The organism is Vibrio sp. 1641, from assembly GCF_033339995.1.
GTDB classification, from domain to species: domain Bacteria; phylum Pseudomonadota; class Gammaproteobacteria; order Enterobacterales; family Vibrionaceae; genus Vibrio; species Vibrio alginolyticus.
This window is the reverse complement of record NZ_JAWOVP010000001.1, coordinates 650,488-765,830: the sequence shown is the minus strand read 5'-3', so window position 1 is coordinate 765,830 and position 115,343 is coordinate 650,488. Positions and strand designations below refer to the sequence as shown.

Annotated in this window: 82 protein-coding genes, 1 tRNA gene and 4 pseudogenes (1 of these 87 running past the window's edge); 44 read left to right on the top strand and 43 right to left on the bottom strand. The window is 45.1% G+C overall.

Going from position 1 to position 115,343, the window contains the following annotated elements:
• The 3 genes in view from R7Z47_RS03380 to R7Z47_RS03370 are tightly spaced (at most 23 nt apart) and all read right to left on the bottom strand, a layout consistent with a single transcriptional unit that may run on beyond the window.
• On the bottom strand, positions 1-90 hold the start of the coding sequence (locus tag R7Z47_RS03380; RefSeq protein WP_064354634.1) for an acyl-CoA dehydrogenase family protein. The gene continues 1,065 nt to the left of window position 1, outside the view; the window shows 90 of its 1,155 coding nt (coding positions 1-90); its start codon is at positions 88-90; its stop codon lies off the left edge, out of view.
• A 19-nt stretch (positions 91-109) separates the two neighbouring features.
• Positions 110-1,603 (bottom strand): CoA-acylating methylmalonate-semialdehyde dehydrogenase, encoded by a 1,494-nt coding sequence (locus R7Z47_RS03375; protein ID WP_213867787.1) that lies wholly within the window; start codon positions 1,601-1,603, stop codon positions 110-112.
• A 23-nt stretch (positions 1,604-1,626) separates the two neighbouring features.
• Positions 1,627-2,838 carry an acetyl-CoA C-acyltransferase gene (locus R7Z47_RS03370; protein WP_017821196.1) on the bottom strand — a complete coding sequence of 404 codons (1,212 nt, stop codon included), beginning with the start codon at positions 2,836-2,838 and terminating at the stop codon, positions 1,627-1,629.
• A gap of 275 nt (positions 2,839-3,113) precedes the next feature.
• Here R7Z47_RS03370 and R7Z47_RS03365 point away from each other — a divergent pair, with 275 nt between their 5' ends.
• The 5 genes from R7Z47_RS03365 to R7Z47_RS03345 all read left to right on the top strand — a co-directional run bounded on the left by R7Z47_RS03365 (position 3,114) and on the right by R7Z47_RS03345 (position 8,131).
• Entirely contained in the window at positions 3,114-3,488 is a 375-nt protein-coding gene (locus tag R7Z47_RS03365) for a MerR family transcriptional regulator (protein WP_017821195.1), read from the top strand.
• Between the two features lie 66 nt (positions 3,489-3,554).
• On the top strand, positions 3,555-4,724 hold the full coding sequence (locus tag R7Z47_RS03360) for an isovaleryl-CoA dehydrogenase (protein WP_005387610.1): 1,170 nt from the start codon (positions 3,555-3,557) through the stop codon (positions 4,722-4,724).
• A gap of 25 nt (positions 4,725-4,749) precedes the next feature.
• Entirely contained in the window at positions 4,750-6,354 is a 1,605-nt protein-coding gene (locus R7Z47_RS03355; RefSeq protein WP_213912002.1) for a carboxyl transferase domain-containing protein, read from the top strand.
• Positions 6,355-6,383: 29 nt separating this feature from the next.
• Positions 6,384-7,223, top strand: a complete 840-nt coding sequence (locus R7Z47_RS03350) for an enoyl-CoA hydratase-related protein (protein ID WP_064354630.1) — start codon at positions 6,384-6,386, stop codon at positions 7,221-7,223.
• Positions 7,223-8,131: a hydroxymethylglutaryl-CoA lyase gene (locus tag R7Z47_RS03345; RefSeq protein ID WP_213912013.1), complete on the top strand. Its 909-nt coding sequence runs from the start codon at positions 7,223-7,225 to the stop codon at positions 8,129-8,131. Before R7Z47_RS03350 ends, R7Z47_RS03345 begins: the two co-directional genes overlap by 1 nt.
• Before the next feature lie 46 nt (positions 8,132-8,177).
• Here the strand turns inward: R7Z47_RS03345 and R7Z47_RS03340 are convergent, their stop codons facing one another.
• The 6 genes and pseudogenes from R7Z47_RS03340 to dctP all read right to left on the bottom strand — a co-directional run bounded on the left by R7Z47_RS03340 (position 8,178) and on the right by dctP (position 14,197).
• Entirely contained in the window at positions 8,178-9,056 is an 879-nt protein-coding gene (locus R7Z47_RS03340) for a DMT family transporter (RefSeq protein ID WP_213885994.1), read from the bottom strand.
• 391 nt (positions 9,057-9,447) lie between these two features.
• Positions 9,448-9,801: pseudogene (locus R7Z47_RS27150) on the bottom strand (methyl-accepting chemotaxis protein); the annotation flags it as partial.
• A 180-nt stretch (positions 9,802-9,981) separates the two neighbouring features.
• Positions 9,982-10,668: pseudogene (locus tag R7Z47_RS27145) on the bottom strand (PAS domain-containing protein); the annotation flags it as partial.
• Between the two features lie 798 nt (positions 10,669-11,466).
• Positions 11,467-12,741, bottom strand: coding sequence for a TRAP transporter large permease (locus R7Z47_RS03330; RefSeq protein ID WP_130545546.1), 1,275 nt, complete (start codon positions 12,739-12,741; stop codon positions 11,467-11,469).
• Positions 12,735-13,133: a TRAP transporter small permease gene (locus R7Z47_RS27140; protein ID WP_369426530.1), complete on the bottom strand. Its 399-nt coding sequence runs from the start codon at positions 13,131-13,133 to the stop codon at positions 12,735-12,737. The genes R7Z47_RS03330 and R7Z47_RS27140 overlap by 7 nt, the downstream gene beginning before the upstream one ends.
• A gap of 86 nt (positions 13,134-13,219) precedes the next feature.
• Positions 13,220-14,197: a TRAP transporter substrate-binding protein DctP gene (gene dctP / locus R7Z47_RS03325; RefSeq protein WP_130545544.1), complete on the bottom strand. Its 978-nt coding sequence runs from the start codon at positions 14,195-14,197 to the stop codon at positions 13,220-13,222.
• 329 nt (positions 14,198-14,526) lie between these two features.
• Here dctP and hisD point away from each other — a divergent pair, with 329 nt between their 5' ends.
• Both hisD and R7Z47_RS03315 read left to right on the top strand, forming a co-directional pair.
• Complete coding sequence (hisD, locus tag R7Z47_RS03320) at positions 14,527-15,819, top strand: histidinol dehydrogenase (protein ID WP_130545543.1); 1,293 nt, start codon at positions 14,527-14,529, stop codon at positions 15,817-15,819.
• Between the two features lie 132 nt (positions 15,820-15,951).
• Positions 15,952-16,974 (top strand): LacI family DNA-binding transcriptional regulator, encoded by a 1,023-nt coding sequence (locus tag R7Z47_RS03315; protein WP_130545542.1) that lies wholly within the window; start codon positions 15,952-15,954, stop codon positions 16,972-16,974.
• 122 nt (positions 16,975-17,096) lie between these two features.
• Here the strand turns inward: R7Z47_RS03315 and R7Z47_RS03310 are convergent.
• The 4 genes and pseudogenes from R7Z47_RS03310 to R7Z47_RS03295 form a co-directional block, all read right to left on the bottom strand.
• Positions 17,097-17,319, bottom strand: a pseudogene (locus R7Z47_RS03310) (transposase); the annotation flags it as partial.
• Between the two features lie 188 nt (positions 17,320-17,507).
• Positions 17,508-17,810 carry a Fis family transcriptional regulator gene (locus R7Z47_RS03305; RefSeq protein ID WP_213885993.1) on the bottom strand — a complete coding sequence of 101 codons (303 nt, stop codon included), beginning with the start codon at positions 17,808-17,810 and terminating at the stop codon, positions 17,508-17,510.
• Positions 17,811-18,015: 205 nt separating this feature from the next.
• Positions 18,016-18,954, bottom strand: a complete 939-nt coding sequence (locus R7Z47_RS03300; RefSeq protein ID WP_213885992.1) for an alpha/beta hydrolase — start codon at positions 18,952-18,954, stop codon at positions 18,016-18,018.
• Between the two features lie 88 nt (positions 18,955-19,042).
• Positions 19,043-19,957 (bottom strand): alpha/beta hydrolase, encoded by a 915-nt coding sequence (locus R7Z47_RS03295; RefSeq protein WP_213885991.1) that lies wholly within the window; start codon positions 19,955-19,957, stop codon positions 19,043-19,045.
• A 128-nt stretch (positions 19,958-20,085) separates the two neighbouring features.
• Between R7Z47_RS03295 and R7Z47_RS03290 the strand changes: the two genes are divergently transcribed.
• Positions 20,086-21,015, top strand: coding sequence for a LysR family transcriptional regulator (locus R7Z47_RS03290; protein WP_213885990.1), 930 nt, complete (start codon positions 20,086-20,088; stop codon positions 21,013-21,015).
• Positions 21,016-21,083: 68 nt separating this feature from the next.
• Here the strand turns inward: R7Z47_RS03290 and R7Z47_RS03285 are convergent, their stop codons facing one another.
• The gene (locus tag R7Z47_RS03285) at positions 21,084-22,277 is read right to left on the bottom strand and encodes an acetate/propionate family kinase (protein WP_005386205.1); all 1,194 of its coding nucleotides are present in this window, start codon (positions 22,275-22,277) and stop codon (positions 21,084-21,086) included.
• Positions 22,278-22,640: 363 nt separating this feature from the next.
• On the opposite strand from R7Z47_RS03285, the gene R7Z47_RS03280 reads away from it, so the two are divergent.
• Complete coding sequence (locus R7Z47_RS03280; protein WP_213912003.1) at positions 22,641-24,179, top strand: putative bifunctional diguanylate cyclase/phosphodiesterase; 1,539 nt, start codon at positions 22,641-22,643, stop codon at positions 24,177-24,179.
• 72 nt (positions 24,180-24,251) lie between these two features.
• Here R7Z47_RS03280 and R7Z47_RS03275 read toward each other — a convergent pair whose 3' ends face one another.
• Complete coding sequence (locus tag R7Z47_RS03275; RefSeq protein ID WP_005375680.1) at positions 24,252-26,183, bottom strand: DEAD/DEAH box helicase; 1,932 nt, start codon at positions 26,181-26,183, stop codon at positions 24,252-24,254.
• Positions 26,184-26,596: 413 nt separating this feature from the next.
• Between R7Z47_RS03275 and rnb the strand changes: the two genes are divergently transcribed.
• Positions 26,597-28,600 carry an exoribonuclease II gene (rnb, locus tag R7Z47_RS03270; RefSeq protein ID WP_064354617.1) on the top strand — a complete coding sequence of 668 codons (2,004 nt, stop codon included), beginning with the start codon at positions 26,597-26,599 and terminating at the stop codon, positions 28,598-28,600.
• 71 nt (positions 28,601-28,671) lie between these two features.
• Positions 28,672-29,481 (top strand): helix-turn-helix transcriptional regulator, encoded by an 810-nt coding sequence (locus R7Z47_RS03265; protein ID WP_064354616.1) that lies wholly within the window; start codon positions 28,672-28,674, stop codon positions 29,479-29,481.
• A 33-nt stretch (positions 29,482-29,514) separates the two neighbouring features.
• On the opposite strand, the gene R7Z47_RS03260 is transcribed toward R7Z47_RS03265, so the two are convergent.
• Positions 29,515-29,868, bottom strand: a complete 354-nt coding sequence (locus R7Z47_RS03260) for a DUF3024 domain-containing protein (protein WP_064354615.1) — start codon at positions 29,866-29,868, stop codon at positions 29,515-29,517.
• Positions 29,869-30,134: 266 nt separating this feature from the next.
• Here R7Z47_RS03260 and R7Z47_RS03255 point away from each other — a divergent pair, with 266 nt between their 5' ends.
• Positions 30,135-30,959 (top strand): phosphate ABC transporter substrate-binding protein, encoded by an 825-nt coding sequence (locus tag R7Z47_RS03255; protein ID WP_017635752.1) that lies wholly within the window; start codon positions 30,135-30,137, stop codon positions 30,957-30,959.
• A gap of 63 nt (positions 30,960-31,022) precedes the next feature.
• Here the strand turns inward: R7Z47_RS03255 and R7Z47_RS03250 are convergent, their stop codons facing one another.
• Entirely contained in the window at positions 31,023-31,703 is a 681-nt protein-coding gene (locus R7Z47_RS03250) for a MaoC family dehydratase (RefSeq protein ID WP_005386198.1), read from the bottom strand.
• Positions 31,704-32,021: 318 nt separating this feature from the next.
• Between R7Z47_RS03250 and R7Z47_RS03245 the strand changes: the two genes are divergently transcribed.
• A tRNA-Ser gene (locus R7Z47_RS03245) sits at positions 32,022-32,112 on the top strand.
• A gap of 161 nt (positions 32,113-32,273) precedes the next feature.
• On the opposite strand, the gene R7Z47_RS03240 is transcribed toward R7Z47_RS03245, so the two are convergent.
• Positions 32,274-33,824: a PAS domain-containing methyl-accepting chemotaxis protein gene (locus R7Z47_RS03240; RefSeq protein ID WP_213885988.1), complete on the bottom strand. Its 1,551-nt coding sequence runs from the start codon at positions 33,822-33,824 to the stop codon at positions 32,274-32,276.
• Positions 33,825-34,109: 285 nt separating this feature from the next.
• Between R7Z47_RS03240 and modF the strand changes: the two genes are divergently transcribed.
• Positions 34,110-35,564, top strand: a complete 1,455-nt coding sequence (gene modF, locus R7Z47_RS03235) for a molybdate ABC transporter ATP-binding protein ModF (RefSeq protein WP_318129818.1) — start codon at positions 34,110-34,112, stop codon at positions 35,562-35,564.
• Here the strand turns inward: modF and R7Z47_RS03230 are convergent.
• On the bottom strand, positions 35,552-37,024 hold the full coding sequence (locus R7Z47_RS03230; protein WP_025768976.1) for an EAL domain-containing protein: 1,473 nt from the start codon (positions 37,022-37,024) through the stop codon (positions 35,552-35,554). The genes modF and R7Z47_RS03230 overlap by 13 nt on opposite strands.
• 348 nt (positions 37,025-37,372) lie before the next feature.
• On the opposite strand from R7Z47_RS03230, the gene R7Z47_RS03225 reads away from it, so the two are divergent.
• From R7Z47_RS03225 to R7Z47_RS03215, 3 genes are all read left to right on the top strand, one after another.
• Positions 37,373-38,107: an IclR family transcriptional regulator gene (locus tag R7Z47_RS03225; RefSeq protein ID WP_005386192.1), complete on the top strand. Its 735-nt coding sequence runs from the start codon at positions 37,373-37,375 to the stop codon at positions 38,105-38,107.
• Between the two features lie 6 nt (positions 38,108-38,113).
• Positions 38,114-38,953, top strand: a complete 840-nt coding sequence (locus R7Z47_RS03220) for an arginase (RefSeq protein ID WP_005375657.1) — start codon at positions 38,114-38,116, stop codon at positions 38,951-38,953.
• Between the two features lie 307 nt (positions 38,954-39,260).
• Positions 39,261-42,287, top strand: a complete 3,027-nt coding sequence (locus R7Z47_RS03215; protein WP_262606505.1) for a DUF6701 domain-containing protein — start codon at positions 39,261-39,263, stop codon at positions 42,285-42,287.
• A gap of 64 nt (positions 42,288-42,351) precedes the next feature.
• On the opposite strand, the gene R7Z47_RS03210 is transcribed toward R7Z47_RS03215, so the two are convergent.
• From R7Z47_RS03210 to pcp, 4 genes are all read right to left on the bottom strand, one after another.
• Entirely contained in the window at positions 42,352-43,644 is a 1,293-nt protein-coding gene (locus R7Z47_RS03210) for a DEAD/DEAH box helicase (protein ID WP_025768979.1), read from the bottom strand.
• A 170-nt stretch (positions 43,645-43,814) separates the two neighbouring features.
• On the bottom strand, positions 43,815-44,801 hold the full coding sequence (locus tag R7Z47_RS03205; protein ID WP_213885984.1) for a CobW family GTP-binding protein: 987 nt from the start codon (positions 44,799-44,801) through the stop codon (positions 43,815-43,817).
• A 63-nt stretch (positions 44,802-44,864) separates the two neighbouring features.
• Positions 44,865-45,128, bottom strand: a complete 264-nt coding sequence (locus R7Z47_RS03200; protein ID WP_017635759.1) for a hypothetical protein — start codon at positions 45,126-45,128, stop codon at positions 44,865-44,867.
• Between the two features lie 197 nt (positions 45,129-45,325).
• Positions 45,326-45,964 (bottom strand): pyroglutamyl-peptidase I, encoded by a 639-nt coding sequence (gene pcp / locus R7Z47_RS03195; RefSeq protein ID WP_025998708.1) that lies wholly within the window; start codon positions 45,962-45,964, stop codon positions 45,326-45,328.
• Positions 45,965-46,252: 288 nt separating this feature from the next.
• Between pcp and R7Z47_RS03190 the strand changes: the two genes are divergently transcribed.
• The 4 genes and pseudogenes from R7Z47_RS03190 to trpB all read left to right on the top strand — a co-directional run bounded on the left by R7Z47_RS03190 (position 46,253) and on the right by trpB (position 49,312).
• Positions 46,253-46,501, top strand: a complete 249-nt coding sequence (locus R7Z47_RS03190; RefSeq protein ID WP_005375646.1) for a hypothetical protein — start codon at positions 46,253-46,255, stop codon at positions 46,499-46,501.
• Between the two features lie 306 nt (positions 46,502-46,807).
• A complete protein-coding gene (locus R7Z47_RS03185; protein WP_005375644.1) occupies positions 46,808-47,020 on the top strand; it encodes a cold-shock protein in 213 nt (70 codons plus the stop codon).
• 362 nt (positions 47,021-47,382) lie between these two features.
• Positions 47,383-47,688, top strand: a pseudogene (locus R7Z47_RS03180) (S1 RNA-binding domain-containing protein); the annotation flags it as partial.
• A gap of 400 nt (positions 47,689-48,088) precedes the next feature.
• The gene (gene trpB, locus R7Z47_RS03175) at positions 48,089-49,312 is read left to right on the top strand and encodes a tryptophan synthase subunit beta (protein ID WP_213972827.1); all 1,224 of its coding nucleotides are present in this window, start codon (positions 48,089-48,091) and stop codon (positions 49,310-49,312) included.
• Positions 49,313-49,443: 131 nt separating this feature from the next.
• On the opposite strand, the gene R7Z47_RS03170 is transcribed toward trpB, so the two are convergent.
• Positions 49,444-50,901: a DUF3360 domain-containing protein gene (locus R7Z47_RS03170; RefSeq protein WP_005375642.1), complete on the bottom strand. Its 1,458-nt coding sequence runs from the start codon at positions 50,899-50,901 to the stop codon at positions 49,444-49,446.
• A 418-nt stretch (positions 50,902-51,319) separates the two neighbouring features.
• Between R7Z47_RS03170 and R7Z47_RS03165 the strand changes: the two genes are divergently transcribed.
• On the top strand, positions 51,320-51,736 hold the full coding sequence (locus R7Z47_RS03165; RefSeq protein ID WP_005375544.1) for a VF530 family DNA-binding protein: 417 nt from the start codon (positions 51,320-51,322) through the stop codon (positions 51,734-51,736).
• A gap of 151 nt (positions 51,737-51,887) precedes the next feature.
• Here the strand turns inward: R7Z47_RS03165 and R7Z47_RS03160 are convergent, their stop codons facing one another.
• Positions 51,888-53,138 (bottom strand): DEAD/DEAH box helicase, encoded by a 1,251-nt coding sequence (locus R7Z47_RS03160; protein ID WP_213903698.1) that lies wholly within the window; start codon positions 53,136-53,138, stop codon positions 51,888-51,890.
• Between the two features lie 576 nt (positions 53,139-53,714).
• On the opposite strand from R7Z47_RS03160, the gene R7Z47_RS03155 reads away from it, so the two are divergent.
• Positions 53,715-54,920 (top strand): MFS transporter, encoded by a 1,206-nt coding sequence (locus R7Z47_RS03155; RefSeq protein WP_213962371.1) that lies wholly within the window; start codon positions 53,715-53,717, stop codon positions 54,918-54,920.
• Complete coding sequence (yidZ, locus tag R7Z47_RS03150) at positions 54,895-55,851, top strand: HTH-type transcriptional regulator YidZ (RefSeq protein WP_213962370.1); 957 nt, start codon at positions 54,895-54,897, stop codon at positions 55,849-55,851. The genes R7Z47_RS03155 and yidZ overlap by 26 nt, the downstream gene beginning before the upstream one ends.
• A gap of 246 nt (positions 55,852-56,097) precedes the next feature.
• Here yidZ and R7Z47_RS03145 read toward each other — a convergent pair whose 3' ends face one another.
• Positions 56,098-56,892: an AraC family transcriptional regulator gene (locus R7Z47_RS03145; protein WP_213873944.1), complete on the bottom strand. Its 795-nt coding sequence runs from the start codon at positions 56,890-56,892 to the stop codon at positions 56,098-56,100.
• A 122-nt stretch (positions 56,893-57,014) separates the two neighbouring features.
• Here R7Z47_RS03145 and R7Z47_RS03140 point away from each other — a divergent pair, with 122 nt between their 5' ends.
• Positions 57,015-57,821 (top strand): sulfite exporter TauE/SafE family protein, encoded by an 807-nt coding sequence (locus R7Z47_RS03140; protein ID WP_318129817.1) that lies wholly within the window; start codon positions 57,015-57,017, stop codon positions 57,819-57,821.
• Between the two features lie 123 nt (positions 57,822-57,944).
• On the opposite strand, the gene R7Z47_RS03135 is transcribed toward R7Z47_RS03140, so the two are convergent.
• The 3 genes from R7Z47_RS03135 to R7Z47_RS03125 all read right to left on the bottom strand — a co-directional run bounded on the left by R7Z47_RS03135 (position 57,945) and on the right by R7Z47_RS03125 (position 60,578).
• Entirely contained in the window at positions 57,945-58,964 is a 1,020-nt protein-coding gene (locus tag R7Z47_RS03135; protein WP_225496241.1) for an alpha/beta hydrolase family protein, read from the bottom strand.
• 281 nt (positions 58,965-59,245) lie between these two features.
• Complete coding sequence (locus R7Z47_RS03130) at positions 59,246-59,872, bottom strand: LysE/ArgO family amino acid transporter (RefSeq protein WP_053350632.1); 627 nt, start codon at positions 59,870-59,872, stop codon at positions 59,246-59,248.
• A gap of 1 nt (position 59,873) precedes the next feature.
• Complete coding sequence (locus tag R7Z47_RS03125; protein WP_025768445.1) at positions 59,874-60,578, bottom strand: B3/4 domain-containing protein; 705 nt, start codon at positions 60,576-60,578, stop codon at positions 59,874-59,876.
• A gap of 45 nt (positions 60,579-60,623) precedes the next feature.
• Here R7Z47_RS03125 and R7Z47_RS03120 point away from each other — a divergent pair, with 45 nt between their 5' ends.
• Positions 60,624-61,226 (top strand): helix-turn-helix domain-containing protein, encoded by a 603-nt coding sequence (locus R7Z47_RS03120; RefSeq protein ID WP_025768446.1) that lies wholly within the window; start codon positions 60,624-60,626, stop codon positions 61,224-61,226.
• A gap of 306 nt (positions 61,227-61,532) precedes the next feature.
• Here R7Z47_RS03120 and R7Z47_RS03115 read toward each other — a convergent pair whose 3' ends face one another.
• Positions 61,533-62,891 (bottom strand): PLP-dependent aminotransferase family protein, encoded by a 1,359-nt coding sequence (locus R7Z47_RS03115; RefSeq protein ID WP_137283130.1) that lies wholly within the window; start codon positions 62,889-62,891, stop codon positions 61,533-61,535.
• A gap of 161 nt (positions 62,892-63,052) precedes the next feature.
• Between R7Z47_RS03115 and R7Z47_RS03110 the strand changes: the two genes are divergently transcribed.
• Positions 63,053-63,661, top strand: coding sequence for a LysE family translocator (locus R7Z47_RS03110; protein WP_167415943.1), 609 nt, complete (start codon positions 63,053-63,055; stop codon positions 63,659-63,661).
• Between the two features lie 169 nt (positions 63,662-63,830).
• Here R7Z47_RS03110 and R7Z47_RS03105 read toward each other — a convergent pair whose 3' ends face one another.
• Positions 63,831-64,076 carry a hypothetical protein gene (locus R7Z47_RS03105; protein WP_167415942.1) on the bottom strand — a complete coding sequence of 82 codons (246 nt, stop codon included), beginning with the start codon at positions 64,074-64,076 and terminating at the stop codon, positions 63,831-63,833.
• Positions 64,077-64,116: 40 nt separating this feature from the next.
• Complete coding sequence (locus R7Z47_RS03100) at positions 64,117-64,332, bottom strand: DUF3820 family protein (protein ID WP_005375557.1); 216 nt, start codon at positions 64,330-64,332, stop codon at positions 64,117-64,119.
• Between the two features lie 144 nt (positions 64,333-64,476).
• Between R7Z47_RS03100 and R7Z47_RS03095 the strand changes: the two genes are divergently transcribed.
• The gene (locus R7Z47_RS03095) at positions 64,477-64,785 is read left to right on the top strand and encodes a cysteine-rich CWC family protein (RefSeq protein ID WP_080276966.1); all 309 of its coding nucleotides are present in this window, start codon (positions 64,477-64,479) and stop codon (positions 64,783-64,785) included.
• Positions 64,786-64,823: 38 nt separating this feature from the next.
• Here R7Z47_RS03095 and R7Z47_RS03090 read toward each other — a convergent pair whose 3' ends face one another.
• Entirely contained in the window at positions 64,824-65,168 is a 345-nt protein-coding gene (locus R7Z47_RS03090) for a HopJ type III effector protein (RefSeq protein WP_005375560.1), read from the bottom strand.
• A 199-nt stretch (positions 65,169-65,367) separates the two neighbouring features.
• Between R7Z47_RS03090 and R7Z47_RS03085 the strand changes: the two genes are divergently transcribed.
• Positions 65,368-67,137, top strand: coding sequence for a choice-of-anchor I family protein (locus R7Z47_RS03085; RefSeq protein WP_167415941.1), 1,770 nt, complete (start codon positions 65,368-65,370; stop codon positions 67,135-67,137).
• A 71-nt stretch (positions 67,138-67,208) separates the two neighbouring features.
• Here R7Z47_RS03085 and R7Z47_RS03080 read toward each other — a convergent pair whose 3' ends face one another.
• Together R7Z47_RS03080 and phhA are read right to left on the bottom strand one after the other, a co-directional pair.
• Positions 67,209-67,547: a 4a-hydroxytetrahydrobiopterin dehydratase gene (locus R7Z47_RS03080; protein WP_167415940.1), complete on the bottom strand. Its 339-nt coding sequence runs from the start codon at positions 67,545-67,547 to the stop codon at positions 67,209-67,211.
• A complete protein-coding gene (phhA, locus tag R7Z47_RS03075) occupies positions 67,537-68,331 on the bottom strand; it encodes a phenylalanine 4-monooxygenase (RefSeq protein WP_167415939.1) in 795 nt (264 codons plus the stop codon). Before phhA ends, R7Z47_RS03080 begins: the two co-directional genes overlap by 11 nt.
• 222 nt (positions 68,332-68,553) lie before the next feature.
• Between phhA and R7Z47_RS03070 the strand changes: the two genes are divergently transcribed.
• Positions 68,554-70,527 carry an acetoacetate--CoA ligase gene (locus R7Z47_RS03070; protein WP_167415938.1) on the top strand — a complete coding sequence of 658 codons (1,974 nt, stop codon included), beginning with the start codon at positions 68,554-68,556 and terminating at the stop codon, positions 70,525-70,527.
• Positions 70,528-70,675: 148 nt separating this feature from the next.
• On the opposite strand, the gene R7Z47_RS03065 is transcribed toward R7Z47_RS03070, so the two are convergent.
• Positions 70,676-71,251 carry a class I SAM-dependent DNA methyltransferase gene (locus R7Z47_RS03065; protein ID WP_017821100.1) on the bottom strand — a complete coding sequence of 192 codons (576 nt, stop codon included), beginning with the start codon at positions 71,249-71,251 and terminating at the stop codon, positions 70,676-70,678.
• A 171-nt stretch (positions 71,252-71,422) separates the two neighbouring features.
• On the opposite strand from R7Z47_RS03065, the gene R7Z47_RS03060 reads away from it, so the two are divergent.
• Both R7Z47_RS03060 and R7Z47_RS03055 read left to right on the top strand, forming a co-directional pair.
• The gene (locus R7Z47_RS03060; RefSeq protein ID WP_005375568.1) at positions 71,423-72,301 is read left to right on the top strand and encodes a LysR family transcriptional regulator; all 879 of its coding nucleotides are present in this window, start codon (positions 71,423-71,425) and stop codon (positions 72,299-72,301) included.
• A 176-nt stretch (positions 72,302-72,477) separates the two neighbouring features.
• Positions 72,478-73,371, top strand: a complete 894-nt coding sequence (locus tag R7Z47_RS03055; RefSeq protein ID WP_167415937.1) for a cation diffusion facilitator family transporter — start codon at positions 72,478-72,480, stop codon at positions 73,369-73,371.
• A 151-nt stretch (positions 73,372-73,522) separates the two neighbouring features.
• Here the strand turns inward: R7Z47_RS03055 and yddG are convergent, their stop codons facing one another.
• A complete protein-coding gene (yddG, locus tag R7Z47_RS03050) occupies positions 73,523-74,425 on the bottom strand; it encodes an aromatic amino acid DMT transporter YddG (protein WP_005389394.1) in 903 nt (300 codons plus the stop codon).
• Between the two features lie 120 nt (positions 74,426-74,545).
• On the opposite strand from yddG, the gene R7Z47_RS03045 reads away from it, so the two are divergent.
• The 5 genes from R7Z47_RS03045 (at position 74,546) to R7Z47_RS03025 (ending at position 78,823) form a co-directional block, all read left to right on the top strand.
• On the top strand, positions 74,546-74,695 hold the full coding sequence (locus R7Z47_RS03045) for a hypothetical protein (RefSeq protein WP_017634379.1): 150 nt from the start codon (positions 74,546-74,548) through the stop codon (positions 74,693-74,695).
• Between the two features lie 12 nt (positions 74,696-74,707).
• Positions 74,708-75,358 carry an isoprenoid biosynthesis glyoxalase ElbB gene (gene elbB / locus R7Z47_RS03040; protein WP_017634378.1) on the top strand — a complete coding sequence of 217 codons (651 nt, stop codon included), beginning with the start codon at positions 74,708-74,710 and terminating at the stop codon, positions 75,356-75,358.
• Positions 75,359-75,691: 333 nt separating this feature from the next.
• Positions 75,692-76,840, top strand: coding sequence for an L-threonine dehydrogenase (gene yiaY, locus R7Z47_RS03035; RefSeq protein WP_005442614.1), 1,149 nt, complete (start codon positions 75,692-75,694; stop codon positions 76,838-76,840).
• A 149-nt stretch (positions 76,841-76,989) separates the two neighbouring features.
• Entirely contained in the window at positions 76,990-78,066 is a 1,077-nt protein-coding gene (locus R7Z47_RS03030) for a PQQ-dependent sugar dehydrogenase (RefSeq protein ID WP_167415936.1), read from the top strand.
• Between the two features lie 142 nt (positions 78,067-78,208).
• On the top strand, positions 78,209-78,823 hold the full coding sequence (locus R7Z47_RS03025; protein ID WP_005388252.1) for an HAD family hydrolase: 615 nt from the start codon (positions 78,209-78,211) through the stop codon (positions 78,821-78,823).
• Positions 78,824-78,931: 108 nt separating this feature from the next.
• Here R7Z47_RS03025 and R7Z47_RS03020 read toward each other — a convergent pair whose 3' ends face one another.
• From R7Z47_RS03020 to R7Z47_RS03005, 4 genes are all read right to left on the bottom strand, one after another.
• Positions 78,932-79,411 (bottom strand): Dps family protein, encoded by a 480-nt coding sequence (locus tag R7Z47_RS03020; protein WP_005388254.1) that lies wholly within the window; start codon positions 79,409-79,411, stop codon positions 78,932-78,934.
• Positions 79,412-79,711: 300 nt separating this feature from the next.
• The gene (locus R7Z47_RS03015; RefSeq protein ID WP_262606506.1) at positions 79,712-81,712 is read right to left on the bottom strand and encodes a methyl-accepting chemotaxis protein; all 2,001 of its coding nucleotides are present in this window, start codon (positions 81,710-81,712) and stop codon (positions 79,712-79,714) included.
• 121 nt (positions 81,713-81,833) lie between these two features.
• Positions 81,834-82,187, bottom strand: coding sequence for a hypothetical protein (locus R7Z47_RS03010; protein ID WP_033906832.1), 354 nt, complete (start codon positions 82,185-82,187; stop codon positions 81,834-81,836).
• A 167-nt stretch (positions 82,188-82,354) separates the two neighbouring features.
• Positions 82,355-102,754 (bottom strand): tandem-95 repeat protein, encoded by a 20,400-nt coding sequence (locus R7Z47_RS03005; protein WP_318129815.1) that lies wholly within the window; start codon positions 102,752-102,754, stop codon positions 82,355-82,357.
• Between the two features lie 183 nt (positions 102,755-102,937).
• Between R7Z47_RS03005 and R7Z47_RS03000 the strand changes: the two genes are divergently transcribed.
• The 7 genes from R7Z47_RS03000 (at position 102,938) to R7Z47_RS02970 (ending at position 112,490) form a co-directional block, all read left to right on the top strand.
• Positions 102,938-103,306 (top strand): hypothetical protein, encoded by a 369-nt coding sequence (locus R7Z47_RS03000; RefSeq protein WP_031777210.1) that lies wholly within the window; start codon positions 102,938-102,940, stop codon positions 103,304-103,306.
• A gap of 9 nt (positions 103,307-103,315) precedes the next feature.
• Complete coding sequence (locus R7Z47_RS02995; RefSeq protein ID WP_017821587.1) at positions 103,316-104,665, top strand: HlyD family type I secretion periplasmic adaptor subunit; 1,350 nt, start codon at positions 103,316-103,318, stop codon at positions 104,663-104,665.
• A gap of 3 nt (positions 104,666-104,668) precedes the next feature.
• Positions 104,669-106,900: a response regulator gene (locus tag R7Z47_RS02990; RefSeq protein ID WP_137283122.1), complete on the top strand. Its 2,232-nt coding sequence runs from the start codon at positions 104,669-104,671 to the stop codon at positions 106,898-106,900.
• On the top strand, positions 106,875-108,299 hold the full coding sequence (locus R7Z47_RS02985; RefSeq protein ID WP_262606508.1) for a TolC family protein: 1,425 nt from the start codon (positions 106,875-106,877) through the stop codon (positions 108,297-108,299). Before R7Z47_RS02990 ends, R7Z47_RS02985 begins: the two co-directional genes overlap by 26 nt.
• On the top strand, positions 108,289-109,875 hold the full coding sequence (locus tag R7Z47_RS02980; protein ID WP_033906826.1) for an ATP-binding cassette domain-containing protein: 1,587 nt from the start codon (positions 108,289-108,291) through the stop codon (positions 109,873-109,875). The genes R7Z47_RS02985 and R7Z47_RS02980 overlap by 11 nt, the downstream gene beginning before the upstream one ends.
• Positions 109,872-112,010, top strand: a complete 2,139-nt coding sequence (locus R7Z47_RS02975) for an ATP-binding cassette domain-containing protein (protein WP_318129813.1) — start codon at positions 109,872-109,874, stop codon at positions 112,008-112,010. The genes R7Z47_RS02980 and R7Z47_RS02975 overlap by 4 nt, the downstream gene beginning before the upstream one ends.
• Before the next feature lie 105 nt (positions 112,011-112,115).
• On the top strand, positions 112,116-112,490 hold the full coding sequence (locus tag R7Z47_RS02970; protein WP_262606509.1) for a hypothetical protein: 375 nt from the start codon (positions 112,116-112,118) through the stop codon (positions 112,488-112,490).
• 26 nt (positions 112,491-112,516) lie between these two features.
• On the opposite strand, the gene R7Z47_RS02965 is transcribed toward R7Z47_RS02970, so the two are convergent.
• Both R7Z47_RS02965 and R7Z47_RS02960 read right to left on the bottom strand, forming a co-directional pair.
• Complete coding sequence (locus R7Z47_RS02965) at positions 112,517-113,407, bottom strand: RNA polymerase sigma factor RpoD/SigA (RefSeq protein ID WP_318129810.1); 891 nt, start codon at positions 113,405-113,407, stop codon at positions 112,517-112,519.
• A gap of 333 nt (positions 113,408-113,740) precedes the next feature.
• A complete protein-coding gene (locus R7Z47_RS02960) occupies positions 113,741-115,183 on the bottom strand; it encodes a diguanylate cyclase domain-containing protein (RefSeq protein WP_017635871.1) in 1,443 nt (480 codons plus the stop codon).
• Positions 115,184-115,343 lie beyond the last annotated feature (160 nt).

Below are 115,343 nucleotides of genomic sequence, written 5' to 3'. Positions count from 1 at the left end.
TTCCGCCGCCATCGGTGCTAAACGCTCATCGGCAAATTGCTGAGCGGTATCGGCAAATGCACGTTGATCTTCATTAAGTTCAAAGTCCATAAAAGCTCCTTTTATTCACTCAGCGCAGTTGGATGGTCAGATTGGGCCCCGTTGGAATATCGTCATCAAACCAACGTGCCGTCACCGTTTTGGTCTCGGTATAAAAACGTACCGCTTGTTTACCATACGCATGTAAATCACCATAGAAACTGCCTCTCCAACCAGTAAAGGAGAAAAATGGTAAAGGGACTGGAATTGGCACATTAATCCCCACTTGACCGACTTGAATGTCATGCTGATATTTTCTCGCAGCAGCGCCATTAGCGGTAAATATAGAAGTTCCGTTGCCGTAAGGGTTGCGATTCACCAACTCAATGGCCTCTTGCAACGTTTCGAGTTCCATACAAACTAAAACAGGGCCAAATATCTCTTGCGTGTAAATCGACATGTTCGCTGTTACACCGCTAAACAAGGTTGGGCCAATCCAGTTTCCATCGGGAAAGCCGTCCACTTCACACTGACTGCCATCGAGTTCACACACTGCGCCTTGTTGTTTGCCATCTTCGATTAGGTCCAATACGCGTTGTTTGGCTTGCTCACTGATCAGTGGGCCATAAGCAGCCTGTTCATCATCCCAAGGCCCTGGGTGTACTTTCGCCATCGCCAGTTTCAGGTCTGCAATCCATTGTTTTGAATCGCCGACAAATACCGCAACAGAAATCGCCATACAGCGTTGCCCCGCAGCCCCTACGGAGGCTCCGATTAGGTTATTCACCACTTGATCTTTGTTTGCATCAGGCATGATCACCATGTGATTCTTTGCACCAGCAAAAGCTTGAACCCGTTTAAAATGTTTAGTCCCTGTGGTGTAGATATAACGGGCAACGGGAACCGAGCCAACAAATGACACCGCTCGAATATCAGGATGAGCCAGAAGAAAGTCGACTTGCTCTTTGCGGCCATGAACGATCTGCAACACTCCTTTCGGCGCGCCAGCTTGCTCAAATAGTTCAGCTAAACGAATAGAGGTCAACGGCACTTGTTCGGAGGGTTTAAGCACAAATGTATTGCCCGCAGCGATAGCGATTGGGAACATCCACAACGGAATCATGGCAGGAAAGTTAAATGGCGTAATGCCGCAACACACACCTAGGGGCTGAATCATTGAGTAACTATCAATATCCGTGGCAACGTTTTCGACGGTTTCGCCCATCATGTTGCTGGCAATGTTTGCAGCCTGCTCAACCACCTCGATACCACGCCACACATCGCCTTTAGCATCCGCTAAAATCTTACCCGTTTCATGAGAAAGCAGTGTGGCAAGCTCATCATGATGCTCTTTGAGCAAGTGCTGATAACGAAGCATAACTCTGGCACGCTCGGATACTGCCACTTCCTTCCAAGATTGGAATGTCTCTTTCGCATTATCAATGGCGGCTTCCATCTCGTGCTCTGTGGAACATGGAACGTACGCAATGACATCATTAGTGGCGGGATTGGTTACCTCAACCCAATCCGATGTTTGAGATTCACGAAACTCGCCACCAATAAACAAGGGAACCAAACGAGTCATCATTTACTCCTTTCTAATTTCAATTAAAGCGGTATTTCAATGCCTATCGCCGTGGCTTCTCCACCACCGATACAAAGTGACGCAACACCCCGCATCACTTTTTTGGCTTCGAGATCACCATTGGTGCCTAGCGCTTGTAGCTGACGCAAACTGTGAATCAATGTCACCAGAATTCGTGCGCCACTAGCCCCTATCGGATGCCCAAGCGCACAAGCTCCACCTTTAATATTTACTTTGCTCGTATCTAGTCCAAGTTCCGCCACCGCTATTTGTGTCACGACGGCAAAGGCTTCATTGATTTCCCACAGGTCCACTTCATAAATTGACCAATCTAGCTGGAACAGCAGTTGCTCAATTGCGTAGACGGGTGCCAAAGTAAATTCTGCAGGTTTTCTGGCATGTGTAGAGTGCGCCTTGATGATCGCAAGTGGTTTAAGCCCCTGATGACGCGCAGTGTCTTCATCCATAAGCACAAGAGCCGCAGCGCCATCTGAAATGGCACTCGAATTAGCAGCGGTCACCGTACCTTTTTCATCGAATGCAGGTTTGAGTTGAGGAATTTTACCAAGGTCAATCGAGCGAGGGTGCTCATCGTAGTCCAGCACCGCTTGTTCTGACTTGGTATTGAGTGAAACCGGCGAAAGTTCATCGGCAAACAAGCCTCGCTCTTGAGCTTCCAACGCACGTTTTGCCGACATCACGGCCCATTCATCCATTTGCTCTCTGGTGAACTTAAGCCTGTCAGCGACTTGCTGAGCATAAACACCCATTAAGTGCCCTTCGTAAGCATCTTGTAGCCCATCGAGAAACATGTGGTCATACGTAGACTGGTGCCCCATACGCATTCCCTTTCTCGCCTCCCTCAGCAAATACGGCGCATTGGTCATACTTTCCATACCACCAGCAATGGCAGAGCGAATCGTTCCAGCTTTAATGAGATCGTGCGCTAACATGACGCTCTTCATGCCAGAGCCACACACTTTGTTAATGGTGGTACACCCTACACCCAAAGGAAGATCTGCCCCCATAGATGCTTGCCTCGCAGGAGCTTGTCCACACCCTGCTGGAAGCACACATCCCATGAACACTTCATCCACCGAAGTCACATTCACTTCGTGCATTGCCGCCTTGATCGCCAGTGCGCCTAATTGAGGAGCAGAGTAAGTTTGCAACTTGCCTTGAAAGCGCCCAATTGGCGTTCTTTTCGCGCTGACAATCCAGATGTCTTTTCCCATGATTCGCATTCCCTTAAGGTATATGTGAACACTTGGCAGACTGATGACACCCTACATAGAATTACTCACCAAGCGCCGCACCAGCCTTTATCGCCTTTTTCACTAACAAACTTTCATTCCGCGATTTCTTGACGTTTACGTAAGCATAGCACTAGCCTTTACAATGAGATGAAAAAACACACCAAGTAGGCGTTTATATTTCAAAGTTGATGTTCGACCTTCCCATTAAAGGTTCGATTTCCAGAAACTGGATTTTTATTCGAGGTAAGTATGTTATGGAAAAATACAAGATCAGTGACCTCGCCAAGGAGTTTGATATTACTACTCGCAGTATCCGGTTTTATGAAGACGTGGGTCTGATTGAACCAGAGCGAAAAGGCAATATGCGCGTTTATCAACGCAGGGATAGAATTCGCCTCAAACTGATTTTAAGAGGGAAACGACTCGGTTTTTCGTTGGCAGAAATTCGTGAACTTTTCGAGCTCTACGACATGCAACAAACCGAAGGACAGTTATTGAAAATGCTCAATATCATTGAAGAGAAACAAGCTGTCCTACAGCAACAACTCAACGACATCAGCGTCGTTATGGCAGAGTTGAATGCCGCTAAGGAGCGTTGTATTCAAACACTCAAAAGCAAGCAGACATAAACGCTATACTCAATTAGCAACACCGCTACCGGCTTTTCCACCTTACCTCTGATACCGGGAGACGTTATGAAAAGCACCTATACCCCACTCAATTTCGGACTTGGTGATACCATCGATATGCTCCGAGAACACGTTAATGCCTTTGCTACGGAACATATCGCGCCCATCGCCGCTGAGATAGACCGCGATAACCAGTTCCCGAATCATTTATGGCCTTTGTTGGGAGAAATGGGGTTGCTTGGTGTGACCGTCGATGAAGAGCTTGGTGGTGCAGGCATGGGATACCTCGCTCATGTTGTTGCCATGGAAGAAATCAGCCGTGCCTCTGCGTCTGTCGCTTTAAGCTACGGCGCTCATTCTAACCTGTGCGTCAACCAAATCTTTCGTAACGGCACGCCTTCTCAACGCGAAAAATACCTTCCAAAACTCATTGATGGTACGCACGTTGGCGCCCTAGCGATGAGCGAGCCCAATGCCGGTTCAGACGTGATAAGCATGCAACTGAAAGCGGAGAACAAGGGCGACCATTTTGTACTGAATGGCAACAAAATGTGGATAACAAACGGGCCCGATGCTGACGTAGTGGTGCTTTACGCTAAAACAGATGTCAGCGCAGGTTCACGTGGCATTACCGCATTCATTATTGAACGTAACTTCGCAGGTTTCACTCATGCTCAAAAGCTGGACAAGCTAGGCATGAGAGGCTCGAATACTTGCGAACTTGTATTTAACCATTGCGTAGTGCCAAAAGAGAATATTCTTGGCGAGTTGAATCAAGGCGTCGAGGTATTAATGAGTGGGCTGGATTACGAGCGCGTCGTCCTCGCTGCCGGACCACTCGGGATAATGCAAGCTTGCATGGACATTGTGGTCCCATACGTACATGAACGAGAGCAGTTTGGAAAATCCATTGGCGAGTTTCAGTTAGTTCAGGGCAAGATCGCCGATATGTATTCTCGAATGAGTGCAGCAAAAGCGTATGTATATACCGTCGCAGCGGCTTGTGATCGAGGTAACGCAACACGCAAAGACGCCGCTGGCGCGATTTTGTACAGTGCAGAACTCGCCACACAAATGGCACTCGATGCAATACAACTGCTCGGTGGGAATGGCTACATCAATGAATACCCTGCTGGTCGTTTGCTACGTGATGCAAAGCTTTATGAAATCGGCGCGGGTACCTCAGAGATTCGCCGCATGTTAATAGGCCGAGAGCTGTTCGAAGAATCTCGCTAACGGAACATACGACAAGGAAGTCATTATGGCCATTATCAAAAGTAAAACTAAGCCAACTGACGAGTTATTTCTTTCCAATAAAGCCGTGATGGAAACGTTGGTCACTCAACTTAATCAACACATCGAGACCATCAAACAGGGCGGCGGTGAAAAAGCCATTGAGCACCAGAGGCAAAAAGGAAAACTCCCCGCACGAGAACGCATCGCGCGCTTGCTTGATGACAACACTGACTTTCTTGAAATCAGCCAGTTTGCCGCCTGGCAAGTGTATGACGAAGCGATCCCCTGCGCTGGTGTTATCGCCGGCATTGGTATCATAGAGGGGATTCAATGCATGGTCATCGCCAACGATGCTTCGGTAAAAGGCGGAACCTACTACCCACTCTCGGTAAAAAAACACCTAAGAGCGCAAGAGATTGCCCAACGTTGCCAACTCCCCTGCGTGTACTTGGTGGACTCCGGTGGCGCAAATCTCCCTCATCAGTCCGACGTCTTCCCCGACAAAGAACACTTTGGTCGCATTTTCTTTAACCAAGCGAGAATGTCAGCGAAAGGCATTCCCCAAGTTGCTGTTGTGATGGGGCTTTGCACTGCTGGGGGCGCGTACGTTCCTGCCATGGCGGATGTCTCCATTATGGTTAAAGAGCAAGGCACCATTTTTTTGGCGGGGCCACCTTTGGTGAAAGCGGCCACTGGCGAAGTCGTGACGGGTGAAGAGCTCGGCGGTGCAGACGTGCATTGTCGAAAATCTGGTGTCGCAGATTATTACGCTGAAAATGATGAACATGCCCTAATGCTTGCGAGAGAAGCCATTGCCAATGCCAATAGAACAAGACCTGTTAAGCCAGAAAACACCGTGCTTCCTCCCCGCTACGACGCAGAAGAAATCTACGGAATCGTGAATGCCAACTTACGACTGTCATTCGACGTTCGAGAAATTATTGCCCGCATCGTCGATGATTCTGATTTCGACGAATTCAAATCCTTGTACGGCAGAACGCTAGTGTGTGGCTTCGCTCGTATTCAAGGACACTTGATTGGTATTGTGGCAAACAACGGTATCTTGTTTTCTGAATCGGCACAAAAAGGCGCGCACTTTATTGAGCTGTGCGCCAAACGGAAAATACCGCTTCTCTTTCTCCAAAACATTACCGGCTTTATGGTCGGAAAAAAGGTTGAAGAAGAAGGCATCGCAAAACATGGCGCCAAGTTAGTGATGGCCGTCGCTTGTGCTGACGTGCCGAAGTTTACCGTGATCATCGGTGGATCGTACGGCGCTGGTAATTACGGCATGTGCGGCCGAGCGTATGATCCAACCATGATGTGGATGTGGCCGAACGCGCGTATTTCTGTGATGGGCGGAGAACAAGCAGCAGGCGTTTTAACACAAGTTCGAAAAGACGCGAAGGAACGTCAGGGGGAAGCGTGGTCAGAGCAAGAAGAGCACATTTTTAGAGAATCGATCATAGACTTGTATGAAACACAAGGACATCCCTATTTTGCGAGTGCTCGGCTATGGGATGACGGAATTATTGACCCTAAAAAAACGCGTCAGGTGTTGAGTCAAGCGTTAACGGCAGCATTAAATGCCCCCATTCCTGATAGCGAGTTTGGCGTCTTCAGAATGTAAACATCCAAAGATGAATTAAGGAAGTTAGTATGCAGGAAATGCAACCAAGCATTATTCCCAACGCCCAAAGGCAAGATGATGTTCTTTGGCATGTCGATGATAATGGCGTAGCGACCATTACCCTAAACAGAACAGCCAAACACAATGCTTTTGACGCTTGTACGATCGACTTGCTGATCCACCGCCTAGATTATCTCGCTTTACGAACGGATGTGCGGTGCTTGGTATTAAGAAGTAACGGTAAGCATTTTTCATCCGGGGCCGATTTGAATTGGATGCAGTCGATGGCCGAAAGCACGAGGCAAGATAACTTCGTTGATGCCCAAAACTTGGCAAGACTCATGGAAACATTAGATTCGTTCCCTCAACCCACCATCGCAGTTGTTCAAGGTTCCGCTTATGGTGGCGCTTTGGGGTTGATTTGTTGTAGTGATATCGCCATCGCAAGCCAAAGTGCCAACTTTTGCTTAAGTGAAGTTAGGCTTGGTTTAGTTCCAGCAACCATTGCGCCTTACGTCATGCGCGCGATGGGGAATAGACAAGCTAGACGCTATATCTTAAGTGGTGAAGTCATTTCAGCCGAAGATGCCGAACGGTTTGGTATTGTGCACGAAGTGAAAGAAGCCAAACAGCTTGAAAATGCGGTCGATAGCGTAATCAAGACGTTGCTACTTAATAGCCCAGATGCGATGCGTAAAGCGAAAACGCTCTGCCATCAATGTCATCAAAACCCCATCGATCAACAACTGATTCACTATACTAGCAAGCTCATTGCGGACATTAGAGTATCGCCACAAGGCCAAGATGGCTTGCAAGCGTTTCTTGAAAAACGAAGCCCAAGTTGGGTAACCAAATCACAGGACAAGTAATGCTGCCTTCCAAAGTAAATATTGTCGAAGTAGGTCCACGAGATGGGTTGCAAAATGAATCTCCTGTTGCGACCCAGACTAAAATCCGGTTGATCAACTTACTCTCTGATACTGGGCTAACGCATATTGAGGCGGGCTCTTTTGTTTCGCCCAAATGGGTGCCACAAATGGCGGACTCAACAGAGGTCATGAAAGCAATAACAAGGCGAAATCATGTTACTTATTCTGCCCTGACACCAAACCTAAAAGGCTTCGAACAAGCCTTGGAGGCTGGTGCCAATCAGGTCGCAATTTTCACTTCATCATCAGAAGGATTCTGCCAACACAATATCAATTGCTCGATTGCAGAAAGTTTAACTCGCTTCGAGCCTGTAATGCGATTAGCCACCAAACACAGCATCCCTGTTCGAGGTTATCTATCCTGCGTTGCAGATTGCCCTTACGACGGTCCAACAGCCCCTAAACAGGTGGCGAGCGTGACCAAATCGCTCATCGATTTAGGGTGTTATGAGGTGTCTCTAGGTGACACAATCGGTACAGGCACGCCAAACCGTATCGCTGCTATGCTAGAAGCCGTCATGTTGGTTGCACCTCTTCCCCAGCTTGCTGTCCATTTCCACGATACATGGGGACAAGCGCTCGCCAATATTCATCAAGCATTGAGTATGGGCATCAATACCATCGACAGCAGTGTAGCTGGGCTGGGTGGATGCCCATACGCTCATGGCGCATCAGGAAATGTCGCAACGGAGGATGTACTATATTTATGCCAAGGGTTAGGAATAGAAACGGGGATCGACTTAGAGCTACTGGCTAGAGCTGGCTGGATGATCAGCGAAGAGCTGGGTCGGCAGCCTACATCAAAAGTGTCATTAGCATTGCGTAACCGCGTATTATCACTTTCGTAGAAGGCCATCCGGCACCTCAAATTCTCCCAACCCAAGTTAATTTGCTCTACTTTCGAGTAGGGAAGCGAAACCGCCCGCCAGTACGATAAATAATTAGAGAAAATAAGATAAGCACACAACCTACTAGTTTATTTGCCGTTAGCACTTCGCCATACCACAGCACGCTCAGAATAACCGTCCAAACTGGTTCTAATATCATAATTAGAGCAGCGTTACCTGCCTGAACAAATTTTTGCCCCATGGTTTGCATTACGTAACGCAAGCTCGTCGCTAATAAGGTACTCAACGCAAACCACCACCAAATAGAGGAGTCCACCTCAGCCGGGAAAGATTCCATAAAAAATGAAACCAACAAACCTAAGCAACCTGCTGAAAAAAGTTGCACGCAAGTAAGCAGCAGCACAGGTAGTTTTTGAGAGTATTTGCTGTTCACATTAAAATGAAGCGCCAAAACCAGTGCTGCACCAAGAAACCACAATTGACTGGCCGATTGTTTCCAGCCACCAACTAAAGAAAGACAAGCAAGACCTAATACAGCGATAGGCAAAGAAAGCCAGAAAATTCGTTGTGGTCGTTGACGAAACATAACCCATGCAACAATCGGCACAAACAGCATGGAAAGGCTCATGATAAATGCGCCTTCCCCAAGAGTATCACTGATAGAAATGGCGTAAATCCATGTCATAACGGCACTGCCTAACAGGAGCCCGACACCACCAGCAGAAAGCGCATCTTTTAAGTTTGCTTTCAGCAAAGGTCGGTAACATAGAGGCAGTAAGCAGAGCGAAGCGATAGTAAATCGCGCCCCAATAAAGCCAAAAGGTGGTAAACCCTGTATTGTTTCCTTAGAGAATATCCAGCCAAGTGCCGCGATCATCGTCGTCGCAACCAGAACAACCGTCGCTTTGCGTTCTGAGTTAAACATAAGTACTCACAAAATATGGAACACACAATAGCGCAGCAAGAGAGTTTTACTGCGCTATTGTCTAAATTTGAAAGGGGTTTGTGTCGAGCGAAAAAGTGAAAGCCCGATCCTCTCCTGTATTGTTGTCACGCAGATTGAAGTTCTGCTGCTAGATACATTAAATGCAGGCAAAGTCTTAAGGCAAGCCTTTTCGCATACTAAATTACTTTAGCATTCTATACAGCAAACAAACTGGCTAAAACCTGTACCGGGTGTCGAACTACCTCCCCTTCAAAACGCTTAACTTGACTGCGGCAGGAGTAGTATTGCGACTTCAGCTCTCCTCAATACAGGTTGAATAAGGCGAATTGCTTTTTACCCATCGCCCCTACAATGAAAACTTATTGATTAACTACAATGAGCGGTTAAATTGCTCCACAGCCTCTACGACACGGCTAGCGCCATCTTGTATTTCGTTCATCACATTCCCCGCTTTTTCTGAAAGTTCTAGCGTATCTAGTGCTTCTTTTTGACATTTGGCGATCAGCTTAACTGCGTTATCTGTTCGCTGTAGGTTTTCACTTACCATTGTGACAATTTCATCGGTGGTTGCATTGGTTCTTGTAGCAAGCTGTCTGACTTCATCAGCAACAACGGCAAAACCTCTACCATGCTCACCCGCACGAGCCGCTTCTATCGCCGCATTTAACGCCAATAAGTTAGTTTGGTCAGCGATACCACTGATGCTATTTACCAACTCGCTAATACGCGATGAGTGCGCTTTAAGCTCGTCAATCGCGGTGTTCGCTTGCTGCATTTGCTCGGAAAGTATCTGCATCTTTTCTAACGTTGAGCCTATAACCTCTTGCCCTTGCAGGGTTTGTGTTCCAGTTTCTTGGGAGATTTCGTTCGCCAATTGCGCAGCCTGGGCCATTTTCTGTTCCTGCATCACCTGCTGGGTAATATCTGTCGCGAACTTAACGACCTTGTAGAGCTCTCCTCTGTCGTTATGGATAGGGTTATATGAAGCCTCTAACCACACCTCTTCACCATAACGGTTAACTCGTTTGAATCGCTCTGATGAAAATTGCCCTTTTGCTAAACGTTGCCAAAACTCACGGTAAGCTTGAGAGCTCGACTCTTCCTGATCACAAAACATGCGATGATGCTTCCCTAGAATCTGATCAAGCGTATAACCCATTGTGTTTAGGAAATTATCGTTGGCTTTTAAAACATGGCCATCTAATGTGAACTCAATTACCGCCATAGAACGACTTAATGCATTTAGCATGTCCTCTTGCTCACGAGATGATTTGATCGTTCGCGTAAGTTCAGAAGCAAAAACAAAAAAGCTTTCTACTTCTCTGCGCTCATTTAAAACAGGCTGGATAATCGTTCTTAACCAGGCTTCCTCACCATTACCTTTCCGTACTTGCAATGCCCCATTCCAGAACACTTTATCTTGGACGGCTTTCTTCATTCGATGAAAGTGGTCTGTATTGCGCGAATTTGACGGTACCAATTCAGTAATTGATTTCGTTAAGATCTCATCATCATGTAAGAAAAGTTCTTGCTGTAGTTTGGTATTTGCAGAAGTAATGAGGCCTTTACTATCCAATGTTAAGCGGATCATCTCTTCATCTAAACTGGTTTGGATTTGCTGCAGGATTTGCAACTCCTGCTTTAATCGTTGATTTTCTTGTTGAAGCGACTTATTAAAAAACATGACTTTCTCTCATTTGACCGACCTTCGGATTAGTCAAAGGTTTATTATTTGTATACCGAATAAACTGCAAGCGGCAAAATCGTTTGGTTGCATATTCAAACGCGATTTCTATTTCTTATCAAAGGACCCCGCTGGGAATACGGCGATTTTTTCTCCAGTGTAACCTAAGCGCAGTATACTGAAATTTCTTCAGCACCCAAGTTGTTTATATATTTATCAATATTAAAGCTCTTTATCGCCAATTTGAGGTTTGTATTTGTGGATATACTTATATGGAGAAGTGGTGTGTTCAGATCAATAAGCCTTTTCATTTAAAAAAAGGGCCTTGACTTAGTTCCAATAATTTTCGCCGTTTTACCGCTTTTCCACCCGACTTTTGAGCGATTACCCACTCCTTATTCGCTTGTATTTCTATTAATAGCGCACGGAGGAACCAATAACAGCACACCGACCAACAAGCTTTTGGACATAAACGCGTTAGCATAGTCCCTCTAAAACGCTTATGTCAGATTAGAAAAAGTATCTTGAATCACCCAAGGAGAACCATCGAGGTAAGGTCATCACCAGAAAAGATCGCACAATCTACTTATATGGAGGCACCGGGTTTGTTCAACAATAGGATTAAGCGCTGGCTTCGCAGCGCTTAATCCTTGTTTGCTTACTTTTACTTCTGAACCTCCAACCCGTTGCTAGGTGTCAGTCAAACTACCCAAATAGGTATTTTGGCAGAGCTAACGTCAAAGATGGAAAAACATTCACCAGCACCAACACAATCAGCAATGGTGGAATGAAGAATGCCGTGTACTTGGCCACATCCGTGACGCTGGTGTTAGATACACCACTGAGTACGTACAACACCGTTCCAAATGGTGGCGTAAGTGTGCCTATAATCAGGTTAAGAACGATGATAATTCCTAACTGCACTGGATCCATACCAAAGCCTAACACCATGATTGGATAGATAATTGGTACTAACAGGTTGATTGCTGCTACGGTTTCCAAGAACAAGCCAACCGTCAATAACAATAAGTTTAAAAAGAGAAGTACCATCCAAAAAGAGTCTACACCGCCCAATACAAATTCTGACATGGTTTGAGGTATCTGCTTAGTGGTCAGTATCCAAGCAAACAGGGTAGCTGACGCAATGATCATTAGTACCTGGCCTGATGTTTTCGTAGAAACTACAATGCACTCAACAAAGGACTTAAACGAAAACTCGCCGTAGAAAATTGTTAAACACAAGGCATACAGACAAGCGATCGCAGCGGACTCTGTTGGACTGAAGGCTCCGGTAAATATCCCACCGAGAATAATGAATGGTGTCATCAATGATGGGAACGCCCTTCTTAAGGCTTGCCAAATTTCACTCCTACTTGCCTTCCTTTCATTCGGACACTTCAAGCTATCAGAAAATACATAGATCATAACCATCAACGACAAAGCCATCATAAGCCCAGGCACAACACCTGCGGCAAATAACTTCTCAATTGATTGTGACGCAACGATCGCATAGATGATTATGGACATGCTAGGAGGAATTATAGGACCAATGATTGATGAAGCAGCAGTGACCCCAATACTCACCTTTTCACCGTAGCCGCTTGACCGCATTGCCTTAATCGTAGTTGCGCCAAGACCTCCCGCATCTGCAACGGCGGCTCCAGACATACCAGAGAATATAACGCTAGAGAATACATTCACATGAGCCAGACCACCTTTAATATGGCGCACACAAACAGAGGCAAACTCAAAGATCCGTGCGGTAATACCGCCAGTATTCATTAGATTTCCAGCTAAGATAAAAAAAGGTATGGCGATAAATGTAAATGAATTTACCCCTGAAACCATGCGTTGCAGCGCGGTGGTTTCCGATAACATTGGATCAGTAAGTACAATGGCCAAACTTGCGAAAGTAACACTGAACGCAACCGGCACCCCCAAAACAACTAAGACCAATAAGGTAATGAACCCAATCAACATGCGTCTTTTTCCTTATATAAGTTAATCAATGAAGTAACAACAATGAGCGCACCGGTGATCGGAATTACGGCATAGAGATATGATTGGCTTACTTCCAGTGATGGACTTGAAAAAAATCTCATTTTGTAAGCAAATTCATAACCATAGTAGGAGAGAAAGACTCCGACACAGATAGTCGACAGGTATCGGATTGCATTTAGCGCTAGATAGACTCTGCGATTCCCTCCCCTTAGAACCCTCCTCCACACGTTATCGATGGCGATGTGCTGCCCACGAAGGAAGAGTGATACTCCTGTTATGAAGGTCACCCAAACAAGGAGGTATCGACAGAGTTCAATTGCCCACTCGAATGAAACTTGAAAGACCTCTCTTGCCACAATATTCACTGACATAACCAAAAACAAGATCAGGAACAAGAACGCACAAAAGTATTCATCAAATCTATTTAGCAAATGCATCATTTACCCTCGCAGGCCAATTAAAGTTGCTGGATTATCGTGTACAAATCACCGTACTTCTTCCAATATCCTGCGTAGTCATCAGACATTGATTTTGTCTTTGCCTGAAACGCTTCACGGTCTGTTTGCGTAACTTTGACACCCTGACTCTTCATGAATGTTAAAGCCTCGTTATCTGCTTTAACGACTTTGTTTGCTGTGTCTTGTGCTGAGCGCTCGAATTCATCTAGTACAACTTGACGGTCATCCGCGCTTAACGCTGCTAGCGACGCGTCGTTAACTGCAAAGTGCACGGCAGTAATAACATGTCCAGTAAGACTCAACTCGTTACCCACTTCATAGAACTTCATTGTCTGAATTGATCCTAGAGGGTTTTCTAGGCCATCGACCATGTTTTGACGCATAGCAAGATACGCCTCTGTGTATGGTACCGGTGTTGGTTTGCTCCCCATCGCTTTCGCATAAGCAACAGTGATAGATTGCTCTGGCACTCGAAGTTTAAAAGAGTTCATGTCTTCAGGAGACGTCACTGGTTTGCTGCCAATTACGTGTCGTACGCCCCATGAACTCGAACCTAGCAAGTGAACATTGAACTGATCCTTAAAGTCATCGAACATCTGTTGGGCAATATCACTTGCGAAGAAGCGCATTAGGTGATCGGTATCTTTGAAGATATATGGCATTTCAGTTATCACCATGGGCTTAAATACATTTCCCAACTGACCTGAGCTGATTTCAGCGATGTCAACACCACCAGTAATTACTTGCTCGAGCAATTCCTGCTCTGAACCCAACGTACCATTCGAGAAGATCTCAATTTTCACACGGTCATCAGTTTTACTGGCAATTCTATCGGCTATCTCTACCGCGCTGTCATGCCATGGATGCGATGAATCATAGATATGACCTAACTTAAGAACTGTCTGAGCAGTACTTGTGAATGGAACAGCTAACAAGAGCGTTAACCCTATTGATTTCAGTCGTTTGAAATGACGCATACCCTTCTCCTTGTAATATTTCTTTTACTCCCCAACTTCGCATCACAACTTTTTCACTCATGACAACGAAACTAAAGACCACTCCACTGAATACCTATTCAGAAGAGTCGATAAGTTAGTAAATAAAAAGAAAAACAACTGTGATCGCCTTCAAACAACAATTAATTAACATTATAGCAACCAATTTTGTACGAATAGATCACATTTATGAGGGTGAACGGTATCCTTTCTACTCCTTAATCGGTTATCTATTGAATACGTATACAGTGCATTAATCTTAAATATTGCGCTCAGGTTAGGTACATAACAAGGTGAATAGGTAGAACAGTATGATCAATTACTTAAAGAACGGTATTGACGTTGAAGTAGCGAAAAACAATGACGAAAGTGTACGCACAACGGTGGAAAATATTCTTTCACGAATAGAAAGTGAGGGTGACACTGTCATAAAAGAGCTCTCAGAGAAGTTTGATAACTGGAGCCCAGAGCAATTTCGATTGACTGATGAGCAAATCAAAGCGTGTGTCGATGCCCTGACAGAACAAGAAAAAGAAGATATCGAGTTTGCTCAGGCACAAGTTCGTCGTTTTGCCGAAATACAAAGAAACTCTCTTAAAGACGTAGAAGAAGAAACCTTGCCTGGCGTGTTTCTTGGGCACAAACACATTCCTGTAAACAGCGCCGGTTGCTATATTCCAGGTGGAAAATATCCACTTGTCGCTTCAGCACACATGAGTGTACTGACGGCTAAAGTAGCTGGCGTACAACGTGTAATCGCATGTGCTCCTCCTTTTAACGGGAAGCCGAACACGTACGTCGTAGCGGCAATGGCAATGGCGGGAGCAGATGAAATATATTGCATGGGCGGAGTACAAGCTGTGGGTGCAATGGCCATTGGTACGGAAACCATTGCTCCAGTTGATATTATTGTAGGTCCGGGCAACGCTTTTGTCGCAGAAGCCAAGAGACAACTCTTTGGTCGTGTTGGAATTGATCTGTTTGCCGGTCCAACAGAGACAGTAGTCATTGCTGATGAGATTGGATGCGATCCTGAACTCGCTGCTGCAGATTTACTTGGCCAAGCAGAACACGGCTACAATTCCCCGTCAATTTTATTAACAAACTCGCAGGAGTTTGCAGAAGAAACCATCCAAGAAATCGAAAGGCAACTCAAAGTCCTTCCTACAGCTGAAATTGCGTCAAAGGCATGGGCTGATTATGGGCAGGTTATAGTCTGCGATACATATGAAGAGATGGTACAAGTTGCGGATGAACTGGCTTTCGAGCATGTTCAGGTAATGACGAAAGATCCAAAGTATTTCCTCGATAACATGACGAACTTTGGTGCCCTATTCCTAGGCAAAGAAACCAACGTGTCATACGGTGATAAGGTCATTGGTACTAACCACACACTGCCTACAAACAAGGCAGCTCGATATACAGGCGGGTTGTGGGTCGGTAAGTTCATCAAAACGTGCACATACCAACGTGTAAGTGAAGCAGCCTCACTCAAAGTTGGCGAGTATTGCTCGCGCCTTTGTGCTCTAGAAGGTTTTGCGGGGCATAAAGAGCAAGCGGACATTCGAGTTCGCCGATACAAAGCGACTGAAGAGCAGGTGTAAGCTCCACATAGGTTCACCTTCATTAAGTGACATGTATAAACAGTGAAGACTTAGTTCAATACTGAGTTACCAAATAAGAACGTTGCGCATTGTTGTCGTCTATGCGCAACGCTTATACTATCGTGGAGCTAATTGAAAAATAGAAAATCGATGATGGAAAGAAACAGAAAAGCTAACTCCAAGGATGTCGCAAAACTAGCAGGAGTCTCTCAGGCATCGGTATCCCGAGCTTTTACACCAGGGAGCCAAATATCAAAGGCTAATAAAGAAAAAATACTCGAGGCTGCCAAACAACTTAACTATGTACCAAATGCGATGGCCAGAGCGTTAATTTCAAGTCATTCAAACTGCATTGCTATAGTTCAGCCAGTATCCAAGAACCCTTACTTTTACGCCAAAGTACTACAGAAGTTGCTTGAACTCTTGCAAGCAGAAAACCAACGTGTTGTTCTTTTTAGCCAAGACGATAAAAATGTTGACGACATTCTACCTCTCATAGATCAATACCAAGTAGACGGTGTCATTATGGCCAGTGCTACGGTAGATGCAAAACTCATTAATCAATATGCTAATCGCGGCATCGAGTTTAGTTTCATTAATCGTTCAGTACCTAATGTCTATGCCAGCTCTGTTTGCACTGATAATTATCAATCCACAAAAGACCTGATCACTTACCTAGATTCAAAAGGACACAAACGATTTGCATGTATTGCAGGTAATAAAAATGCATCAACAACGATCAGCCGAGTCGAAGGTTATCTCTCACGTATCGAAGAACTAGAGCTTGAGAACATAGGCGTATTGTATGATGACTTTTCTGTAGATTCAGGTTACCACAGCCTGTTATCTCTACTCGAAAATTCCGACAAAAGACCAGACGTTGTGATGTGCGGGAATGACGAAGTGGCGATTGGTGTAATTAATGCAATCAAGGAGCACACTGAACTCAACATCCCTGACGATATTGCAGTGACTGGGTTTGATGATATCGAGGCCGCCAAATGGTTTCCATACAGTCTCACTACCATCGAGCAGCCCATAAATCAGCTTTGTGAAGTCACCGTGTCAGATCTTCTAGAAAGAATTCGTTCCCCAGACAAACAACCCATCAATATGTCGATAAAAGGGGCGCTTATCAAAAGAAAATCTGCGTGATTGGATTTTCCGACGCTCAAAAAAAACCACCGGCATAGCAGGTGGTTTTTCATATGCGCCTGCAAGGCTTTCTTGCTAGCCGCTCCCTAACAGGCGCTCAGTGATCTGACATTTATATATGACTATCGCTTGCGGCCCTTAAGCGGGCCACCTAGATATGGGGTCGACAACTGGTCTCCCATTTTATCCAGCTCTAGTTGGTGCATAATGTAGCCTTGGATCTTGCTGGTGTTTTTGCCCACCGCATCAACATAGTACCCTCGACACCAAAACTACCGATTTCTATATTTGAACTTCAAGTCCCCCAAACTGATCACAAAGCATCAAGCTACTTTTTCCTTTTAGCGATTAGTTTTAGTAGGTCAAATAGCTATCCAGTAAAATGAGTCGCACTGCACTCTAAACAAGGATTGGGGCAAAGATAAGTTTGGCAGAGAAAGCCCAAGCTTAGTCTTCAGGCTTTATATCAAAACTCATAAAATGAAGCTTTGGATGCCTAAAACAACCCTAACTCACTTCAATTGCTGCCCGCACTAACACTTTTGTTTTGTATCGTAACTGATTTGCTTACTGACGTTCTTTAGTTGCACCCCTGCCTTATTAAATGCCTTTTGAATAGTTGTGGAAACATGCTGGCGGCCCTCTCCTTCAAAAAAGTTAGCTCGATCTTGCTTCGTTTCGAATACGCAAACTATTTCTAAACTTTGTGGAAAAGAAGAGAATTTGACGGTATGAGTCACCCAAAGAAAGCCATCGTAGCCTTTTAGCTTATCTTCACAAACTTCGGTCAACACTTCTCTAATTAGATTCTCGACCTTCTTATCTGATTTGCGCATAAATTAAACTTCATTCCTATCTAACGCCTTTAATTAGGTTTCAGTGTACATTGTCTTAAACAGTATTTGGCAGTGGTATTTAGTCAATAGCCTGTAGATGAGGTTATTCGCACGAAGATTTACCGACCTACTCGCTTCGAACTACATCTTACGCTGTTAAAAATAAGCGCTTTGCAACTCTACAAAACGCTTCTAACTTATTAGATTATTTTAAGTGTGTTTCAAGGAATGCAGAAACCTTGTCCATTGCAATGCCGACTGCTTCTGGATGGTCATACAGTTCATAGTGAGACCAGTTTCCCAAATTAACCAGCTGTCGGTCTTTTGATTGAACAGAGCGGCCATAAATTTCCTGCCCATCACGATAAGCACCAAACGCCCCGACTTTTTGCCCTACCACGGCCATAACAGGCTGAGTCAATAACGTTTCGGCAAATGCAAAGGCATCCCAACTCAGTGTTTTCTGTGCATGTGAAAACAGCATACGAGTTGCACCACCTTCGGTTTGTCCACGTGGCGTTTTATAGTATTCGGTCGCTTCGAACACGTCTCGTTCTGTTAACCCATTTTCTTTTGCAAATTCAACACTTGGAGGAAGAAGCTCATTAATTTGCAGCTCTGAGCCGCGAGCTTCGGCTGTTCGCTGTGCAGCCATAGCTTCAAGATTGGCGATAGGGTCGTACATACTAAAGCCTTCACGGAACAAGCGGCCTAAGTTGACAGGCGTAATACCTACGACAGCTTTCAAGCGCTTTTCGGTTAGGGCTGAATTGATGATGTAACCACCACCGCCGCAGATACCGAGTCCACCAATTCTATTCTCATCGACATAAGGTAAAGTCACTGCATAGTCGATAACGCGACTGATATCTTCAACACGTTGACTTGGATCTTCTACGTAGCGAGGTAATCCCCCCGATTCTCCCTGGAAGCTCGCATCAAATGCGATCACAACATACCCTAATTCAGCAAGAGCTTTACCATAGACAGTGCTGGATGTTTGTTCTTTACAACTACCAAAAGGATGAACGCTTATCATCGTTGGGTAGCGTTTCGATTCATTGAAACCTTCTGGGAATAAAATTAATGCAGTCATTTCCCAAGCCATATCAGCATTTCTGAAAGTGATTTTTTGCATGTTCATAATCAATACCTTAAGAGTAAAAATCCTTGTGAGTAGAAAGCCTTGAGCGCAGAAAGGCTCAATGCAACGAGCCTTTCATCGCGGAATATTAAAGAGTGCGTTGGAAGAAAGAAGCGAGTTGGAATACTGCGTCATCGACGTATTCGGCAACATCATAAAGCGACATATGGTTTGCGCCATCAATGACATACATAGCTTTATCTGTACTCGCTGCGCGATCTATCAAGTCATCACTCATCCATTTGCTGCCTGCGTCACTACCAACGACGGCAAGAATTGGCTGTGTTAGGAATGCTTCCGCTTTGTGGTACGCATCGTAAGTAATGATCTGATTTAAGTTGCGGGTTAGAGCAAAACCCGGTGCATTCGGATGTTCACAACGTGGTGTGTGGTAATACTCCCATGCTTCTCGCAGTTCTGCGTTTGGTGCGTCTTCTTCACGCATCGGAGCTAGAGGAATGATTGCGTAGTCAGAGCCATTAGCGTCAGTTGTGCGCGCATTTGAGCCAAACTCTAAGTAACCAACGGCATCAGCATCGTTAACCGAATTATCCCAACCATTACGGAACATTTGACCGATATTTACTGCGCTAACCATACCTAAAGCTTTAATACGGCGGTCATTAATAGCAGCGTTTGCGCTGTAACCCGCACCAGCACAAATACCCATCGCGCCAATTTTGTCGTTATCGACATACTCTAATGTTGTTAGATAGTCGACGACTGCACTCACGTCTTCTGTGCTTGTATAAGGGTTTTCCATTTGACGAGGTAAACCCGTACTTTCACCTTGGTATGAACGGTCAAAAGCGATGGCAATTAAGCCGTTTTCCGCAAGTTTACTCGCGTATAGACCTGCGGTTTGCTCTTTCACGCCGCCACCTGGGTGCGAAACAACAACGGCTGCATACTGTTTATTTGCATCAAAATCTTTAGGGAAGTTGATAACCGCTGAAATCTCAATACCTTGGCCATTTAGATTTTTGAAAGTGACTTTAGACATAGCGACATTCTCCATTAGAGGTTAACTGTTCATCTCAGGCTGACCTAAGCTTCGAGGTAATATTAGTCAACAGACTGTTTCGGATAAATATCGTTTTACCTACATGACTGTTTAGTTATACTTAACAAATGCGAATAGAACCTTCTTTACTTTCATCACTGACATGGTTTGCACATATTGCTCGCCATCGCAGTTTCACTAAAGCGGCCTCAGAAATGGGGATAACCCGTGCGGCCTTATCACAGCACCTAAAAGGGTTGGAACAACAGCTACAAGTTCGATTAATTAATCGAACAACCAGAAGCATGTCGTTAACGGAAGAAGGCCAACGTCTGCTTGATATTTTGCAGCCGTCGTTGACTAGCATTGAACAGGTCGTTAACGAATTGAACGAATCCCACCTTGAGCCTTCTGGATTAATTCGTATAAGTGTTTCGAGAACCGCAGCTAGACTGCTTATTGAACCTCACCTTGGCGAGTTCCTCACTCGTTACCCCAAAATACGCTTAGAGTTAATCATGGATGATGGATTCTCTAACATCGTTGCAGAAGGTGTTGATGCGGGCATTCGCTTAGGAATAAGCTTGGATGAACATATGGTCGCGGTTCCTATTACCCCGCCGTTAACAACGGCAATAGTGGGCTCTCCTGAATACTTTGAGCGAAATGGACTACCTCAGACTCCTGATGATTTAGAAGATCACAATTGCCTTGCTTATCGTTTTACCTCTAGCGGTACAATCGACCATTGGTCGCTAACCTCTCCTGATATCGAAAAGCACACCGTCGTTTTCGAGCCTAAAGGCAATGCGATTTTTAATGATGACTACAGTATGTTACAGGCCGCAATACAGGGTGTGGGTTTAGTGAAGCACATTGATTTGTGGGTGGAAAAGCACATAAGTGAAGGAAGGCTAACCCGAGTTCTTGCACCTTGGTGTAAAGAGTTTCCGGGGTTTTATTTATACATACCTTCACGAGAGCACATGCCTAAAAAAATACGCGTTTTGATGGATTTTTTGATCGAAAAGCGCGAACTTCTGAAACCCAAAGAGTAATTATCAAATTGCTTTAAATAAAAAAGCGAGCACGAGGCTCGCTTTTAACTTTCTGTTTTCGTTATATATTACAATAGCTCAACCGATTGTTTAGCTATCACAAATTCCTCGTTAGTAGGAATAACAAGAGCTTTGGCACCGAGCAACTCAGATGTTGCAATAACACCTGCGTTACCAAATCTTGCGTCTTCGTTACCTTTCTCATCTTCAACAAAACCTAACAGTTTTAGGTTTTTCAAGATTTCACGACGAATTGGTAGTGAGTTTTCACCAATACCACCAGTGAAGATGATGCCGTCTAATGAATCCAGAGCCGCGAGGTAGGAAGTAATGTATTTCGCAACGCGGTAAGTGAAGATCTCAAATGCCAACTTCGCACGTGAATTCCCCGCTTCCATTGCTTCTAGTACGCCACGAGCATCACTTGTCACACCAGATACACCTAAGAAACCTGACTTCTTGTTCATCATCTCGAACACTTCGTCTTTTTCCCAGCCTTTACGGAAAAGGAACTCGATAACACTTGGATCAAGGTCACCACAGCGAGTGCCCATCATTAGGCCAGCTAACGGCGTCAAACCCATACTTGTATCAACACATTCGCCATTTTTAACCGCACTCACTGATGCACCGTTACCTAAGTGCACAGTGATAAAGCTGCTTTCTTCAACCGGCTTATCTAGCATTTTCGCTGCTTCACGGCTTACGTAGTAGTGGCTTGTGCCATGAGCACCGTAACGACGCACTTTATGCTCTTCGTAAAGCTCGTAAGGAAGTGCGTACATAAAGGCTTTGGCTGGCATTGTTTGGTGGAAAGCAGTGTCGAATACAGCAAATTGAGGCAGTGAAGGGAACGCCGCCATTGCCGCTCTCATGCCTTCAGCGTTCGCTTTGTTATGAAGTGGTGCAAGTTCAGCAAGGCGCTCTACTTCTTGAATAACTGTTTCATCAACTTTCACAGTTCCTTTAAAGGTTTCACCGCCTGCGACAATGCGATGGCCTACAGCGACAAATTTTGAGCTCAAACCTAGAGTTTCGAGTAGTTTTACCACTCGCTCAACAGCGTACTGATGATGGTTACCGCCAGCTGGAATTGCTTCAACGGTTTTTTCTCCCTGATATTTCCAACTGATTTCAGCTTCAGGTAGGCCAAAACACTCACCAATACCTGATACCAAAGCTTCACCGGTTTCAGAATCAATAACAGCAAATTTTAATGAAGAGCTACCAGAGTTGATCACCAGTACAAACGAATTAGACATGAAATAGTTATCCTGTTGTAGAGCAGAGGTTGTAATAGCGCTTGTGCGCTGCGTACTTCTTGTTTGCCCCTCTATTATTCAATAATTTTTTAATCTTTCAACAATCTTTTAGTAAAAGCGATTTGATTGAACAAATTTTGTTGATCTGTAGCAAGTTTTGATTTTATTTGAAGGCTAAAAAATATCACTTGTTAAACATAATTTATGAATAGGTCAATTTGTACAAAGTCAGATATATAAGCTACGTTGTTTATTGGGTGAACAAAAATAACAAACCAATCAATAAATCGGGGTAATAATGTGCCCACTATTGCATTTCTATTAGTGATCTTAGGTTTGATTTTGCTCTGCTGGGGATGGCAGATGACAAAAAACATCTGCTCGAAAACTGACGTAACCGGGTGGACTTTCCTATTATTGTTAATCAGCTGTTTCATTTTTGCTTATGCCGTTTTTTTGCACGCCATCATGCAAAAACCTATTGCTTCTCTCTTAGAAACGGGGGTTTCTCTTATACTTTTTGGCGGCAGTATCTTTGTCGTGCTGGTGATTAAGTGGAGCAACGATTCGATATTAGAGCTTCATACTGTTGCTGAAAGAGAGAAGCGCAATGCCGTCCATGACGCTCTTACTGGGCTCCCTAATCGTAAATACTGTTTTGAGTCTATCGAAGGCAGAATACAATCTAGAGACCCATTCTCGGTGATCCTTTTTGACGTGGTTAATTTTAAACAAGTCAACGATGCAATGGGTCACTTTTGTGGAGACCAGTTACTTATCCAAATTGGTCAACGCCTTCAGGGGAAACTGAAAGGCAATGACCAGATATTCCGCGTTGGTGGTGATGAATTTGTCATCCTGACATCTTCTGCATGCGAGGAAACGGGTAGAAAACTCATAGAAGAACTAGATTCTGCAATGTCTGAACGCTTTCATTTAGATGAGTTTCAAGTTTCCTGCCGCGTTGTTTTCGGTATAAGCACCTACCCATATGACGCCCTAACCAATGATCTTTTGATCAAGCACGCAGATATCGCTATGTATCACGCCAAGCGTAATGGCAATCTTTTTGCGTTTTATAATGAGGATATGAACGTCGGGGCTAAGTACCAACTTGAGATATCTTCTCGTATTCAATGTGCGCTTGAAAAAGAAGAGTTTCAGTTGTATTACCAACCGTTGATTGATGCACACACTAACTTAGCTGTCGGTTTTGAAGCAGTGATTCGTTGGCATGACGAAAATGGTAAAACGATCTCACCCAACGACTTCATTCCTATCGCAGAGCGTAGCAATCAGGTGCACAACATTACCATGTGGGTTCTTAACCAAGTAGAAAGGGATCTGCAAACATTTATAGAGAAAGGCATTAAGCTTCCTGTCCACGTAAACTTATCAGCGAAAGATCTCTCATCTAACTTGCTGTTTAATCGCTTAGAAACTTTGCTCAAAGTAAACCCGCAATTCGCTGACCTAATAAGTTTAGAGATCACTGAAACGATGGCGATCGATAGGGTCGTTGAGCTCAACCCCTTAATTCATCAAATTAAAGGATTAGGTATAAAGATCAGCTTGGATGATTTTGGCACTGGGTATTCATCTTTGTCACTGTTAAGAGATCTTCCGGTTGATCAAATTAAAATCGACCGCTCATTTCTCTCCACAGCAAGCCGCACAGAAGGCTCCCGCTCTATCGTTGAGAACACGATTGCGCTAGCACATGGATTAGGGTATTCGGTCGTAGCAGAAGGCGTTCAAGACATGGACACACTGCATTTTTTGAGAAGTCGAGGCTGTGACATCATTCAGGGTTACTTGTTCTGTCCTGCCCTGCCCTTAGACGAAGTAATAAGTTGGGTAAACAAACACGATGAAAAGCAAAACCGTATTAGACGCGCATAAAAAAGCCGAGCGCTTTGCTCGGCTTTCAATTCTTTTTGTAGCGACTTAAACCGTCGCTTTAATCACTAGTGATTATGCGTCTGTACGACGGCCACGACCGTGACCACGTTCACCACGATGTGCACCACGGTGATCACCACCACGGTTGCGATCGAAACGACGTTCGCCACCTTCACGATTGCCATCGCGGTTGCCGTCACGGTTACCACGGAAGCCACCTTCGCGACGGCCGCCTTCACGACGATCACCACCACGGTTGCCGCCTTCGCGGTTGCCACGGTAACCACCTCCATCACGACGACCACCATCGCGACGACCACCGTCACGGCGACCACCACGAGACTCGCGGAAATCATCGAAATCACATACTACAGCACCAACATCTTGTTGACGGATACGTAGCTTGCTTAGCTTGTTCGCAGCGTCTGAAGTCATTGCTTTAGGTAGCTGTACGAATGTGTGACCTTGAGCTAGCTTGATCGCACCGATAGAACCTTTACCAAGACCTAGTTCGTTTGCTAGAGCGCCAACGATGTCTTTAACTTGAACGCCTTGCTCACGACCAACTTGAAGCTGGTAAGTATCCCAGTCTTGGTTGTTGAAGTTACGACCGCCGTCGCGACCACCTTCACGGCGCTCTTTACGACGTTGTTTGTCACGCTCAATTGCTTCAACCATTGGGTCTTCGCCAATGTAAAACAGAGGACGTTTGCCTTGCTGACGCTTAAGAAGCATAGCAGCAAGTGTTGCTGGGTCGATGTCTAGAGAAGTTTGTAGTTTCTCTACCAGCTCAGCAAATTTGTCTAGTGCTTTGTGCTCTTTCTCTGCTTCAAGCTCAGCGCCTAGCTTAGCTAGACGAGCTTCAGCAACTTGGTCACGTAGAGGAAGTTGGATTTCTTCCATAGATGACTTAGTTACACGCTCGATAGTGCGAAGCATACGAATTTGGTTAGTGCGAACTAGAAGGATCGCTTTACCCTTACGTCCAGCACGGCCAGTACGACCGATACGGTGGATGTATGACTCAACATCAAATGGGATGTCGTAGTTAAATACGTGCGTAATACGTGGAACGTCAAGACCACGAGCTACAACATCAGTTGCAACTAGGATGTCAATAACACCTTGTTTGATGTGATCAACAGTACGTTCACGTAGAGACTGAGGAATGTCACCGTGCAGTGCAGCTGCTTTGAAGCCACGTGCAGATAGCCAGTCAGCCAGACGCTCAGTATCTTGACGAGTACGTACGAATACGATTGACGCGTCAGTTTCTTCAGTTTCAAGAAGACGAGACATCGCTTCATCTTTCTCTACACCTTTCACTACCCAGAACTGTTGTTGAACTTTGTCTACAGTGTGGTTTTTACCAGCAACGTCAACCGTTACAGGGTCACGAAGGAAGCGTTCAACGATCTTCTTCAGCATTGGAGGCATAGTTGCAGAAAACAGAACGCGTTGTGCTGACTCTGGAGCGTGCTCCATGATCGCAGTTACGTCATCTACGAAACCCATGTTTAGCATTTCGTCTGCTTCATCAAGAACGAAAGTACTAACTTCGTCTAGGTGTAGACGTTCGCGATTGATAAGATCTTGAACACGGCCTGGAGTACCGACAACTACATGAGCGCCACTTTTAAGAGCACGCATTTGGTCGACAATAGATGCGCCACCGTAAATCTCTAGAACTTTCAAACCTTTGATATTTTTACCAAGGTTTTTCATTTCCGCTGCAACCTGAATTGCCAGCTCACGAGTCGGAGCAAGTACAATCGCTTGCGGTTTGCGTTGGTTTAGATCGAGTTTGTTGAGAAGAGGCAGAGAGAACGCTGCTGTTTTACCTGTACCTGTTTGAGCTTTACCCAGCGCGTCAGCACCTTCCAATAGGTGTGGGATTGCCGCAGCCTGAATTGGAGTTGGTGACACGAAACCCATTCCGTCTAGAGCAGAAAGGATAGAATCATTCAGAGATAAATCACTGAATTGAATAACAGAATCTTGCATTGGGATCCTACTTAATTAAACAAAAAAACAGTCCCATATGCTCTTCCAATTCGATACTGATCCATCCAGATACTGATTCCATTCAGACGGGAACACAGCACAGTACACAACCGCGATAAGCCATTAGGGACGACTAAGGGAGGCGGATTATTCCTTAAAAGCATAAAAAAATCCAGAAAAAATTGAATTACATCACAATTTATTCTCAACAATGGTATTTTTAGCATATTTTTCCACCAGCCCTACCATTCCCCGTAGATTCGCGTAGCTCACAGATGAGAATTTCATCAATATTTAAGCCAATTTCTCGTGGTTAAATAGGCAAAATTCACGGCGAAATTACGCTCCACAGGTAGTAATAATAGCTCGCAATGATTATAGTGTGCCCAACTCCATAGGTAATTTAAGAAAAGATGTTTCAAGATAACCCACTACTCGCTCAGCTTAAGCAGCAAATCCAAGAAAACCTGCCTAAAAAAGAAGGCTCAATAAAAGCCACAGATAAAGGCTTTGGCTTTTTGGAAGTGGACAGTAAGACTAGCTTCTTCATCCCGCCTGCGTACATGAAAAAGTGCATGCACGGTGACAAAGTCGTCGCCATTATCCGCACCGAAAATGAACGCGAAGTTGCAGAGCCACAAGAGCTGCTGGAACAAGCCGTGACTCGCTTTATTGGTCGAGTAAAAATGTTCAAAGGCAAGCTCAACGTAGCACCTGATCACCCACAGCTTAAAAAGCTATCTCTTAAAGCGAAACTAAAGAAAGGTCTAAAACCTGACGAGTTCGCCGAAGGTGATTGGGTTGTCGCACATCTTATTCGCCACCCTCTAAAAGGCGATAATTCCTTCTTCGTAGAAATTTCTGAAAAAATCACTGACGCGAATGATAAAATTGCGCCTTGGTGGGTAACGCTTGCTCAAAACGATCTACCAAACTCTGAGCCAGCAGGCATCGATAACTGGGAACTGAAAGACGACACGGAGCTAGAACGCGTAGACATGACTCATGTTCCATTCGTCACTATCGACGGTGAATCGACTAAAGATATGGACGATGCGCTGTACGCGAAGAAAACCGTATCTGGCGATTTCGAACTCACCATCGCTATTGCGGACCCAACCGCCTACATCACACCTGAAGATGAAATGGATAAAGTAGCGCGTGAGCGTGGCTATACTATCTATCTTCCAGGACGCAACATCCCGATGCTACCTCGCGATTTAGCGGACAACCTATGTTCTCTGATTGAAGGTGAAACCCGCCCTGCTATTTGCTGTACCGTAACGGTAAGTAAAGATGGTGTGATTGGCGACGATATTAAATTCTTCGCGGCAAACATCAAATCACATGCACGCCTAGCATACGATCACGTGTCTGATTGGTTAGAAAACGGCAGCTCTGAAGCATGGACGCCATCTGAAGAGATCGCGACCATCGTTCGTGATCTTTATGAGTTCTCTCTTGCTCGCGCTGAATGGCGTGAGAAAAACGCAGTGGTCTTCCCTGATCGTCCTGACTACCGTTTTGAGCTCAGTGAAGATAACGATGTAATTGCTATCCACGCAGACATGCGCCGCAGTGCAAACCGTCTTGTTGAAGAATCCATGATTACCGCAAACATCTGTGCAGGTCGTACATTACGCGATAAATTTGAAACAGGTGTCTTCAATACGCATGCAGGTATCAAGAACGAGAAGATTGAAGAAGTGGTTCAACTTGTCAATCCAGAAGGCCAGTTGGAGTTCACAGCGGAGTCTATTGCTACACTAGAAGGCTTTGCTGCGTTGCGCCGCTGGTTGGCAGCTCAAGAAACGTCTTATCTAGATAACCGTATTCGTAAGTTCCAAGCATACAGTGAAGTGGGTAATCAGCCTCTGCCTCATTACGCAATGGGTTTAGACATCTATGCAACTTGGACATCACCAATTCGTAAATACGGTGATATGATCAACCACCGTATGTTGAAGGCCGTCATCCTTGGTAAAGAACCCGTACAAAAACCAGATGACCAAGTAGGCGAAGAGCTAGCTCTACATCGTAAACATCATAAAATCGCTGAGCGAAATGTCTCAGATTGGCTATATGCACGCACGCTTGCTGATGAGCCGAGCAAGAAAACTTGTTTCACAGGTGAGATTTTCGATATTAATCGTGCAGGCGCACGTGTCCGACTTCTCGAAAATGGCGCAGCAGCCTTTATTCCTGGTGCACTAATTCTTGATAATAAAGAAAGAATTGAGTGCAATGGCGACAACGGTACCATCTCTATCGATAAAGAGGTCGTATACAAACTTGGGGATACATTGGAAATTGTCCTTACGGACGTAAACCAAGAAAACCGCAGTTTAGTTGCAAAGCCAACCCAGGTATTCGCTGAACAACCAGCAGCACAAACAGAACAGACTGTAAGTGAATAATACCGAATGAAGTTAAAAGGCGCTCTATTGAGCGCCTTTTTTATTTGTTATGTAAAACGATAAGAACGAGTATGCCGAACATTGAGATCATTCGCTTTAATCACTTCACTGCGCGCAAAAGTGAGCGTTACACTGCAACACATAATGGGTTATATATTGTTGAAGAAGGTGCCCTATTAGTTCATCAACCTAATGGTGAGCAATTTGAACTTAAAGCCGGAGATTTCACACTCTATAACTCCGCAGATCTGAGCAGTGCAGAAGCCGTCTCTAGTGACGGAGGCTTTAAAGCACTGGCTTTAGTCTTCAATCCAAATATATTCTGTGACTTTAAGAAAGCGCACCCGATGCTACGTTCCAAAACGGAAGAAAGGCGCTTCTATCCTTTTTCAACGCAATCCAGTGGCGAAGTAGCACAATTGAAGGACATGTTGGTTAAGTTAGCGAGTCGCAACGCTCCAGACTACACACAAAGCCATATCGCAATGGCATTGCTGTCGTTGATGGTTGAGGTAGAGCCAAACATCCTATCGATCATAGATGACGCAAGTAGCCTGAGCGACTCTCAAAAAGCCATTAAGTACATTGAGGGTAATATTGAAAAAGACATCACGCTAGAAGGCTTAGCGGCTCATATGAGCATGTCCATCGCAACCTTAAAACGTCGCCTCGCCGCAGATGATCTTTCGTTTTCTCAGATATTAAAGGTGAAACGGATAAACTTCGCAGCAACCCAACTGCGCAAGTCAGAAAAATCAATAACAGAAATAGCGTTTGAGTCTGGTTTTAAAAGTGCAGCGCATTTCAGTACAGCATTTAAATCCGTTTACAACATGACCCCCAAAGACTTTAGAAACCAAGTCGTTAAGCCTAAAGTATAAATCATGTCGGCATTCGCATCCGTTGGGCTCACCCTATTCCCAAAAACACGCTTGAGGATCACGCTCCAATTCGTTGAGTAAGTCCTCAAGCATTTGGCTAAATGGAAGTGGCTTATAAGGCACCCACCTTAACAGCTCGTTGTGATATGTGGGAACATAGAAATACCAAAGTTGGTTGTCCTCATCAAACATGATCTTCGCGACGGGAGAAGTATACTCGCTATGCTGGGAGTCGAGGAGAAAATGCGCCCGATGAAGCTCAACGCCATTTTCTACTAGCTCATAGAGGCACTTGCCCTGTTCGACAGGCAAGTTAGCATTACGCGCAGAGCAGAGCGATTGAACTGATTTGTATAAACGACTTGTCGCCATTTGGGACACTGACATCAACGTTCTCCCGATGGATGATAGTTAGAGCTGTCGATCCTAGTATATAACCTTTACATCATCACCGATGGTAGTTATCTACCTAACTCAAGTATAAGATAGCTATATTATCATTTGCCCAGATTATCATCTCAGTCCACTTGGAAACGCTAGCTCCATCACCTCTTGACTAGAAACAATTCCCCTGTTTAGCGCTAACAGTTCACAAAAGTGTAACCTGAACGCAATATCATAAACTCTGCTTTATCCCGTATATGGAGTTTAATATGTTACGTTTTACTGTGGCGACGTTATTGGCCATAGCAGTCTCCCTCCCTACCATTGCAAAAGAAATCAACATCTCGGGTTCAACTTCGGTTGCTCGTGTGATGGATGTACTTGCTGAGGAATACAACAAAACACACCCAGACGATTACGTTGCTGTTCAGGGCATTGGTTCGAGTGCTGGTATCACCATGGTCAATAAAGGAGTAGCCGAAATAGGCATGAGCTCTCGCTATCTGACTGAAAGCGAAAAAGGTGAAGATCTCAATGTATACCCTATCGCTTATGATGGCCTCGCTGTTGTTGTAAACCGTACCAACTCTGTAGAAAACCTTTCTCAGCAACAGCTGTTTGATATTTACAAAGGTAAGATTAAGAATTGGAAAGAGGTCGGGGGCGCAGATCAGCCTATCGCGGTGGTTACTAGAGAAGCGTCTTCAGGTTCACGTTACAGCTTCGAAAGCTTGCTGGGACTGACCAAAATCGTTAATGATCGCCTTGTCTCGGATATCAGCCCAAACAACTTGGTTGTAAACAGCAACAGCATGGTAAAAACCATTGTTAACCATAACACTCGCGCCATTGGTTTTATCTCTGTAGGGTCAGTAGATCGCTCGATCAAGGCGATTCAGTTAGATGGTATTGACCCAACCTCGACAAACATTAGCAATCATAAGTACAAGTTGGCGCGACCATTCCTAGTGCTATACAAAGTAGATAAGATTAGCGATGCAGGTAAAGGTTTTATCGCTTTCCTTCGTTCAGAGCAGGGACAAAAAGCGATTGCAGATTACGGTTATACGCCAGTAAAAAACTTTAATCAGTAAAAATAAAAAAGAGAGCACCTTGATGCTCTCTTTTCCTATGTAGTGTTCTCTCCGGTTTCGGAATTAGAAATGCAGTTGAATTACAGAGACCACAACCGCACCAGGTCGACGAATACCTTCAATTTCCACTTTAATTTCGCGCTCAATCTCCAAACCTTTTTTGATTGGCGTTACTTTTGTTAACGTGCTGACTGCACGAACATTATTGCCTGCTTTGACAGGGTAAGGGAAACGAACTTGGTTTAAACCCAAGTTAACTACCATTTTAGCTGTTGGGAACATTGGCTTTTCTGGATCAACTGAATCCGTCAGTTTAGGCAGCAATGCTAATGTTAAAAAGCCATGAGCGATAGTTGTCTTAAATGGAGATTCAGTTGAAGCACGCTCTGGATCAGTATGAATCCATTGCATGTCTTCCGTTACCGCACCAAATTGGTTAATACGTTCTTGAGACACATGAACCCAATCACCAGTGTGAATAACTTCGCCAATTTTTTCACTTAACTCGTCATAAAGCTTTTGAGCCTCAGGTGCCATTACGATCGGTGCAGGTTGAGGTGCAACTTCTTCGTTGACGGCTGGCTGCTGGTGATCACGAACTTTTGAGAAAAGAAAGCTATTTTGAGCTTTCCCCAAAAAGTCACTCCAATAATCGCGTAACGTTGGAGACATCCAATTCATAAACTCGGATTGATGAGCAGAAATCGCATCAACTTTGTCTTTAAATAGATTTGTGACCTTCATAAACACCCTTAAGAATTCTAAGCACAACTGGCTATACCAGTTAATTTTGAATTAGTTCACAAAGTCTTGCAAATACTTTCGGGCGAACACATGTACCCTAAAAGCATGTTATGTCTTATATATCAGTAAGATAACAATAAAACACCATTTTATTGACGTGCGCTAATATAAAGTAAAAACTCTATAAATTGGTACTTTTTGTCCCTTTTTCAAACCGTCCAACATCACATCAGTGATCATAAAACAAGCAAACAGTACTTCTATTATAATTCAGCACTTTACAAGTCGGACTATGCTCCTTATTATACCGCCCACAACGGAGAGATGGCTGAGTGGTTGAAAGCACCGGTCTTGAAAACCGGCATACGTTAATAGCGTATCTAGGGTTCAAATCCCTATCTCTCCGCCACTTATTTAGAGAGCTCGCATTTATTGCGAGCTCTCGTCGTTTTAGCTCTTACAAAAACGAGATTTAGAAATCCTCGCTCGTAAGCGAATCCAGCACTTCACTATATTCCAGTTAAAAGCCCGCTAATGTTTAGCGGGCTTTTAACTTCGATTTTCTAAAGTTTAAGCAAACTTCTTAATCATTTCAGACAGGTCATTGGTGTAATTTTGCACTTTGGTGTTCATATGATTCGTTTCAGTCATCAGTTCATACGATTCACTGTACTTTAAATTAAGCGACTGGATGTTTTCATTTATTTCATCCGTTACATAAACCTGCTCTTCTATCGCGACCGCAATTTGTTGGTTTCGTTCGACGACGTCCTGAACAAGGGACTCCAGTTGTTGAATGCTATCCAAAGCAGTACCTAGCAATGTTACCGTTCCGGTCGACATTTCATTACCTTTCTCTAACGCAGAAACCGCTGATTTGCTCCCATTTTGAATCCCTTCAATGGCCGATTTAATCTCTGTTGTCGATTCCTGAGTTCTTTTAGCTAAGGTTCTCACTTCATCTGCTACAACGGCAAACCCTCTGCCTTGTTCGCCTGCCCTCGCGGCTTCAATTGCAGCGTTTAACGCTAATAAATTAGTTTGTTCGGCAATACCATTGATGACTTCAACAACGGTTCCAATTTGCTCGGTTTGTTGGTTCAAACGTATGACCACTTTAGATATTTCGCCGAGCTCATCAACCAACTCTAAAACCGATTGGTTAACATTATCGATAACGCTACGGCTGTCTATCATCGTATTTTGCGCTTCTAACGTAGCCTCGGCGGTCGCTTGAGCATTATTTGATATCTCAGATGAAGAGGCTTGCATCTCGTTGACCGCTGTTGCGACCGAGTCAATCTCCACTTTCTGTGCGCTTAAGTTCTCCGTCACTTTCTGGCTATTTGTCGCAGCACTGTTAGCACTTGCGCGCGTTTCTTCGCAAGAGTCTTTTACAGACACGCCAACGCGCCCCAATAGCGCATTGGCAAATTGCTTACGCATCTTCATACCCAGCTCAATCTCAGCCAGATCGTTGATTCTTCCGCAATAAATATATTCCATGAGTGGATTGTTGAAGTCTTGCCTAGCCTGTTTAGCGAGCTTCTCAACTGGTCTGGTTAATACATAAATAGAGAAAACGGAAAGTAACGCAACAACGCCAAACGCTATCACTGGTGATTGATTCATTTGTAGAATGAGTAAGCCAAGAAGGTTTGAAATTAAAAGGAAGAAGGCCGATCTCATCCACAAACGTGTACGAGGAAGATACATTTTCCACGGCTTACGATTATTTCGAAGCTTCGAATACGCTTTTTCCGCTCGCTGGATGTGTATACGCTCAGGTTTAAATCTCACTGATTGGTATTCCACAACTTCACCATTAGATTTTATGGGAGAAGCAAACGCGTCAACCCAATAATAGCCGCCGTTTTTACGTCGATTTTTGACCATTCCCATCCAGTGTTTGCCAGTTTTCAGGTGAGTCCATAAATCTTTAAAAGCCTGTTTTGGCATATCAGGATGACGCACAACATTGTGGGGTTTACCGATAAGCTCCCCTTCATCAAACCCCGCGACTTCATTAAAGTTTTCACTGGCATATTTGATGTAACTGGAGGTATCGGTAATGGAAACTAGGCTGTAACTCGAAGGGTAATCGTATTCCGTTTCACTCATAAACATGTGTCCTTACATTGATTAATTAACAAACGGCAAATATGAATTTATCAGCATAACATTTACATGCATAATGATAGGTTGATTCAAAAATAAAACAAAATTATTGACAAGCTTACTTGTTACTTAATGACTCTAGTCGCATTTTTATCCTCTAATACAAGGCTTCGTTGATATGCACAAGACTGAGCACTGTTCAAAATTAATACACAAAAGCGCTTCCGTACTGAGTTCGTAAATTGTTATAAGTAATCCACTAAAACGAAAACAAGGAAGACAAACACAATGACTATTCACTTTCGTCAGCTTGTAGCTAAGAGAAACACGACACACTTGTTTATTGACGATTGGAAAATTAACACTCAGCAGTCTTGGGGGATATTCAGCGCGGATGGAGATATTGGCTCTCTGCTTGGAGACCTTATTTGTGATGAAATGTCACCAGATAGTGGGGAAATTGAGCTAAATGGGCTGTCCGTTGCGCAAGTGTCGTTATCAGAGCAACAGCGATTACTGGAAAGAGAATTAGAAAAGGATGATACGGATTTTCTTGATCGTATCGACCAAGGAAGCACTGTTTATTCATTAATCCTAGAGCAGAGCCAAGACACTGACTTAACTGAACAGCTAATTAATGATCTCGACCTAAGTCATCTTAAAGATAGTGGCTTCCGCGTTCTCTCTACCGGAGAAACCAGAAGAGTAATGTTCGCCCGAGCTTTAGCCACACAACCTGACTTAGTATTACTCGATAATCCATTTACTGGCTTAGATATTGAGCACCGAGCTGCTCTCTCTCGCTATTTACACTCGCTTTCTCAAAATGTACAACTACTCATAACCTTCTCTCGCGAATCTGACATGCCTGAGTGGATCAATAGCATCGCGCTTTTCAGTGCAGGAAAGCTTGATAGTACAATGGATAAGTCCAGTTGGGATAATCATCCAATCATTGGACAAATTAAATCTCAGTCAAAGCAACAGAGTGAAGAAATGATGAGCTTGATACGTCAGCATCAGCACTCGACGCCATTCAACAACCCAATATTTGAACTAAAGAATGGGGCTGTCGAATACACCGATAAGAAGATTTTTACTGACTTGAACTGGCGCATAGACAAGGGCCAACATTGGCAGGTCAAAGGCCCAAATGGTTGTGGAAAGAGTACCTTACTTGGATTGATCTTTGGCGATCATCCGCAATGCTACAGCAATGACATTGATATTTTTGGTAAAAAGCGTGGTACTGGCGAGACAATCTGGGAAATTAAGCAGCATATCGGCATGGTGTCTTCAGCGCTACACCTCCAATATCGAGTCAATTGCAGCGCATTAGAAGTCATTTTGTCAGGATTTTACGATTCGATTGGGTTGTATAACCAGCCAACTCGCAAAGAGATGAATATTGCAAACGAGTGGCTCGATATCTTACATATGAGCCAGTACAAAAAAACCTCATTCAAGCAATTAGAGTACGGTCAGCAGCGACTATTACTGATTGCAAGAGCCATCGTGAAACAACCCACATTATTGATTTTGGACGAGCCGTATCAAGGGTTAGATTTTTTGGGTAGACGGTTAGTTAAGAACACACTTGAACTCATCGCTAGAGAGAATTTAAGCCAACTATTGTATGTGTCTCACTACCAAGAAGACCGCTTAGATAGCATCAAAAATGAGTTAGAGTTTGTGTTTGATGAAAATGCTCAGTGTTATAGAGCTAACGTCTACCAATCATAATGACTTCGCTGCGCAAGCTGCTCATAAGGTAATGGTTTGGAGTACAGGTATCCCTGATGATATCTCACTCCCATCTGCTTTAAGTGTTCAGCTTGCGCTATGGTTTCCACGCCTTCAGCGATCAATTGTACTTGTAATTCTTCCGCGAAGTGAACCATCGCTTTTAAGACAGAAGCACTAAGGCTAGGAATACCAATGGTTTCGACAAAGCACTTATCGATTTTTAAGTAATCTATGCGCATGTGCTGTAGAAATGCTAACGAGGTTTGGCCAGTTCCAAAATCATCGATCAGCACATCAATACCATGCACTCGCAGCGCTGCAATGCATTTTCTCGCCTCTGAATCAATGAGCTGACGCTCCGTTATCTCTACCCCTAATGAGACTTTGTTTCGGCTCAACTGTCTGTCGAGCAATTGAATTTTTCTGATCGCGTTTGGTCCGACTAAATAACCAGGCGGCACGTTAATACCAAGGTGGACAGGCTGATCAAAGCCTAATTTACTGAAGTCCTCTGCCGCTTTATCCAGAACGAAATCAGTAAGTAAAAAAACCAATCCACTTTGCTCTGCCGCAGGGACAAATTCATCCGGAGAAATGAACCCCTTACTTTGATGCTCCCATCGCACAAGCGCTTCAAACCCGAATAACTGGCCGGTATCAACGTTAACTTGCGGTTGGTAATACAGGGTCAACTCTCCTCTTTTTATCGCTCTTTTAAGATCCAGTATCAAATTGCGATGAGGATCAATAAACTTATTCAACGCATACAAGCAAAGGTAGATCACGAAAATAATTGGAATTGAGTACAAAAAATAGGAAAGTGTTCTCTGTTTGACGAAAAGATCGCTGGCTTCACTCAAAGCTTCATACTCAAACATTTGCGACGATTTGATACCGATAGGATTACTTCCCGCTCTTAATGCTCCTTCAGGTGAAACTTGCTCATGGATAAACAGCGCAGAACGTTTTAGGCGTAAATCGTTGTTAAACCCTATTGTCGCATTAAAGTAGTCATGATCGATAATCGTTACGGCTTGATAACCCCGCTCTCCCTCCGTTACCACAAGCAAGAACTGATCGTACAAGCTATCAACACTACCAAGCGCTAGCGTTTGTCCCTTGGGAAAGGTGATGTGCTCAGCTAACGGTTTAGAGATACTTCCCAATTTCGAAGAACAAGTAATGACTCCCTCTTTCACAATGAGCATTTCTTCAATATCTCGTTCAAACATTAAGCTTTGCTGGAGCTCTTCACATCGCTCAGGGTGTAGCAGCGCCGTGCGGTTTTCTGTCTCTATTTGGAATAAAATTTCATCTGCAATTTGCACATTTTTTTCTAATAAATGATTGAGATTGTTTTGCACGCTTTCACGAGCTAAATACAAAACCTCTCCAATAACCAAGGGAATAGGCAGAAGAAAAATGATGGCTTTTTTAAAAATCGCCTTATTCAGCATATAAAAGTAACCTTTTATAAAACCGATTTACTGAGATGGTACCTCGATTCCGATACCCGCTAGCAACTCACGTTTTTTAACATTATTTGTTTGGATTAACTCAGTATGCGAAACGCTGAGTAATACCGCAAACTAAACAATGTCTTAATCACTCCTGTTCCAATTTAGTATCAAGCGCCTCAAACCTGAGACTTTAATTCGACACCATGTTATGTCTATCGGTAGTTGCGAAAGTCTTTACCTGTCTGTTTCTCATCATGTAAGAATTACCCATTAAAATTATTTTTCTTTTCTCAGTGATTAAGAATTATATTTGTCGTAACTCCTACAACACGTTACAACACTCTCATGACGACAAACAAAGCTAATGCTAACCAGGTAAACGAAAAATCACTGCAGTTGTTAATGCAAGTTGCAGTTAGTCCGTTCCCAGTTTCTGCGAAAACGCTAAGCGAGCAATTGAACGTTCCTTTAAGCAGCCTTTACCGACACTTAAAACTGCTTAAAGAGTGGAACTTGATCGAAGAAAGCGTTCACGACAAGACATTTGTCGTTGGTCCGGCGGCATTATTACTCATGCACAGCTATGAGACCGCGCAACATGGGCTCGACATGGTCGAAACCATACTGGCTAGGTTGGTACAACAAACCGGGGAAATGGCCGCTTATATGGTACCAGCGGGTTATCGTGCGCTTTGTGTCAGACAGAAAGAAAGTATGCAGGCGCTGCGTTGCAGCTTCGTCCAGGGTCAAAGTCAACCTCTGCTGCGCGGTGCCTCATCTAAAGTGATGCTTGCTTTTATGCCTCAAAGTCGATGCGAGAAAATCTTGAGATATTTTAATCAAGATCACCGACGTGACGAGTGGGAAAAAGAGCTCACAACCATCCGTAAACACGGATATGCCGTCAGTACTTCTGAGATTGACCCTGGTGTTTCAGGTATTAGCGCACCGGTAATGAAAGGAAGCAAACTGATTGGCGCAGTCTCGGTAATGGCTCCGGCCCACCGAGTCGAAAAGGATAAGCAGCGCATTATTTTACATGTACTGCAAGCGGCAAGGGCACTACCACCAGAAAGGTAATTCATCATGTTAAGCTTTTTCAAACGCTATAAACTCCATCACACAGTGAAACAGCCGCAACATTACCCTTTTTCTTTTATGACAGTGTGTGAGTATTTGCCACCCATGTCTAAGGGCGCGTTTGAATTAGCTGATCAAAGTTTGGAAAATGCTAGTGATTGGCTTTACCAACAACATGATCATGAAACCGCTGAAAACTATGGGCACTTCAACCACGACAAACTGGAGAATGGCGAGTTTCAGGAAGCGTTAAGTCTTTCGCTTTCTCGTCACTCAATTCCGGTTTTAGTCACTAACTGTACCGAGGCAATCTTGTCCATGTTACCTGTGGTCGTATCCTATCGAGACGAAGTGGGTGTCGTAAATATCGGGCATAACATGAACTTGAAACCGACACTTGAGCCACGCTTAGGCTCTGCATTCCATTTTGCTCTTTCTCGCTATCAAAACGTACGATTGTTTTTTGCTGGCGTCAGTGAGCAAGAGACGAAGCAGGAAACGTGGGAATACGCGGAAGATCAAGGTTGTGATTGGGTGACCGAGAAAGAGTTTTCTTTTCGTCATCGCAATAACGTTAAGCAACAGATCGGCAATTACCTAGACCACTGCGACCAAATAATCATTAGCATCGACCTTGGATCTCTAAAAACCAAAAACAGCCTTGATGGCGCGTCAGAAATTGATATCCAAATGGTTCTACGCACGATTAGGCAATGTCTGGTTGCAGGTAAAGTGAGGGCAATTCAGCTCGTTGGCGATCGAGATTGCCTGGTCTATTCGAGACAAACGAAAGCCATACTAGAAGAGTTATATCAGATGGCTCCACTCATCGTTCACGCTGCATAGCGTTATAAACATTCAGAATCAGGATCGCTTCCTTCCTGATTCTGAACCAACATGCTTACTTATTATCCTTAACTAACAAATAGTTACACATATAAATCGACACACATCACACTGGCCTCTTGAACTAACCTGACACTTACGTTGTAATAAGGCCGCTAAACTTTGGTATGACATACGAAATAAAAAATAACCAAAGTTCAATAACTAAGCGGCTTCAAAACAAAAAATTACCGCAGCTATTCCAATTTCAGTGAGCATTTGCTCACGCTCGCTTGATGCCATCTTGTTCCACTCATTAGGACATTTGATGATGCGTCTTTGCAGTATTTTCACTGCGGTTCTTTTTTTACCGCTAACCTCACACGCCACCACTTATGACGTAAAAGATCTATCTGAGTTAGGTCAACTTTGCTCACACAAGAGTTTTAGTATCGAAAGCGATGGCACGACTTATCGCTGTACAGGGAAACTAGTCCTACCCGCTGGTGATAAAATTGTCTCCTCATTACCGGAAAAAGAGATAACGTTAAAAGCAGATTATGGAATTGTGTTAGAGGGGAATAATACGATTGGTGAACCCAATAAACGTATCTCTCTACACGCCCTCGCTACCGGATTAACGGTTAACAATGAGAAAGCATCAAACCTCGACGATTACCAAAACAAGCACACTGTTATCTATGGTGATCTTCTATCTGCTTATCCAACAAAGCTGCATAACGTTCTCATCGATGGGGATATAGAGCTAACAGGTGAGGCCCTTCATATTAATGGTGAGTACAACACCATTATTGGTGACATTTTGACTCACAGCACGACCAATATATTTAATACAAACATCTGTGGTAAGGTCGAATCACAAGGCGAAACACTACACCTAAAAACAAACCATCCTTTACAAGACCATTTTGTCGTCGGTGATGTTTCTGCGCACAAATCTCTGATTATAAAAGATATGTCGATCTATGGTACGGCTGAATCTGTAGGATCGTCAGCTACATTAAGTGGCTCATTCTATAGTTCCACCGCAGCAATTAAATACTTCCAAACATTGAACTTCAACAACGCTCCAAATCAGCCTAGTCAAGTTTGTGGTGAAATCCAACAAACGCCAGGAAGTGCACAAACGAAAGCACAAGACAACAAATACACGCAATACTGTGGATTGGGCGAGGCTGATTGTCACTACTCTTCCCAAGTCTGTCCAATCACCCCTCAAGATGTTCCGAATTGCAGCATGCAGCCTCCATCGGAGAACGACTTAAACCTCAGCGTCACACCATCGGACGACATGGCACTGATGTGCGGCGACGATCTTCCGCAATTTACAGTAACAACAACCAATAATGGAGTAGTTGTAAGCGCAAAAGTCAGTGCCGTCCTATCACACCCTGACTTATTCACTTTAGAGGTGATCAAAGGTCAGCAGACATTAAAAGCAAACCAATTTATGTCTGACGACAATGGTGAGCTCGTTGTTCGAGTGGTCCCGAACGATATTGATACCATCGCGTTAGGTACTAACTACACGCTGACTTTCACTATGGCAGAAGACACCAGCAAGCATCAAACGGTTAGCTTTATGTTTACGCCATTTATGTTTGAGGCCTACTCAAAGACGAAAAGCGCCACTTTAAATGAAATACGCGTTATTGCAGGTAAACCAGAAAACGTGCATACGCGATTGCTGGCTTGTGCCTCCACAGGCGAACCTGTAGTGGCAAGCAACTACAATGGTACTCCTAAGGTTTTTCATCCATTGGTTCAACCATTAGGAGGAAGTGAAGGAAGCTTTAGCTATTCAGCGGAATTTAAAGACGGCTTGTCTGAACATGGTCTTATCACGAACGAGTCCGGCATATTTGAAGTGACATTGTCCGATCATTTTGAATGTGAGGGATTTGAAGAGTGCCCTGAAGAAGGCAAAGTGGAAGTGAAAGGGACATTTAATGTGCACTCGCGACCATGGACACTCGCTATTTGTGACAACCAACGTGCTTTGCCTTCTGGCACCTCTAAACAGGGAGATGGGTTTATCGCTGCTGGAGAACTTTTCTCTCTAACAGTGAAACCTATCATTTGGCAACCTGACGGCTCTGTAAGTGGGTCTGTTGAATCAGCACGCTATTGTGATGCTTCTATCACCCGTAATTTTATGCTTGATGACGCTCCAGCAACATCGGTTGTCTTGTCGAGTGAGCAACATACGCCATCAGAGACAGCGAACCAAACCTCAAAATTGCTAAAAAGTAGTGACTCACTGGCTCAGGCGCATAATTCAGGCAAGAATGCTCAATTCGTCTTTAATGGATTATATTGGGAAGAAGTCGGGAGCTTGAGAGTAAAAGCAAACCTAGAAAGTAAATATCTAGGTATGACTGTTAACGAAAGCTATCGTTACATCGGTCGTTTTTACCCAAAATATTTTCAAGTGCAAGACCAAGAATGGCACTACCCACATGGCCAAACTTTTGCTTACATGAATCAACCTTTTGAGAAAGTCACTTACGATGTTGTCGCACTCAATGCGCATAAGGAAAACGTGAAGAATTACGTCCACTTTTCGTCTAACCTTCAACAACATTTCGATTTAGGCGAGCTAAGCTCATACTCCGATCGGTTTTTGCCGCCTAAGCCTAAGAAGGTAGACTGGAAACTACTGGGTAGCGCGAGTGTTGGAACGTTTGTTATAGAGAAGCCCTCGACCAATGCGACTTGTAACAATAGCCCATGCTGGAAAAAGAACACGACAGATAAGCAATATCCTGATGGTCCATTCAATACCGAGACTAATAGTGACAGCAGCCAAATAGGTTTAGTCTCAGTAAAAGCCGTTGATGAGGTAAACTTCTTCGACGATAGCGAAGTACTCACAAAACAACCAGACATTCGATTCGGTCGTTTGAACTTTCAAGATGTAGGTGGCAACCAAGGCATGGTGATCAAAGTGCCACTTGCTGTAGAAACTTGGCAAAACGGTCGATTTATGACTAACTTCGATGACAGCTCAACAACGGCGAATGGTGAATATTACTTCAGCACGCCAATTTGGTCGAATGCGCCTGCAAACAACGCCATGCTTTCTGGAGTTGGGACAATGCATGTTGGCAGGATGACCGATATCGTTGCAAGCCAAATTGACTCAGCACGCGAGCAAATACAATTCCACCTGGATTTAGACGGCTCAGGTAATCGCATCCCTTGGCTGAAATACGATTGGGATAACACGACAAGTGAAGAGGAAAATCCACCTGTTACAGTTACGTTTGGTATTCACCGAGGAAACGATCGCATTATTTATCGTGGTGAGCCAAATATGCTTGGCCTAAATTAACGCGAAACGACAAAACAAAAAAAGCCCCTCAATTGAGGGGCTCTTTTCACACAGACTGTGTAATTTACTTTGCGCCACGACGCGCTTTCAGGCGCTTCACCATAGCAAGACGACGCTCTGCCGACCCTTGGTCTGTTGCCGACTGGTTCGGATTATTACGACGACCTTGACGATTCTTGAATGCTGGTTTTGAGTGCAGCTTTTCAATGTAAGATTCACGCTGTTTTGGTTCATAGCCAGCAAGCTCAATACGGCGAATTCGCTGCTGGATTAGATTTTCAACCTGAACAACCGTGAGTTCTTCATCTCGATTTACAAATGAAACGGCATGACCTTGTTTACCTGCACGGCCTGTACGACCAATTCGGTGAACGTAATCTTCCGCTAGGAAAGGCATGTCATAGTTCACAACGTGAGGTAAATCTTCAATATCTAGACCTCGAGCAGCGACATCGGTAGCCACCATGACACGTGCTTTACCGGACTTAAACTCTTCTAGCGCACGACGACGAGCGCTTTGAGCACGGTCACCATGACAAACCACCGCTTTGATACCATCAAGTTTCAGCTCTTTTACAACGTCGTTTGCGGTCTCTTTGTAGTTCACAAATACCAACACTTGTTTCCAGTTCTTACGACCAATCAGCTCCGAAAGCAGTTCCGTTTTTCGCTCTTGATCAACTGGATATAACACGTGAGCAACTGTCTGTGCTGTCGTATTCGCTCGCTCAACTTCAATACGCTTAGGCTTACGCAGGATATCTTTTGCTAACAGATTTAGTTGGCTCGAAGTCGTTGCCGAAAACATCATGATTTGTGGGTCTGTATCCACATCCAGCATGATCTTACGAACTGCATGAATAAAGCCCATATCCAAGATACGGTCTGCTTCATCAAACACTAAAAACTCTAAGTGTGCGACCGAGACATTACCTTGTTCAATGTGCTCTTCCAATCGACCAGGTGTAGCCACTAGGATATCTACACCGTTTTCTAATGCCGTTACTTGAGAAGACATTTTACGGCCACCGAAAATCGCAGCCACCGACAGGTTCGTGTACTTCGTGTAAGCTTTGATGTTGTCAGCAATTTGTTCAGCAAGCTCACGAGTTGGAGCCAAGATAAGTGCACGAGCAGTCTTACGAGAAGCGCTACGGTTACTGTCTAACAACTGCTGAATCATAGGCAGAGAAAACGCAGCCGTTTTACCAGTACCTGTTTGTGCTGTAGCGAAAATATCATGGCCTTTGCGAGCCATTGGAATCGCCTTCTGTTGAATTGGCGTTAACTTTTCATAACCGCATTCTGCCAGTGCTTTAACCACTTCTGGCGCAAAACCTTGAGATGAAAATGACATTGAGCGTATTCCTTAAACAAACCACTAAAAATAGCTTTAAAAATTTAGCCGTGCACTATACCCGAATTTGAGTGATTTATCTCACTTTTCTCATTGAAATCCTACAAAAGAAAAAACGGTGAGCACAGATATATCAGTGGTTCACCGTTTTCGTTTAACCTTTGCGCAATTTAATGTTTGATGCCAGATAACTGAAGGAGAATTCGCTCAAGCTCATCCCATGGCAACAGCTGAGAATCTATCACTTCTAATCGTGATTCAAAGCCTTCTAAGCTGATTTCATTCACCGACACGACTCGGTTGGCAACATTAAACGCGTAACAACCTTGATCCGTATTGACCACTGCTTTAACACGCTCTGCGGTCAAGTCCGAAAGCATAGAGAAAAGCTTTTCAAAATCAAACTTATACTCTGCCCCAAACAACCACCCACAACTAAAATAACCCTGCCCTTTGTTCTCTTTGCGCACAAAGGCTTCACCAGGCGCCAACTGGAATTGAGGCTCTTGGTGAGCATGGTCATGATGATGTGACTCGATATGGGAAGAAGCGCTGCCGTAAACCCGTTCGATATCCAAGACTTCTATCGGTAACTCACCATCATGAATAAGCTTACTGAATACTTTTGAGGGAGATTGGTCCGTCACCCAGTCATTAAACACATCAATGTCGTGACTGGTACAAAGGTCAACCTTACTGCCTATAACCACATCTGCGCTGTCTAACTGGTCCACGAAATTTTGGTTAGAAAGATATTTTTCATCACTTAAGTTACGCGGATCAACCAGAGCGATCGTCGCTTTTAGATCAACGTAAGGTTCATACTGTTCTGAGGTAAGCGTCGCGATAACCTGTTTTGGATGACCAAGGCCTGTCGGCTCAATCAATAAACGGTCCGGTTTTTGGCGCAGTAACGCGGTAATACCGACCGACATTGGCACGCCCGCCGTACAACACATACAGCCACCCGGCACTTCTTTAATCAGCGCACCTTGGTCGGTCATCAATGCACCGTCGATGCCAATCTCACCAAATTCATTGACCAAAACCGCCCAGTTTTCGTTTTCCGGTTTGTTCTTCAGTAGATTTAAAATCGTGGTCGTTTTACCGACACCCAAAAATCCGGTCAGTATGTTGGTTGGTACTCGATTTGACATGCTTATCTCCGACACGTTAGTGCATTAATGCTCCAGCAAAGTATACGGAGAATGTGACTCGCTTCAACGCTTTTTATCGCGCTCATCAAGCTCATTGCGTGATGCGTGGGTATACATTTTTTGAGAATGATCAGAGTGACTTATCAACTCTGAACGCTTCATATCAGAAAGATACATACTGGTGTAAATGACGCAGGCAAAAAACGCGATAATAGCGACTACAATGGGAAGAACTCCGAGTGTGTTTTCGAATTTAAGCGCAGCGATAGCCAATGCGAAAACAACGACAGAGATAAGTGCGATAGACTTACTTTTGTTGCTTTTCATGATAACTCGCCTTTCGTAAGGGTAGCCCCTAATACCTCCTGTATTAGGGGAGTGCCAGTTTGAACAACATCCAACCTGACTATTCAATGCTACTCCTTTCGCTACTTGTGAAATTTGACAAAGCTAACATTTATTACAACATCAAACGATGAACTTATTACTAGCTTTCAGACACTTAGTGGACTGTAAAGCACTTACTAGCAAATCGACCCGCCGCTGACCAATATGTCGTTTTCATTGGCAATACAAACTTGCGCCACCAGCCTTAGCCCTTCGACTATCATCTCCAGAGACATGGAAGGCTGACTGCCATCTACTGCTTGTTCTGGCAATAATGGGATATGAACAAACCCATGACGAATAGGTTTGTCTTTTAGATAATGTTGGATCCCATAAAAAAGGTGATTACATACAAATGTTCCGGCACTGTTGGAAATCTGGCTAGGTATCCCCTGCTTTTGCAGCGTTTGAACAATACGCTTTATCGGCAGTGTCGAGAAGTAAGCATCAGGACCATCAGCCACCACGGGTTCATCAATCGGTTGATAACCAACGTTATCTGGAATACGAAAATCATCGACATTAATTGCGACACGTTCTGGGGTTATCGCGCTACGCCCGGCCGCTTGCCCTACAGTAATTACACAGTCTGGCTGGTGCGCTTCTATTGCTTCAATAACGACTTTCACCGAGTCATATCGAACTACGGGGACTGGGCAAGTAACTATCACACCGCCTTTTATGGCCGCAGCCTCTAATTGCTTGACCGCTTCTAAGGCGGGGTTAATGGCGTCACCACCAAAAGGTTCAAAACCGGTAATCAGGACTTTCTTCATAACAGCCTTTAGGAAAAGAGTTTTACAAATTATTGCACTCCCCTTCACCCCATCCAATAGCAAAAGTATTGATGAGATAAACCAGACAACATTATGTGACTCATGTCTAACCAGAGAGTGTTTTCTGCCCCATTGAATCTAGGCAAGTTCCGGACTATCGAGACTAACTATCGATGATTAGTGGCAGGGCAAGGTTCTCTCATTACATGACGCACGTAGAAGCTTGGTTTCCACGCTTAACTTAGGTAGAGTACGCGACCGCAATGCAATTCGAAGAGATTGAATACAATGAATATTGATAACCATGTAATCGAAACGATTGAAGAGTTGGAGGCATTTCTGCATTTAGTAGAAAGCGGCGCTCTAGGCCTTGAAGGTGTCACTGGCGTTGCGCTAGCCACCTCTAATACCGATGGCCGTCCATTTGTTGCCGTATTAGGAGAAAAGCACCAATTGCTCCTTGGCCGCTGGGTTTCGCAGCACGTATATGACAATGGTAAAGACATCGTTCGTAACGGCCCAACCAGAAAACACTAAGCGCTCGACGCCACCTATAACATCACGCCGTCTTATACACCAAGCGTATGCTTTGAAAGCAATGCGCTTGGTGTACTCAAAAAATAAAAAAGAAAAGGCTAGCCTTTATTAATTTTGTCGGTATACTGCACATCAGCTCTTACGGAAAGAGCTATTAATGTAATTAAAGATCAAAGTTTCTCTCAGTTCCACATCGAATTCCTCGTTTACGTTCCTGCGACAAAATAGTTATCTCTAAAATCATATAGTAGCACTTGATATTAGCTAAAAATTCAATATTTAAAACAATCAAATATAGAGGTATCTATGTCTAATAAATTAACTGGTTCAGTAAAATGGTTCAACGAAACTAAAGGTTTTGGTTTTATTTCTCAAGACAATGGCGGTGATGACGTATTCGTTCACTTCCGTTCTATTGTTTCTGAAGGCTTCAAAACTCTTACTGAAGGCCAAAAAGTATCGTTCGTTGTTGAACAAGGTAACAAAGGTTTACAAGCAGCTGAAGTAACTGCACTGTAATTCTTTGTGTGGCATCAATGTTGTTGGTGCCACAATCCCCTTCCACTTATTACTGCCCTTACTATTCTCTATCAAAGTTTATATACCCAAATCACTTACTTCTCCCACACCATCATTAATCACTTTCAATAAAGTCACTTTGGTATACATCTTTAGGTAATCACACAACCTACCTTGCAATTCCAGTTTGGAACTAAATTAATCTCATTCATATCTGAATCACTTCGCTTCATGCTTTGCTCATAAAAATAAAGTTTATAAAATAAAAGCGATTGGCGAATATAAGAGAAAAAATGAAATTAAATATATCTGCTCAATAAATAAATTCTAATAATTACGAGCACATTATCCCTAGCTGATAGATTGAGTTTGCACTGAAATGCCATTACATGAAGCCATTTATCGAACAACACTTCATAGGGACAGCATCTGGATTCACACACTTCGGAGCATTTGTTGAGTTAGAGGAAAACCGAATCGAAGGTCTCATTCCTTTATCAACTTTCCAAAATGGTGAGTTCGAATTTGATGCAGTCAAACAAAAAATTTCCATCCAGAGCGCCACGTTTACTTTAGGGACCAAAGTGCACGTGTTGGTTAAAGACACCGATTCGAAACAAAGAAAGATCATGTTCAACTTAAAAGATGCGGAACACGCGGTAGGTTAGCCTGTTTTAGGTTACTTTCTAATCCATTAATCAAAAATAAAAAATAAGCTTTTAATACCGCAATTAACTTGTGACATTTCGCTGACATCGACTCATTCTAAAACCCTAATATCTGACAAAGGAAACGAATCTAATTTTTGTTTCCAGACACCATCGCAGAGTGTATTTCCAGCACTCTGTTTGCCTCGAGAGGTTCTTATGACAGCCTAGGATCTCTCGAGGCTTTTTTGCACCTATTCAAACCACCTGATTCTACATCACAACTATTATCCCCTACACAAGCTGTACTTTTTAACTAGTGCACTAGATCGCGAACTCTGATTTAAGCAACTGATCACACAACCACTTCTAAATTTTGGGTATAAAAGTATCAATACTTTCGTTAACTAGGATGTAAATAATGAAAAACTCGTTTGATCTCACTATGCCCAACGAAGAAGGATACTTTGGTGAATACGGTGGTAGCTTTGTTCCACCTGAGCTTGAACAAATCATGCATGACATCAACGCAGCTTATGAGGAATGCAGCAAAGATCCTGAATTTAAAGCGGAACTCGCTCGCCTGTATAAGCACTTTGTTGGACGACCTAGCCCAATCTTCCATGCGGAAAACTTGTCTAAAAAATACGGAGTAGACATCTACCTAAAGCGCGAAGACTTAAACCATACAGGCGCACATAAAATTAACCACTGCTTAGGGGAAGCCATTCTCGCTAAAAAGATGGGTAAGAAGAAACTGATTGCTGAAACTGGCGCAGGGCAACACGGTGTTGCGCTTGCTACAGCCGCGGCATTGGTTGGCTTGAAATGCGATATTTACATGGGTGAAGTTGATATCGCCAAAGAACATCCGAATGTCGTCCGCATGAGAATCCTTGGTGCTAATGTCATTCCTGCCACTCATGGGCGCAAAACCCTCAAAGAAGCGGTAGATTCTGCATTCGAAGCTTATCTGAAAGATCCTGATACACAACTTTATGCGATAGGCTCTGTCGTTGGCCCTCACCCATTCCCTAAAATGGTGAGAGATTTCCAATCAATTATCGGTAACGAAGCACGAGTTCAATTCAAAGAAATGACCGGCAAGTTACCCAATAATCTCGTCGCATGCGTTGGAGGTGGTTCTAACGCGATGGGGCTATTTACTGCTTTCTTAGAGGATGAACAAGTCGCCATTCACGGCGTCGAGCCTGCGGGCCGCTCTTTGCAAAAGGTTGGCGAGCATGCTGCAACACTCACACTCGGTGAGCCAGGTATCATGCACGGATTTAAGTCTTACATGCTTAAAGATGCGCAAGGCGAACCTCAGGAAGTGTACTCTGTAGCAAGTGGCTTGGATTACCCATCGGTTGGGCCTCAGCATAGTTACTTAAAAGACATTGGCCGTGTCAATTACGGCTCAATCAGTGATGACGAAGCGATTGATGCCTTCTTTGAGCTGTCTCGTGAAGAGGGAATAATCCCTGCTATTGAATCCTCACACGCTGTCGCTTACGCAATTAAACTCGCGCAGCAAGGAGAAACCGGCTCGATTTTGATCAACTTATCAGGCCGTGGTGACAAAGACATTGATTTTGTCGTTGAACACTACGGCGCAAAATACGGCATTGAATCACTCATATAGCCTAACTCCGTAGCCTAACCCTACATGCAAAAAGCTACCTGGTACTAGGTAGCTTTTTGTTTTTGTCTACTATTTTAAGAAGCAAGTCCCTTTACTCACTGCTCTCACTATACCTTTAGAGCATAATTCGATTAACCGATAAGAGCTGGAATGCCTGGAAGCTGACCAACAATAGCAAGGGAGCCTGCACAAACGATAAACGCAGTGCCAGGAATCAGATATTTATCTTTGCGCGATAGTTCGTTAGCACGCTCATGGTCGCCGATAAGCCCGAGGTTATCCAACAGCATAGTGATTGCCCAACCGAAGACTGGATTAACGAATGCACAGGCAAAAATACAGATACCTGCACTGAGTGAATCTTTATGCTTATGGATCATCTGCATACCCGCTTCAAGAAGTGGTAAGAATACACCCACAATCAAAGCAACGCGCAGAACAGGTTCCCACATTGCTAGATCCATTGGGTAGCCAATTACCGCTGCCGCAATACACATGAAACCCGTTAACAGTGCGCCACCTGGAATAGGACGTTTGGCAATTGCGGCTGGAATCATGTACGTACCCCAAGAAGAGGCTAAATTACCGCCACCTAATAGTGAACCAACCCCCTGACGAACAGACGCTCCGACCATCGTGTCGTCGACATCCATGAGTACGCCTTTCGCTTCTTTTGGGTAGTTAAGTTCTTGAAACACACGGTGGCCGAGATAATCAGGGGACCACATAGCGACTGCCAATAGAGCAAATGGAGTCACGGCAATAAAGTGCTCTAGGGTTGGCCAGCCTAGCTGCCAGCCTGTATCTTCCCCCCACCAGTAGAATGGACTGAAATTAGGTAGGCCCGGCTCTGTGGTAAAAGCGAACTCAGCGCCCATCAAATAAGCAACAATACCCGCGAGTGCAGAGCACAATGGGATAGCGAGCCAACGTTTATTGATCTTGGCTAAGTAAGCGTAAACCATAACGGTTAGGCCTATGACCACAAACGAAATGTAACCTTGGTCCGTACTTGCAGCCCACGCTTCCGTCTTATTAATTTGCCCGAGCAACCCAACAGCACCAAGGTAGATCAACAACCCTCCTCGAACCCCGATACCAGTCAGAGTCATGAGTTTAGAGCCACCTTTGGTTAAAGCGAGAATTAAACCAAAAACACATACCATCAAACCTAACGCGAGAGGGTGTCCTCCTGCAGCTGCAATCATAGGAATCAGCGGTATCATTGGGCCATGGGTGCCCGCTAAGTTTGCATTCGGGTTTAGGATGGCAGAAAACAGAATGACGAACAGGGCTCCAGCGATAAGTAATTCGTAACGCACGTTTTCTGCAATGAATTCCGGAGATAAACCAAACTGAGCAGCAAAAGCGGAAACCATGGCAGTGACCATCACCACCTTACCAATAGTTGCTGCTAATGCAGGTACCCAGTCTTCGATTTCAATACTGTAATCACGTGAGGGCAAATGAATTCCCCAGCGACGGAAGCTCATGACGGTTAAATCATGATTTAGAAAGTCTTCTCGGTTTTCAAATTCATGCGGTTTTTTGCGCACATCCCTGTAAAAAGTCTTACTTTTGTCAGACATTGAGTCATCCTTTTATGTTTCAACGTTGAACTACGTCAACTAGAGTTTCGCTTGGTAGACAGACCTTCGACCAATACGAGACAACACCCACATCAAACTTCTAGGCCATACTAAGAAAGCGGCATGAACCAATTTTGATTTTGAGCTTATTAAGCATGTGTTGCTATGGGTAGGAATATTAGACATTAGTAAAAGAACAACAAAAATCTCACTTATTACACAATAATTTAACATCGAGCTGGAACGCTTGAACTTTTAAGAGTCATTTTTGAGCAGAGAGCCAAGTAGAGCGGCCAATTCCGATTTATACTTTCAAGGTAGAGAGCACTGTGCTCGCATCCATCGCAAAGTAACTATAGATATCTCTACATTGTATACTTTGTTAAACTCCGCCCTTTAATGAGTAAGGCCCTTAAAAATGATGACTGACGAAGAGAGAATCGAGCTGCAACAGAACAATCCACTGCACGGATTAAAGCTAGAGACTATGTTGCAAGAGTTAGTGGATTTTTACGGCTGGGACATTCTAGATACAGCAATGCGTTTTAATTGCTTTAACACTAAGCCTTCGATTGCAAGTAGCGTGAAGTATTTAAAGAAAACCGAATGGGCGAGAGAAAAATTAGAAAACTTTTACCTTTATCGCTTTAAGCGTATGCCACGCGCGAGCGAAGAAGAATACAACTTACCACCAAGAGCTCGTACCTTCCCTCATGGCCTTGAACCTAAAGAGCCAATGCCGCTAACCGTTGACTCTATTCTTAAGTCACAAGCTAAAGCAGCGTCTGCATTTAAAAAGCGTTCACCTCGCGGACGCCCTGCTCGTCGCCAATAACACTATCTTGAAAAGCAATAGAGCCCTACTGGTAGCTCCAGCAGGGCTCTATTGTTCTTTAAAGGAATGGATAGAAGCGAAGACTCAAGCTAGTGAGCATTCCCTTTCTCCAGCAACTCCCGTAAGTAAACTCACATGTAGTTTACGTTTTCTATTGATTACGCTTTTTCTTCTTTTTACCCGTACCTGCTGGCTTCGCTCGCGGCTTCATTGGTAAAAAGTAGGCTTCACTCTGATCGTCTTCCACTTCAAAACCGACTACGTGCTCGCGTTCAAGTTGGAACTTATTTTTCTTTTCTATCACTTTGAAATGGTGGTAGTCGTCGTAATCGATAAGAGATAATCCTAAACCTACTTCACCAGCACGACCACTACGACCGATTCGATGCATATAATCAGCAGGGCTACGCGGAAGATCGAAGTTAATCACCACTGGAAGTTTTTCAATATCAAGGCCGCGTGCTGCGATATCGGTGGCAATAAGAACTTGAATCTCGCCAGACTTAAAACCGTCAAGGACACGAGTACGAGCGCCCTGCCCTTTATCACCATGGAAAACTTCAGCGGTAATACCGCGTTTTGACAGCTTTTGAGCTAAATGGTTACAGGCATTCTTAGCATTCACAAAAATCAAAGTCTGTCGCCACTGATGCTGTTTGATTAAGTGCGCGAGTACCGCCGTCTTCTCACCTTTATTTACACTAAACACGCGCTGCACCAAAGTGCTGGCTTCTGCGCTCTGCAACTGAACTTCAACAGGGTCGCGGAGCAACTGCTGAGCCAGCGTCGTGACTTTATCAGGGAAAGTAGCAGAAAATAACAGCGTCTGTTTCTTCTCTGGTAGTAACGCAAGAATCTTATTCAGTTCTTCGGTAAATCCGAGGCTCAACATTCGGTCGGCTTCGTCAAGAACAAGCGTTTTTACTTGGTCCAACTTAATCGCGTTACTGGATACCAGATCAAGTAATCGACCCGGCGTTGCAACAATGATGTCACAGCCACCACGAAGCGCCAGCATTTGTGGGTTCACCGATACACCACCAAATACGGCAACCGTTTTGATCTTATCTCTGAGATGGTATGAGTAAGATTTGACGTTATATGCCACCTGTGATGCCAACTCACGAGTTGGTACTAAAATCAGGTGGGAAACGAAGTTGCCACGGCGATTGTTTGATTCGTCTTGCTGAACAATTTTTTGCAAGATTGGCAGCGAAAAAGCAGCGGTTTTACCAGACCCCGTATTGGCACCACCAATAATATCTTTCCCTTCAAGGATATCAGGAATAGAACGGGATTGAATGGGCGTCGGTTGGCTGTATTCCAACGCTTCTAGTCGCTCGACTAATGTTGGAATCAGGCCAAGATCGGCAAATGTCGCTTGCTGTGTTTTATCTGTCATTACGATGAGTGGCTCAGTGCTAGTAAAGGCCGTGTATCTTATGCTATTTCGCGTCTGGATGTTAGAAATAATGGCCCAAACAGAAGATTGGTGAAAGAAGCACTATAGGGTTCAGGAACTTCCTTTCACTAACATGAGTTAATGGTTTCGGTAACCAATACTCTACGACCAAGATGGTAGAGCTCACGACAAGCAAAGGGAAAAGGAGCCAGGCACTCTGACTCCTGTAAAGCAAAACACATTGTATTTTGGGGAAAGAGATTACAAAGGCAGGCCACATCCGAATCAAAGGCTTAACCACACTATTTAAGCTCTGTGGTTTTGAGAGCTTAATATAGCTTGAGAAAACTCCAGGTAACTAATGTCCATCGTTGTCTATTTAACTAATGTAGTGGACTCGGTTGTATAGATTACTTTCTCCCAATACCACGGTTCTTCTTAGGGCAAATTTGACTGCTATAGCCACAATCGTTACTGATGTCGTATATGGAAATACCTGTTGTCAGAAAGGTAACGCGCCAAGATGAGTAATGTTGCATATCATCCTCGTAAGCCCAATTCCTTCACGAGGTAGTAATGGAAAAAATTAATTTATCCCGATATCTGATATGTAGCTTCGCCTTTGTGTTGCTTTATCCTACGGCAATAGATCTCTACTTGGTTGCTTTACCACAAATCGCCCATGACCTGTCTGCCAGCGAATCACAACTTCATATTGCTTTTTCTATTTACCTCGCTGGTCTAGCATCGACTATGGTTTTTGTTGGGCGAACTGCTGATTGTTTAGGACGCAAACCTGTTGCCATTTGCGGTGCAGTGATTTTTACCCTTGCATCAATGTTCGCGGGCTCTGCTGAGACCAGTAATAGCTTCCTAATAATGCGCTTTTTCCAAGGCGTAGGTGCCGCATGTTGCTATGTAGTGGCCTTTGCCATTTTGCGTGACACTCTAGGGGACCCAGAGCGAGCTAAGGTTCTATCGATGCTCAATGGAATTATCTGCTCTATCCCAGTACTTGCCCCCGTGATCGGCAATCTGATTATGATCAAGTTTCCGTGGCCCGTGTTATTCACTGCCATGGCGATAATGGGTGTTGTGATAGGTTTAATTGCTTGCTTTGTCTTAAAAGAAACCTTGCCTAAAACCAAGCGCACAACTTTAAATGTGAGTGAAGCTTCGGACGAATCACTATCTAACCGCTTTTTCATATCGCGCGTTATTTATACATCTTTAGGCGTCACAGCTATTCTCTCTTATGTAAATACGTCACCAATGATAATAATGGATTCAATTGGTTTTACTCGAGGCGAATATTCAACAACGATGGCACTACTCGCGATGGTAGGTATGACGACATCGTTTTCAGTTCCATTTGCTCTTTCTTGCTTCAAACAAACCACATTGATGTTCGCTGCACAAATGACCAATTTTCTGTCGGCTATCGTTATTCTCGCGGCTCACTTGAATAGCGATAGTCCGACACTTTATATGGTAGGATTCACTCTGCTCAGCATGAGTTTTCCAATGGGGTTTGGTGTGGCGATGAGCCAAGCGTTAAGCCAGTTCTCACGCAAAGCTGGACTTGCAAGCTCTATGCTTGGCATAGGTCAGGTTTCTTGGTCTGCACTTTACATTTGGTTGATGGCGACGTTAGGTGTGTCGGCCGTGATGATGTTAATGATAGCGTTGGTTGCTAGTGGCGTTATTGGACTCTCCGTAATATTATTATTTCCAAATCATAACGTTAGTGAGCCTCATGAAGAAATCTCTTGCCCGACTTGATCTTAATTTACTGCTCACTCTGCAATTGCTACTGCAAGAGCAGAGTGTTACTAAAACGGCGAAAAAACTTAATGTAACTCCCTCAACCGTGAGTAAGTCTTTAGGCAAATTGCGCGCTTGGTTTGATGACCCGCTTTTTGTTAATACGCCGCAAGGCCTAAAGCCAACAAATCTCGCGACAAACGTGCAAGTGCTTTTGTCAGACTGGATGCAGATCAGTAACCTGATTGTTTCACACCGAGGTGATGATGTTCCAAGCGGAGTTAAATTTCATCTTGGAGTAGAGTCGCCATTGTCACTCATCATGGCGGATGAACTGACCAAACGAATCCATGATTTTTATCCAGACTCAACGGTAAAGTTCCATAACTGGGATTACGACTCGTTAGACGCCATTACCAGCGGTGAAGTGGATATTGGTTTTACTGGCCGTGAAAGCCATCCTCGCTCCAAAGAGTCGTTAGAACTGCTCCCGTATTTTATTAATTTCGAAGTGCTGTTTTCGGATTTACCTATGGTGTATGTCCGCAAAGATCATCCTGCGCTCAAGCAAGAGTGGAATTTGGATACTTTCTTAAGCTATGCCCACATCAATGTAGCATGGGAGAAAAATGACAGTTGGGCATTGGATGAGATCTTGGCTGAACAGGGATATACTCGAAACGTTAGCCTAACGATGGCGAGTTTCGAGCAAGCTTTATTTGTTGCAGAAAAGCCCGACCATCAAATGTTAACCACAGCACCAAAGTATTGTCAGCGATACTGCGAACAGCTTCACCCCAACTTAATAGCGTTGCCTATCCCCATTGCCGAAGATTATCAGCACAAGCTACTGATTCCATTTACTATGATTTGGCACAAACGCAATAACAAGAACCCTAAAATCGTGTGGTTGAGGGAGACGATAAAGAGCCTGTATGGCACAAGTTGAACGATTAATTTTTTAAATACAATTTAGAACAGCCTCCCTCTTAATGCTATCAATAGCCGTAGAAGTGAAGTCTTGCCTTCCATTAGATTAAGTATTTTAAAATCTTGAACTCTATTATCCACTTCGAAATTGATTTCAGCTCATGCGGGCAGAAAGAAGCTAGAAGCACTTGCATATGTTGCGTGAGTAAATGAATGTAAACCTCAGTACATAAAAACGAACCTAATTTAGGTAAGCTCTTGGCAACTATATGCCACGACTCGAAAAGTAACGCGTGGGTGAATCGCCATAGACCCGACGAAACATCGCAATAAAGTTACTGGGCGTCGAATAACCTAAAGCATGTGCAATATCTCCCACCGATTCCCCTCGAGCTATCATTTCTAATGAATGTATTAGCAGTACTTGTTGCCGCCATTCACTAAAACTCATGTTTAACTCACTTCGAATCAATCGTCTTAACGTCCGAGATGAGACTGCCCCAATATTGGCCCAATGCTCTACAGAATGCTTGCTGTTTGGGTCTATTAAAATTGCTTGAGTAACTTTTTGCAGTCTCGGATCTCTGGGCAGTGGGATGTGGAGTGACTCATGAGGGCTATTGACGATTTCATCGGATATTACGGCGAGAATACGTAAAGACTGTATGGATAGATCGTCTGTTTTGCTCCATATCGATGCTCTAACCGATAGGGCTTTCAACACATCGCTAATTTGGATAACACAAGGTCTCATTGGAAACCGCTCACAACTCTCTGGAGTAAACAGTAATGAACGACCTTTCAGAGAACCACAAAAATAAACACTGTGCATCGCACCTGGGGGGATCCAACCAGCTCGGTGAGGTGGTAGTATCCACGTTCCTTCATCGGTTTTGACCTGAATTAGCCCTTCATCTATACACAGTAACTGGCCTCGATGATGACTGTGCCAATTATGTGGCCGTTGATCCAAATGGTTGAAGTCGCTCCTTTCATGCTGCCACTCCTTAACGATCAGTGCGGCGCCATTTTTCCATTCGCTGTAATCAGAGTTTGTCACTTTATTTACTCAATTCCATTTTGGCCATTATTCATTATTTTCTGTCCTCTTAACGTTACCATAGCAAGTTAGCGTTCGAGTAACATTTTAGCAACGATCATTTCATCGAAGGCAGAACCATCATGAACGAACCTATCTTTATTATCTATTACATTACAGCAGGCTTGGGCATTGGCTTTCTCGCTGGACTCGTTGGTGTGGGTGGTGGTGGAATGGCCGTCCCTATTTTTGCGTTTCTATTTTCACTACAGGGAATAGCTGATACGGAAGTAGTGCATCTTGCGTTAGGGACATCAATGGCTTCGATGATTATTACAACATTGGGCAGCATGCGCGCTCACTACAAAAAAGAGAATGTAGACTCGACAATGGTAGGAAAAATGTTGAGCGGAGTTCTAGTCGGAACATTTTGCGCCACATTCGTAGCATCGTATCTACAAGGCGTCTATCTGGCAGGCTTTTTCAGCGTATTCATGTTGTATGTTGCTTATAAGATGTTTCTCAACACTGAAAATGAGTACAATCCGAACCCACATGGGGCTATCGGTAATATCATTGTAGGCTCGGTGATTGGCTCTGTATCAGCACTTGTCTCTATAAGCGGTGCGGGGTTGATCATCCCCTATCTTGTCCAGCAAAATTTTGAGGTAAAACGTGCTATTGGTACCTCTGCTGCGATAGGTTTCCCTATCGCGCTGTCAGGAAGCCTCGGTTACATGTTAAACGGATGGGGAAACACAGATTGGAACAACTTAGTATTAGGATACATATACCTTCCTGCAATGCTCAGCTTCTCCATTAGTAGCTACTTAACTACTAGCCTCGGCGTGCGTTGTGCAGAGTATTTCCCAAATAAAGTTCTTAAGAAAATCGTTGGTATTTTGTGTGTTCTTCTAAGTTTCAAAATGTTGGTACAAGTACTTAATTAGAGCAAATAACACGGTCACTAGTAGGCCTTGCACTATGGTGAAAGGATAAGCCTGCAAAAACTTACTTCTCGCTTTGCTGGTCCAAGCACACAATGTGTAAGAAAGCTCCTCATTGTTGCACTCTTATGACTTTGTTAACCTGGCCAGAATTACATCCAAAATGTGCTGATGATTGTCCTTTCTGGAAACCTCGTCACGCTCCTGGCAAAGTGCTTCCTCCCCTTCTGATGCGAGAATTTTAATGCCACGCTCAGTACATTCTGCGAACGCACTAAACTGACTCGCACTAGGAATCTCTTGAAACGTCACATTGGGAAGATCAACAAGTGATTCGGCTGGTGTCAGTGCGGGATGTAGCCGATCAGAAAGCGTCACCACGGTGATAGCATTGTTCATCAAGGCCAGAGTTTCAGGGACAAAAGTTTTCGTTAGCTCAGGGTTGATAACGACGACCGATTTCAGTTTGTTTTCAGACTGAAATCGGGGGAATTTTTGATCCGGGATGCTGGTAATATCAACGTTATTTTCACGTAACCAATGACAGTCTACATTGGTGGCGTTGTGACACGATGTTCGATATTTCTCCGGGCTTATTTGCGCTCCGGAGAGCATCAGCATAGATGTGCCGCCCAGAAAAAAGCCGACCCCCTGCACTGCATCAGTATCTACGCCTCCGGACAGTATCCCGACCGAACTTAATTCGTTCAGCCCAAGCACCAAATCACTGGTTCTGAATGTGATTTCATCAACAGCCATTTCTGCATTGACTTCGTTCGGTGCAGGAGGCTTTGGTACCACAACGACATAACCTTGTTGCGCCAGGCTCGAGGCTATCCAACCACTGTGGGAAAACGCTGACCGTGTTCCGCCCTGCGACAAAAGCACAACGGGAAATTTTCCACTTGCTAAAGGGGCATCTAACTGCGTTTCGACTGATTTAAAAATGTTCCCCCTACCAAACGTGAAATTGTTTTTTTCGTTCGTTGTGGGATACCAATAATAGACTTCTACTGGCTTATCTCTGTCTTCACTGAATCCCGTTTTGATTGTTAGCGCAGAATGGTATTTCGGCTCATTCGTACTGGCGCTGGCACTGACACACAATGTAGCGAGTAGAAACGACATTATTATTTTGGTTTTCATTTTTCCCTCAGCCGGTCAACACATTATTCTGCACGGCATCTAGAAAAATAACGCGCAGGAGATTCTCCATATATTTTGCGAAACATAGCAATAAAGTTACTTGGAGTCGAGTAACCCAAAGCAAGTGCCTACTTTGAACTGCGCCAGCACTCTCTTGGACAGAAATAATTTAGAGCATTTACTTAAATTAGCAAAATGCGAATAACTTCTGGTATGGAAAATCTGTGTCCAATCTGGCAGGAGCAGTTTAGTTATTGGAAATGCAGCTTTATCGAGACGTTCTATATGTATTGGCTTAACAGAGGTGTTGCGAGCTTCAATGCAATACCAAACATGATGCATGAAATCGCAGAATCTAAAATTCTCCATGTTCTTGGCTTACTAAAAAGTGGGATCAACTTGTTAGCCAAATACACTAATCCATAAAACCAGATCCCTGATGCAATCAGTGCCCCTATAACAAACAGTAGTTTTTCATCAGGTTCCATTTGAGCAGTCACACCACCAAGGATCACCACTGTATCCAGATAGACATGTGGATTTAAAAAAGTGATAGCCATCGCCATTAAAACGACTTTTAACCAACTCTGGGCAATGTCCGAATTTTCCAACTCTAGGTGACTTGAACCATTCCATGCTGATTTTGCAGATTGGTAGCCATACCAGAAAAGAAATACTACGCCGCCAAGAGTCAAAAGGTCTTTCCATAATGGTGCTTTATAGAGCAGTGTCCCTATACCAAGTACACCAGTACTGATCAGTAGAATGTCTCCAAGAAAGCAGATAGTGGCAACGGACAGTGCGTATTGCTTTTTTAATCCGCACTTTAATAGAAACGCATTTTGGCTACCGATTGCGACAATCAAACTTCCAGAAACAACGGCACCCGTTAACAAAGTATTTATCACATCAAACCTCAATGGATTTTGAAGCAAACACCAACGATTGCTCTATCACTGAATCAGGCATGATCACTTGCAAGTGTTTAATCATTTCTTGCCCCGCCTCCTGCAAGTGTTCTAGTGGCATTTCAGGCAAGCTTTCTAGAATAAACCACATGTTACGTGTGTCAGATTCAATTCGGGTTCTGACACCCTGCCTCCAGTTCCAACGACGACAAGTAACGCCTACTTCATCGCGCCAAATTACTTCCCCAACATCAGGGTTTTCAATTGAAGCCTCACCATTTTTCATGGTGTCAAAGGATTCAGAGCCATCTGCGATAGTGAGTGTTGGCGTTCCTTGATAACTGTCCATATCTTCACCACCTACGGGTATGGCGTATCGAATACTGATGGCATTATAAATATCCACAATAGGGTCAATGCTCTGCATTCCTCCATCTTTCAATACTCGTTTTCGCAGTGCAGCAGCCGAGCAAGGGGTTCGATTTGGTTTAGCGCCAAATTGACGAAAAACGTCTCCCCACGCATTGATGTGTGATTCTGCCCATGGATAGTCGTTCTCAATGACGGAAGTACATGCTTCTTGCAGAACCCGTTTTGCATACTCTTGGCTCTGAACTTCCGTTCCTTTAACGGATATGCTCAATGCTTTGAACTCTGGTGCAATCTGGGAAATTCGAGCATCGATTGACGGCACTATAACAACCATTAGATAATTCCTTCAGTGATTCATTTTCATGCAAGATACATTACAATGACCAAAAAAGTCAATATATCGACCGATAGTGGCACTGATGCTGATTTCATTAATCAAGCGGTAGCCGCAAGGATCAAGGAACATCGAAAAAGGCTCAAGTTGTCACTGGATGCCCTGTCAAAAAGAGCAGGGATAAGTAAAGGCATGTTAGTAGAAGTAGAGAAAGGGGCAGCTAACCCTAGCATTTCGACGTTGTGTAAACTGTCTGCTGCCCTTGGGATTTCGGTTGCCGATATTGTGAATGTTGCGAGTAATCCAACAGTCAACATCATTGATAAAGAGGACATTCCAACGCTTTGGACTGGCGAGCACGGTGGTAGCGCAAAACTTCTGGCGGGAACAAGCGGCCCAGATATGATTGAGTTGTGGCGCTGGAATATGAAACCATCAGAAGTTTTTGAATCAGCAGGTCATCCACAAGGCACGTTTGAACTTTTTCATGTTGAGTCTGGAATACTCACTTTGAATATTGATGGGAAAGCCATAGAACTGCATGAAGGTCAGTCCGCTATAGCTAAAACGGATGTCCCTCACAGCTACTCAAACCAAGCAGATTCGGATTTAGTTTTCACTATGAGCGTTGCTGAGTTACATCGATAAGCCCACTCATTTAGAGGCGAGTTCAAATAAGATTTATTAAGGCAAAGCCATACTCACAATAGATGGATTAGTACTAGCCCCAAGTAACAATGGGGCACTTTTGCGTTGGAAAGTACTCAACATGAAGGTTCTCGACAAAGATGAATCAACTCGATGCTGCCCAAAAGACCTCTAAGCGAGTTTCAGATTTCAAGTAACTTTTGAGACTTTGAGCACAACTTCGAGCACTTTATGTATATCGGTGTGTTCAATCCTAATAGAGCATTGAATAGTTAGATATTGAGCAATCCATGTGAACTATGAAACTTAAGTTAACCGTTTGATTTGCTCTCTTACGATATCTAAAGCTGATTGCAATTGTAATCGGCTTAATGGACCTGCAAGTGATATCCTCACTGCTGCCGGCACTTCATACCGACCCACAGCAAACATTTCCGCTTCCCTCACTCTGACACCATGTTTCAACAACGACTGGTTAAAGTGATACCCTGTTAATGGCTCAGGCAAAGGTAGCCACACATTGTAACCAGGAACACCAATCTGGATTTCGGGAAATACTGCCTTCCAGATCCGATGACGTGCACTGAGTTCCATCGCTATCTCTTTGTCCACGGCTTGCATAGCTCCGCTAGTTAACCAACGACAAACAAGGTCGATTATCAAAGGGCTAACATACATACAACTGGCTCGTAGCGCACGTTGCAGTAAATCTTTGAACGACAAAGGCAGAATGATGAAACCCAGCCGCAATCCACCTGCAAAGTACTTAGAAAAACTGCCCACGTATAAGGTAATATCTGGAGCGATAGCAACTAAGGGACTCTTTCGATGAGACGGTGGGCAGTAGAGAACATCGTCCTCAATAATCAACACATTGTAACGACGACATATCTCTATGATTTTTAGTCTTCGGCTATCCGTTAACTGAGCTCCGGTCGGGTTCTGTATTCCCGGCGTAAGATAAAGCAGTTTTGGGCGATGCCTCTTACAGTGCAAAGCCAGATCTTCTGGATCTAATCCATGTTCATCGACTTTTACTGGCACTAGCTTTCGTTCGGATTGCTGACATGCATAGATGAACTCTGGATAACACAGCCCTTCAGCAAGAATTGTATCTTTAGGGCGGCTTAGAGATTGAATAATCAACGATATCCCGTGTTGCCCTCCATGAGTCCACACTAGACGCCGTGCATCAATATCGATATTGAATTTGGTCATCAGCCATTGTCGAAGAGTCTCGTTATGACCCCGAATGCCATCAGCGGAGTAGTAATCCAGCACGGCTGCCTGCGCAATTTCCTCGTGTGATAGCTCTTTCAACGCATTCGCAAGAAATTTCGGTTGCGATAATAGCAAAGGTCGGCAACGTGCCAGATCAATGCCTTTTTCTTCCAATACCGGATGATAAAAGTGGTTCAGTTCAGTTTCTCTGTTACGTACATAAGTACCGCTTCCTACTTTTGGTTCCGTTAAGCCCCTCCGCTCTAGCTCCCTATATGCCCTCGTCACCGTTCCAACCGTCACACCTAAGCGATAAGATAAAATACGCTGAGGAGGTAATTTAGTGTCTGGTTCGAGTTCACCACTCTCTATCACCTCTGCAATCGCTTCAGCCAGTGCCATAAACTTAGGTCCGGAACGACCCGATATATCAGGGACTAACATTGTCTCTCTCCGAAGGGGTACAATTAACTCTTGTATTCAGGATAAATAAGGCCTGACGAAAATGAAATCAAAGAATTGTCACCATGACGCATTAACTGTAGGTCTCTCTCACTTCATCCCTTTATTCTTGGCTTATCAGCACTAATTTGAGAAGAAAAGAAATGACAACATTATGGGACCTAACTCCAGCGATGAGTTTATTTGCGTTTGTCACCGCCATAACACCCGGCCCAAATAACTTATTGCTCGCCAACTCAGGGGCACAATTTGGTATAAGGAAATCATGGCGACACCTAATTGGTATCCGTATTGGCGTAATAGGGTTAATTCTGCTTTGTGCATGTGGTGTCGGTGTTGCCCTACAAACTCATCCAAGTTGGTATCTCGCTATAAAATACATCGGTCTGGTTTACATGTTCTGGCTGATGATTAAGCTGCTATGTACCAACCTTTTCGCAGGCAAACCCACTAAAAGCAAACCAATCAACGTAACTCAGGCTACGTTGTTTCAACTGGGTAATATGAAGGCTTGGATGGCATCACTTGCTTTGGTCACAAGTTATAGTCTCCCTTCTAACTATTGGTTCTCTGTTACATTGATTACTTTCGTGTTTACGACATTCGGACTGTTTGCAAATATTACTTGGGTCTGGGTTGGTAAAAAAATTCGTATTTATCTCAATACCGTATTAAGACAGCGCGTGTTCAACATCAGCCTAGCGACGATAACATTCATATCATTGTTACCAGTTTTGGGGCACTCTGCCTGAATGGCAAAGAGAAGAGTTTTGTATGTATAAAATTGCCAATTATCTAAATTCGCATTTCGAGGCGTAACACACTTTGGGACAAAAAAGAGTCAGCCTAACGGTCTGGCTCTTTTGAATGAAAAAATAGTCTGGTGGGAGAACTTGTAAGGCTGTGGCAGGTTAGACTCACTTACTCCTTAGGCAGGTGACCAGTTTCCTTCGCTAGCTTTTGCATCGCCTCGGCAAACGTTGTTGTCCCGCCTTTAGCTTTAACCTGTGTTACCTTATATCCCAACTTTTCCAACGCTTGGCGCTCTGCCAAAACAGCTTTGTCATCTTGCTGGCTACCTTGAGCTGGCTGATGAATGTAACATCCCTCTAGTTTACCATCTTCGACCAATTGGTGGTGTTTCAGTGCATCGATATCAAAATTCATAATAAGTCTTTTCATTAAGAGTGGGAGTTTCTGTGGCTAATTACATGCGCTTCAAAGGCTTCACGACACTATCTAAGCCTTCAATTTTGAGCGCTAAACATAGCTTGAGCAAATCCCCTAGCTCGCCGCTTGGCCAGCCCTTTTTATCAAACCACAGTAAGTATTCTTCAGGCAGGTCGATCAACACTCGCCCTGCATATTTCCCAAATGGCATTTGCATTCTAGCGAGTTTAATGAGGTTTTCTTTTTCTAACATAAGTGACAGAGAGTTAAGGTAACTCGTCCAAGGGTAACACTGGTTCTCCCTCCTCACCAGCAAATCGCAGTCACGTTTATTTTTGGCGGCCTTGACTCGCTTTATGCTAGAGTACGCGGCATAAAAAATGAGAACGAGAAAGCAATGAAGTCACCTTGTCGAGCAGCATGTAAAAATAACGCCGGAATATGCTCTGGTTGTCACCGAACGATGGATGAAATCATCCAATGGAAAGACAAAACCGATCTCCAACGAGATGCGATTATCGAACAAATCGCAGGAGAAGATTCAACACACAGTTGTCCTGAATGCGGGACTCAAGCCCATTGTGATATCGCCGCAGGCAAAGAGACATGCTGGTGCTTTACTATTGAAACCCGTGATTTACCCAAGCCAAGCGCCAACCAGCTGTGTTTGTGCCGAAAATGTCTAGAAAAAAAGCCAGTCGCGTAATACGACTGGCTTACTGATCATCGTTTTCTGACTGGTGTTTATTTAGCGGTTAAAGCGGACGCTTCAAACTTAATGCCTTCCCACCCTGTCACCATAAAATTACGAATATTCTGGTGATCGCTGTTCTCTGGATGCTGCAATACATCTTCACGATAAAAACGGCCAAAGCAGGCTAGCGTCGCTTCTTTGTCTAGGTTGTTTAGCAAACCGAAAGCGAAGATCTTACACGAACCGTTGTTCTCGCCTGCATTGTTTTGTGTCTCACCATTTACAAAAGCGGTTGGCTCAAACGTATAGTTATCTTCGATCACCGCCATCGTTGCTTCAAATTCGACCTGCTCTGGTGACGCTGCCAATAAATCTAAAAACGATTTTAATTCCATTATTCCTCTATCCCTACCTCATCATATTGATGACACATTAGTTTCATAAAAAGCCAATATAAGAGTCATCAATCATACATATATTCAGAGCCTTACCAAATCACACGTCATTCAGCGCTCTATCATTCCAGTTGCGGAAATGGACAGCAGCATAAAACCCATGCTGATTGACAACCTATCGGATTGATAAGGAGATATCATGATCACCCCTTTAAAGGCAATCGGTGCACTCGCATTGTCATCACTTGCCATCGCGTGTTCATCACAACCCGAAGATACCGTGGCTTCATTCGCTACACAATGCAAACCTACCACTGCGCCCGTTGCTGGGGAAACTTCAATTCAAGGGTTAACGTTTATCGGGACATCCGTTGCTGATGCTCCATTCGACACATCGGCAGCTGAAATCGTCAGTTATGACGCCTGTACAGATAAGCTCTATGTGGTGAATGCTCAAGCAAAACGTATCGATGTAATGTCTATGGATGACAACGGCGTACCAACGCAAAGCGCATTCATTGATCTCAACAGCGCTGGCGAAGCAGCGGGCATTGAAATTGGCGCAGCAAACAGTGTCGCTGTATTCAATGGTTTGGTAGCAGTTGCGATTGAAAACAGTAATAAACAAGCGAATGGTATTGTTGGCTTGTACCGCTCCGGCGATTTGTCATTAGTCACGACTTTCCCAACAGGCGCATTGCCAGACATGGTTGGCTTCTCAAAAGATGGCCGATACATCGCAACCGCTAATGAAGGAGAACCAAACAGCGATTACAGCATTGACCCTGAAGGTAGTATCACTTTGATCGATCTGAGCCTTGGTGTTACTCAAGCAGAAGTGACACAAATTGGCTTTAACGAATTTGATGATTCACGAAAAGCAGAGCTCCCAATGAATGTGCGTATTTCGGGGCCAAACGCCACCGTCGCACAAGATCTAGAGCCTGAATACCTCACTTTTGCAGATAACGGTAAAATCTATGTCGCGCTACAAGAAAATAACGCCATGGCAATCGTCAATCCAGAGAGCAAATCGGTAGAAAAAATTGTTGGCTTAGGTGAGAAGTCTTGGTCGGGCGCTAAACTCGATGCATCCAACAAAGACAAAATCATTGGGAACTTGAAAAGCTACCCACAACTGGTTGGCTTATTTATGCCTGACACTATCGACAGCTACTCAGTGAATGGGAGTACTTACATCGTATCTGCAAATGAAGGCGACGGGCGTGAGTACGGATTCAAAACCACTCAAGAATTGTGCGACAAAGTTGGCTTTATGTGGGATGAAGACGATTACCTCGGTACAGATGAATATACATCTGAGCAAGGAACCTGTTTAAGCCATATTGATGAAGTGCGCGGTAAGAAGCTGAAAGTGGCAGCAGAACACCCATTGGCAGAGGCACTAAAAGACAACAAACAACTCGCGCGTTTAAAAGTGATTAAGCCGGAACAAACGCTTTCTGCACAAGAGAATGTTCAATCATTTGGCGCGCGTTCATTCTCGATTTGGGATGAAAACGGCAAGTTGGTCTTCGATAGTGGTGACGATTTCGCGACTATCGCGCTGCTGAATGAAGGCAAGAACTTCAACAGCACCAACGATAACAATAATAGTGGCGATGACCGAAGTGATGATAAAGGTATTGAGCCAGAGGCGATTGAAGTAGCAAAAATTAACGGTCGTCATTACGCGTTTATCGGCTTGGAGCGTCAAGGCGGTATCATGATTTATGACATCACAGACCCGAAACAAGCGCAGTTTATGCATTACGTCAACCGCCGTGATTACAATCAACCAGTGTGTACAGAAGTCGAAGATGGCGAATGCATGAACGATACATACAGTCCAAAAGCAGGCGATTTAGGTCCAGAATCCATTAATTACTTTACCCGTAATGGTGGTCATTTTATCGCCGTTGGCAATGAGGTATCGGGCACGACATCCGTCTTCCGAATCAATCTATAAAGTAATGTAAAAGTCATTTAGAACCAAAACGCCCGACGTAAGCCGGGCGTTTTTTTGTATGAGGTAATGTCCTACTCTGCCGATGCTAGCGCGTCACACTTTGATGCGCAGATAAAATCGTTTTTATGCAGACCTTTGATAGAGTGACTCCACCACGTTACGGTAACCTTACCCCATTCCAACAAAATAGAAGGATGGTGGAACTCATCTTCTGCCAGTTCCGCGATTTTGTTACTGAAAGCCCATGCTTGTTTGAAGTTCTTAAATTTATACACCTTTTCTAGTTGAGGTATATCTTCTCTTTCAATGATCTTCCAATCAGACAATTGCAGAAGCAGAGACTGTTGCTCTTCTTTGCTTAGTGCAATGGCATCGATACTACAAGCTTCGCATTTTTGTTCATTCAACATGAGCAGGTTCCTTTGGTTCAAAAAGTGGAGGAAGCAGTCCAGCTTCAATCGCTAGATCGGCTTGTTTCAATAAATTTAACTGACTGATTTTAAAGAGCTGAGAAAAGTCATCAATCACGTAGTACTTCGGTTGCATGATGTCGATACGATAAGGCGTTCTCAGCACAGTTTGTAATTCAAATGGGTCGCGAATTGCTACATCACTCTCTAATGCGTAGAGGGTTTCGCCAGGAGATGAGAGAATACCACCACCGTAAATTTTGGTTTTGTCCCCTTCTTTCACCAAGCCGAACTCTACGGTAAACCAGTAGAGGCGAGCGAGATAGGCTCTTTGTTTTGGGGTAGCGGCTTGCCCTAGTTGACCATAATGTTCGGTAAATGCAGCAAAATCTGGGTTGGTTAACATCGCGCAATGACCAAATATTTCATGGAAGAAATCCGGCTCTTGCAAGTAATCGAACTCTTCTCTGGTACGCAAGAATGTGGCGACGGGAAAGCGCTTATTACCGAGTAGATTAAAAAATCGGTCGAAGTCAATAAGCGCAGGAACGGGCTCCACTTGCCAACCTGTTGTCTCCATCAGGACACGATTAATTTCTGGCAATTGAGGAACGCGGTCTTGAGGTAAATCAAGCAGCATTAAACCGTGTAAATAAGCCTTACAAGCTCTGTTTTGGATCACACCCATTTGTCGTGTTACCAAATCTCGCCAAATGGCGTCTTCTTCACGGCTCCATTCAACCCTGCCTTCCTGGTTTACGGGTTTAGAACGATACTGAGTCATGGCACATCTCCATTAACAAATCCTTTACATTAAGCCTATCTTCAGTCTTAAGAGCTTCCAATCCCTGCGCGATTTTCTCAGCACCATCCCGATGTAACATATTGTTTACAATGCATCGTAACTGCATGATTTTTATGACACGATATAATCTCTGGCTTGTTTGACTTTATCGTGTATTCCTCTCAAACTAAAACCTGTTATCACTTTGTTATAGAGGGACCTATGCGCGAGAGCAGCAAAGTATGGCAACCGAGCGAAAGTCGTATCGAAGAAGCCAACATTACACAGTTTATTGAACACATTAATCGACAAGGAAATACCCTTGAAAGCTTCGCTGATCTGCATCAATGGTCACTCGATCATGTAGAAAAATTTTGGCAGGAAGTTTGGCTATTCTGCGACGTCATTGGCACTCAGGGAGAGACCATAAAAGAGCGAGCAGAAAGTCGCTGGCAGCAACCTGTTGAAAATAGGGATATAAAATGGTTCCCAAACGCGCAAATTAACTACGCCGAAAATTTGCTAACCTACGCGTGTCACCAACCCGATGATCTCGCGATTTGGTTTGAAAATGAACGTGAAGAAAAACAGACCTACACCTGGAAACAATTGTGCGAAGAAGTTTCGAGTGTGCAGCAATGGTTGAAAGAATGTGGAATTAAGCAAGGTGATGTCGTCGCTGGTTATTTACCTCACCTACCTCAAACGGTGATAGCTATGCTAGCAACCACCAGTTTAGGGGCGACCTGGACTTCCACCTCACCTGATTTTGGCGTCGAAAGCGTTTTGGAGCGCTTTGGTCAAGTGAAACCCAAAATCCTGTTTACTTGTGATGGCTATACATTCAATGGCAAAACTTTCGATATGTCTGAGAAAAACCAGCATATTGCGGATCATCTTGATGGTCTTAAACAAGTTTGCCAAATTAGCTACCTTAAACCACACATTTTTGAATGCGATGTCTGCACCCAAGATTGGCAAAACGTCCTGAATCAATACACCCCCGAAGCGCTGACTTTTACTCGTGTGAATTTTAACGATCCGCTATTTGTGCTCTATTCTTCAGGCACAACAGGCAAACCGAAATGCATCGTTCATTCCGTCGGCGGAACGGTGCTTAATCACTTGAAAGAGCATCAACTGCATTGCGATATTCAACCGAACGACCGAGTGTTTTACTACACAACCTGCGGCTGGATGATGTGGAACTGGCACGTTTCTTCACTCGCGAGCGGTGCATGTTTGGTGATTTTTGATGGTAGCCCTGTTTACCCCACTCATAATGTGCTCTGGGACCTCGCAGAACAAGCCGAAGTGACGCTATTTGGAACCTCAGCAAAATACCTAGAGGCGCTGGAAAAAGCATCTTTTTCTCCGCAGAAAAGTGATGCATTTCCAAGTCTGAAAACCATTTGCTCAACGGGCTCTGTTCTGTATCCAGAACAGTTTGATTATGTCTATCAGCACATTAAAGAAGATGTACACCTCGCCTCGATTTCTGGCGGAACAGACATTTGTGGCTGCTTTGTATTAGGCAACCCTATTTCTCCCGTTTATCGGGGAGAGTGCCAATCAGCAGGGTTAGGGGTCGATGTCCGAGTCTTTAACCCACAAGGTAATAGCGTAATGGGAGAGCGCGGTGAGTTGGTTTGTGCCAATTCATTACCCAACTTCCCTGCTGGCTTTTGGAACGACATCGGTGAGAGATATCATCGCGCTTATTGGGATAAATTCGACAATATTTGGCACCACGGCGATGATGTTGAACAGACCAGCGTTGGGGGATACGTGTTTTATGGTCGAAGTGATACCACGTTGAATCCCGGTGGCGTAAGAATCGGCACGGCCGAAATCTATCAGCAAGTGAACTGTATAGACGGTATTCTAGATTCGATCGCAGTAGGAAAAGAAGTCGACCGCAACGAACAAATATGGCTGTTTGTCCAATTAGTCAAAGGGGTAGAGCTCAATGACGAGATGATCGCTTCCATCAAAGCACAGCTAAAGTCTGCATGTTCTCCAAGGCATGTACCTAGTGCAATTTACGCAATAAGCGATATACCTAAGACACGCTCAGGAAAGCTGGTCGAGTTAGCCGTTAAGCAAGTCGTTAACAACCGAAGCGTCGAAAATTTAGGCGCAATAGCCAACCCTGAAGTGCTGGAGGAGATACGCAGGATAGTCGTCTCAAAATAACCTCCGAAGACTAAGTTGTTCGAGTATGTCCTTGCCTGCACCACGACGCTTGTTTAGAGCAAGTGAAGTTACATATACCCTCAGCAGATAAGAAAAAAGCGAGCTTGTTAGCTCGCTTTTGTCATTTTTTGTTCTTTATTCAGCGGTATTAGCGACGACCAAGCCCCATTAATACCGACATTGTTTTACCATCAGATGTAATGTCAAAAACGTGTTGCGATTCAACTTCAGTAAAACCCGCTTCTTTCAGTGCACGCTCAGACTTCGCAAGGGTAAAACCGTCTTGTTCACATTCTGCAATCCAATCAAAATGAACAAAATAGCCGCCGTGGTTAAGTAGAGAATGCGAGATCGTTAATGACGCGTCTAAGTCTTCCACGAACGCTAAAACTGATGATGCAACCACCAAGTCGAACTGTCCACGAAACGCAGGGTGCTGAGCAACCAAGCCGCGAGATAGTGCATCTACCACAGGTTCTACGTTGACGAGCTCTTTTTTATCGAGTTCCTCAATCATGGCTTCCGATGCGTCTAATGCTACGATGTCTTTAACCATCGGTGACAATCGTTGACTTAACTGCCCTGTTCCGCATCCAAAATCTAGTACTTTAATGCCATCAAGCTGAGTTAGCTGTTGTAACTGCTCAAACACCGACTGCGCAAATTGCTCTGTTGCTGGATTTGATTCCCAGTTTTTTGCTAAGCCGTCCCAATCTTGTGCCATCGTGGCCTCCATGTTCACTTTTTGTAACCCACATAGATTACCGCAAAACCGTTAAAAGACCATAGACTTATCTGGCGGATTCGCGTTTTTTTCGATAATCTTTCATGGCTTTGGGAGCGCATCTGCATAATACCCAAATTATTTGAATTCATTTATTGGTTGTGTCAAATCATGAACTTAACTCAAGTAGAAGCCTTCTGCACCATCGCTGAGTGTGGTTCTGTTTCTGAAGCGGCAAGGCAACTCGACTGCAATCGCACCAAACTCAGTATGTCGATTAAGGCATTAGAGAAAGATCTCGACGTTGAATTGTTTAACCGAACTGGCAACCAGCTCACCCTCTCTGAAGCTGGTAAAGCCATTTACAAAGATTGCGAACACCTACTTATCATCGCACAACGGGTCAGAAAGACCTGCGCTCAAATCTCGGAAGGGTTTAACGCGGAAGTTTGGGTAGCACGTGACGACTCCTTACCTGATGATCTCTGGCAAGAATTATCTCATACATTGAATAACCGCTTTCCTTCAACAACCTTCAACTTAATCTTGGCATCCAGTGGCGACTTAGCCAACTTGGTCAGTACCCACCAAGTAGATTTTGCTTTCGGTGTTGATTATGAGCGAGTAGACGATCCTCGTATCGTATATAACCCGTTAGGCAAGATACGTATGATGTCAGTATGCAGTGTAGAACACCGCCTAAGTAAGATGCGCCGTGTCTCAGACGAAGATCTACGTAGTCAAATGCAAGCACTAATGGTGTACCTAAATGAGAAAGACAACCCTGAACTGCAACCTTTCTCGACTCGATATATTGGTTTTTCGAGTTTTGACTACATGCTGAACACCATCTTAGAAGAAGACGCTTGGGGCGTGCTTCCTGAACCATTAATCCGCCATTACCTTCGTCAGCAGAAGCTCGCCGTTATCAAACACACATACGGATTGACGCAAGAAGACTACTGTATGTTTTCACCTAACGGCCATACTGAGCATCCAGCAATGACGTGGTTAGCAGATAAATTGAGCGAGTATTTATTTGACTTCTAAACATTTTATCAGTGAGCGTCAATTTTACTGACACCAAAAAGTCACAGTAAGCCATTGTTTTATAAGAACATAAATAAAAACGCAATTTTTTAGATTAGTTACTGGTCACTTTGTGGTTGCCTAAATTACCTTATGAGCGAAGAATAGTAAGGTATTAAAATTCAAAGGCATCTTTTATGTGTGACAGGACAAGCAAAAACGAAAACCGTATTCTAACCATTTCAGCCCTTTTGGCATCTGGGTTCGCTGCTGGTGGTATGGTACTTGGCTTGCTTGTAGGCTCAATTGTCATCGTTTTTGACGGTGTTTACTCTTTGGTCAGCTTACTGTTAACTTTATTGTCACTGGCCGCTTCTCACTATATTAACAAGCCTTCAAAATCTGTATTCCCATTTGGAAAAGCGGTCTTAGAACCAATCGTTATTGCGATAAAAGCAGCCGTCATTTTAGTGGTTGTAAGCTTCTCTCTCTACTCTGCGATATCAGCATTGATGTCTGGAGGTCGTGAGGTCGATGCTTCTATTGCGACCTTATTCGGCATCGTGAATGTTATCGGCTGTGGTTACGCTTGGTGGTTTATGGCGAAACGCAGCCGCCGCTTCTCATCAGGCTTGATTGAAGCGGAGAAAAAACAGTGGCAAATGGATACTCTGCTAAGTGTGGCGGTGACCGTAGGATTTATCTCAGCTTGGGCTGTTTCACTAACGCCATTCTCTGAGTATGCGGTATATGCCGATCCCATGATGATGGTTTTAATGGGCTTTTACTTCCTCAAAGTACCGTTCGATATGCTAGTAGGTGCCTTACGTGAACTACTAATGATGACACCAAGCAAAGAGCTGTGTCAGAGCGTTGGCAAAGATGTTCTTGAGATTGAAAAAGTGACTGAGCATCAATTGAAACTGGCTGGCGTAACGAAGGTGGGCCAAGAGCTACGAGTAAATGTGGACGTACATATTGATGACGACACATTGGAGCTTGATACACTAGAGCACACTCGTAAGCAGCTTATCAAGCGACTGTCGAAGCACAGATTCAAGCTTCAACTACACTTGAACGTCGCTTATTAGAGCGCCACCAAAGAGCCGTTAAAACTCAATAAAAAGCTCCCAATCTCGGGAGCTTTTTTAATTTTTTCGATTTAGTTGCTTCGTATTCGAATACAGCTCGCAAGGGAGATCTGTTCGTTGCTCACTTAAATTCTCTGATCTCGTTGGTAACTTATCCAGCCGCTTCGCGCTTCTCTTTGGTGACTAACCAACACATCAGCGAGCCCACCGTTACCATCACAACGCCCTGCCAAAAGCTATGGCTCAGAGTTACGCCAAGAATAATGGAAGAAAATAAAGCGGAAAAAATGGGCGTGAAGTAAGACAAGGTGGCGAGAAAAACCATATTGCCGCCAACGATCGCGATGTTCCATAAACCATAACCACCAGCCATTAAAGCCGCAGAAGCCACTAAGTACCCCATCGCTTCCCAACTGAATGTCATTGGTGGCTCATCGGTAAACGCATATTTGACCCAAAGCGAAACAGCTGTTGCAATGAAAAACAGGGTAATCGCATTATGTTTAGATTGCTGCCTTTGGGTTAAGTTGCAATAAAAGGCCCATATAACCGCCCCAGCGAAAGCCATAAAATACACCAGAGGGTTACTACTAACATTGGACATGATCTGAGTTATGGATAAGCCATTCTCACCGCTCACAGTCCAAGCAACCCCAACAAACGCCAGCGTAACTGCTGGATAAAGCAACCAGTTTGTTTTTTTATTGCTGCCAAGGACCGCAAATAAAACCGTCAATGCGGGCCAAAGGTAGTTGACAATCGACACCTCAATTGCCTGCGCGCGCGAGTTGGAATATCCCAAAGATAGAGCGAGAAATATTTCATAACAGACGAACATCGCACCACCAAGCGCAAGATACTTGGGAGAAAAGTAAGACAACTTTGGAATACCGACCACGATAAGAAGGAAAACAGAGCTAAGAGAGTACAACATGGCTGCCCCGCCTACAGGACCTAAACTCTCCGTAACCAACCTCGCGATGCCAAGCAGACAACTCCAAGAGAGAATCGCGATACAACCATAAAGTGTGAAACGAAATTGCACTGATTTCATGTGACCTACCACTCACGAATGCCAAAGGAAACGTCAGCTTAACTCAAAAATGATCAGGTTCAACGTACTGTTTTATAAAAATCAGTATAAAAATCATTCTATTAAGCCGTTGGAGTCGATATGAAACATTTTCTGCCCTCTAGTGTTATGCTTACACCCTTTGTTGTGCGCTACTATGATGAAGATGACAACGAGAGTGAAAACGTTAAAACACATTCGGAAACGCATGGTCTAGATAGCGAAGAGCAATCTAAGGAACGTTCAGAGTAAAGGAATCCAAACATGAAAAAAGTCGCAGTCATTTTAAGTGGTTCAGGCGTTTACGACGGTTCTGAGATCCACGAAGCAGTGTTGGCGCTCTACGCCATCGAGAAGGCAGGTGCAACTTGGCACTGCTTTGCACCTAACATTGACCAACTCCACGTCATCAATCACCTAACTGGTGACGAAATGGATGAAACACGTAACGTATTGATCGAATCAGCTCGTATTGCACGCGGAAATATTGACGATGTAGCCAAACTTAACGTTGATGAATACGATGCCCTACTGCTTCCAGGTGGGTTTGGTGCCGCGAAAAACTTAACCGACTTCGCTGTTTCGGGTGCGGAGTGCTCCATTAACACACACGTAGCTCAAGCTTGTCGCGCGTTTGCTAATGCGAAAAAACCAGCTGGCTATCTGTGTATTTCTCCTGTCATTATTCCGATGATTTATGAGCAAGGCGTGAAAGGAACGGTAGGCAACGATGAGGCAGTCTCAATAGCATTTAATCAAATGGGCGGTGAACACACCACGTGCCCTGTCGAAGACATCGTTTTTGATGAAAAACACCTCGTACTTTCAACCCCTGCTTACATGTTGGCAGAAAATATCTCTCAAGCGGCTTCAGGTATCGAAAAGTTAGTATCAAAGCTGATTAAAATAGCTTAATTATTAGTAGTTAGCTTATAAAACACTTCCCTATCCCCATTGATAATTAAGTTATTAATGGGGATTTTTTATACTTTAGTCGTATTTAGAGATATATCCGCGTCAGAAGTCAATTTCTGCCAATCGTTTGCGTCCATAGTTTCATATTTGTTCTACTTTATATCAGTGTTGCACTTATACGCAGTGCAACAAGATCACTGTCACAGTTTTTCTCTTGCAAGTACCTCTAAGTAGGTAAACTTGCTTCAGATCAACTTCAATCTGGAAACGAATGTGCGACAGTAAATGGCAAATTAAGAAAGATTATTAAAAATAACGACGGAGCTATCCAATATGACAAGTGCATTTTTTATCCCTACGGTAAACCTAATGGGCGCTGGTTGTTTGAAAGACGCAGCAGACAGCATCCAATCTCAAGGCTTTAAAAAAGGTTTGATCGTTACGGATAAGATCCTTAACCAAATCGGTGTAGTCAAACAAGTTCAAGACCTTCTCACTGAGCGCGATGTAGCAACCGTTGTGTTTGATGGCACTCAACCAAATCCAACTATCAGCAACGTTAACGACGGCTTAGCACTTCTTACTGATAACGAATGTGACTTCGTTATCTCTCTAGGTGGTGGTTCACCACACGACTGTGCGAAAGGTATCGCGCTTGTTGCTTCTAACGGCGGCAAAATCGCAGATTACGAAGGCGTAGACCAATCTGCAAAACCAATGATGCCACTTATCGCGATCAACACGACGGCAGGTACTGCATCTGAAATGACGCGTTTCTGCATCATCACTGACGAAGAGCGTCACATCAAGATGGCAATCGTTGATAAGCACACAACACCGCTTATCTCGGTAAACGATCCAGAGCTAATGCTCGCTAAACCTGCTTCGCTAACTGCGGCAACAGGTATGGATGCCCTAACTCACGCGATTGAAGCTTACGTATCTATCGCGGCAACACCAATCACTGATGCGGTAGCAATCAAAGCTATTGAGCTTATCCAAGCTTACCTACGCACAGCAGTGAAAAACGGTGAAGATCTAGAAGCTCGTGAACAAATGGCATATGCACAGTTCATGGCGGGTATGGCGTTCAACAACGCTTCTCTAGGTTACGTACACGCAATGGCACACCAGCTAGGTGGTTTCTACGACCTTCCACACGGTGTTTGTAACGCGATTCTTCTACCTCACGTACAGCGCTACAACGCGCAAGTATGTCCTGAGCGTCTACGTGACGTAGCAAAAGCAATGGGCGTAAACGTAGAAGGCATGTCTGCTGAAGCAGGTGCAGCGGCAGCAATCGACGCTATCGTTACTCTAGCGAAAGATGTGGGTATCCCAGCAGGTATCAAAGAGCTTGGTGCGAAACTAGAAGACATCCCAACACTAGCAGACAACGCACTGAAAGATGCTTGTGGTTTCACTAACCCTAAACAAGCAACTCACGAAGAAATTTCTAAGATCTTCGAAGAAGCGATGTAATCTCGCTACATAAACAATTCTCTAGCCTTAATTCAATCCCCGATCTCGTATCGGGGATTTTTTACATTCATATACAAGTGAATCTCTGCCAAACATAGTCTTTTAGTGTTAGCTTTTAAGTATTAACACGATTCATATTGGAAGGAACCATGAGAACGATTGCTGCTGCCCTACTCACTTGTTTATCCTTTTCTGCCAACGCTGCCGAATACCGCGCGAACGAGGTGGCGAATGGATTTCAGATCCCTTGGGGGATCGAGTTCTTAGATAGCCAACGTGTTATCGTCAATGAAAAGAACGGTACGGTTTCGTTGCTGGATATCACCACAGGCAAACCTCAAAAGCTGTTTAACGTTCCCGATGTGAACACCAGTGGACAAGCCGGCTTATTGGATGTTGCGCTCGCACCGAATGCCGATAAGCAAAACCCGCAACTCTTCTTTACCTACAGCAAGCGTACGAGCAAAGGCAATACGGTGGCGTTAGCGACGGCGCAATTGCAAAACAATCAGCTTGTAGGTTGGAAAGATCTCTTTGTTGCTGATGCCTTCACCGATACAGGTCGCCACTACGGCAGTCGAATTTCATTTGTAGACGATAAAGTTTACTTCTCAATCGGTGACCGTGGCGAACGTGATAATGGACAAGACACTCAAACCCATGCTGGCAGTATTCTACGCCTTAATCTTGATGGTTCGGTTCCGCAAGACAACCCATTCAAACCTTCCCAAGCTCGTCCTGAGATATGGAGTTACGGGCACCGCAACCCACAAGGTATGTTTTACGACGAAGCAACTAAACAGCTGTGGTCGATTGAACATGGACCACGCGGTGGCGATGAAATTAATCTAATCAAGAAAGGCGCGAACTACGGCTGGGCAAAAGTCTCTCATGGCAAAGAATATTGGGGACCGTTGGACGTCGGGGAAGCTAAGTCGTTGCCGGGAATGGAAGATCCAAGACTGGTATACGTCCCTTCTATCGCGCCCAGTAATATGATTTTGTACCGTGGTGATAAATACCCAGAATTGGACGGGAAAATCCTCGCCGGTGCATTGAAACTGGCGCACATCAACGTGGTTTCTATTAAGAATGGCAAGCTCACCGAATCAAAAAGATTGATGGAGAATCTTGGAGAGCGAGTAAGAGATATAACCATCAGCCCCGATGGTTATATCTACTTTTCTACCGACAGCGGCAAAATCTTTCGTCTTGAGGAAAGGTAATCAAACACTAAAATCGTTAAGACTATTTAATTTGTGACGTACTAGTGATTTATTTTCGTACAATCTAAGCAGAAGAATCTAAACTTAACAATAACCTTTTGTTTTTTAAAACGATAGTTCGGTTAAGTTGTACGAGGTCATTATGATTCCATTCCCTTTACAGCTCGATAAAATTAAAGCCGTGGTGTTTGATTTAGACAACACCTTGGTGAGTTCTGATATGAACTTCGGCGAATTGCGACAACAGCTAGGTTGTCCGCAGAGTGAAGATCTATTGGATTTTGTCGACGCACTTGAGCATCCTCATCATCGAGAGCACGCTCATAACGTGATATTTGATTACGAGATTTCTGATGCTGAGCAGTCTGCTCCAATGATTGGCTGCCATGAATTGCTCGCCCACTTGCATCAAAATGAAATCAAAACCGCTATCGTGACGCGCAACTGCCAAATCGCCACTCAGCGCAAACTAGAGCACAACCAAATCTCAGTAGAACGAGTCATCACTCGTGAATGCTTCCCGCCCAAGCCAGACCCTTTGTCTCTGCAGGTATTGGCGAAAGAGTGGCGTTTGATGCCTGATGAAGTGCTTTATGTCGGCGATTACCTTTACGACTTGCAGGCAGCGTATAACGCGCAGATGCCCTCTTGCCTTGTGCACCATGGGAATCAAGAAACCTTCAATGACTCAGCCTCGTTAGCGCTTAATGAACTCAGTGATTTATTGAGCCGTTTCGAATCCTTACCACGCAAATAAAGCACACATATAAAATACGCAAACAAAAAAAGGGGCACCAACGTGCCCCTTATGACTTATTCCCGATTGTTTCATGCGTTCCCAAGGATTGCTTGGGTGATGCGCTGCTTAGCCTTGTAGGTAAGCGTTAAGCATCCACATTAATTTTTCTTGCTCACGGATGTAGTCACCCATCAATGCCGCTGTACCTTCGTCATCTGCTTCACCCGCGTTTTGTAGAATCTCACGCTGTTTTAGAAGTAGAACGCTAAAGCCTTGAACTAGCCCTTGTACACACTCCTCACCAGAAGTCGCGTTTTGATGTTCTTTAATTTCACTTGCTTCCAAGTAGTTGCTGAATGCGTGCGCTGGTGTATGACCCAAAGTTAGAATACGCTCTGCAAGCTCATCGATTTTTGTTTGTAGATCCGTGTAGATCTCTTCAAATTTTACGTGCAGTTCGAAGAATTGCGCACCTTTAATGTTCCAGTGGTAACCGCGAGAGTTCATGTACAACACTTGGTAATGCGCTAGCAGTTGATTTAGCTGTTGAGCTAGTTGTGCTGATTGTTCGCTGTCTAGACCAATTAGGCTTACTTGTTTGTTCATAATCTTGCTCCTAGAAGGATGATACCAATCGTAGTAACGAACGATTCTCTTACCGGGATTGGTATAAAGTTTAAAAATTCTTTTGCAGTATTTGCTGCCGATGGAGTCATATTACGACTCCGGCTCGGCGAAGAGAATTTGGTTTTAGCTATGATTTAAATAGCCAAATCCAATGAGCAAGTAGACGAATATCGGCGTATCATCCAACAAAAAGCCCCAACCCTTTTTGTGTAAAAAGGATTGGGGCTTTTTTACTATTTGGTTAACGTTCAAAAGTAGATGAACAGACGTAAACCTTATCTACGCCGTTTTAAAAGTTGCCATCTGTTGATTCAGCTCAGTAACTTGCTCTTTTACTTGCAATGATGTCTCTGATGCACGTTGGCTGTTATTCGAAACCTCATCCACTGATTGAGTAATACCGGACATCAATCCAGTGATCGAATTGGTCGCATGAGATTGCTGCTCTGCCGCTGCCGCAAGTTCTGCCATTTGTTCATTCAAAGAACCAATTTGCTCGGTCGTGACGAGCAAACGAGTTACCGCTTTTTCAATGTGCTCAGCGCCCTGCTCCGCAAGTGATTGACTGTGTTCAATCTCCTCAACCACCGAATGGGTCGAGCGTTGAATCGCATTGATGATACCGTTGATTTCTGTCGTCGATTGAGTAGTGCGAGTCGCTAACATACGAACTTCGTCCGCCACAACCGCAAAGCCTCGTCCTTGGTCGCCCGCACGCGCCGCTTCTATCGCCGCATTCAATGCCAGTAAGTTAGTTTGTTCTGCCAAGCCTTCAATCACCTCTGTAACTCGGCCAATGGCTTCGCTCTCTTTGCTTAACTGCGTCACCTGCGTACTCGCGGTTTCAATGCTGCCGTGCAAGCTTTCCATGGTGACTTTGTTTTGCTCTAAAGCATCACGACCTTGTTCAATCTCGCCTTTTGAGTCAGAAAGCTTCTGCACCGATTGATTGGCTTGATCTAGGGTGTTACGCGCGGCTAAAGCGATTTCATCCAATTGGCTTCCCATTTCAACAATGCTGGTCTGTTGCTGTTCAACATTCGATGAGGTGACTTGCGCCGATTCCAACAAAGCTCCCATGCTGGTATCCACTTGGTGCGCTTTCTCACTCACCCCTGCCACGATGCTCGCTAACGATTGGTTCATGCGGTTAATCGAATCGGTAAGGTCTGCCAATTCATCTTTCCCAACAACAGTGAGCGGAGGCTGAGAAACGTCTCCTGAAGCGATCGTCTTTGCACGCTCCGATAAGTTTTTCAATCGGCGACCAATGGTGTTGCCCATGTATTTTGAAATCGCTACTGCGGCAAACAAAACCAATGCCGCTGCAATCAACATGGTGGTGAGTACGTTCTTGATTGACTGATTAATGCCCTGTCCGCTTTGATCTGCACGACTTTGCTGAGCCAATACGATCGTTTCTAAGCTTTGGTCTAGTGCATCCGCTGCTGGCAACAGTTCATTCGCCATTAACAAGTTTGATTCGTTCCACTCTGGCGATTGACGCAATGCAATTACCTGCTCTGCTAAAGGAAAGTACAGTTGCTGCATTTCCTTAAACAGTGACCACAATGATTGGTCGTTATCAGTCAGTCTGTCGAGTTTACTGTCGATTTCCGCCACAGACTGATTGTGGTACTTAATCAAGTCGTGGTATTTGTCCAGATGATCTTGCTGGCCGTACAACAGGAAATCTCGCAAGGCGGACAGAGCATTAGCGAGCGAGGTATAGCTGTCGGCATAGACTTTAAACAGACGTTTTCTGTCTCCACCAAATGGGTTTCCTGACTCTTCATTGATTAAGCTTTGAAGCTGATCAAGTGCCACTTCTGCAATGGGTGCCGCTTCGTTAATAAAGAGGTTGTGCGCGGGTAAGTTCTCATCACTGTGGCTAAGTTCAATCAGCTTGTTTAGAGAAACTTTTACCGCGTCCCACTGACTTTGAATCGCTTGAAAATCCTGTTCAGAGATCAAAGCCTGCAACGTTGGAAGCGACTCGTCTGTAGATGCCATGATATTGCGTACGTCCTCACTCAGACGTGCGCTCGCCTCTTCATCGCCACCTAGCAACATGTAGGCTCGAATAGAAGACAGCGACGCTTGAACGGACTGTTGGATACCGCGACTGGTGTCGACGGTCGGTAAATCGGATTTAAGTAACGAAGAGGCGTATTGCTCTACGGTGGTGACGTTGCGATACGTGAATACCGCTGATGCCATAAAAAGTACGGCTAGCAGCACAAAACTGAGCTGCAACTTCCCTGATATCGTAAGGTTCATCCATAAACTCCTGACAACGATGAGCCTTAAATATAACGATGTTTACAAAAATGTTAAATACAAGTATCAAAAGTTACTAAGAAAACCATGTAAACCACTATTTTAAGCCTATAAATAGGGCTTATTCGAAGTATGGTATGCGCTCACTACGTAAAATCAGATAATTAACGTAAGTCGTTTCTAAGCAGTCTTGCTCCCACAACGAAAGAATCCGCTTAGTGGCGAAGTAGTAATCTTTATTACGCAGTAACACGCCCACCGTGCGACTGAGCTGCTCAAAGCGCTGTTGCTCATTAGCAGAGATGTCATTGTCCTCATTTTCAATGATGGGCGCCAATCCATCGGCAAACCAATTGTTCAGAATTTCACGCATCTCAAGTTCTGACTCCGGTACATCGATACTCGACAACTCGCGATGCTGTGGTGGCGGTACTATGTACTTTGACGCTTTTGGTGAACTGACATAACGGTACATGTCGCTCCTCCTTGTAATTCACTCTTTAACTAGCTAAGAATACTTTTTTCAATTTCCAAGTTTTTTTCTACAGCTCATAGAAAGAAACCCAACAAAAAAGCCATGCAAAGTTGGCCCTGCATGGCTTGGGTTTGGGCAGCAATGACACTGCCCTAGTCTAGGACTGGTTACATTGAGCTTTGATCGAAATCGTTGCCTTGGTCAGTACCTGTTTGAGTATCCGAGTCGAAGCTGCCAGAGTCATCCGTGAAGTCAACACCTTGATCTTGACCTCCTGCACTTGTCCAGTCGCTGCCGCCAGATTCCATACCCGCCATATCTGGTTGCTGATCTTGAGCAGAACCTTGCATGGTGTATTGATCATCGACTTCAACTTCAACTGTGCCACTCGCACCTTCTACTGCGCTGCCCAATTCGTCGTAACCTTGGAATTGGATTTCGCTCGTACCTTCGTAACCTTCAGGTAGGTCAACCGATACTGGTTGGTTCAGGTTGCCACTTAATGTGAAGCTGCCATCGCCATTATCCAGTGCGTTGCTTACCGATGCGCCATCAGGTAGACCGGACATTTCTGCATAATCCACCGATTCGTTACCGCTGACCTCATCTGGAACCGAGATAGAAATGGTATCGCCTGGTGCTGCAGTCACATCAGCTGCGCTCTCCTCTTCACTGTCTGCACCGTTTGCTGCTTGCTCTTCAGGCTGTTGCGCTTCGCCAACTTGCTGCTCTGCTGATGCTTGAGCAGTTTGGATTTGTGGCTCGTCGCTTTGCGCTGAATCGTCCGCAACTTGGATGCTCAGATTCTGAGTCGATACTTCACCATTGTCGTTGACCTGAACATCCATAGCCAAATTGCCATCGAAGTCATCGTTCGGCCAGTATGTCCACTCTTCATCACCTGATTTCGCAAAGAAACCAGCATCGTTTGCATCGGCGACATCCAACACTTCTGCTGAAGGGCTAATGCCAAGCTCTTCAATCAACTGCGCTTCCGTTAGTGTTAGTGAACCATCATCAGCCAGTGCGTAGCCTTCGCTGGTTGTGGTTTCACCTTCACCTTGGATGTCGACATTGAAGAAGCTCTCAATGCGGTTTTCACCGTCAGTTGCAATGAAGCCAACTTGAACATCTCCGGTGTAGCCTTCTGCTGGTGTGAATTGGTAGTTACCTTGGTTATCGGTCTCTATCACACCTTGACCTTCCATTAGGCTCACTGACTCAATGCTCAAGCTGTCGCCTTCTGCATCGCTCAAGGTCGATAGCATGTCATCATTGGTGAACGACAAGGTGCCATCCGCTGCCATTTCTGTGGTAGAAATGCTGTCGATTTCTGGTGAAGCATTCTCTTGTGGTGCGTCTTCTTTCACGACCACGCCTGTTTGCTCATCATGAAGCACACCGTCTTTATCAATCACGTAAGCGATATCCGCTTCACCCGTAAAGCCTGGTGCTGGATTGAATGTCCATGTGCCATCACCGTTATCGACAATCTCACCTTGGCTGCGGTCAGCTAGGTGAACGAATTTCACTTCATCACCCGCGTCAGCGTCTACGTTTTCTGCCAATCCGATTAGGTCATCAGCGGTTAGGATAACGGGTTCACCCGCTAGGGTTTCGAAGTCACCTGAATCGATGCCATCTTCGAACTCTTCTGGCTCGTCACCGTAATCCACCGTTGTTGCGGTCACGGTTACGAAGAACTCGCCATTAAAGTCAGCCGGAGGCGTCATTTGCAGGTCTGAGATATCCCACTCGTTCAAGTCGATGTATTGACCCGGTTCCGTGATGGTAATGGTGTTCACACCATCCGTAACTTCGAAGCCAACAGGGAAACCAGTCATCACTAGGTTACTTAGCGTTTCTGAATCGTCGATTAGACCGACATTCAAGCCTAGGTGACCCGTTTCGTCCTCACCGAAGACTAACGGACCATCATGGTCGGTTGTGATGACCGCGCCATCCGCAACCGGGCGAACAAACACTGGTACATCAAGAACCGTCTCAAACTCACCGTCACTTACCACAACTTGCAAGTCAGAAACCCCTGCAAAATCGCCAGTCGGTGTGAATGTCCAAGTACCGTCACCGTTGTCTGTTACCTCACCACCATCTTCACCTTCTGCGGTGATAATGCGTGATACGACTAGGTTTTCAGTATCGATATCGCCGAACAAGTTCATCAGGTCGCCAGCGTCGAAGGTGAATGCGCCATCCTCGTTGGTTGCCATAAAGGCATTACCCACATTGAATGGAGCATCGTTGACTGGGATAACATCCACATTCAACGAGCCTTCAACCACTTCTTCACCATCCGTCGCGGTGTAGCCCAGTTCCACCAAACCATTGAAGTCTTGAGTGGTCACCAAGTGGTACATACCATCTGGTTGCTGGGTTAATGTCGCATTTGCAGGAGCACGAACCGTGATGCTTTCTACGCTGATTTCGTCACCATCAAGATCCGTAACTTGATCAGCGATGTAAGCTGGGTCAATCACCATGACCACATCTTCTTCGCCCTGCATCTGGATGGTTGGTGCTTCTGGTGCATCGTTAACCGCTTCGATGTTTAGATTGCCTTCAACTGGCGTCACTAAATCACCATCGCTGACACCGAACGACATTGGCACATCACCATTGAAGTTCTCTGCCGGAGTGAATGACCAAGTGCCATCACCGTTGTCTAGCAAGTCACCGTATTGCTCATCAATCACTAGGTCGACAGCAGACAGTTCGTCGTAGGTGTTGTCGATGTCTGTTGCGTTAGCAAGCAACATGTCCTGCGTGATTAGAATGGTGGTATCTTCGGTGCCAGCAATATTCACTGGCGTTGATTGCGGCGCATCGTTAATTGGGTTCACCGTTAGGTCGACGCCCACTTCCACGCTCGCACCATCGTTATCAATCAAGTCGAAACTTAGGTCGATATCGCCATTGAAGTTCGCGTCAGGCGTAATCGTAAAGCTACCATCTTGGTTCTCAACAACGGTTGCATTGGCTACCGCGGTTAAGTTCACCGCTTCTAGATTATCGCTGTCGACGTCACCCGCTTGAGCCAGTAACTGCTCTTGACTCAATGTGATTGAACCGTCTTCATCGACGCTGTAAGCCAAATCGCCAGATACCGGAGCATCGTTGACTGGCAATACATCAATGTTCGCGTTGGTTGTCGCAGTTGCACCGTCTTCATCAGCCACTACTACGTCAAGACTTACGCCACCGTTGAAGTTTTCATTTGGCGCGAAGCTGTAAGTGCCATCGTCATTCGCCGTTAGAATACCGTCGCTACCACTGTAAGAGACGCTTTCTAGGCTCACGTCACCTTCCACATCGCTTGATTGCGCTAGCAGTTGCTCTTTCGTGAAGATAATGACTTCGTCTTCATTAACAGAGTAACTTGTCGCACCTGCGATTGGTGGATCGTTCACCTCAAGTACTGTGATACCCGCAGTGGTTGAGTCTGTCGCACCCTCTTCATCGACAACTACAACGTCTAGGCTGACCTCGCCATTGAAGTTCTCGTTTGGAGAGAAGGTGTACGTACCATCACCATTGTCTTGGAACACGCCATCTGCGCCGCTGTAGCTGACACTATCAATCGCGACTTCGCCTTCGACGTCAGATGAGTTAGCCAATAACTGCTCGTTACTGATGGTGATCGAATTGTCTTCATGCACCGTGTAAGACGTGCTGCCTGCAACCGGTGGATCGTTCTCTGGCGTCACGCTTACGTCGATATTTGCGGTCACGGTATCCGTGCCATCAGAAACATCGAAGGTAAAGTTCACATCACCATTGAAGTTCTCGTTTGGAGCAAAGCTGTAGGTACCATCACCGTTATCGGTTAGGACACCATCGGCACCAGTGTAATTGACACCTTCTACCGATAGGTCATCACCATCGATATCCGTTGCGCCATCAAGCAGATCCTGGTCAGTGAAGGTCAACACGCCATCTTCACCAATGGTGAACGCTTGATCTTCCGGCTGCGGCAAGTCATTAACTGGGTTAACCGTTAGGTCCGCCGTTGCAACGATAGTATCGCTGCCATCATTGATATCGAACGTGATATCAATGTCGCCATTGAAGTTCGCGTCAGGCGTGATAGTAAAGCTACCATCGTCATTAGCCGTAACCGTCGCATCACCGTCAACCACTAGGTTGGAAGCGGTTAGTGCATCACCTTCTACATCCGTTGCTTGTGCCAACAATTGTTCTTGGCTTAGCGTGATTGAGTTGTCTTCGTCGACACTGTAAGCCAAGTCACCCGATACTGGAGCATCATTGATTGGCAGAACATCAATGTTTGCCGTCGTCGAAGCGGTCGCACCATCTTCGTCCACGACTACAACATCAAGGTTCACTTCACCATTGAAGTTTTGGTTTGGTGCAAAGCTAAACGTACCATCACCATTGTCGGTAAAGATACCTTCGCTGCCACTGTAGCTCACGCTATCTAGTGCTACCTCACCTTCAATATCGGAAGAGTTTGCCAACAACTGTTCTGCACTGATGGTGATGACTTCATCTTCATCAATGGTGTAACTGGTTGTGCCTGCGATTGGTGGATCGTTCACCTCAAGAACGGTAATACCCGCTGTTGTTGTATCAACCGCGCCGTCCTCGTCAGCCACGACAACATCTAGGCTAACATCGCCTGTAAAGTTCTCGTTTGGTGAGAAGGTGTAAGTACCATCGCCATTAATTTCGAGCACACCGTCGTTACCGCTGTAGCTCACGCTGCTGATCGCAACATCACCCTCGATATCAGACGAATTAGCCAGTAGTTGCTCGTCACTGATGGTGATCGAGTTATCTTCATGCACTGTGTAAGACGTGCTGCCTGCCACCGGTGGATCGTTCTCTGGCGTCACACTCACATCGATATTCGCGGTCACGGTATCCGTGCCATCGGAAACATCGAAGGTAAAGTTTACGTCGCCATTGAAGTTTTCGTTTGGAGCGAAGCTATACGTACCATCGCCATTGTCAGTTAGGACACCGTCCGCGCCAGTGTATGTGACACCTTCTACCGATAGGTCATCGCCATCGATATCGGTTGCACCATCAAGCAGGTCTTGATCAGTGAAGGTCAACACGCCATCTTCACCAATGGTGAACGCTTGATCTTCCGGCTGCGGTAAGTCATTAACTGGGTTAACCGTTAGGTCAGCCGTTGCAACGATAGTATCGGTGCCATCGTTGATATCGAACGTGATATCAATGTCGCCATTGAAGTTCGCGTCAGGCGTAATGGTAAAGCTGCCATCGTCATTAGCCGTAACCGTTGCATCACCGTCAACCACTAGGTTAGATGCAGTTAGTGCATCACCTTCTACATCCGTTGCTTGTGCCAACAATTGTTCTTGGCTTAGCGTGATTGAGTTGTCTTCATCGACACTGTAAGCCAAGTCACCCGATACTGGAGCATCATTGATTGGCAGAACATCAATGTTTGCCGTCGTCGAAGCGGTCGCACCATCTTCGTCCACGACTACAACATCAAGGTTCACTTCACCATTGAAGTTTTGGTTTGGTGCAAAGCTAAACGTACCATCACCATTGTCGGTAAAGATACCTTCGCTGCCACTGTAGCTCACGCTATCTAGTGCTACCTCACCTTCAATATCGGAAGAGTTTGCCAACAACTGTTCTGCACTGATGGTGATGACTTCATCTTCATCAATGGTGTAACTGGTTGTGCCTGCGATTGGTGGATCGTTCACCTCAAGAACGGTAATACCCGCTGTTGTTGTATCAACCGCGCCGTCCTCGTCAGCCACGACAACATCTAGGCTAACATCGCCTGTAAAGTTCTCGTTTGGTGAGAAGGTGTAAGTACCATCGCCATTAATTTCGAGCACACCGTCGTTACCGCTGTAGCTCACGCTGCTGATCGCAACATCACCCTCGATATCAGACGAATTAGCCAGTAGTTGCTCGTCACTGATGGTGATCGAGTTGTCTTCATGTACAGTGTAAGACGTGCTGCCCGCAACTGGTGGATCGTTCTCTGGCGTAACTGTTACATCAATGTTGGCAGAGGTTGTATCCGTACCGTCTGATACATCAAACGTGAAGTTCACATCGCCATTGAAGTTCTCGTTCGGCGCGAAGCTGTACGTACCATCACCATTGTCAGTTAGGACACCGTCTGCACCTGTGTAAGTCACGCCTTCAACGGTTAGGCTGTCACCTTCTACATCCGTCGCGCCTGTTAATAGGTCTGCATCTGTGAAGGTAAGAATACCATCCTCACCCACGGTGAACGCTTGATCTTGTGGCTCTGGAGCATCATTGACTGGTGTTACTGTTAAGTCGAGACCAGCCGCAACCACTTCTTCACCATCCGTGACATCGTAACTAAACTCGATATCACCGTAGAAGTTCTCGCTTGGAGTAATGGTGAAGCTGCCATCCTCGTTCATTTCAACCGTCGCATTTTCATCATTGGTGCTTAGGTTGATTGCACTTAAGTCATCGCCATCGATATCAACAGCGTGCTCCAGTAACTGTTCTTGAGTCAGCGTGATGCTGTTGTCTTCGGCGGTGACTGCCGTGATATCGCCCGTCACTTCTGGTGCGTCATTGGTTGGCGAGATATGAATCGTCACATCTTGCGTTGCTGTTGCCGTGGTTCCGGTATCCACATCTGTAGAGGTTGCATTCACGGTTAGCGTCACATCGCCGTTGAAGTCCGCAGAAGGGATAAACTCTAGTCCTTCTAGCTCGCCTGGTTGTAGTGACCAAGTGCCGTCGCCATTATCAACACCCGCTGATAATGCGCTGCCTTCTGGCACATCTTCAATCAAGATAGCGAGGTTTTCTGAGCCATCGGTATCGGTCAATGCTGCATCGATATCAAGCGGCACAGGTGTATCTTCGGTACCAATGATTTGGTAATCCGCATCCGCTACCGTGATTTCGATGTTGTCGATACCGAACGATTCATCCCAAACGTCTTGATTCAAGGTTGAGCCGAAGCCCAGTTGCAATTCACCATCCTCGACAGGAACCGTTAGGTTGATTTGGTGAGCTTGGTCATTCCAACCACTGAAGCCTTCACGTTGAGAGGCTCCGTGGATCACTTCACCCACTTCGTTACCATCTGAGTCGTAAAGCGTTGTCGTACCATCTTGAGTGCGGAACGCGGAGTTCTCTAAGGTCGTTAGCTGTTCACCGCCGACAAAGATTTGGAACGACTCGCCATCCCAAGAATCGATTTCGTAGAAGCTAAACGAGATATTCACTTCGTTGACATCGCTTGGAATATCGTAGGTTTTGCTGACCGCTTCATCACCGCCAGTGCCACCAATACGACCCAGCATGTCGCCTGTTTCGAAACCTTGTGAACTTTCAGTATTCGCGTTCCAACCGTTCGAGCCAGACTCGAAATTATCAGAGGCAATCACCAAGTCTGAAGCAATCGAAAGCTCTGGCATATCAACCACAGATTGAACATCAATGTTCGCTTCTGCTGGCACGGTTGCAGTGCCATCGTTGACATCAAACGTTACGTTCACGTTGCCATCGAAGTTTTCGTTTGGCGCGAAGGTGTACGTGCCGTCACCGTTATCGACTAAAGTACCGCTGTCAGAAGCAACGTTTTCAACCGTTAGGTTATCACCATCGATATCACCTGCATTTTGCAGCAGTTGCTCTTCGGTGAAGGTGAAGCTGGTGTCTTCTTGCGTAACAAACTGTGGCTGACCAACCGTTGGCAAGTCATTCACTGGGTTCACAGTCAGATCGGCAGTGGCTTGAATGGTTGCATCACCGTCCGTAATGTCGAAGCTCAAGTCAATGTCGCCATTGAAGTCCGCATCTGGTGTGATAGTGAAGCTACCATCGTCATTCGCAACAACGGTCGCATTACCGTCAACAGTCAGGTTGGATGCGGTTAGATCATCACCATCCACATCGCCCGCTTGTGCAAGAAGCTGCTCTTGACTGAGAGTGATAGAACCATCTTCATCCACGCTGTAAGCCAAATCACCTGATACCGGTGCATCATTGATTGGCAATACATCGATGCTTGCATTGGTTGCTACCGTTGCACCATCTTCATCAGTCACAACCACATCAAGGCTGACATCACCGTTGAAGTTTTCGTTTGGTGCGAAGCTGAATGTGCCATCGCCGTTGTCAGTAAAGATACCGTCGGAGCCGCTGTAGCTGACGCTATCAATCGCGACGTCACCTTCAACGTCAGAAGCATTCGCCAATAGCTGCTCAGAGCTGATGGTGATGACTTCGTCTTCGTTGACTGAGTAGCTAGTTGCACCGGCAATTGGTGGATCGTTCACCTCAAGAACAGTAATGCCAGCGGTGGTTGAGTCCGTCGCACCGTCTTCGTCTACCACAACAACATCTAGGCTGACTTCACCATTGAAGTTCTCGTTTGGCGAGAAGGTGTATGTACCATCACCATTGTCTTGGAACACGCCATCTGCGCCGCTGTAGCTCACGCTGTCGATTGCTACTTCGCCTTCGACGTCAGATGAGTTAGCCAATAACTGCTCGTTACTGATGGTGATCGAATTGTCTTCATGCACCGTGTAAGACGTGCTGCCTGCAACCGGAGGATCGTTCTCTGGCGTTACGCTTACGTCGATATTCGCCGTCACGGTATCCGTGCCATCGGAAACATCGAAGGTAAAGTTCACGTCGCCATTGAAGTTTTCGTTTGGCGCGAAGCTGTAAGTGCCGTCACCGTTGTCGGTTAGGACACCATCTGCGCCAGTGTAAGACACACCTTCAACCGATAGGTCATCGCCATCGATATCCGTTGCGCCATCAAGCAGATCTTCATCAGTGAACAACAAGACGCCATCTTCACCAATGGTAAACGCTTGATCTTCTGGCTGTGGTAGGTCGTTAACTGGATTAACCGTTAGGTCAGCCGTTGCAACAATAGTGTCGCTGCCATCGTTGATGTCGAACGTGATATCAATATCACCATTGAAGTTCGCATCTGGCGTAATGGTAAAGCTACCATCATCGTTTGCCGTAACCGTTGCATCACCGTCAACAACTAGGTTAGATGCGGTTAGCGCGTCGCCTTCTACATCCGATGCTTGGGCAAGAAGCTGCTCTTGGCTTAGCGTAATTGAATTGTCTTCATCGACACTGTAAGCCAAGTTGCCCGATACTGGCGCATCGTTGATTGGCAAGACATCGATGTTTGCGTTAGTTGCCGCAGTTGCACCGTCTTCATCAACAACCACAACATCTAGGCTCACATCGCCATCGAAGTTGGCGTTTGGTGCGAAGCTGAATGTACCGTCACCGTTATCGGTAAAGATACCGTCGGAGCCGCTGTAGCTGACGCTATCAATCGCAACTTCACCTTCAACATCAGAAGCGTTCGCCAATAGCTGTTCAGAGCTAATGGTGATGACTTCGTCTTCGTTCACTGAGTAGTTAGTCGCACCTGCGATTGGTGGATCGTTCACCTCAAGAACAGTAATACCTGCGGTAGTTGAATCCGTCGCACCGTCTTCATCGACCACGACAACATCTAGGCTCACTTCGCCATTGAAGTTCTCGTTTGGCGAGAAGGTGTACGTACCGTCACCATTGTCTTGGAACACACCATCTGTGCCGCTGTAGCTAACGCTATCAATCGATACATCACCTTCAATATCCGATGAGTTCGCTAGTAGCTGTTCATCACTGATGGTGATCGAGTTATCTTCATGCACCGTGTAAGACGTGCTGCCTGCCACTGGTGGATCGTTCTCTGGCGTCACGCTTACATCGATATTTGCGGTCACGGTATCCGTGCCATCGGAAACATCGAAGGTAAAGTTCACGTCGCCATTGAAGTTTTCGTTTGGCGCGAAGCTATAGGTACCATCTCCATTGTCAGTTAGGACACCATCTGCGCCTGTGTAAGTGACACCTTCTACCGATAGGTCATCGCCATCGATGTCCGTTGCACCATCCAGCAGGTCTTGATCAGTGAAGGTCAACACACCATCTTCACCAATGGTGAACGCTTGATCTTCTGGCTGCGGCAAGTCATTAACTGGGTTAACCGTTAGGTCCGCCGTTGCAACAATAGTGTCGCTGCCATCATTGATGTCGAACGTGATATCAATGTCGCCATTGAAGTTCGCATCTGGCGTGATAGTGAAGCTACCATCGTCGTTTGCCGTAACCGTTGCATCACCGTCAACCACTAGGTTAGACGCAGTCAGCGCATCACCTTCTACATCCGATGCTTGAGCAAGTAGCTGCTCTTGGCTTAGCGTAATTGAATTGTCTTCATCAACGCTGTACGCCAAGTTACCAGATACAGGTGCATCATTGATTGGTAAGACATCGACTGTGATGTAAGTATCAACCTCTGCGCCATCTTCATCGCGAATGGTCACATCCAACTGTACTTGACCGTTGAAGTTTTCATTCGGTGCAAAGCTACAAGTACCATCACCGTTTACTGAGAAGATGCCATCTGGACCGTCGTAGCTGATGCCTACTAGCTCAACATCCCCTTCAACATCCGAAGCGTTCAGTAGCACTTGCGATTCACTGAAGGTTAGAATTTGGTCTTCATCGATAGTGTATGCGGTAGGACCTGCGATTGGTGGGTCATTTACCTCAATCACAGTAATGCCTGCAGTGGTCGAGTCCGTTGCACCATCTTCATCGACAACGACAACATCTAGGCTCACCTCGCCGCTGAAATTTTCGTTTGGTGAGAAGGTGTACGTACCATCACCGTTGATTTCCAGCACGCCATCGTTACCGCTGTAGCTCACGCTATCAATCGCCACTTCGCCTTCTATATCAGACGAGTTAGCCAACAGCTGTTCGTTACTAATGGTAATCGAATTGTCTTCATGAACGGTGTAAGCCGTGCTGCCTGCAACCGGTGGATCGTTCTCCGGCGTCACGCTTACGTCGATATTCGCCGTCACGGTATCCGTGCCATCGGAAACATCGAAAGTGAAGTTCACGTCGCCATTAAAGTTCTCGTTTGGTGCGAAGCTATATGTGCCATCACCATTGTCAGTAAGAACACCGTCCGCGCCTGTGTAAGTGACGCCCTCAACAGATAAGTCATCCCCTTCAATATCGGTAGCGCCTGTTAGGAGATCCGCATCAGTAAAGGTCAGCACACCATCTTCACCAATGGTGAACGCTTGATCTTGTGGTTCAGGCGCATCGTTAACTGGTGACACCAATAACTCAAGGTTGGTTGAGACAACATCATCGCCGTCAGACACATCGAACGTAAAGGTGATGTCACCATTAAAGTCCGCATCTGGCGTTAAGGTGTAAGTACCGTCACCATTGTCTGTGATGGTGATGTTTTCATCATCCGTTGCCAAGTTCAGTGCTGTCAGTTGGTCTCCATCCAAGTCACGCGCATTAGCGAGCAAATCTTCTTGCGTGATTAGGATTGAACCATCTTCTTCAACCACAGCAGAAACAGGCAATGCTTCAGGCGTATGTTCAATGTGAGCACCCGTTGCATTGACGTAGATGGTTTGAGAAACGGTTTCAGAATCATTATTTGATAGCTCTGTCGCCGTTGCCGTTACATTGATTTCTAGCTGTTGGTTAAAGTCTTCTGGCAATTGAATCTGTAGCTCTTGTTCAATTGCTGTGGTTGGAAGCGTTACAGAACCATCTGGACCGACTGTTACTTCACCGCTGTAGATCTGGCTGTTCACTTCACCTACATCAATGGTGAAGTTGAAGTCACTATAATCGGCATCGCCGCCACCGTAGAGATCTTCAAAGCCGTAAACCAGTTCACCGTCTTCGTTCACAGTAGTTCGAGTATGTTCAATGCCATCTTGGTTGAGCTCTGAGCTTGTGCCGCCATGGAAGACTGCATCACCAAATTGGCTTTGAATCACGGTTTCAGAACCATCAGCACCCACAAACACGAGTTGTGGGTCGACCGTATCCATGTTCGCAGGAGAGCCATCTGCCGCACGGAACTCATACTGACCATCTTGCATGGACGCAAAGTCATTGAAGTTATGACCGTTAGGAATCAAGAATAGGTTGAAGCTTTCCCCTTCCGAGATTTGGAAGCTGAACTGATCTTGTCCCGGAATGAGGTCACCGCCTCCGCCAACTTGAGAGGCGTTTTCGTACACCACTTCAACGCCCGTGATATTGCCGTCTTCATCAACTTTGTAATAGCCAGCTGCGTTTTGGTAACCCGCGGTTTCACCTTCAAAGGTAACCGTGATTTCAGTATCGTTAAAACTGGTGATACCGTTGTCTTGATCGTTAAGTACCCCTTCGTTGTCGTAGCTGATCACCGAACCTTCTGGAACGCCATCAACGGTCACAGTCAGCGTTTCTGACAAGTCTTGGTCAACCAATGCTGCGGCGATGTTCACTTCAACAATACCGCCTGGCTCAACCAAGATCGCTTGGTCATCCACGTTTCGACCGTCGCCATCAGTGATGACTAGGTCTGGCGCATCTGCCACGGCTTCGATATGGACATTAATGTCTTGCTCAACTTCATCCGTACCGTCAGAAACCGTAAAGCTGAACTGCAAGTCACCACTGAAGTGCTCTTCTGGTACGAAGCTAAATGTACCGTCACCGTTGTCCGTTACAGTACCTTCATCACCCGAGTAGTTAATGCTGGTAACGGTGAGGTCATCACCATCAATATCAATCGCGCCACTTAGCAGATCTTCTTGCGTGAACAGGATGCTGCCATCCTCTTCAATTTGGTACATGCCAGGCGCAACAATTGGAATGTCATTGACTGGATTCACCGTCAATGTCATTTCATTAGCAACACTTAGTTCACCGTCACTCACTTCATAAGTGAATGCAATGTCACCATTGAAGTTTTCCGACGGTGTCACCGTGAAGGTGCCGTCGCCGTTATCCACGATAGAGGCATTCGGATCATTGGTTTCTAGTGCCGTTGCGTATAGGTCATCACCATCTTGATCGCTGGCATTTTCAAGCAGCATTTCTTGTGTCACGAGGATAGAGCCATCCTCGTCCACGTCTGCCACGATTGGCGCTGCTTCTGGTGCGTCGTTGACGAACTCAACTTTCAAGTCGATGTTTGCCGCCACCACATCGGTGCCATCACTCACATCAAACGTGAGGTCAACATTACCAAAGAAGCCCTGCTCTGGCGTTAACGTGTAGGTGCCATCGCCATTGTCTGTCACTTGAACCGTATCGCTTGAGCTCGTCACGTTCACAACAGATAAGTCATCGCCTTCGATGTCCGTCGCTTGAGCCAGCAGCTCTGCTTCAGTAATCGTGATGGCTTCACCGTCTTCTGTGGTGAAGGACAAATCAGGTACATCTGGCAGGTCGTTCACTGGGTTAACAGTGAGGTTTAGATCCGCGGCGACGGTTTCGATCGCGTCAGTTACGTCATAAGTAAATTCGATTTCACCAAAGAAGTTTTCACTCGGCGTAATCGTGAAGCTACCATCAGCGTTCTCAACGATGGTTGCATTAGGATCGTTGGTCGACAGGTTCACCGCTTCAAGGTTGTCACCATCCACGTCCGTCGCGTTCGCTAACAAGTCTTCTTGAGTGATGGTAATTGAGCCATCTTCATCGACGACCGCATCAACCGGACCGCTGACCTCTGGACCTTCGTTGACGATCTCAACATCGATCTTCGCAGTGCTTGGTGCACTTGCTTGACCATCGCTGATGTCGAAGGTCAGGTTCACTTCACCATAGAAGTTCGAAGTTGGTTCGAAGGTAAAGGTGTTGTCGCCGTTATCTGTCAACGTACCTTGTGACTGGTCAACAAGCAGCAGATTCTCGATATGCAGAATGTCGCCATCCACATCAGTCGCACCTGATAACAGGTCTTTTGCTTCGATGATGATGGTGCCGTTTTCTAGCATTTGAGTATGCAGCGGTGCACCAGGAACTGGCACATCGTTGACAGGAATAACGGTCAGATCTAGATGGGTATCGACTTCATCGGTGCCATCGAAGACTTTGTAGTCGATGTCGACTTCACCATTGAAGTTTTCATTCGGCATAAAGGTGTAAGTGCCGTCGCCATTGTCGACAAGCTCACCGTTATCACCGCTGTAAGAGATATCAGAGATAGACAGCGCATCGCCTTCCACGTCACTTGCATTCGCAAGCAGGTCGTCCGCGCTAAACGTAATGCCCACATCCTCATCAGTCGACAATACAATCGGACCAGAAACAATTGGCGCATCGTTTACTGCTTCGAAGTTGATGTTGATGATGTTGTCGTCAGTGAGTCCACCATCTGTAACTTGGTAACCAAGCTCAATCTCACCGTAGAAGTTCTCATCTGGTGTGACTGTCCATGTACCATCGCCGTTGTCGGTTAACGTAGCGTGCTCCGCGTTATCCCCCACCAGCTCAAGGTTTTGAATATCAAGAACATCGCTATCGATATCACTCGCTTGTGCGAGAAGCTGCTCTTCTGTGATTACCACAGAGGCAAACTGCGTAGAACCTTCGGTATCGATAGTCACATTTGGCAGGTCAGCGGTCAGTTCGATTTCACTGTCACCTTCACGGATATTCAGTTCTACCGTTTCAGTGATTTCCGTGCCGTCCACGCCAATAGATGTGAACACCGCTTCATCATGACAAGTTTGCGAAACCGTCATGTTTTGAACCACGTAAGTACCGTTACCTTGAATCGTACCTAGCTCAAAGTAAGATACAGGCTCGTTCACCGTTAGGGTGTAATCCGTCTCATAGCTACCACGATCTTCTTTGTGGTAAGTCATCGAGTCGATCAAGTCACCATCGGAGTTGAATGCGCGAATTTCGACTTCCGTAAAGTGGCGAGACTCCTCCATAAACCAGCCGCCTAGACCATCTAGGTGGAAGCTGATTTCGTTGATGTCTTGACCTTCAACGGTCACAGTTAGTTTTTCATCACCGCTCAAGCCTTGGCGGTCAGTATCGCCAATACCGTGACCGATGTGTGTTTTACCATTCCACGCACCGAGTGGGTCATCATTACTTTGAACGGTAACTTTCAAATCGCCATCGACAAACTCACGTGTGTAAGGGTCAACAGCAGTACCCCAATCATCAAGGCTGGCGTTGTCGTCAAAGGTACCAATTTGACTCGTATGCGTACCGTTCGCCAATGCATCATCATTTGGAATGAAGCGCACTTCCGTGTCTGCAGGCACCTCCTGCCCGACTTCTAGCTGTACCCATTCGTCATTTAGATTTGCTTCAATGATGCCGTTTTCAGGGGCTTGGTCGAGACGTAACGCAGGCTCTTCACGCAGAGAAACACCCACTGTTTGGTCTTCTTCTGCTTGAATAAAGATCTCGTCGCCCGCTTCTGGCGCATCGTTGACAGGATTAACGGTCAGATCCAACGTGGTCAGAACATCATTTTCGCCATCGCTGATGTTGTAAGTGAAGTCCAACTCACCGTTAAAGTTTTCCGTATGCGTAATGGTGAAAGAACCATCATCGTTGGCTACGATCGTCGCATCTGGGTCATTGGTTTGTAGATTGCTGGCAACAAGGTCATCACCTTCAATGTCTGTCGCATTCGCAAGCAACTGTTCTTGCGTGATGGTGATGGCATTATCTTCATCTACTTCAGCTTGAATGCCTGATGTTTCAGGTGCGTCGTTCACCGCGATAACATCGATGCCTGCGGTTGTCGTATCCGTTGCACCATCTTGGTCGATGACCGTAACGTCGAGCGAAATATTACCGTCAAAGTTCTCATTTGGCGTAAAGGTATATGTGCCATCGCCGTTGTCCACGAAGCTACCGTCGTTACCAGAGTAGCTAACATTCGCCAAGGCTACATCGCCTTCCACATCAGAAGAGTTGGCTAACAACTGCTCGTCACTAATGGTGATTTGACCGTCTTCTTGAACCGTGTAAGACGTAGAACCTGCCACCGGCGGATCGTTCACTGGAGTCACGCTGACATCAATGAATGCAGGTGTTGAACCTGTGCCGTCAGACACATCGAATGTGAACTGAACATCACCGTTGAAGTTTTCATTCGGCGCGAAGCTGTAAGTGCCATCGCCATTGTCGGTAAGCACACCATCCGCACCTGTGTAGAGAACGTTTTCGATAGACAGATCATCGCCATCAATATCCGATGCGCCTTCCAATAGGTCTGCATCCGTGAACAGCAAGGTGCCATCTTCTTCTACCGTGAACTGTTGATCTTGCCCTTGTGGCAAGTCATTCACAGGATTAACCGTAATATCCAGACCAACTTGTACCGAGCCACCATCGTTATCAATGATATCGAAGGTCAGATCTAGGTCGCCGTTGTAGTTTTCATCCGGTGTGATGGTGTAACTGCCATCATCGTTGTATTGAATTGTCGCGTTGTCATCTGTCGATAGATTGATGGCTTCAAGGTTCTCGCTATCAATATCGCCCGCTTTGGCAAGCAACTGCTCTTGGCTTAACGTAATTGAGCTGTCTTCGTTGATGGTGTAAGCCAAATCGCCCGATACTGGTGGATCGTTGATTGGCAATACATCGACATTGATGTGCGTATCAACGGTTGCCCCATTCTCATCTTGAATGGTCACATCCAACTGAACTTGACCATTGAAGTTCTCGTTTGGCGCAAAACTACAAGTACCATCGCCATTGACGGTAAAGATACCATCCGAGCCTTCATAGCTGATGCCAACAAGCTCTACATCACCCTCGATATCAGATGCGTTGGCAAGAATTTGTGACTCACTAAATGTCAGTACTGAATCTTCATCAATCGTGTAAGACGTTGGACCGGCAACTGGAGGATCATTCACTTCAATGACCGTAATGCCTGCGGTCGTTTCGTCAATCGCACCTTGCTCATCCGCCACAATCACATCAAGGCTGATATCACCGCTGAAGTTCTCATTTGGCATGAAGGTGTAAGTGCCGTCACCGTTGTCTTGGAATACGCCATCGGTGCCTGAATAGGTCACGCTATCGATGGACACTGCGCCTTCCACATCCGAAGAGTTAGCCAGAAGCTGCTCGTCGGAAATGGTAATCGCATTATCTTCATCAACCGTGTAAGACGTTGAACCCGCAACCGGAGGATCGTTCACTGGAGTGACGCTCACATCCACATTGGCAGGTACGGTCTCAGTGCCGTCAGAAACACCAAAGCTAAAGCTGACATCGCCGTTGAAGTTTTCATTTGGTGCAAAGGTGTAAGTACCATCACCGTGGTCAGTCAGCACACCATCGCTGCCTGTGTAGCTAATGCCATCAACCGTTAAGTTATCGCCATCGATGTCGGTCGCGCCAGCAAGCAAGTCTGCATCGGTAAACTGAAGCGTGCCATCTTCTTCAACACTGAACTGCTGGTCTTGAGGAACAGGAAGATCGTTAACTGGATTAACCGTTAGATCCGCCGTTGCTTGGATTGTGTCTGTGCCATCTGTAATGTTGAATTGGATATCAATGTCACCATTAAAGTCCGCATCTGGCGTAATCGTGAAGCTGCCATCATCGTTCGCTGTGACGGTTGCGTTTCCATCGACAGTCAAATCGCTAGCAGTCAGGTCATCGCCCTCAATATCAGACGCTTGAGAAAGAAGCTGCTCTTGGCTGAGTGTAATCGCACCGTCTTCATCAACGCTATAAGCCAAATCACCCGATACTGGCGCATCATTGATTGGCAATACATTCACATTGATGACGGTATCAACTTCAGCTCCATCTTCATCTCGAATGGTCACATCAAGTTGAACTTGTCCGTTAAAGTTCTCGTTTGGCGCGAAGCTGCACGTGCCATCATCGTTAACGGTGAAAATGCCATCCGGACCATCGTAACTAATGCCAACAAGCTCTACATCGCCTTCCACATCAGAGGCATTCAACAGCACTTGCGACTCACTGAAGGTCAGAACAGAATCTTCATCAATGGTGTAAGAAGTTGGTCCTGCGACTGGTGGATCGTTCACTTCCAGTACTGTAATGCCAGCAGTGGTGACATCCGTTGCGCCTTCTTCATCAGCGACGACAACATCAAGCGTCACTTCACCATTAAAGTTTTCATTTGGAGAGAAGGTGTACGTACCGTCACCATTGATTTGCAACACACCATCGCTGCCAGAGTAGCTCACGCTATCAATCGAGACATCCCCTTCTAAATCCGAAGAGTTTGCCAACAGCTGCGCGTCAGAAATGGTAATAGAGTTGTCTTCGTGAACCGTGTAAGACGTTGAGCCTGCCACCGGAGGATCATTCACCGGCGTAACGCTCACATCCACATTCGCTGAAACCATATCTGTGCCATCAGATACGTCGAAGCTGAAGTTTACATCACCATTGAAGTTCTCATTTGGCGCAAAGCTATATGTGCCATCGCCATTGTCAGTTAGAACGCCGTCGGTTCCTTCGTAGCTGATTCCGGTTACAGAAAGGTCATCGCCTTCAATGTCGGTCGCACCAGCAAGCAGATCCGCATCAGTAAATTGCAGCGTGCCGTCCTCTTCCACACTGAATTGTTGGTCTTGAGGAACCGGCAGATCGTTGATTGGGTTAACGGTTAGGTCAGCAGTTGCTTGAACGGTATTCGTGCCATCTGAAATATCGAAGCTGATGTCGATATCACCATTAAAATCTGCGTCCGGCGTGATGGTGAAGCTACCATCGTCGTTTTGAGTCACCGTCGCATTGCCATCTACCGAAAGATTAGATGCCGTCAGTGCGTCGCCTTCCACATCGGAAGCTTGCGACAACAACTGCTCTTGGCTCAAACGAATCGAGCCATCTTCGTCCACCGAGTAAGCAAGATTGCCAGACACTGGCGCATCATCGACTGGTGTGACGCTTACATCAATGTTGGCAGAAACCGTATCTGTGCCATCGGATACATCAAAGCTGAAGTTCACATCACCATTGAAATTTTCATTTGGCGCAAAAGTGTAAGTCCCATTGCCGTTGTCGGTCAGGATGCCATCGCTACCGTCGTAGCTCACACCTTCAACTGTTAGGTTATCGCCTTCAATATCCGTTGCACCACTGAGCAGGTCTGCGTCCGTAAAGATCAGCGTGCCATCTTCTTCCACGCTGAACTGCTGGTCTTGAGGAACAGGCAAATCGTTGATTGGATTAACCGTTAGATCAGCGGTTGCTTGAACGGTGTTCGTGCCATCGGAAATATCGAAGCTGATGTCGATATCACCGTTGAAATCTGCGTCCGGCGTGATAGTGAAGCTACCATCGTCGTTTTGAGTCACCGTCGCGTTGCCATCTACCGAAAGATTAGATGCCGTCAGTGCATCGCCTTCCACATCGGAAGCTTGCGACAACAACTGCTCTTGGCTCAAACGAATCGAGCCATCTTCATCCACCGAGTAAGCAAGATTGCCAGATACTGGTGCATCATCGACAGGCGTAACACTGACATCAATGTTGGCAGAAACCGTATCTGTGCCGTCGGACACATCAAAGCTGAAGTTCACATCGCCGTTGAAGTTTTCATTTGGCGCAAAAGTGTATGTCCCATTGCCGTTGTCAGTCAGGATGCCGTCGCCACCATCGTAGCTCACACCTTCAACGGTTAGGTTGTCACCTTCAATATCCGTTGCGCCAGCAAGCAGGTCAGCATCGGTGAAGATCAGAGTTCCGTCCTCTTCCACCTCAAAGGTTTTATCTTCAGGCACTGGTGCGTCATTGATTGGACGAACGGTTAAATCGATAGAACTTGAAACGGTTTCTTGACCATCACTGATATCAAACGTTAAACCGAGTTCACCATTAAAATCAGTATCAGGTGTGACGGTATAAGTGCCATCACCATTATCCACAACCGATGCATTAGCACCCACTTGCACGTTGAATGCGGCAAGATCATCGCCATCAACATCACTCGCGTATCCGAGAAGTTGTTCTTGAGTGAAGGTAATAGTGCCATCTTCATCCATGATGTATGCCAGATCTTGCCCTACTTCTGGCGCGTCATTTTCACCTTCGACTTTAATCTGGAACGTTTCGCTCGTAGTTTCGGAGTCGAAATCGTCTTCTACTTGCGTCGTAGTTTCTTCGCTGGTGTCTTGTACATCCACCGCGAAGCTCTCTTCAGTGGTTTCTGAATCTAGCTCGTCACCACCTTGAGAACCTTCAGAGTCTGAAGAAGCACTTGGCGCAGATGAAGTTTGTACCGCTTGTCCTTGCGCTTCATTGCCTTCTGCGTCCGAACCACCTTCAGAGCCAGAGGCATCACCACCACCGACCGCTTGGGCACCCGCCCCAGAATCCGAACCACCGCTGCCCAGAGCCTCGTCACCTGATTCTCCGCTAGAAGCTACACTATCAACAACATTGGATTGTGCAGCGTCAGAGTCGCTGCTACTTTCAGTATCCTCTTCTTGAACTGCGCCACCCGAGCTCACTGCTTCTTCTTCCGTACCCGCGCCACTAGGATTTTCTTCCATCGCACGATTGGCTTCATCAACAGCATCTGCACTTTCAGCACCAGTCGCTACAGTCGAAGAGACGGTCGACTGCTGTTTTTCTTCTTTTGTCCCCGTATCCTTCGTTTCTGTTTGCTCTACCGCATCGTTAAGCTTTTCATTGTCTTTTTCTTGATTAGTGTCGCCTGCCATTACAGCCTCCGTTGCTTTTTAGCTAACTGATCGTATTTAGAGGCAGTAAAGGACACCATTTTTAGAAACCAACTTTTTTATACAACTTTTTTCATACCTTTCGAGTTCCATAAAAACAAAAAAATTTGAAAACCCAGTATAAAGATCCTTACTTGTTGTCATTAAAGCAATTAGTGCGGTGGGATAATGATAAATATGACAAATCTGTTGCGCTCAGTCGACAACAGCCATAAAGGGCTGCAATTGCTATTAGGCGATTTTTACCAAGATTTCAGTGATGCAGGGATTGATATTGAGATGCTGCATAAACAAAACCGTTTTGAAGCACTCAGATGTTATTCAAAAAGACTAAAGACCATTCTCGTCTTGTTATGTGATGACGACTTACCACCAAAATTGGCAAAGCTTGAACACTTAAACAAACACCATTTCCCTGCTCCTAATGAATTGATCGAGGACGTTAAAACCGAGCTTAACAACGTAAACAAACAAATTAGCCAGCTGTTAAAAATCGAAAATTCAATCGATAGCCGCACAGGTAGTGAATCATAGGGGTGGCTCATGAGTAATAAGCAAATAGAACATCACCTCAAAAAGGCGCTTGTTTCGAACAACGAAGCTTCGAAGGTAACAGCAGACGATACAATCGTGCTAGCAAGTGCAATGACCAGCGTACACAAAACCTTGCTGGTTATCTTTTTGCTTTCCATGGTGGCTATCGCCGTGGCATCTCAGGCTCGTATCGACATTGTGGTGTCGGTGCGCGGTGAGCTATTGCTCGAATCTGACATCGAAAAAGTGCAACACCTTGAAGGCGGTATTCTAGAAGAAATGCTAGTGCGCAAAGGCGAAGTGGTTTATGAAGGTCAACCTATTGCACGCCTTCGCTCTCTGGATAGAAACACTCAACTTGATACGGTAAACACAGAGATCATTCAGCTTGAGCTAGACAAGATTCGTTACGAAAGCCTGCGCGATATGGTGGAACCCGATTTTTCTTCCTACATCGAAAAGTACCCAGAATTAGTGCAAGTCAACATGAATACCTGGCAGCAAGAATTTTCTAAAAACCGTTCCAATGAAGAGTTGATCACTCACGATATCCAACATAAGAATTCGCTTATTGATTCAATGCTCAAGCGCCGTAAAAGCTCCGAGAACCAGCTCTCCTTGATACGCAAGCAGCTCAATATTAAGAACACCTTGTACAAAGAGGAAATGGCGTCTTACGTCGATGTTCTGAATATGCAGGTTCAAGAGTCAAACATGGTGCGTGAGATAGAAAACCTTGATGAGTCGGTCATGAATGAGCGCTTCCAACTCGACAAACTAGAGAAGCAGTACCGAGACTTGGTGGAGAATCGTAATGCCGAGTATCAAGCACAAATCATTCAAGCAAACAAGGACTTAAAGTTGAAACGTATATTACGTCCTCAACACTCAGATAAAGTGGATCGCCTCGTGGTTTACGCCCCTATTGACGGTGTAGTAGATAAAGTGCACTTCAACTTCCGCTCCGCTGTGATACCGCCAGGTGAAAGCATCGCGGACATTGCACCGATCAATAACGCCCTTCACGGAGAGGCGAAGATCCCGCGTAAAGACATGGGTTTTGTAGAAATCGGACAAGCGGTCAAAGTGAAGATGGATACCTACAACTTTGCCAAATACGGATTTTTGGAAGGTCGAATTGCATCGATCAGCCGTTCTTCTTATGAAGAAGAAGACGCTGAATTCTACCTCGCGGAAATCCAAATCAGTCAAAACTATCTAGAGCGCGGAGGCACACAATACAAGCTGTCCCCTTATATGGAGTTTACCGCAGACGTGAAAACAGGTTCACGCCGGGTGATCGAATACGCAGCGAAGCCGGTTATGTCGGCTATCGAAGACGCATTCGATGAGAGGTGATGGATGAGTAGCAAACCTTCTTACAATATTTCCGTTCCTGTTATGCGCCTAAGCATCGCTTTCAGCTTGATGCTGGCTGCCCTCGCCTTTTATTTGTATATCTCTTGGGAAAAAGTGGATTCAGTCGAGAAAGTGCAAAACGCGCCTCTTTTGGTTCAAGCTCAACAGCTCAACCAAACTATCGAGTTTGATATTCAAACGCTTCAACGCTGTTTAAGCGCACGTTATTGCAGTACAACAGAGCTTGATTTTGAGGTTCTGAAAGACGAAATTGACCAATTTAAGTCGCTCGCGTCACTCAACAAAACCGAGTTTAGCTTGGTGGGCGCGACCGAATACACGCAGCTTGAACTGGCAATCAATCGCTTCTCAGACAGCCAAAAAACACGCGACGATGTGTTGGCACTGTACCTCTCGCTCACCAATAACTACCTACAAATGGACGACAACTACAGGACCATATTTAACAACCATGCGAGCGACCTAATGATGGAGAAAAACGAGTTCTTCATTTGGTTGTTTGTGGTCGTTGTCGTACTGGTTGGTATCGCAGTGCTATCGAACTTGGTGGCAATCCTTAAACTGAAAAAATCCAGCTCGAATGAGCGTGACATTGATCAAGAATTCGATGAGCTTTATCAAGAACTCAAACAACTGGATTTACAAAGGTTGGAAGAGTTGCTGAATGAAGTGAGCATCAATCCGAAGCAGCGTCAGATCTACTCACACCTAAAACTGATTTTCAGCAAACTCGAAGAGCAAAAACGCAATAACGATCTCTACAAGCAGCTCTATGCTCTGATTGGTTACGAGATTCGTGGCATCACCAACACCATTAACGGCGGCGTGCAATATCTCGTTCAAGAGACCGATGAGAGCGGAGTGTTGATGGCGCAAGATATAACCTCGGCTGCCAATACCCTGTCTGAATTGGCAGAGAACTACAACCGACTCATTTCACAAGGGACCGAGAGCAAATCGAAAGAGTTTTCACTGCTGAATGTACTGTCTGAATTGATGATTCACATCAGTTCAAAAGTGCAGCGCAATGAAGGTGAGCTAGACTGCTTTATCTCAGATAACTTACCAAACCGTGTTGAAGGACAATCCACCAGCTTATTCTGGGTGTTGTTCCTACAGCTATCAAATGCCATCCAACTCAAAGCCGACAAGAAACTGTTTGTCACCATTGAATCAGGTGCGGCGTCAGACATTGAAAATACCCGCCTGACCATCAATCTAAACTTCTTAACCACGCTGGATGTGCCGCTTGCCAAGCTCAATACCCTACACTGGAGCGACCATAAACAGCACACTGCAACCAAAGACGATTTGGCGAAAAGCGTGTTGAAAGATTATGGCTATTACGAGAGCCATTGGTATCAATCGGGCAATCAGGAACGTTTTCAAATTCAGCTCGATTTGAAAGCCAAAAGCTTCCACACCGAGAAAACTCGCTTCGACAATAAGCGCCTATTACTGTGTGCCAACTCTCAGCTGCGCATTGATGTGATGAACAAAATGTTAGTCAACTTGGGCTTAGAGATTACGCCAATTCGAACGCCGAACGAACTCTTCTCTGCGGCAAAAACCTTTGGCGAATACGATGCCATCATGCTGACCGACACGTTCGAGCCAAACAAGCTGCCCTCACTGAGCAAAACGGTGAAATCGCAACTGCGCAATCACCCGAACACCAAGTTGTTGCTTTCAGTCACTAGCACTCAGCAAGCACAAGAGAGCCATACCTTTGTCGACAAGATTCTGAACTCCCCTGCGATTCCGTATGAGTTCATCCCTAACCTATTAGCAATCATGGAAGCGGAAGCCTCTGAAGAACAGATGGAGAACAGCTCATTCCTGATTGTGGAGGATGACCGTGTTCAACAGATTCTACTCAAACGTATTTTGAGCAAGCAAGAATACGAAGCCGACACCGTTGGCGATGGCGCAGACGCCGTTCAGCATTTCATGAATCAGCGCTCAGACATCATTTTTATGGACTGCATCATGCCGGGCATGGGCGGCATTGAAGCGACCAAACGCATTCGACAATACGAACAAGAGAGCGGACAGAACCCTTGCACCATTATAGGTGCGACAGCATTGACCAGCAGTAATGAACACCAAGCTTGTATCGAAGCTGGAATGGATTACGTGATCAGCAAACCTTATAAAAACGACGAAATCATCAAGGTGATCAACAAGTATGTGGCGGTACAGAAACTTAACTAGCTGTATATTGGCAGCGCTTACATTGAGCAACGCTCCTTCGGCAATGGCGACCACCTTGCTTGAGGCGGTCAAACTCGGCTTGGAAAACAATTTATCTCTGCGCGCTAGTGACAAAGGCGTGAAAGAAAACGAATACAACATCGACATTAGCCGTTCTAAGTTTCTACCCTCTTTAAACGGTGCTGCTGATACCACATGGAATGAAAACGAAACCATATTAACGGGAACACCGGATACACGTTCTAGCTACAACTCAAATAGCTACAGCGTGTCTTTATCGCAATCGGTGTTTAACCTTGGCGACATCTTCAAATACGGCACCGCGAAGCTGGATTTCAACATTGAGGAAATCAAACACGAGAACAAAATCCAGAGCACCATTTCTGAAATCGCGACGCAATATTTCGAATACCTCAAAAACAACGCGCAAATCAAAGCCACCCAAGTAGAACTTAAATCGTCTGAAACACGTGAGCGCCAAATGCGTCGCAACGTGGAACTTGGCAACACTGCGGCGAGCGAGTTGTATGAGGTAATTGCCCAGAAAGAAGGCATTGCCAATCGCTTAAGAACCTTAGAGAAAGACCGGCGCGTAATTTTGAACGGTTTAGAGATTCAAGTTCAATACCCAGTCACCCCATCACAAGACATCTACGAAAGTGTTCCCTTGGAGGAAATCAGCGAATCCGAACAACGTGAGATTCTTGAACAAGCTTTGAAGCTCAATAACGACTTATTGGTTGCGAAGAAAACCGTCGAGCGCAGCCGAAGAGGCTTGAAAGAAAGCGGTTCAAACTTTGTGCCGACCGTATCGCTCTCTGCCAGTTACCGTTACGACGATGCGAACAACTATGACCGAACCGACCCAACCGCAACAGGGGACAGTAACTCGACGAGCGTCGGGTTGAACTTGAATGTGCCAATTTTCTCCGGCGGTTCGGATTACTACGGTTATCAAAAATCGTCGACTGCCATCGAGCGAACCGAGCTGCTATACCAAGATTCATTGTTCGCGACGCGCAATAGCGTTAACACCTCAGTACTCAACATTAACGACTTCTCCCGAGCTATTAGCAGTTACGAGAACATCATCCGTGCCAACTACGCTTCCTACAAAGGCATTCAACGCGCCTATCAGCTTGGTACGCGAACCATTACCGACTTACTGGCAGCGGAAAGTAAACTGTTTAGCGCGCTACGTGATTACGAGAGCGCGCGTTATGACTACATCATTGAATCGATCAATCTTGAGCAAATCAAAGGCATGCTGTCGGTGCAATCCATCGAAAGCATCATGCAGTTGATGGGCGATATCGAAGGCAGAAGCAATCAAGACTTAGTTCCAAAACACCTTCTCTCCAAACCATCGATTAAGAAAGGAGGTCGCAATGCAAACTGAGCACTTTTCCCAGAAGATTAACTTTGCTGACAAGTGTTATCTGACTTTCTCAACGGTCATCTCCACGCTGTTTGGTTTAGTGCTGCCCTTTTCGATACTGATTATTTTTGACCGAGTTTTACCTAACCAAGCCAAAGACACGCTGTTTCTTCTGTTTGCCATTATCTTAATAACCATCCTCCTCGACTATCACTTAAAAAATCAGGAAGAGAAGATTTCGTCGGTGATCATGAAGCAGTTCGAAACCAACTTAACCAACAAGGTGTTTCAATCAATCTGTTTGGCTGAGATATCGAAGTTTCGTCGTCTAGAACCCGGTGAATACCTAGAGCGTATTGCGACCATTCCAGAGATTAAATCCTTCTTTGGCGGAGAATCTGTACGGGCATTGATCAACCTTGCCGTCAGCATACTGACCATTCTGATTATCGGTGTGATCAACATTTGGGCGGGAGTGACCATCTTGCTCGCCTCCATCATTTTGGCGGTGTTCGCACTCAGTCTTTCCAAGCAGAAAATCAACAGCTTAGAAAACAAATCCGACATCGAAGGCTTAACTACTTCTAAAATCATCGAGATCATCTCTAGCCCACTCGATATCAAAGCGCGCAATATGGAATATCGCGTTGAGAGCTTGATGACACAAATGGTGGAAGAACGTGAAGTCGAGAACATCAAATACGAGCAAATTGAATCAAACTTCAACCTTATCTTGTCGCTCATACAACAGCTCTCCATCGCTTGTGTGGTGGTGGTTTTGGCAACGGCAGTTATCAACATGCAATCGAGCCAAGGCATCATGGCTGCCATCATCATGCTTACCAACCGCTACTTCGCGCCATACCAGCAAGTAATGCGCACGGTGAGTCGATGGGAGTTGAACAAGCTTCATATTCAACGTATCGCCGAGCTGCTTGAGCTTGCTGCATCTATAGAACAACAAAACGACACGACGGAAGTCGAGCGCATCTCGGTGAAGTATTCGGAAAAACAACGCATTGAGTTTGAACGCGGTCAGGCTTACTTGCTGACGGGGAAAAGCGGCGCAGGTAAAACCCACCTCGCCAATTGCATTACGCGGCAAAACACCGACAGCAAGCTCGATATCCAAATCAACGAGACACCGCTCGATGACGTCAACTACAACGTCTGGCGTAATAGCGTGCTCATGGTCGACAAAACCAGTTCGTTCGTCGAAGGCACCATCATCGACAACTTGACTTGTTTCCGCCCGAGCTTAAATAACACGGCATTTGCGCTTTGCGAAACCATGAACATCAAGGCACAAATCGATGCCCTTCCCGCTGGTTTTTACACCGAGCTTAAAGGACATTTACGCAACCCATTCTCGCGCCAAGTCGCTTATGCCTTGTTGTTAGTGCGTGCCTTACTCGCGAACAAACGTGTGTTGATCTTCGACGACATCGACTGTGTTTATGATGACGACTTTGCTCGATTGGTTTTGACCAGCACCGCCTATCGCGCCAACGACAAAATCCTCATCATCGTCAGCAACAAGATGGACAAACTCAATCATCGCCTCAAACGCGTCAAACTTACCGGAGGTGACCAATGAGTATTTTGGTTGATTTTAATAATGTCCCTCAGCGCTTGTTGGACTTTGAGGCTCGCAGTTATGACGAGCGATACAATGAGTCACCTTTGATTCGTGGTTTAGCTTACACCCTCATAGCGCTTGAATGGGAAGGCACACCTTCTATCCTCAGTGACGCTTTTATCCCTAAACCAAAAGACAGCGACAGTTTTATTGCCACCATTGAACGTCTTGGTTACCGTTGTGACGTCACCAAATTAAAAACGTTGGAGCACATCGAGGGGCACCCTCATCCTTGTTTTATTGAGATAGAAAACCTCACTGCGATTTTCTTGGGCACCAAAGACGGCAAACTGATCCTGTTTGATTACACCAATAACAACACCATTGAATACCCGCTCTGCAAGAAGCCGTGCTTGTTGGTGTCGATCAGCGAATACTCCCGCTTATTCCGAGAGCCGCCACCTGAATCTCAAGACCGCAGTAACTGGATTAAATACGCGTTTTATCGCTACAACAATGAACTCAAAAGCCTGATTATTCTCAGCTTCGTGGTCAGCATTCTCGGCGCACTCCAGCCCTTTTTTATTATGAGTGTGTACAACTTCGCCTTAACCTCTAGCTCGCAAGCCACGCTTTATTGGCTCACGTTATTTGCTGTGATTGTTGTGTTCTCGGAATACTTTTTCAAGAAAATGCGGGTCAACATCATCGCCACATCAGGAAAGGACTTGGCGGTGCATATTTCTCAAAACGTAATATCCAAACTGTTGTGGCTTCCTTATTCGATGACATCTACCGCTGGTGTCTCTTCTCAGTTAGCACGATTGAAGGACATCGACACTTTCCGCCGTTTGGTAACCGCAGAGTCAACATTAAGCTACTTCGACATGCCGTTTGTTATCGTATTCATTATTGCCATTGCTCTTATGTCTGGTACCGCAGCGCTAGTCGTTATGGCGGGGTTGATTCTAATGTTGGTGTTCTGTGTTTATTCTCGTTACATCTACTCGCAAGCCACGTCCAAGAGCTCTCGCGCCAACGCCATGGTTTCTTACCAATGGAATGAGATTCTTCGTGGTATAAAAACCATCCAAGGCTTGCCATTATTGCGTGTTATCCAGTCCCGCTTTAGCGCATCACATTTACAAAGCACAAACGATGCAGAACATGTTTCAGTGACTAATAGCAGGGTTCAGGCAGCAGGCGGGAGTTTGATTCAGGTTATTGGTACCGCAAGTATCGTCGCGGCCGTTATCGGCGTGATGGACGGCACCTCCGATGCAGGTGCAATGCTTGCTACCGTAATTTTAGTCTGGAAGGCGTTGGGGCCTATTATGGGCATCTACAACTCTATTTCTAAGTTCCAATCCATTAAGGCGTCTTCTGCGCAAATCAACAACCTTATGGCGATGAATGACGATAAGCTAACGTTAGAGAAAAGCCCCCCTATTCGCCTCTTTCAAGGTAGTATCGTCGGCTCTGGTGTGAGCCATCGTTATAGTGGTGCAGCAACAGGCTTAACTAATCTTGGTTTTAAAATTCCACCGGGCGCAAAAGTCGTGATTTGTGGACCAACAGGTTGCGGTAAAACGACGCTCATTTCTATTATCGCTGGGCTAGAGGAACGCTATCAAGGCTCAGTTTCGGTGGACGGTTATAACATCAAACAGTTCAACAGTTACCGCTATCGAACCTCGATTAACTACATCCCGTTTAACCTGCATATTTTTGAAGGCTCCTTGGAGACTAACTTCATCTTGCATAATGGGTTAATCCCAACAGAAAAAATGCGTGAAATGGTGAGTTTCTTTGAGCTCGATACATGGTTGCCACAAGGCCTGGACACTCAATTGAGCGTTGATATCTGTAAAAGTTTACCAAATGGTATTCAACAAAGACTGCGGCTCGCATTAGGGCTAGGTAACTGCGAACAATCTTTGATTATCATTGACGAGCCATTTAATGGTGCTGAGCAAGAAAACTCGCACTACTTCAAGCGGTTATTCAGCGACAAACTACTCAATAAGACCGTTATTTTCTCAACGAATGATCCGGGCATGATCTCTACATCCAACATGAGCTTAGTCTTGGAGCCAGATGGCAACCTGAAATATTTCGGGTTAACCGATAAGTACTTAAAAAGTCTAAGTTAAGTTCGGAATGTGGTGTGGTTCATCATTCATACTTGAGCACGGTCATTGACAAAAATGTAAACGATGAGACTATTTACTCTGTAAGCGCGTACACTAAGGAATCCGATGTATACATTTGTTGCAGACAAATTGGATGTGGTTTATTTATCAACAATACCAGAAAACTACCAGTTACAAGACTTCGATGTGCCTGAAGAAGAACTCGAAATTCGTGAAATTGTAGAGGTATGGTATGAGTGTGCGTTTCTTCCTGACTTTAACCTTCAACACATCGACATCGAAAACAAAACCGCATTAGTCGAGACACAAGCGCAAGTCGTAAACAACTACACAAGTACGCTCGCTTTTTTACTCAAAAGTCGTACTTATCGCGCAGCACTTGACCGATTATTGAGTGTATGGAGATTGGAGGCAGCAGCTAAAGCACAGCTTGAGCTGCTGTTACTTACGGAAGAACAGAGTAGCAAGCCAGTAAATTAATCAGCTAGGATAAGGGGCTAAAAATCTTAAACCCAACCATCGAATCGGAGACGTTTCTGCACGCGTTCAACCGCCTCTATCTGCATCTGACGAACACGCTCGTTAGATACGTTTAATAACAGGCCTATTTCCGACAAGGTTTTCACTCTCTGGTCAAATAATCCGAATCGATGGATCAAGACTTTCTGCAACTTAATTGGCAAATTTTTAATAATATTTTCAATAGCTTGAGTAAAGCACTGGTTTTCACAGTCTTGTTGTGGATCTGGCGTATACTCACTTTCACACAGTTCAAGAACAAATGGAACACGATGTAGGTCCGCAGTGGTCGATACATCAATAAAACCACTTAGAGCAACAAGTTCATCTATACGTTCTGCTTTCACCCCTGAGCAGCGTGAGAGTTCAGAAATAGACAACTCCTTGCTCTCACTTTTTGACGCATCGAGCTTTTTTAAAGCCAGGCTATTTATCTCTTTGCACACATGAGCAGGTAAACGTACCGTGCGGCCATTGTTCATTAATGCCGCTTCTATATTCTCGCGAATCCACCATACCGCATAAGTAGAAAAACGGTAGCCTGGCTCAGGATCGAACTTATCGACCGCTTTTATCAAACCAATGTTACCTTCTTCTATTAAATCAAGCAGAGTAAAGTTATTGCCTGGCCGTTTGAGGTAACCTTTTGCGATTTTCACAACAAGTCGAAGATTAGACTCAATCAACATTTCGCGCGCTTCTTCATCACCAGCTCGATTAAGTTTGGCGTAATGCAACTCCTCTTCACGAGACAACAAATCAATCCCCACAATATCTTTGAGATAGTGAGCATAAGGGTCTTTCCCAACTGACAACGATTCTTTCATTGACAGTTCATCCGTGACAGCTCGGAACCTAGCAAAGCATTCGTTGTTCATTCCCCGTCCTTCTCAAGCCAACTTATTTCTTATCTTCTTTAATTGTTTTTGTACAACACTGTATGCATCATGCTTTATATGCATTACTTTACACTGAGTGTAGACAGGGGTTCTGATCTTTACCAAGAAATCACTTATCACTTTAAAACAATTACTGCTTCTATGATAAAAACGTGAGCAGGTGGGGGGTTATATATATGAAAGTGCAAGTATTTGTACGCAAATTGGCCTCAAAGAAAACAACGCAACGTGATCGTTAACGCTTACCACGTTACTCTGACTAAAACTTTGAGGCTTGAGGATGGTTTGAAGTATCAGTTGAATTAGCGAGATCTAATTCACTTGACGAAGCGCAGGTTGAAGCTGACAGTCTGTTATAACTTGGAAAACTGCACGATTCTTTCCTTCAGACTTACCTTGATACATCAACTCGTCAGCATCTTGCAAGCTCACGATGTGGGTAAACTCAGGATAGTAAGCACAGCCCAAACTGATACTCAAATGAATTGCTTGTCCGCCCAGTATAACAGGCTGATCGTAAACTGCTTTACAGAGCATATTGGCAAAATTGAGTGCTTCTCGCTCTGACAGAGAAGACGTAACGAGTGCGAACTCTTCTCCTCCAATTCTCGCCAATGTCATTCGGTCATCAGTCATCGACTTAGCGGCTTCTGCGATGGCAACTATTGCTCGGTCTCCAGCAAGGTGGCCATATCGATCATTGATTGATTTAAAATCATCAATATCAAACACCATCACCGTTAAGTTTCGCTTCAAATGATTCAGTAGCGCCAATTGCTCAATAAGGTGTCTACGGTTGTATAGCTTTGTGAGAGAATCCGTCAACGTCATCTCCAGCAATTGCTGATTGGCAATCGTTAATTGCCTTGTCCGAAGAGCAACCATACGTTTGAGGGCAAAAATATGATAAAGCGTTGCGACCGCCATAATGAAAATAGCAATAGGGAAAAGATAAAGTGGATAAACCGTTTTCACCACACTCCAACGGGTGAGGATCCGCTCACGATCCGTATCGATGACTTTTTCAAACGCTCTTGATACCTCTAAAATGGAAGTTGCACTGTGCATTCCTGCTGCAATCCGAAGATCTTTACTATATAAGCTAATTGTCGGGACAAACATACCCGCTCCCGGCGTGGTTGCCATATAAAAGTTAGCAACTTGCAGGTCTGCAACAAAGTACAGCACCTTTTTATCGACGGCGGCTTGTATCATCGAATCATTGTTAATGTATTCTGCGATAGGTGCATTCGGATAATTCGTCTGAACAAACTCAGACTCGTAACTTCCTTTAACAACGCCAATTGGCAGCGTCATTTCGCCAGTTAAAACACTCCTGATATCAACCGAAAGTACATCTTTATTTACGTACAATTTGGTTTGGATAGGCATTATGACGGCGCCAAAGTCCATATACTTCGCTCTTTCGGGCGAGTAGACAAGTCCTCCGTGAAAGTCAGCCTTACCCTCTTTTACGGCTTGCAAAGAAGCATCCCAATCCAAAAGGAGAAACTGAACGTCAATTTGGTTGTTCGCCGCGTACTCTTTCCAAAAGTCGATTAAAATACCTTTAGGTTCACCATCTGGGCTAAGGTAAGAGAACGGCTTCCACGCTTTGGAGTTAGCAACAATTAAAGAATGAGACTCTGATTTGTGCGCATGCGCCATCGGACAAATGGACAGCCACAGTAGTAATAAAGAAGCACACGCTTTTTTACATTTGCAACCATAAGTACCATAACTCGTCGATGACATACCTACTTCTCACCAGTCTTTTTAAACCATAATCTCGGCTGTTTGATTAGACTAAAGATATAGTAGAGTTGCATAAGACAGGAAGTGACGCTTATTGATATGAATCTAACTTAGTAAGTTTTAGTACTTAATTGGTACTTTCAACGCCTGGTTCGCTGAA

What these genes read in the sequence shown, in the direction of transcription:
- R7Z47_RS02980 (WP_033906826.1), top strand. Translation starts at nt 108,289, where the DNA reads ATGCAAACTGAGCACTTTTCCCAGAAGATTAACTTTGCTGACAAGTGT.
- phhA (WP_167415939.1), bottom strand. Translation starts at nt 68,331, where the DNA reads ATGACTCAGTATCGTTCTAAACCCGTAAACCAGGAAGGCAGGGTTGAA.
- R7Z47_RS03115 (WP_137283130.1), bottom strand. Translation starts at nt 62,891, where the DNA reads ATGTTAGTCCCTGATATATCGGGTCGTTCCGGACCTAAGTTTATGGCA.
- R7Z47_RS02985 (WP_262606508.1), top strand. Translation starts at nt 106,875, where the DNA reads ATGTGGCGGTACAGAAACTTAACTAGCTGTATATTGGCAGCGCTTACA.
- hisD (WP_130545543.1), top strand. Translation starts at nt 14,527, where the DNA reads ATGATCAATTACTTAAAGAACGGTATTGACGTTGAAGTAGCGAAAAAC.
- R7Z47_RS03345 (WP_213912013.1), top strand. Translation starts at nt 7,223, where the DNA reads ATGCTGCCTTCCAAAGTAAATATTGTCGAAGTAGGTCCACGAGATGGG.
- R7Z47_RS02990 (WP_137283122.1), top strand. Translation starts at nt 104,669, where the DNA reads ATGAGTAGCAAACCTTCTTACAATATTTCCGTTCCTGTTATGCGCCTA.
- R7Z47_RS03045 (WP_017634379.1), top strand. Translation starts at nt 74,546, where the DNA reads ATGAAACATTTTCTGCCCTCTAGTGTTATGCTTACACCCTTTGTTGTG.
- yiaY (WP_005442614.1), top strand. Translation starts at nt 75,692, where the DNA reads ATGACAAGTGCATTTTTTATCCCTACGGTAAACCTAATGGGCGCTGGT.
- R7Z47_RS03185 (WP_005375644.1), top strand. Translation starts at nt 46,808, where the DNA reads ATGTCTAATAAATTAACTGGTTCAGTAAAATGGTTCAACGAAACTAAA.
- R7Z47_RS03260 (WP_064354615.1), bottom strand. Translation starts at nt 29,868, where the DNA reads ATGTCAGTGTCCCAAATGGCGACAAGTCGTTTATACAAATCAGTTCAA.
- R7Z47_RS03010 (WP_033906832.1), bottom strand. Translation starts at nt 82,187, where the DNA reads ATGTACCGTTATGTCAGTTCACCAAAAGCGTCAAAGTACATAGTACCG.
- R7Z47_RS03375 (WP_213867787.1), bottom strand. Translation starts at nt 1,603, where the DNA reads ATGACTCGTTTGGTTCCCTTGTTTATTGGTGGCGAGTTTCGTGAATCT.
- R7Z47_RS03300 (WP_213885992.1), bottom strand. Translation starts at nt 18,954, where the DNA reads ATGAACATGCAAAAAATCACTTTCAGAAATGCTGATATGGCTTGGGAA.
- R7Z47_RS03360 (WP_005387610.1), top strand. Translation starts at nt 3,555, where the DNA reads ATGAAAAGCACCTATACCCCACTCAATTTCGGACTTGGTGATACCATC.
- R7Z47_RS03165 (WP_005375544.1), top strand. Translation starts at nt 51,320, where the DNA reads ATGATGACTGACGAAGAGAGAATCGAGCTGCAACAGAACAATCCACTG.
- R7Z47_RS03090 (WP_005375560.1), bottom strand. Translation starts at nt 65,168, where the DNA reads ATGGAATTAAAATCGTTTTTAGATTTATTGGCAGCGTCACCAGAGCAG.
- yidZ (WP_213962370.1), top strand. Translation starts at nt 54,895, where the DNA reads ATGAAGAAATCTCTTGCCCGACTTGATCTTAATTTACTGCTCACTCTG.
- R7Z47_RS03265 (WP_064354616.1), top strand. Translation starts at nt 28,672, where the DNA reads ATGCCGAACATTGAGATCATTCGCTTTAATCACTTCACTGCGCGCAAA.
- dctP (WP_130545544.1), bottom strand. Translation starts at nt 14,197, where the DNA reads ATGCGTCATTTCAAACGACTGAAATCAATAGGGTTAACGCTCTTGTTA.
- R7Z47_RS02970 (WP_262606509.1), top strand. Translation starts at nt 112,116, where the DNA reads ATGTATACATTTGTTGCAGACAAATTGGATGTGGTTTATTTATCAACA.
- R7Z47_RS03020 (WP_005388254.1), bottom strand. Translation starts at nt 79,411, where the DNA reads ATGAACAAACAAGTAAGCCTAATTGGTCTAGACAGCGAACAATCAGCA.
- R7Z47_RS03135 (WP_225496241.1), bottom strand. Translation starts at nt 58,964, where the DNA reads ATGAAAACCAAAATAATAATGTCGTTTCTACTCGCTACATTGTGTGTC.
- R7Z47_RS03085 (WP_167415941.1), top strand. Translation starts at nt 65,368, where the DNA reads ATGATCACCCCTTTAAAGGCAATCGGTGCACTCGCATTGTCATCACTT.
- R7Z47_RS03070 (WP_167415938.1), top strand. Translation starts at nt 68,554, where the DNA reads ATGCGCGAGAGCAGCAAAGTATGGCAACCGAGCGAAAGTCGTATCGAA.
- R7Z47_RS03030 (WP_167415936.1), top strand. Translation starts at nt 76,990, where the DNA reads ATGAGAACGATTGCTGCTGCCCTACTCACTTGTTTATCCTTTTCTGCC.
- R7Z47_RS03295 (WP_213885991.1), bottom strand. Translation starts at nt 19,957, where the DNA reads ATGTCTAAAGTCACTTTCAAAAATCTAAATGGCCAAGGTATTGAGATT.
- pcp (WP_025998708.1), bottom strand. Translation starts at nt 45,964, where the DNA reads ATGAAGAAAGTCCTGATTACCGGTTTTGAACCTTTTGGTGGTGACGCC.
- R7Z47_RS03055 (WP_167415937.1), top strand. Translation starts at nt 72,478, where the DNA reads ATGTGTGACAGGACAAGCAAAAACGAAAACCGTATTCTAACCATTTCA.
- R7Z47_RS03285 (WP_005386205.1), bottom strand. Translation starts at nt 22,277, where the DNA reads ATGTCTAATTCGTTTGTACTGGTGATCAACTCTGGTAGCTCTTCATTA.
- R7Z47_RS03005 (WP_318129815.1), bottom strand. Translation starts at nt 102,754, where the DNA reads ATGGCAGGCGACACTAATCAAGAAAAAGACAATGAAAAGCTTAACGAT.
- R7Z47_RS03210 (WP_025768979.1), bottom strand. Translation starts at nt 43,644, where the DNA reads ATGTCATTTTCATCTCAAGGTTTTGCGCCAGAAGTGGTTAAAGCACTG.
- rnb (WP_064354617.1), top strand. Translation starts at nt 26,597, where the DNA reads ATGTTTCAAGATAACCCACTACTCGCTCAGCTTAAGCAGCAAATCCAA.
- R7Z47_RS03330 (WP_130545546.1), bottom strand. Translation starts at nt 12,741, where the DNA reads ATGTTGATTGGGTTCATTACCTTATTGGTCTTAGTTGTTTTGGGGGTG.
- R7Z47_RS03190 (WP_005375646.1), top strand. Translation starts at nt 46,253, where the DNA reads ATGAATATTGATAACCATGTAATCGAAACGATTGAAGAGTTGGAGGCA.
- R7Z47_RS03340 (WP_213885994.1), bottom strand. Translation starts at nt 9,056, where the DNA reads ATGTTTAACTCAGAACGCAAAGCGACGGTTGTTCTGGTTGCGACGACG.
- R7Z47_RS03060 (WP_005375568.1), top strand. Translation starts at nt 71,423, where the DNA reads ATGAACTTAACTCAAGTAGAAGCCTTCTGCACCATCGCTGAGTGTGGT.
- trpB (WP_213972827.1), top strand. Translation starts at nt 48,089, where the DNA reads ATGAAAAACTCGTTTGATCTCACTATGCCCAACGAAGAAGGATACTTT.
- R7Z47_RS03230 (WP_025768976.1), bottom strand. Translation starts at nt 37,024, where the DNA reads ATGCTGAATAAGGCGATTTTTAAAAAAGCCATCATTTTTCTTCTGCCT.
- modF (WP_318129818.1), top strand. Translation starts at nt 34,110, where the DNA reads ATGACTATTCACTTTCGTCAGCTTGTAGCTAAGAGAAACACGACACAC.
- R7Z47_RS03200 (WP_017635759.1), bottom strand. Translation starts at nt 45,128, where the DNA reads ATGAAAAGCAACAAAAGTAAGTCTATCGCACTTATCTCTGTCGTTGTT.
- R7Z47_RS02960 (WP_017635871.1), bottom strand. Translation starts at nt 115,183, where the DNA reads ATGTCATCGACGAGTTATGGTACTTATGGTTGCAAATGTAAAAAAGCG.
- R7Z47_RS03120 (WP_025768446.1), top strand. Translation starts at nt 60,624, where the DNA reads ATGACCAAAAAAGTCAATATATCGACCGATAGTGGCACTGATGCTGAT.
- R7Z47_RS03250 (WP_005386198.1), bottom strand. Translation starts at nt 31,703, where the DNA reads ATGAAGGTCACAAATCTATTTAAAGACAAAGTTGATGCGATTTCTGCT.
- R7Z47_RS03080 (WP_167415940.1), bottom strand. Translation starts at nt 67,547, where the DNA reads ATGTTGAATGAACAAAAATGCGAAGCTTGTAGTATCGATGCCATTGCA.
- R7Z47_RS03095 (WP_080276966.1), top strand. Translation starts at nt 64,477, where the DNA reads ATGAAGTCACCTTGTCGAGCAGCATGTAAAAATAACGCCGGAATATGC.
- R7Z47_RS03155 (WP_213962371.1), top strand. Translation starts at nt 53,715, where the DNA reads ATGGAAAAAATTAATTTATCCCGATATCTGATATGTAGCTTCGCCTTT.
- R7Z47_RS03100 (WP_005375557.1), bottom strand. Translation starts at nt 64,332, where the DNA reads ATGTTAGAAAAAGAAAACCTCATTAAACTCGCTAGAATGCAAATGCCA.
- R7Z47_RS03355 (WP_213912002.1), top strand. Translation starts at nt 4,750, where the DNA reads ATGGCCATTATCAAAAGTAAAACTAAGCCAACTGACGAGTTATTTCTT.
- R7Z47_RS03225 (WP_005386192.1), top strand. Translation starts at nt 37,373, where the DNA reads ATGACGACAAACAAAGCTAATGCTAACCAGGTAAACGAAAAATCACTG.
- R7Z47_RS03065 (WP_017821100.1), bottom strand. Translation starts at nt 71,251, where the DNA reads ATGGCACAAGATTGGGACGGCTTAGCAAAAAACTGGGAATCAAATCCA.
- R7Z47_RS03280 (WP_213912003.1), top strand. Translation starts at nt 22,641, where the DNA reads ATGACAAAAAACATCTGCTCGAAAACTGACGTAACCGGGTGGACTTTC.
- R7Z47_RS03275 (WP_005375680.1), bottom strand. Translation starts at nt 26,183, where the DNA reads ATGCAAGATTCTGTTATTCAATTCAGTGATTTATCTCTGAATGATTCT.
- R7Z47_RS03125 (WP_025768445.1), bottom strand. Translation starts at nt 60,578, where the DNA reads ATGGTTGTTATAGTGCCGTCAATCGATGCTCGAATTTCCCAGATTGCA.
- R7Z47_RS03170 (WP_005375642.1), bottom strand. Translation starts at nt 50,901, where the DNA reads ATGTCTGACAAAAGTAAGACTTTTTACAGGGATGTGCGCAAAAAACCG.
- R7Z47_RS03015 (WP_262606506.1), bottom strand. Translation starts at nt 81,712, where the DNA reads ATGAACCTTACGATATCAGGGAAGTTGCAGCTCAGTTTTGTGCTGCTA.
- R7Z47_RS02975 (WP_318129813.1), top strand. Translation starts at nt 109,872, where the DNA reads ATGAGTATTTTGGTTGATTTTAATAATGTCCCTCAGCGCTTGTTGGAC.
- R7Z47_RS03140 (WP_318129817.1), top strand. Translation starts at nt 57,015, where the DNA reads ATGAACGAACCTATCTTTATTATCTATTACATTACAGCAGGCTTGGGC.
- R7Z47_RS02995 (WP_017821587.1), top strand. Translation starts at nt 103,316, where the DNA reads ATGAGTAATAAGCAAATAGAACATCACCTCAAAAAGGCGCTTGTTTCG.
- R7Z47_RS03110 (WP_167415943.1), top strand. Translation starts at nt 63,053, where the DNA reads ATGACAACATTATGGGACCTAACTCCAGCGATGAGTTTATTTGCGTTT.
- R7Z47_RS03220 (WP_005375657.1), top strand. Translation starts at nt 38,114, where the DNA reads ATGTTAAGCTTTTTCAAACGCTATAAACTCCATCACACAGTGAAACAG.
- R7Z47_RS03370 (WP_017821196.1), bottom strand. Translation starts at nt 2,838, where the DNA reads ATGGGAAAAGACATCTGGATTGTCAGCGCGAAAAGAACGCCAATTGGG.
- R7Z47_RS03105 (WP_167415942.1), bottom strand. Translation starts at nt 64,076, where the DNA reads ATGAATTTTGATATCGATGCACTGAAACACCACCAATTGGTCGAAGAT.
- R7Z47_RS03025 (WP_005388252.1), top strand. Translation starts at nt 78,209, where the DNA reads ATGATTCCATTCCCTTTACAGCTCGATAAAATTAAAGCCGTGGTGTTT.
- R7Z47_RS03215 (WP_262606505.1), top strand. Translation starts at nt 39,261, where the DNA reads ATGATGCGTCTTTGCAGTATTTTCACTGCGGTTCTTTTTTTACCGCTA.
- R7Z47_RS03255 (WP_017635752.1), top strand. Translation starts at nt 30,135, where the DNA reads ATGTTACGTTTTACTGTGGCGACGTTATTGGCCATAGCAGTCTCCCTC.
- R7Z47_RS03205 (WP_213885984.1), bottom strand. Translation starts at nt 44,801, where the DNA reads ATGTCAAATCGAGTACCAACCAACATACTGACCGGATTTTTGGGTGTC.
- R7Z47_RS03305 (WP_213885993.1), bottom strand. Translation starts at nt 17,810, where the DNA reads ATGCGCAAATCAGATAAGAAGGTCGAGAATCTAATTAGAGAAGTGTTG.
- R7Z47_RS03240 (WP_213885988.1), bottom strand. Translation starts at nt 33,824, where the DNA reads ATGAGTGAAACGGAATACGATTACCCTTCGAGTTACAGCCTAGTTTCC.
- R7Z47_RS27140 (WP_369426530.1), bottom strand. Translation starts at nt 13,133, where the DNA reads ATGTCAGTGAATATTGTGGCAAGAGAGGTCTTTCAAGTTTCATTCGAG.
- R7Z47_RS03365 (WP_017821195.1), top strand. Translation starts at nt 3,114, where the DNA reads ATGGAAAAATACAAGATCAGTGACCTCGCCAAGGAGTTTGATATTACT.
- R7Z47_RS03290 (WP_213885990.1), top strand. Translation starts at nt 20,086, where the DNA reads ATGCGAATAGAACCTTCTTTACTTTCATCACTGACATGGTTTGCACAT.
- yddG (WP_005389394.1), bottom strand. Translation starts at nt 74,425, where the DNA reads ATGAAATCAGTGCAATTTCGTTTCACACTTTATGGTTGTATCGCGATT.
- R7Z47_RS03350 (WP_064354630.1), top strand. Translation starts at nt 6,384, where the DNA reads ATGCAGGAAATGCAACCAAGCATTATTCCCAACGCCCAAAGGCAAGAT.
- elbB (WP_017634378.1), top strand. Translation starts at nt 74,708, where the DNA reads ATGAAAAAAGTCGCAGTCATTTTAAGTGGTTCAGGCGTTTACGACGGT.
- R7Z47_RS03160 (WP_213903698.1), bottom strand. Translation starts at nt 53,138, where the DNA reads ATGACAGATAAAACACAGCAAGCGACATTTGCCGATCTTGGCCTGATT.
- R7Z47_RS02965 (WP_318129810.1), bottom strand. Translation starts at nt 113,407, where the DNA reads ATGAACAACGAATGCTTTGCTAGGTTCCGAGCTGTCACGGATGAACTG.